The organism is Mediterranea sp. ET5 (genome assembly GCF_023337025.1).
In the GTDB taxonomy this organism is placed as follows: Bacteria; Bacteroidota; Bacteroidia; order Bacteroidales; family Bacteroidaceae; genus Phocaeicola_A.
In genome coordinates this window covers 1-115,343 of the sequence record NZ_JAMBLN010000010.1, presented here as the reverse complement: position 1 = coordinate 115,343, position 115,343 = coordinate 1, and the positions used below count along the sequence as shown (strand labels likewise).

Sequence of the window (115,343 nt, the reverse complement as noted above, 5' to 3'; positions counted from 1 at the left end):
CGCAGGTCATCACCTTCACCTCGTTCAATGAGGGGGCAGGCAAGACGTTCATCTCGTGCAACCTGGCAATGAGCTTCGTCTATGCCCGCAAGCGGGTGGTGGTCATCGACCTCGACATCCGCAAGGGGACGCTGAGCCGTCACCTGGGCGAGCACCGGACGGGTGTGACCAATTACCTTGCCGACACGACGGTGACGGTCGACGACATCATCCGCAAGGGCGAGCACTTCGACATCATCGCCTCCGGTCCCGTGGCGCCGAACCCGGCAGAGTTGCTGTTGGACAGCCGTCTCGACATCTTGATAGCCGAGCTGCGCACGCGCTATGACTACATCATCGTCGACAATGTCCCCGTGGGCATCGTGGCGGACGCGACCATTGCCAACCGCATAGCCGACCTGACCGTCTTCGTCGTGCGTTCGGGACGTCTCGACCGCCGTCAGTTGCCCGACATCGAGAGCCTCTACGAGGACAAGAAGCTCCACAACATGGCACTCGTGCTCAACGGCGTCGACCCGCACCGCCACGGCTATGGCTACGGGTATGGGTACGGCTATGGGTACGGGCGGTATGGATACGGACGAGAGAAAAAGAGAAAGTGAGACTTCAAACTATAGTTTAACAATTTAATTTTTATTGCAATGAAAAACGACAAAGAGAAAGCACCGTATGAGTCTCCTCAGACGGAGAAGACTCAGGTAATCCTGGAAAGTGGCATCTGTGCCTCTTCTGTGGATATCAAGAACCCTGAGACCAGTAACGGGCAGATCGAAGAGCATCAGGTGAACACCGGCTTCGATTATGATTTTACTGAGCAAAGATGGGATGAGATTAACTAGAAAGTAACAACTAAAAACCAATACTGATATGAAAGCTACAAAGTATTTCATGATTCCTCTTCTTGCACTCTTGGCAAGTGGTTGCCAGGACGAGGAACGGTCAACCGTCCAACCTGCAAATGGTGAAGAGGTGAAATTTGATGCCACGCTCGGGCAGAACACGACACGTACCATTTATGGTCCGGAATCTGATAATGCATTCCCTATTTATTGGGTGAACGGGGATGAGGTGATTGTCAGCTCACCTGAGTGTGCAAACAGCAATGGTGTCGGCACTGCGAACTATAAAGTGACCGTCAAAAGTGAGACACAAAACTATGCTACCAGTCTGGACAAGACAAGCGAGATTGGTGTGCGTTGGGGAGAAAACGAAACGGCTAGTTTCTATTCCGTATACCCTGCTTCCGGAGCTGAACTGGGCAGTGACTACAGTACCGTGACACTGAACATGCCTGACGAGCAAGAATGTGACATCGTGAAAGAAGATGGTAAGGATGTGGTACGTCCGAATATGGATGCCTGCTTTATGTATGCCAAGACTGCCGGTGTGAAAAGCGGCGAGACTGTGAACCTGAAGTATATCCCTCTTTCCACGGCTATCCGTTTCAAGTTGCAGGGACCGTCTGAAGGCAACGCTGTGACAGTAAACAGTATCACTCTCACGGCACCTGAAGAGGTTGCCATTTCCGGAAAGTTCAAAGTCGACCTTGTATCCGCAGATACGGATGGCAATGTGATGCCGACCACGACCGTTATAGATGGTTCCAATACAATACGCATCATTGCTACTAACCCTGGAACTCATGCTTACTTGACTTTAGGCATAGGCGAGAGCGTTGAGATGAATGCCTTCCTTCTGTTGGACGGTGAGACCACCATTAGTGATGATTGGTCTATTCAGATTGCTACGGGCGATGGTCATCGTTATACAAAGAAGTTGGGTGGTCGGAATGGCGACATGACCTTGGTTCCGGGAAAGATTCACAGACTCCCGGATCTGCCGAATTTGGACGGAAATGCAGAGTGGGATCCTTCCGACTGGATGGTCAACATCCCACGCAATGTCTATCTCTCTGAGATTTCTATCCCCGGTTCATGGAACTCGCTGAATAGCGATAGCCAGAAAAATACAGATATTAAGGCCCAATATGATGCTGGTATTCGTGCTTTCCATATTGATACGAGATGGAAATTGGGTTACTTGGGCTTATTGGGGAATATTGATGATTTGGGTGTTGCTAATGGAGGTAGTACCCGCAACTACGGCGGCGGTAAAGTTATGACAAATTCTGCACCAACTTTTGAGGAAACCTTAAGTGAAATAACCAAGCATGTTCAACGAGAAGAATATATGGTAGTAATCTGTACGTTTGCACAAGACAGTTATGATTACAATCGTGATAACGGCGGTTGGGAACAACGAATTAGTGAAATCTGTGCAAACAATAGTGCAGTGATTGATGCCAGAGACTTGGATCAGAATACGGTTGTGAAGGATGTACTGGGCAGTGTGATTGTTATTGTCAATACGGAGAATTCGGTATCCATTGCGAACAGTAAGTGCTTGTTCATGAATATGGGTATGACATTGAATCGAGCAGAATTCACTGGATATCCTTATTATCAGAGAAGTTTGACTGATGGTAATAATGTTCCAAGCGGTATTGAGGTCTATGGAACTCATGCCCAGTTGTCAACAGACAGAAATCAGGGCTATAATAGCAGTAGTCGTGGTTATGTTCCTTCGTTAACAGAGCGTATAGAAAAGGGACAGAATATTCTGAATTGGTCGCAGACCAATTACAATGATTTGGATAATTATGCACACAATGCCTGGATTTATATGGGCTTAGGTGGCTATTTTGAAGATCGTGATGAAAGTGAGACTAGCGGAACAGTGGCCCAATCTCTTAACAACTGGATTAACGGTAAAATTACAGAGATGGATGCCAATGGTTTCTATCCTGTCGGTATCGTGCTGATGAACAAAGTTACCGATTACAGCAATGTCGCTAAAAATATCCTCTTGCTGAATACCAAATATCGTCAGGCATACGATCCGGACCGTTCACCCATTACCGGTTTGTACCCCGATGGAGGTTCTACGATGCAGTCGGTCGCTCCGGGCTACAGCTCCGGCATGATTGATAACCAGACTGACGCTATCGGTTGGACAAGAATCAGATAATCATCACATTTTTCCACGGGACAGGCGTGTATGGACATGCCTGTCCCCTTAAGGAATGAACCTTTATGCGTAAATATCTTGGTATGGTTGCCGTAATGCTGGCAACCCAGTTTCTTTTCTCCTGTTCAGAGGATGTCTCGGAATACAGCGGACTGAGTCAGAGCCGGATTGTTGCCCACATGGCACCTTCAACCACCACACGCACCGCTGTCGGTGAGGCTGTGGATGGAACCAATGCGGTGGGCATTGTCTGGACGGATGGCGACGAAATCGGTGTGTTCGAGGAGTCGGGTGCTGTACAGAAGCGTTATGCCAAAGTCGGGCAGGGCACGGCTCCTACTGCTGCTTTTGCCGCTTCCGGCACATCGGCTTTTGATAAGCCGGTTTATGCCTACTATCCCTACGACGGAGCCAATGCATCTCACGACGTCCATTCGCTGACCGGTGTGTTGCCTGCCATGCAGAATATGGACGAAGGCACGTTGCATGGTGACTATAAATATGGTCGTGCCACGGCGAAGACAGACGACGGAGACCATGAATTCGTATTCAGGCATCTCTTTTCGCTGGCACGCTTCACGATTGATGCCACCGGAACGCCGTTACAGGGTGAAACGCTGAAGAGTCTGACGCTGAGCGTCAGCCGGGAGGGAGCCGATGTACCCATTGCCGGAGCCTTCACATTCAGTGCGGACAATGGCAGTTGGAAACAGACCGACGAAGGAGAGAACACCATTACTCTCGAATGGGATACGAAGGCTCCGGTGCTGGAGCAGTCTCTGACCTGCTACATGAGCCTTTTCCCACTCATTCAGTCCGGTGACCTCTTTACCATTACGGTATCGACGGAACACCATGTTGCCGAGTTCACAGCCAACAGCCTGACAAATTTCTCCGCAGAACAGATTTATAACTTCCCGGTAGCACTCACTAACTATGAGACTATCAAAATCTATGATAAGGAGGGAGCTCTCTTACAGGGCAAGTTCACTTGCGCCGCGTTGAATGTAGATGGTCTGCCGGATATTTTGGGACTTGTTAATCCCGATGGACCGGGAGCAGATGGTACGAAGACCATCGGTAACATCATGAACAGGCTGGAGTATGATTTCATTGCCGTCAGCGAGGACTTTGCCTATCACGAGGAACTGGCAAATGCGATGTCCCGTTATGATGCCGGAACTCATCGAGGTTCTGTGTCAAATATAATAGGACGCAACAACACTGACGGCCTTGGTTTCTTCTGGAAGAAGGATGGCATCACTGCTACCGGTGAAACGATGGTGCAGTTCGAGGCTGAGTACGGCGGACTTGATGACGGCGCCAATACGCTTGTCGCAAAGGGCTTCCGTCATTACGTGGTGACGGTCGCCGAGGGTGTGGCGGTCGATGTCTACATTACCCACATGAATACGTATGGCGGTGAGGGCAATAAGGAAGATGAGAATCCATGGGTACGTGCCCAGCTTGCCCAATTGCGCCAGTTGCGTGATTATGTGATGGAACGGGCAAAGACCAACAACCGTCCGGCTATCATCATGGGAGACACCAACATGCGCTATACCCGCCACACCATTGAGGACAACCTGATAGACCCCGTGACAGAAGCAGGTCTGCAGATTGCCGATCCTTGGGTGGAACTTCATCGTGGAGGTGTCTATCCAGCATGGGACAGCGGTTCACTGATGATACGTTCCAAGTTCGGAGGCGATGCTGCTGATATCTTGTGCGCCGACGACCAACGAGGAGAAGTCGTGGACAAGATGTGGTACATCAACGTTCCGGATGCTGCGGTACAGTTGAAAGCCATCAGCTGTATGAATGAGGTGGAGCATTTTGAGAAAAGCAGAGACGAGGTATCTTATACCGATGTGACAGTGGAAGATGCAGATGGCACCATCCGGAGTCACCAGGATGTGACTATCACGAAAGTGACTGGTTATGCTGACCACTTCCCGGTAGTCGTATGTTTTGAATATACTTGCGACAACGGGAAGAGTGGAAGGGAGAAATAATTAACAAACAAATAGAATCAACATGATTAAGAGAACATTCTTTGCAGTACTCGCGTTTGCGGCTGCAACAACGGCTTTCTCACAAGCCAAGGACAATGTACATTTAGAAGAGACTGTAGAGTATAACGACGACAAATACAGGGTCGAGACCAACAGCTTCTGGAGCAACTGGTTCATCAGCGTGGGTGCCGGAGGTAATGTCTACTTCGGCGACCACGACCGTCAGGCTGACTTCGGCAAGCGCATCGCTCCGGCACTCGACATCGCCGTGGGCAAGTGGTTCATCCCGGAAGTGGGAGTGCGCTTGATGTATAGCGGACTCTCGGCAAAGGGTGCCACGCAGACGGATGTCCATGCCGACGGCAACGAGATGTGGGGCGACTGGCTGAAAGACCAGAAGTTCAACTTCTTCAACATCCGCCTGGACGCCATGTTCAACTTCTCGAACCTCATCGCGGGCTACAACGAGACGCGTGTCTACAACCTGATTCCCTATGTGGGCGTGGGTGCCATGAGTGTTACCGAAGAGCCGAAGGAGACTGCCATCTCCGGACACGTCGGTTTGCTCAACACCTTCCGCCTCAGCTCGGCACTCGACCTCAACGTCGACATCCGCGGCACATTCACCAACGATGACTTCGACGGCGAGCCGGGCGGACGCAGCGGTGAAGGTATGCTCTCTGCAACCGTCGGTCTGGCATACAAGTTCAAGCCCCGTGGCTGGAACCGCGGCAAGACCGTGACCCGCACACGCACCGTCTACAACAACGCCGAGCTGGACGCCATGCGCGAGAAGCTCCGTCAGATGACCGAAGAGAACGAACGCCTGGAGAAGGCACTCGCCGAGGGCAACAAGGAGGCCGTGAAGAACCTCGTGAAGCGCATCGGTGCTGCCAACCTCGTGGTGTTCCCCATCGGCAAGAGCACACTGTCCAACCAGGCACGTGCCAACATCGGCATTCTGGCTGAGGTCATCAAGCAGGGCGACTCCTCCATCATCTATACCATCACCGGTTATGCCGATGCAGGTACGGGTAGCAAGGAGATTAACGAGCGCCTGAGCAAGGAGCGTGCCGAGGCGGTGTACAACTGCTTCGTTGAGGAGTTCGGGGTTGACAAGGCACAGCTGAAGCTCGACTACAAGGGTGGCGTGGACAACATGTTCTACGACGACCCGCGTCTGAGCCGTGCAGTCATAACCAGTGGTAAATAAAACGACTGAGACCACCTGCCGGCTACTGGTCAGGTTGGTCCGTCAAACTTCCTTGCAGGTGTCTGCCAGAGCGTGATTGTACGGCAGCACCTGCGTGACAGTCCCCTTTTCGATCAGGCGTGACCGGGAAGGGGACTACTTTTTTCTTCCCAAATGAAACTGATTCTTTCCGGGGATGAACTGTTCCCCGAAATCGTCCGGATGCTGGACGAAGGGCACACCGTGACGCTGAAGACCAAGGGGAGCAGCATGCGCCCCTTCATTGTCGGCGGAAGGGACAGCGTGGTGCTGGAAGCCGTACACGGCGAAGTCTGTACGGGCGATGTGGTGCTGGCGTGCATTCCCGGACGCGGATACATCCTCCACCGGGTCTACCGACGGGAGGGGGATGACTGTGTGCTGATGGGCGACGGCAACCTGTGTGCCACGGAACATTGCAGCCGCGATGCCATCTGTGGCAGGGTGACGCAGATTATCCGGCAGGGACGTGTCGTTGACTGCTCGTCGCGTCGTGAACGCCTGTTGGCACGTTGGTGGAGGCACCTGCTGCCCCTCCGGCGTGTCTTGTTGAAACTGATGAGCTGAGTACGCTCTCTCCTTATGATAGATTATCGATGAATACACTTCGTTGGCTTTGGAACGCTTCGCGGGGGCATCGCCTGCCCTTGCTGGGAAGCGTGGCTGTCGGGACCCTGTACGTCGGGGTCTCGCTGTTCTTTGTATACGTCTGCAAGCTGCTGATTGACCGGGTGACCTCTCAGCCGGCAGATGACCTCCGGCTCCTTGTCGGACTGTTCGTCGGGTGCATGGTGATGCAACTCCTTCTGTCGGTCATCCGCAGCCGGCTTGTCGGACACACGGAAATCAGGATGCGGAACGCCCTCCGTCAGCGACTCTTCAACCACCTGATGGAGAGCCGGGACAGCGGAAGCGGTGCCCTCCATACGGGCGACATGCTCAACCGCATCGAGGAAGATGTGACCACCGTCACCGACTTCCTTTGCCGGTCGATGCCCGCTTCCCTGGTCACCTCGGTACAGCTCGCCGGCGCCCTCTTCTTCCTCCTGTCACTCGATGTGCGGCTGGCGGGGGTACTGCTCTTCGTCATGCCCGTGGCACTGCTCTTCAGCAAGACCTACATGCACCGCATGCGCCGCCTCTCCCGGGAAATCCGCGACACGGACAGCCGCGTGCAGAGCCATCTGCAGGAGCACCTGCAACACCGGGTACTGATGCGGACGCTGGAATACACGCCCCGCGCCGAGGCATTGCTGGAGCACTTGCAGCGGCTGCTGCAAACGAAGGTGGGGCAACGCATCGACTTCTCCGCCTTCTCGCGGAGCATGGTGCAGCTGGGATTTGCCACGGGCTATGCCGTCGCCTTCCTGTGGGGCATCTTCGGACTGCTCGACGGAACGGTGACTTTTGGCATGATGACTGCCTTCCTGCAACTGGTCTCGCAGGTGCAGCGTCCGATGGTCGAACTCAGCCGGCAGATTCCGTCGTTCACCCGCGTGCTGACTTCCGCCGAACGGCTGCAGGAACTCACGGCGCAACCGCTGGAGGAGCAGGGAGAGCCCGTCCGTCTGAACGGTCCCGTCGGTGTCCGCATCGACCGCCTGACGTTCGCCTATCCCGGTGGCAACCGTCCCGTGTTCGACGGGTTCAGCCATGATTTCAAGCCGGGAAGCCTGACTGCCGTGGTGGGCGAGACCGGCGTGGGCAAGAGCACCTTGATTAGGCTGATGCTTGCCCTTCACAAGCCCGGCGGGGGAAGCATCACGCTCTATGACGGCGACAGGGAAGCCGCTGCCTCCCCGTTGACACGTTGCAACTTTGCCTACGTGCCTCAGGGCAACACACTGGTGAGTGGAACCATTCGCGAGAATCTGCTGATGGGGTGTCCCGATGCGACGGACGAGGAATTGCATGCCGCGCTCCACACGGCTGCGGCGGATTTTGTCGGGACACTTCCCGACGGACTGGATACCCGTTGCGGCGAACAGGGGGCGGGACTGAGCGAGGGACAGGCACAGCGCATAGCCATCGCCCGTGGACTGCTTCGTCCCGGCGGCATCCTGTTGCTGGACGAGCCGACGTCGTCGGTCGACAGCGAGACCGAACGGCTGATGCTCGGACGGCTGTCCACTCAGGTGCAGGGCAAGACACTGATTCTCGTCACGCACCGGGAGACGATTGCCCGTCTGTGTACGGAGGTGGTCACCATCGGCAGTCGGTGAGGAAGGCGCTCACCCGGCGCGTGTATTCCTCGCGGTTGTCGTGATAGGACATGGCGTGTGCGGCACGCGGCACGACCCACAACTCTTTGGGGGCGGGCTTGGCTTCATAGACCTTGTAAACCATCCACGTGGGGACATAGTCGTCGGCGTCGCCGTGGATGAAGAGCATGGGCAGCCGGCACTGACGCACCTGACGGAGCGCACTCGCCTCGTCGAAGTCCCAGCCGAAGCGCCACTCACACAGCAGGCTTGCCACGTCGAGCAGGGGGAAGGCGGGCAGGTGGAACTGCTCCTTCAGCTCCTTGGCGAACTGGTCGCGGACGCTCGTGTAGCCGCAGTCCTCCACGAATGCCTTCACATAGGGTTGTTGCGGCTCGCCCGAGACCATCATCGTGGTGGCGGCGCCCATCGAGATTCCGTGCACCACCATCGAGGTGTTCCCGCCGAAGGTTTGGTTGGCTACATCCATCCAGCGCAGCACGTCGAGCCGGTCCTTCCATCCCATCTGGATGTGGGTCCCCTCGCTGTGCCCGGCATAGCGCAGGTCGGGCAGGAGGATGTTGCAGCGCAAGTCGTGGTGATAGAGGTAGCCTATCATCAGCATGCGGATGGCATTGTCCGTGTAGCCGTGCACGATGACTGCCGTCCGTCGCGTCGTGTCGGGAGCGGCGGCATAGAGTGCGTGCAGGCGTGCTCCGTCGGGAGCGGTGATAAACGTGTCGCGCAGGGCGGAGACCTGTTGCAGGCTGTCCACCCATTGCCCCACGTACGGGTATTCGCGGTAGAGGTAGTCCCACGAACCTTTCAGGTCCGAAGCACGGAAGTCCTTCGCGCCGCCGTCCGGCTGGAGGGCGTAGCTCGTCAGGTAGAGACCCCCGCCCGCTAATACGACAAAGAGCAGTGCGACAATGCCTGCCACACTGCTCACGATGCGTTTGCTGCGTCTGTTCATGATGCGCGGAGTTATTGGTTCCAGATGTCCCACGCGGCGAAGGCCTGCAGGAGGAGCATCTCCAGTCCGTTCTTGGTGGTCGCACCCATCGCCATGCCCTTGCGCATGAAGAGGGTGATGTCCGGATTGTAGATGACGTCGTAGAGCAGGTGTTGCGGGGTCAACAGCTGGTAGGGGATGTCCGGGCACTGTTCGCTGTGCGGATACATGCCTACGGGAGTCGCGTTGACGATGACCTGGTACTCCTGCATGACCTCGGGAGTCAGCTCGTCATACGTGAAGGCGTTCGGATACGGACGGCGCGAGACGAGGGTGCTCTCCACGCCCAGCTTCTTCAGTCCGTAGGTGATGGCTTTGGCTGCCCCGCCGGTGCCGAGGACCAGTGCCTGCTTGTGGTGCGGCTCCAGCAGCGGCTCGATGGACTGGGTGAAGCCGATGACGTCGGAGTTATAGCCGACGAGCTTGTACTTGTAGCCTTTCTGCGGGATGACCTTGACCACATTGACCGCGCCGATGGCGAGGGCATCCTTGTCCAGTTCATCGAGGAACGGGATGATTTGTTCCTTGTAGGGAATGGTGACGTTCAGTCCCTTCAGCTCGGGATTCTCTGCCAGGATTTGAGGAAGGTCGGTGATGACGGGTATCTCGAAGTTGAGATACTGCGCGTCGATGCCTTCGTTCTCGAATTTTTCGTTGAAATAACCACGGGAAAAGGAGTGCCCCAGGGGGTAACCTATCAATCCGTATTTATCCATAACTCGTGTGTAGGTTAAAATCAGTTAGTCTTATTTGGTAGCCATATAGAGCGTGCAGATACCCATCGTGAGCCGGCGGAAGGTCACCGTGCCGAAGCCTGCCTTGCCGATGATTTCCTGCATGATTTCGCCTTGCGGGAATGCCTTGATGGTTTCGGGCAGGTAGGTGTAGGCATTGTGGTCCTTGGAGATGAGCCGTCCGAGGGAGGGCAGTACGCACTTTGAGTAGATGCCGAAGAGCTGTTTCATGGGCGAGCTTATCGGGGTGGACAGTTCGAGAATGACCAGGTGGCCGCCGGTGGCGAGCACGCGGTGAATCTCGTTGAGCGAAGCATCGAGGTTGGCGAAGTTGCGTACTCCGAAGGCGATGAGGACAGCGTCGAAGCTTTCGTCAGGGAAGGGGAGGTTCAGGCTGTCTGCCTGCTGGAACCGGATGTGGTCCGAGAGACCGGCTTTCTCCACTTTCTGTCGTGCTACCTGCATCATGCCCTCCGAGATATCCACGCCGATGAGTTCGCGTGGTGCCAGTTCCTTGCCTGCCAGGATGGCGAAGTCGCCCGTTCCGGTGGCAATGTCGAGGATGCGCTCCGGGTGGAAAGGCTTCAACCACTCGATGGCGGTGCGTCGCCAGTGGCGGTCGATGCCCAGGGATAACAGGTGATTCAAGGGGTCGTAGGCGGGGGCGATGTTGTCGAACATCTGTTCCACCTGTTCCTTCTTGCTTTCTTCGGTGTTATACGGCGTAATCTGTTCTTGCGCGTATCCCATGTTGTGTTTGTTTTTTAGGTTGTGAGTTTGTAAGTGTTTGAAGTGACGAGTTGACGAGTCGACAAGGGGGACCGGGAGATTGTCCGGTGGTCCTGTCCTCGTCAGCTCGTCAACTGGTATGTATGTCAATGGGAGTTGCCTGTCAACTCGTCAACTGCTCGCTTATCTGTTCTTCAGGAATTCAGTCACGTTCTTCTCGATGCGTGCGGCAAGGTCTGCCGACTCCACCTTCTCGAATTTCTCGCCGACGATGTGTTCGTACAGCTCGATGTAGCGCTCGGACACGCTGTTGACATATTCGTCGGTCATCTCAGGCACCTGCTGGCCTGCCTTGCCCATGAAGTCGTGCTCGATGAGCCACTGGCGGACGAACTCCTTGGAGAGTTGCTTCTGCGGTTCGCCCTTCTCGAACTTCTCCTGGTAGCCGTCGGCATAGAAGTAGCGGGAAGAGTCGGGCGTATGGATTTCGTCGATGAGGTACACCTTGCCGTCCTTCTTGCCGAACTCATACTTCGTGTCGACCAGGATGAGGCCCTTCTCGGCTGCCATCCGGCTGCCTCTCTCGAAGAGGGCGTAGGTGTATTTCTCCATCAGTTCATAGTCCTCCTTGCTCACCAGACCCTGAGCGATGATTTCCTCTTTCGAGATGTTCTCGTCGTGTCCGGCTTCAGCCTTGGTCGTCGGGGTGATGATGGGGGTGGGGAACTTCTCGTTTTCCTTCATTCCGTCGGGGAGAGCCACGCCGCAGAGCGAACGGCAGCCAGCCTTGTACTCTCTCCAGGCACTGCCGGTGAGATAGCCGCGGATAATCATCTCCACGCGGAAGCCTTCACACTTCAGTCCGACGGTCACCATGGGGTCGGGAGTGGCAATCTTCCAGTTGGGGACAATGTCAGCAGTAGCATCCAGGAACTTGGCTGCAATCTGGTTCAACATTTGTCCCTTGAAGGGGATGCCTTTCGGCAGGATGACATCGAAGGCAGAGATGCGGTCGGTGGCAACCATGACCAGCAAGTCGTCGTTGATGTTGTACACATCGCGTACCTTTCCATGATAAACACTCTTTTGACCGGGAAAGTGGAAGTCTGTTTTTACTAATGCTTTCATTTGTCTGTATGGATTAAATGGTTGTATATGCTTGTTCACTTGTCGGCGCGTCCCCTCGTCTCCTTCGCCGCCTCATACTTCTCGTACGCCTCGACGATGCGGGTCACGAGCTTGTGGCGGACGATGTCCTTCCTGTTCATCTCGATGAAGCTGATTTCCTTGATGCCCTTGAGGATGTGCAGGGCATGAATCAGGCCCGAGGTCTGCGACGGCGGCAGGTCTATCTGTGTCATGTCGCCCGTGACAATCATCTTGGTGTTCATGCCCATGCGGGTGAGGAACATCTTGATTTGCTGGGAGGTGGTGTTCTGCGCTTCGTCGAGGATGACGACGGCGTCGTTCAGCGTACGTCCGCGCATGAAGGCGAGGGGAGCAATCTGGATGACGTTCTGCTCCATCATCTCCTGAAGCTTGGCAGCCGGAATCATGTCCTGCAGGGCGTCGTAGAGCGGTTGCAGGTAGGGGTCGATTTTCTCCTTCATGTCTCCCGGGAGGAAGCCCAGCTTCTCACCGGCTTCCACTGCCGGACGGCTCAGGATGATTTTCCGTATCTGCTTGTTCTTGAAGGCGCGCACGGCAAGGGCGATGGCGGTGTACGTCTTGCCCGACCCGGCAGGTCCCGTGACGAAAATCATGTCGTGCTCGTCGAAGGCCTTCACCAGCTTCTCCTGGTTCTCGCTGCGCGGCGTGATGGGCTTCCCGCCGACGCTGTAGACGATGACGTTCCCCGCCGGCTCCACCGACGGACGTCTGCCCTTCACGATGTCGAGGATAACCTCCTCGGTCAGCGAATTGTACTGCGCGCAGTGCTTCTCCAGTGCCAGCAGGCTCTCTTCGAATGCGCACATCTCCTCTTCATCGCCCATGACCTTGACCACATTGCCGCGTGCGACAATGCGCAGCTTCGGGTACAAAGCCTTTATCATCTGGATGTTCACATTGTTTACGCCGTAGAAGATTACGGGGTCTATGTCTTCAAGAACTATATGCTTCTCTATCATTCGGAGTAGGTTTCTTGGTTTTTAGGTTGACAACGATTCCGCCGGCTGCCGGTCGGGGGCTCCTGCCGTGTCTGTTGCAGGGAGCGGCGTCTTCGCTTCTGATTGAGCACTTTCGGCCCTTTTTGTCGGCGCAAAGGTAGTGAATCTTCCTTTTTTGGCGGAATAAAGCGCTTGTTATTTTTCCCGTGCTCTCGATTTTCGCCTATCTTTGCACGCAGTTTTTTTTTGACAGAACATCTCTTTCGCAAGCGGAATCCGCCGGATTCCCGTCAACTTCAATAAATGCAACAAAATAACGATTCGAATGAAAAGCAAGCGTAGACTTACCATCAGACTGATGTCGGCCCTTTGCCTCGTGGCAGTGTTGTCGGGCGGATGCAAGCAGGACACGTCCATGATTATGAACAATCCGCACAACGTGCGGGGCGTCATCAGCTATAAACGGAGTTTTCCCGACTTGAACGACACCCACCTGAAAGCCGCCAAGAGCCTGGGCATCCGTCCCGTGGCGTCGCGCGAGGAGGCGCTCGAACGGGTGGGCAAGCTCGAGGAGCTGGCATCGTGTGACGCCTACCATCTCGACTCACTGACGCACTCCATCCCTTTCCTCGTCCCCAAGGCAAACACCCTCTTGCAGTCCATCGGACAGAACTTCCTCGATTCGCTGACGGCAAAGGGACTCAACCCCAATAAAATCATCGTTACCTCCGTCCTCCGCACACAGGGCGACGTCAAGCGGTTGCGCCGCGTCAACGGCAACGCGTCCGCCAACTCCACACACTGCTACGGCACGACCTTCGACGTCAGCTGGAAACGGTTCAAGAAAATCGAGGAGCTCGACGGACGCCCCTATCAGGATGTGAGTGCCGACACGCTGAAGCTGGTCCTCTCGGAAGTGCTGCGCGACCTGCGCGAGAGCGAGCAGTGCTATGTGAAGTATGAACTGAAGCAGGGCTGCTTCCACATCACCGTCCGCTGACCGCCATGCAACGCTATTTCGTCTATCTGGCCTACGATGGCACGTCTTACCACGGCTGGCAGATTCAGCCCAACGGCAACAGCGTGCAGGAGGAACTGATGAAGGCGCTCTCCACCTTGCTCCGCCGTCCGGTCGAGGTGGTGGGAGCGGGACGCACCGACGCCGGGGTGCATGCCTCGCTCATGGTGGCGCACTTCGACGCGACGGAGCCATGCGACCCCGTCTTCCTCGCCGACAAGCTCAATCGGCTGCTCCCGCCCGACATCTCCGTCTACCGGGTGGTGCCTGTCAAGGCGGACGCGCACGCCCGCTTTGATGCCACGTCCCGCACCTATAAGTATTATGTGACGACCACGAAGACGCCCTTCGGACGCGCGTACAAGTGCCGTCTCTTCGGCGCTCCGCTCGACTTCTGCCGGATGAACGAGGCGGCGGACGTGTTGGCAGAGTACACCGACTTCACGAGCTTCAGCAAGCTCCACACTGACGTGAAGACGAACAACTGCCGCATCATGCACGCCCGCTGGGAGCAGGTGAGCGACACCGAATGGGTCTTCACCATCCGTGCCGACCGTTTCCTCCGCAACATGGTGCGTGCCATCGTCGGTACGCTCTTCGAGGTTGGTCGCGGCAAGCTCTCGGTCGAGGGTTTCCGCCGCATCATCGAGCAGAAGGACCGTTGCAAGGCGGGCACGTCGGCTCCCGGCCATGCCCTCTTCCTCGTGGATGTGGAGTATCCGGAGGAAGTGTTTATCTGATTGACAATGGATGATTGGCAGGGACAATAGCCTCGCGGTGTGTGAGGAATTTGATAAGACGTCGAGAACCCTGTTTCCGGCGTCTTTTTTATTTCCCGGACGTCAGATACGTCGTATCCAGCTCCAAAACATTTCAAAAGGTTAAGGATACGTCGTATCCAGCGCCAAAACATTTCGAAAGGCTCAGGATACGTCATATCCAGCTTCAAAACATTTCAAAAGGTTAAGGATACGTCATATCCAGCTTCAAAACGTTTTGAAAGGTTAAGGAAATGCTGTATCCGGGACCAAAAAGTTTTGCGAGACGCTGTAAACGGCATATCCAGGACCCAAGGGAACGACGGGGAGACTCATCGGCGGCACAAGTCCTTGAAGTCGCAGTAGGCACAGTGTGTGTCAAAGTCCGTCTGTGTGAAAGCGACGGAGGGATGGAAGATTTCCTCCAGCAACTCGCGCAGACGCGCACGGAACTCCTCGTCGTACTCACGGAAGTCGGTCACCTCCTTCTTTTCCTTGTATGGTTCGCCTATGCGGATGACGGGGGAATAGTCTGCCGAGGCTGCCTTGTGGATGTAGAGCAATGCCGGGGCGACGGGCAACGGCTGGCGGTGCGTCATGATGGCGGCGTAGAGGAAGGTCTGCAGGACATAGTTCGGACGGCGCTCGGCGGGGGTGAAGAGCATCTCGATGCTGGATGCCACGGAAGGCTCGCCGCCGGTCTTGTAGTCGACAATGCGCAGCGTGCCGTCCTTGCTGTCGAGGCGGTCGATGATGCCGCCGATGCGGACCGTATGCGTGCCCGTCGGGGTGCTGAGCGTGAAATCCTCGTGGACGGGCAGCTCCATGGCGACCATGCGGAAGGGAGCGTGGTAGAGGTCCTTCTCGAGCAGCTGGCGGAGGTAGCTGACGATGACTTCGGAGTTGAGCAGCTGGACGCCGTTGTACTCGGGCTTGTCCTCGGGACGGACGTGGAAGAAGAGTTCCTTGAAGGCGCTGTCGACGAAGTACTCCAGGCGCACCTTGTCGCGTAGCAGCGGTTCGAGGTCCTCCCGACGCACCGTGTCGCCGTGCGCGGTCAGCTCGCGGTAGACCAGCTCGGCGCTGCGGTGGAAGATGCTGCCGAAGGTGGCGGAGTCAATCTCTGCACTGACTTCCTCCTTGGGACGGAGCCCGGCGATGTAGTGGAAGTAGAACTTCAGGCGGCAGTCGAGGTAGGTGTTGAGGGCGGACGGCGAGATGAAGCCCTTCTCGCCGGTGTGGAAGCGTCGGTAGAGCCGCTCGAGGACCTCGGGAGTCTTGTCGACGCGGATGGGCGCGGTGCTCATGGGCATCTGTCCGGCGGTGACGGAGGATTTGCGGATGTCGTGGTTGCTCTCGGTGAGGAGCTGGAGCATGAAGCGCGACATCTCGCCGCGGTTGAGTCCGTCGGACGAGGTGTTGTAGAGCAGGGCGACGTGCTCGGCGCGTTGCATGAGGCGGTAGAAGTAGTAGGCATAGACGGCGTTCTTGTGTTCGAGCAGGGTCATGCCGAAGGCCTTCCGCAGGTTGTAGGGGATGAACGACGAGTCGCTGCTGCCCTTGGGGAGCTTGCCTTCGTTGAGCGAGAGCATCACGACGTTCTTGAAGTCGAGGTTGCGGGTCTCGAGCACGCCCATGACCTGCAGCCCGATGGCGGGTTCGCCGTGGAAGGGGATGGAGGCGGTCGAGAAGACCTTGTTCATGAGGCGGGCGAGGGTCGGGGTCTGCACGCGGAGGGTGCCGCCCTCGATGAGGCGACGGAAGCGGTTCACGGTGGTGTATGCCTGGAAGAGCGACTCACGGTAGAGCTGGTCGAAGGGGTTCGGGGCGGCTGTCTCCTGACGGTAGAGCGAGGCGGTGCGTTCGAGTGCCGCCTCCAGGTAGGTGCAGAGGGCTGCGTTCCCGCTGACGGGTGTGAAGAGGTGCGTCAGTAGTTCGTCCGTCTGCAGCTCCGAGGGAAGGGGGTAGAAGCGGTTGCGCGCGGTGAGGGAGCGTCCGAGTGGCTCTGCTTCGGGCGAGAGGCTGCGGACGTAGGGGTGCTTCAGCACGGCGATGACGGCGGCGTAGTCATAGCGTCCCGTGTCGGCGTGATAGCCCTCGGTCTGGAGGGTGACGAGGGCGTTGATGAGGCTGTAGACGGGCGTCTGGGCGAGGGGGAAGCCCATGGTGATGTTGACGTGCTGCACGATGTCGGAGGGCAGGGAGTGGAAGACGGGCTGGAGGAGCGCCTCGTTGCAGAGGACGACGGCGGTCTCGGACTCCTTCTTGCCCAGGTGGGCGCGCAGCCAGTCGGGGAGGAAGCGTGCCTGTGCGTTCTCCGTCGAGGCGGCGACGTACTCGATTTCCTTGTGTCCGGCGAAGGCGTGGAAGTGGGATTCGGGCAGCTCGGAGGGGAAGTCGCGGAGGTTGCGTCGGATGAACTCGCCCGCCTCGTGGTTGGGGGTGTCGAGGTAGCTGACGTCGTAGTCCCAGTAGAAGAGCGCCTTCCCGGCAGCCTGGAGTTTCTCGAAGAGGAGGTGCTCCACGCGGTTGAGGACGTTGAAACCGACGAAGACGTAGTGCTCGTAGGGCAGGGTGGAGGCATCGAGCGCTTCGCAGGCTTCGCGGTAGAGCATGCCCTCGTAGGCGATGTTCTGTGCGGCGAGGTCGTCGCGGAAGCGGTGGTAGATGTCGCCCAGGACGTTCCACAGGGCGATGAAGCGTTGTTTGAGCTCGGTAGTCTTGCTGACGGAGAAGTTGCGGAAGAACTGACGGATGGCGTCCGCCTGCTCGTCGTTGAGGAAGTCGAGTGTGTCGTATGCCTTGAGGTCCTGGAGGTTGGCGAAGAGCCGGTCGGCGTCGACGCGGTTCTTGTCGATGTCATCGAAGTCACTGATGAGCAGCTCGCCCCAGAAGTAGAATTCGTCGAGTGTCTCGTGGCTCCGGGTGGCATCGCGAAAGACCTCGTAGAGGCGGCACACGAGTTCGATGGGGTCGCCCACGCGGCGGTCGGTCAGTGAGCGGAAGAGTTCGCTGATGGTCAGGTAGGCGGGGGACCAGACGGGTTGTCCGGCGCGCGTGGCGAGGTATTCGTTGAAGAAGAGGCCCGCACGTTTGTTGGGGAACACGACGGCGGTATGTGTGAAGTCGCCTTGGAGCTTGTCATGGAGGTCTTCGGCGACGAGTTTCAGGAATGGGTTCATGGGTGGCTTGTTTACGGTTTATTCCACAGTGATGAGTTCGTTCTTATAGATGTACCAGAGGTATCCGTGGACGTCGGTGTATCCCATCTGTCGGAGGAGCTGCATGTAGCCGCGCACCTGTTCGTGGTAGGCGGGGCTTTGCTTTCCGAACTTGAAGTCGACGACGACGACCTGTCCGCCGTCAATCATCACGCGGTCGGGGCGCCGGGTCTGCAGTTCGCCGTCCGCCATGTAGACGATGGAGCACTCGTTGAAGAGTTCGCAGCTTCCGTCGAACCACTTCCTTGCCTCGGGGCGTGCGAGGGCACGTTGGATGAGCGAGCGTGCGTGTCCGACGTCGCCGGCGGAGTCGAAGAGTCCTTCGCTCTCCATCTGTGCGAGGGTCGGCTCCACGTCGTCGTGTGTCCGGATGGTGGCGAAGACGTAGTGCAGCAGCCTTCCCTGGCGGATGTACCGCTGGCTGTCGTCCTCGTCCTCTTCTCCGCGGATGAAGTCTGCCGAGCGGTTTGACTGGCGGAAGTCGATGCGGTTGTCGAAGGATGCCATCTTGACGAGCCGTGTGCCGGGTTGCGCGGTGAGTCGGTTGTTGCCTGCCTGTCGTTCTTCCTTTTCAACCGACGGACAGAGGGTGCCGGTCTCGAACTCCCCCATTCCCTCGAATGCCGGGTCGATGCGGCAGAGGCTGTGGTAGAGCAGGGTGGAGATGGAGTTGCTCTGCCCGTCCTTTGCCCAGACGAAGAGGTTCTTCCCGGCGCGTGTGAAGGCGACGTAGAGCAGATTCAGGTTGTCGACCCACAGCTGGACCCGTTCGTGGCGGTAGTCCTGCTCGTAGGTGGAGTTTGCCATGTTCGCTCCGTAGTTCACGGGGACGAGGTCCAGCTCGTTGTAGGGGCTGTCCTGCGGCGTGCACCAGATCATCTGCGTGCGTATCTCGTTTTCCAGGCTCCAGTCGCAGAAGGGGATGAGGACGGTGTGGAACTCCAGTCCCTTTGACTTGTGAATGGAGTAGATGCGTATGCCCTCCAGTTCGCCGGACGGGATGGTCTTGGCGCAGAGCTTGTCGTCCCACCAGGCGAGGAAGGAGTCGAGGTCGGAGGAGTTCTCCTGCAGGTATTCGATGACGGCGTCGAAGAAGGCGAAGAGGTAGGCGTCCTGGTCCTCGCGTTCCGCCATGCCGAAGAGAGTGAAGAGGTGTTCGAGCAGTTCGTAGAGCGGCATGAGGCGCAACTCCTCCCGTCGGGTGATGAAGTCCTGCGGGACGTAGTGTTCCGCCCCCTGCAGCAGGAGGGTGTTCCAGTCGGTGTCGCTGCCGACAATCTCCCGCTGGTACATGGCTGCGAGGCGGGCGAGGGCGATGGTGTCGGTCTCGTCGGCGAGCCAGCGCAGGCAGTCGATGAGTGCGCAGACGCACGACGAGGCGTCGAGACGGAAGGCTTCGTCGGACACGATGCGGTAGGGGAGGTTGGCGCTGAAGTAGTCGGCAATCACGGGGATGTTCTTGTTCTTGCGCACGAGGATGGTGATGTCCTCCAGCCGAACGCCTTCGCTCACGAGCTTTTCCACCTGTTCGGCGAGGCACTCCAGGGTCATCTCGACGTAGTCTTCGTTGTCTTCGGGGATGAGGAAGTCCACGTGGACGTAGCCTTTCTCCTCCTTGCGCGGCGAGTCCTGGCAGACGTCGCTGTAGGCCTGTTGCAGCTCGGTGCAGTCCGTGCCGTAGGTGTTGCGGTAGATTTCGTTGAGCCAGGCGCTCCCGGCGGTGAAGATGTCGTTGTTGAAGCGGATGATGTTGCTCTCGCTGCGTCGGTTGGTGGTCAGTTTCATCTCGCGGATGGGGTAGATGCCCTCCATCTTGCCGCGCAGGTTGTTGAGGATGCTCCAGTCGCCGTTGCGCCAGCGGTAGATGGACTGTTTCACGTCGCCGACGATGAGGCTTCCGGCTCCCTGCGACAGTCCTTCGAGGAGCAGCATCTTGAAGTTGTTCCACTGCATGCGCGAGGTGTCCTGGAACTCGTCGATCATGACATGGCGTAGCGTGGTGCCAATCTTTTCGAAGACGAACGAGGAGTCTCCCTCCTGCATCAGCCGGCGGAGCAGCGCATTGGTGTCGGAGAGGAGGAAGCGGTTCTCCCGTCGGTTGAGTGCGCGGACTTCCTCGTCGATGTTGGCGAGCAGACGCAGCTGGTTGAGGTAACGCAGGGACAGTTCGCAGGAGTTGAGGGTCCGTCCTTGTTCGGGGCGTTGCTTTTCCGCCTCGACGAGCAGGGGTTGCAGTTGTGCCGACGCCAGGGCGATGATTTCCGAACGTCGGGGGGATGTCTTCGCCGCCCAGTTATCGGCGGAGTCGAGACACTTCTCCACGGTGCTGTTGCGGATGTCGTCGCCCCACTTTCCGTCGCGCAGCTTCTTGAAGTAGGAGGCGATGCCGCGGCTCTTCCCGGCAAGGTCGTCGGGGCGCAGTCCTTCCGCTTCGAGAATGCCGAAGAACTGGTCGGCGATGCTGTGCATCACGTCCGTCGCCTCGTCGCGCAGTGCCTCGAGCAGCTTGCGGTAGGCGGGGATGGTCTGCGGGTCCGCCAGCTTGGCGCGCAGTCCGTCGCCCTTCTCGATGTAGGTCTCGTCGAAGATGTTCAGGCCGAAGCTTTTGATTTCGCCCGACACGTTCCAGCGTTTGTCCGAGGCGATGCGTTCGCGGATGAACTCCAGGAGCCATCCCAGCACGGGCGAGCGTCGGTCGAGCTTCTCGATGAGGATATCGACGGCGTCCGAGAGCACCTCGGCGTTGTTGAGCGCGATGTTCATGTTGGCACCCAGTTCCAGTTCCCGCGCCAGGTTGCGCATCACCGACTGGAAGAACGAGTCGATGGTTTCCACGCGGAAGCGGCTGTAGTCATGAATCAGCAGGGAGAGGGCGCGCCTTGCCTTGTCGCGCACCTCCTCAGGGGACAGTCCCAGTCCGTTGCTGACCACGTTCAGGTAGGCATCCGATGCCGCATCCCCGATGGCGATGCCGAAGAGCTGTCCCAGGATGCGTTCCTTCATTTCCGTGGTCGCCTTGTTGGTAAAGGTCACCGCGAGGATGTTGCGGTAGGCGGTGGGGTTGGCTATGAGGAGCTTGATGTATTCCACGGCGAGCGTGAATGTCTTTCCCGAGCCCGCCGAAGCCTTGTAGACGAAGAGTTCAGAAGCGTTGTCCATCATGATGGTAGAGTTAAAGTCGGTCGTTAGAGTTCCTTGAGCAGCACGTTGCCCAACTTCTTGTAGTATTCGTCGCGGGCACGTTCGAGCGTCTCCCACGCGGTGCTGTACTTGTTGTCCTTGTCAATCTTGAAGCTTTCGCTGCCTGCCACGTCGAGCCGGGTGAGGAGGGTGGCGACGTTGAGGTTGTCGGTGTCCTCAGCCGGGAGGTAGAAGGGTTGCGAGCCCTTGCCGTCGGCGTCCGGGTTGCACTCGTAGATGAGCCGCAGGTCCACCAGCTCGTAAATGATTTGCCGCGTCATGCGGATGGGGATGTTGTGCCGGTGTGCCAGGCTGAGCACGGTGTAGGGCCGCTCTCCCCGTGCGAAGCGTTTGCAGATGAAGGAGAGGATGAGCATGCAGAGGAAGTCGTGGTAGCGACGGCTGATATTGCGCGTCTCGTTGGCGAAGTTATAGTTCTCGAAGTTCTGGTTGCAGTAGCTCAGTTCGGCACCGAAGAGGCAGATGCTCCAGGAAATCTGTGTCCACAGGAGGAAGAGCGGGATGGCGGCGAAGCTACCGTAGATGGCGTTGTAGTTGGACACCCATATCTGGCTGTTGATGTAGAAGAACTGCAACACCTGAAAGGCGGCTCCGGCAATGAATCCCGGCACGATGGCATAGCGGAAGCGTACCCGCGTGTTGGGCATGAAGATGTAAAGCCCCGTAAAGATGAAGCCCGTAAATATATAAGGTATACAGCCGACGATGAACTTGGCGAACGACGAGAGGATGAGGTAGCTGTCGAGGCTCTTGAGCGCGGTGGTCATGAAGATGGACAGACCGCCCGAGACGACCAGCACGATGGGCAGGAGCAGGAGGATGGAGAAGTAGTCGGTAATCTTGCGGAAGGGGCTGCGCTGCTTCTTCACCTGCCATATCTGGTTGAAGGTACGCTCGATGTTCCCCGTCAGTGTGAGGACCGCCCAAAGCAGGACGAGCAGGCCCACCCCGATGAAGATGCCGCTCTGTGCATGGGCGAGATAGGAGTCTGTCAGGCTGATGATGACGTCGACGGTCATCGATTGCCCCTCCAGTCCGCGACGGACCTGTTCCTCCATCATGTCGGAGAATCCCAGTCCGCGTGCCACGGCAAAGAGGATGGCAAGAATCGGCACGATGGAGAGCAGGGTGTTGTAGGTCAGCGCCGATGCCTTGTTGACGATGCGGTCATCATTGAACCGCTGGATGGAGAGGAGTATGACCTTGAGGATGTTGTAGAAGATGTATTTGACACGGCTCACTTCGTTTTCAGTCACTCGCCAGATTTCCTCGGTGAGGAATCGTTTCATCAGGCGTATTCGGGTCTTGAGGCGTAGCATGTTGTTTTCTTGATTTTGAGGTTTCAGAGGATTGTGTGTTCCAGTATGAGGGGAAAAAGAAAAAGAGGCAGAAGACCTGTAAGCCGGGTTCTGTACCTTTGTCAGGCGTCTGTCATTTATCTACGCCCGTCGTCACCGCCGGGCTCTAGCAATCCACCCTCCGACTGGAGCGAGCAACTCTCTTAACGCCGGTATACATGATCTTACAACTCCCAAGATGCACAGCCCGCATGTCACCATACGGCTGGTGAGCTCTTACCTCACCTTCTCACCCTTACCCCTTGTGAAGAGGCGGTTCTTTTCTTCTGCATTGTCTCCACCCTCACGGACAGCTTTCTGTTAGGAAGTGGGATGCTCTGCGTTGCCCGGACTTTCCTCCTCCGGCATAGCCGGCGGCGACAGACCGGTCTTCTGTCTCTTTTTCTGGCTGCAAAGGTATGAAAAATAGCTTTCAGAAGGGCAAAAAAGCTTGAATTTTCTCCTAGGGAGATGTGTGTCAGGATGCTATAACGAATGCAAATTTGGCAGTTGGCAGACTTAAGCGCTGTTAAGGAGAAAACGGCTCTGTTAAAAGATGGGAAAAGATTGTGACAGGAAGAATAAGCGAATGTTTTTTGTCTTTACTTTAACAGCGTAGATGTTAAACACTAGTAGAAAATTAACAATTTAAATATCATTGGTTATGAAAACAACAACTAAAATGGTTTTAGGCGCTGCGGCTGTGATGCTGTTCAGCTCCACTGTAGCCGGAGTGACGACTTATTCGATGATGAAAGGTGAGAAGGAAAACTCCGGTTCATTCACAGAGATGTTTTCACCGAATCCGAATGTAAAACTGGCTTCCATGAGCGCCACGGAGGCACAGCCTGTCGACCTGACACAGGCAGCCGAACTGTCGCTCCATGCCGTGGTTCATATCAAGTCGACCCAGAACGGTCGCGACCAGATTGTCCGTACGCCGGGCGACATCTTCGATTACTTCTTCGGAGACGGTTACGGGCGTGCACAGCGTGTGCGTACGCAACCCCGTGTGGGAATCGGTTCGGGCGTCATCATCAGCAAGGACGGTTACATCGTGACCAACAACCACGTGATTGACAAAGCCGATGAAATCAGTGTCACGCTGAACGACAACCGCGAGTTCAAGGGACGTCTCATCGGAACCGATCCGAGCACGGACCTGGCACTTATCAAAATCGAGGCGGATGACCTGCCGACTATTCCCGTCGGCGACTCTGACGCTCTGAAGGTCGGCGAATGGGTGCTCGCCGTGGGTAACCCGTTCAACCTGACTTCGACGGTGACTGCCGGTATCGTGAGTGCCAAGGCACGTACGTTGGGTGTCTATAACGGCGGTATCGAATCATTCATCCAGACCGATGCAGCCATCAACGAAGGCAACAGTGGCGGTGCTCTGGTGAACGCACGCGGTGAGCTGGTGGGCATCAACTCCGTGCTGACCTCTCCGACAGGTTCGTATACAGGCTATGGTTTTGCCATCCCGACCTCCATCATGGTGAAGGTTGTCTCTGACCTGAAGCAATATGGAACCGTACAACGCGCAGTCCTGGGCATCATGGGACATGACATCGACGACCGTGTAAAGGACAAGGACCTTGGAACCGTCGAGGGCGTTTACGTGGCCGACATTACGGAAGCCAGTGCGGCTGCCAATGCCGATATCCGCAAGGATGACGTGATCACTGCCATTGACGGAAAGAAAGTGAAGAACATGGCTGAGCTGCAAGAGGCAATGGCCAAGCACCGTCCGGGTGACAAGGTGAAGGTGACTCTGCTGCGTGCCAAGAAAGAGATGACCGTGAGCGTCGTTTTGCGCAACACGCAAGGTAACACGAAAGTGGTGAAGAATGCCGGAATGGATATCCTGGGTGCTGCCTTCCGCGAATTGCCTGACGAGATGAAGCAGCAGCTCCGCCTGAGCTACGGTCTGGAAGTGACCGGTGTATCGAAGGGCAAGATGGCAGACGCCGGCATCCGTAAGGGCTTCATCATCCTGCGTGCCAACGGCGAGACACTCCGTACGGTTGATGACCTGGAGAATGTCCTGCGTGAGGCAAGCCAGTCCCCCGACCAGGTATTGTTCCTGAGCGGTGTCTTCCCCTCGGGCCGTCGTGGCAACTATGCGGTTGACCTGAGTCAGGGAGAATGATGAAAATCCTACTTTCGCACGCCCCAGTTGCCGTTGTGCCCGTGTCACATGCACAGGTGTCGACAGCCGCAGCCGATAGTGTGCGGAATCCAGGCAATAAATTCAAGAGTTTAGTTTAGTTTTTAAAGAGGTGCATGCACGGCGGATATCCGGAGAAGGTTGTCCGCCGTGTTACTTTTTTTGTTCGTTACGTGATAATTCGTATTTTTGCACACACTAATCTTAGAAAGAATGGTTATGAAAAGTCTGAAAACGATAAGTATTTTGATGCTTTTGTTGGTCGTGACGTCGGCCTTTACGCTCCGCAAGGACGATTACAAGCCCGTCTATGTGATGGGCGTGTCGCTGTGTTTTGGCGATTCGGTGGTTTACTTCACCGACATCCAGCAGATTGACAGCGTGCGTTTGACCAAGGAAGGCTTCCTTCCCAGCCGCGAAGGATACAGTGAGCAGTTGAAAGCCTATCTGGAAGCAAAGGACGGAAATATCAACCACACGTGCATCACTTATTTCTCTGAGAAGAAAGCGGCGTTGCAAAAGACGGTGACCAAGCTGATGAAACGTTATCGTAACGGTTCGATGGTCATCCAGCAGATTGCTCCTTCCGACTTCAAGTTCGTCCGTCCGGAAGAATGATGCGCGGCGAGCATCCGACGCATGAGAGCGGTTCGCGGACGGCTGTCCGGTCTTCCGTCTCCTGAAGATATGATATGGCATGTGAAAGTGAATGCAACGTTCCTTTCACATGCCATTTCCTTATGGTCGAAGACAGCGTAAGAAAGCAATCGGAAGGCGGCGATTTGTCAGGAAGCGTCCCTGACCATCTTGTAACCCAAAGCGGATAATTGCCATACAGAAAGTTCCGAAACAACGGTTTCAGCTAACTCTTCTTTTCTCAGCTTCCGATAAACTAGCCTTCAAATGTGAACATCTGCAAACGAAAATACGGAAAATATCCCTTTATTTTAGAAAACTATACATTCTGTTCCCGGAAAACAGGCAAAACGTGCCCGCAACAATATTGTTTCGCGAGCCAAACAATATAGTTTGCCGCGTCAAACACATTAGTTTCCCCCTCCAAACACTATTGTTTCGTCCTCGGAAGTCAAATCTTTGGAAAATGTAGGTAAAGAATAGTGAGTTTCGCTTTCCAGGAGGAGTGTCGTGTCAACAAATCGGAAGCTAACACGATGTGCGGAGTCTTGCGTGCCGGATGCGACCGGTGGAGCATCCATAGCCTCCCGCCTTCCCGAAAGAAAGCGCCAGACGCCTTTCGCCGACAAAGTGTATTTCGCTAATCGCCTGAGAAGCCCCTCGAAATCCACCAACTCCTATTTCGGTGCAAGGAAAGGCACTGTGAAGGGCTTCGTTTGACAGAATGTCAAGGGGGATCCGATGTAACTCATACCGAAAGAGCATAATCAATCGGAAGTTTGATTCGAATAACAGCATATATACCCCTCTTGATCATAGGCTTTTCGCTCCCGATGAATTAAAGCTATCAGTTGCTGCAACTCGAATACGTCTGACTTGATATCCTTAAAATAGCTATACTGTTCATCATATCGTTTGTTGGAACCAGCCTTCAAGCGGAATTCAATATCGTCCGGAATTAGATAGGAAGACCGTTCCTTACCTAGATATTGTTGGAATTCAACGAGAAATATATTTATTCCAGCCAAATCAAAGTCGCCGAAGTGAAGATAATGATTGGGAATGGAGCATAGCCATCTTCTAAGATCTGTGGATTGTGGATATCTGGATACAAAGAGTATTCTGTTGGAAAAGTCATGTGCTGTGAGATACTCTTCAAAGAAAGCTCTTTGCTTACGAATCATCCTGAAGTTCTCCATATTCTCAACACCAATTACTACCACGTCTTCCGGAATTGTAAGCTTTTCCCAGTCTGAGACAAAGAGAAAGCTTCCTTCCTGTGGATTGACCATAAAAGGCTTTCCGTCAAGAAAACATTCAATCGGTTCATAGCTGTTTACCGGGAATCCGGGGCAGGAGCGAATCGTAACCAGTTTGGAGTTCCCTGTCCCCATTGCCATTGACGCACGGGAATCAGTAAGATTTACTTCAAGAATCCGATAACTTTCATCCTTATCCATAAGAAATCTTTTAAGGGCTTCCGTGTCGCGAGCACGATAGGATTTCCTGGAACCATGCGAACTTACCCATAGCATACCTTCTGCCAACAGTTCGTCAAGTAACTTACGGCTTAGCTTTGAACCGGCGACTTGTTCACCAGCCAGCAATGCTTGTATCGATGTACTTATAGCCATGGTACGGACTAGTTTATTCGTTTCAACAATTTTTCCACCCTCGTCTTTACCCCATGTTTACTTAACAGATACGTATAGCGGTAATCGTAAGGATTATACGATGTCGGTGAGCTGTTAATGAGATAGATATTGCGTGAATTGGCAAACTGCAGAATGCCTTTTATATTGTTGGGGTGCAAGCGTCCTATCTCATCCATCATGCAGTGTACAATGAAATCGCCACTTTTTTTGGCTGCCTTTTTCTTAAAAACATTGATGAGCATGATATTGACCATCGCTTTCACCAGAATATCTGTACCATCCGATCCTACATTGTTAATACGTTCAACCCAACCGGTGTCATTGTCGTTCTCTTTCACACGGAACTGTAAACGGAAAGCGTCCCCCAAAGATACTGTCGGACGATTGGGTTCGTTTTGCAACTGGTGAGACAAACTCTTCAGATAATCCACAACCTTACGGTTCACGTCATCCCGGTTATTACTTGAGAAAAGATTCAATTCGCCGATTGAAAGGGCATTCTCTGCCGCATAATCGTGGATGGATATGAGCAGTTGCATAAGCTTGTCTGATGACTCATTTGCTCTGAGTTCAATACTCTTGATTACACCTGCAAAGTTCTTTTCTATAAAATCACGGTTTATGGCTTGTATCACTTCGTCTACATCCGATCTGCGCTTCATCAGTGAGCCGATTTCTGTTGAAATACGTCCCAGGATATCCTTATAATGTTCGCTGGTGCGCCTGCGGAACTCCTCGATTTTATTGTTGTCCATGAACTCCTGCAAATCCACGGCAATCTGCAGATAGTCATTGTCTGTTACAGGCATTGTATTGAAATGAAAAGCATTTTGAGGCTTGAAGTTACGATTGAAACTGACAACGATGTATTTAAGCTTGTCTATCGATTCACGCTTCTGATTGACCGTGCCTCTAAGTTGACTCAACAGTTGCTGACAATCCTGCTCGGTACTCTTCGTTTTGTCATCAGAGAGGAAAGTATCAGGTACCAGATGTTCATTCTCTACCACCTGATGATAAAGTTCCAGGCCTTCCCTTCGATGCGTGAGTTCCTTAAGAATCCGCTTCAGCCGTTCGTCCATTTCTTTGCATTTTTTCTCGATACGCGTCCGCTTGTCTTCATAACGCTGACGTATCATTGTGAGTCGCTGTTCAATGGTCTTGATGTCCTTTTTGATTTCCGGTTCCTTGGCAAAGAGATTTTGCTCAGTGTCGCGGTATCTGATGACAATTGCACGTTCATTTTCAATACTCTTTAATAGTTCCTTCAATTCATCCAAAGCTCTACGATATTGTTCGAGCAGTTTCGTGTCAACACCTTTGCCTGCAAGTTCAGCTACCAGCTGTTCATCAAGCTGTTTCTTCTGCACAGCGAACTCATGATTACGTACGGTTGCCTCAATCTCTTGTCTTTCTTTGAAAAGGCGCAATTCCTCTTCGAGAACCTTCACAGCCTTATTAAATGATAAATCAAGATCCTTAAGGTCCTTTTTATTCTTTATTTCATTCTTATTACGAGTATCCTTTTCTGAATTCACTTTCAGTACTGCTTCATTAAAAGCACGTTCGCGGATTTCTTTTTCCTGGTTAATTTGCTCCTGCTCTTCCATCTCCAGCTTGTGTCTGTGGGTTTGCAGATTCTGTCGCTTTACAGGAATCTGTCCTTCTTCCACCTTCAACGATGTCATTTTCTGACGAAGCGGATTCACTTGTGCAGCATATTTCTTACCAAGTTTAGAAATCTCTCTCTCAAGAGTAACAGGCATTTGTGTGAGCTGACGGTTGATTTGTTGAACTAGCTCTTCCAAGTTATTCTTCTCCGATCTATATTCGTCAGGCGTACGATGGACGGAAGCAACATTATCCAGGTTTAACTTTACGCCAAACATACCATCAGTCCCAGTGTCCAACTGAGGTTCAAGCCCTTGAGCATACAGAATCCTTTCTTCGTCAACGACTTTGCCTATTGTGTTTTCCCAACCTTCGGCATTCTCACAAAGCCACTTGTAAAGAGAGCCGTTCAAATGAGCCAATAAGTCATTGATTTTCGTGATTTGTTCACGCGTTTGTGTCCGGTCAGTCTCAAGACGTTCCTGCTCACGCTGGAACTCCTGTTTTATTTCCGTTTCTTTCATTTCATACTCGGCAGTAATCCGATCAATCTGACTTCGTACAGCTACTTGTTGTATGGCGTTCTCCTTCTCCATAAAATCCAATTGCTGCAATTCATCATCAACCTGTTTTATTTCAATAGCCTTCGGATGCCACTGACGAAGTTCCTTCAGTGCGTTATCAGCCTTACTCTGTTCAGCCAACAACATTTGCAGACGCTCGTCCGAGTCATGTCTCCAGCTGTTGAAAGCTTCCATAATCTGATTCCTGCTTTTTGTACGTTCTTCCTCTACCTTCTTGCGCCTTATCTGAAGTTCGTCCTGTTTCTGATAATACGCTTCTTTCTGGATGTTCTCGAATGCCTGACGTGCATTTTCCAGTTTACCCCTTGCAATGTTGTACTTTTCTTCTATCGATGCATGGGTTTTCAATAAATCATCCAATAGTGTTTGTTTCTCCGTCATTTCCTGCTTGACAGCTGTCTCCCGGTCGGCACGAGCGAGTATAGCCTCAATACCCATGGATTCGAAATCCTTTCTTGCCTGCGCTATTTCCTTTAGTTTACTTTTCTTTGCACCAAGGTCCTGATTCAGCGAGTCTTTTTCTTTTTCATATTCTGCGGTAAGTTCTTTCCCACGGTTATGCTCTTTCTCCAGGTCCGCTCCAATATCTGCTGCTTGGGCTTCCAAAAGAGGTATATGCTCTTCATTATAAGCTACAGCATAATTGAGCATACGCCATACGTCCAGCAATTGCTGGTCAAGTGCTATGATTGTACGTCCCTGTTCGGCTATTTTCAATGCCTGCTGACGCACCGGATAACTGCCATCACGTGATTGGCGGAACCAACAGTCTATCTCGTCATACTCACGCTCAAAGTCCGTAACAAGGCGTCTGTAGGTCTGCAAATCAATGGGTAAATCTTCATCTGTCATCGATTGTATGATGGTATTCTTGACAAAGTCCGCATCGAGCTTTGTATTCAGGAAAACATTTTGAATACTGCGTGGGATATTCTGATAATGTGAACTCTGCACCAGTGCATAACGTGTATATTTATAGTCATGAGTGTTACCGAAGATTATATCCTTGAACATCACACCGGATTCTATTCTAGCAGACACAGCCACATCCTTGTCTATACGTTCACGAATCTTCACCCAGTCACTCAATACCTGCTTGCCGTTGTCAATCAACCATTCACGTTGATAAGGAGCATCAATGAACCTCCACGAAGCACGCCCCTGATACCTGCTGACAAGTATCGTATAGGCCCCATTATCACGCATCACCTCATAAAGTATATAAGAGTTCGATTGATGAAAATAGAAATCATCAAACGATTTCTGTCCCTGCTGGATGCCCAAATGATGTTTATCCGCATTGTAGAAAAACAGCAGTGCTCTCAATACCGTACTTTTACCGACACCCTGAGTTCCCGTGAAATGCACATTTCCATCTACGGAAATCTCTGCATACGGAATATTGGCACTATTGATAAAGATTATCTTATTCAGGTATTTCATCTTCGTTTGCTATTTGAATTATATCCACTAGTTCCTCGGCATAACGGAAGGCCGAAGTAATCTTATAGGTTTCATCAAGTTCACTGATACATTCAGCAAAGCCCATATTCTGCATTTCCTGGAGCAGTTTGTTCACTATCTCAACATTTGAGCCCATACCGTATTTCCTGAACAGGTGCTGTGCTTTTTCCTTCAGTTCGATATCCAGGCTGATCTGTTCTATCAAATGGCTTTTACGGAATTGATATCCTGCAGCAAATGACTGATTATAGCATTTCAGAAAATCCAGATAGTCAAGCCATTTTGAGAAGCTGTCCAATTTCTGCTCTATCGTCTGTTTACTCTCTCCCATTCTTGAGAAATAGAAGTAACCATTACCAGATTCCAGTTGCAGACCGATTTCCTTGAAGTATTCCGTATAATCCTCCAGATTTTCCTCAATATCCTCATATAGATGGCGGACAGAGGAGTCTGCACTGTCTACCGAAAGGAACTCCCCTCGGCTTAACCGCTCGTATATTCTTTGAGTATTATTTCGCATAAATTACAGGATATTCAATGTTTTGGTAAATTGCATATTCGCCTGTTATCCTGCATTCATCAGGGTGCAAGATAACCAACTGGCAGAAGAGGGTAGCATGCTCTTCTATATTACGTTTTACTTTGTAGTCATATCTCAGAATGAATTCAAACAGATTATAGCTTGATGCTAAAAACGCATTCCAGACTTCGGCAGAATCCACCTCCTTCAACTGGTGGACATGTTCTTGCAGGTCGTCTTCCGTCAAGGGAGCAGCTTCCGTTCTTGCCATCTTCTGTATTCCATTCCGTTCGGCAATTCGTTTCAGCAACTTTACTACCTGTTCATTTTCCCTCAGCATTTCCAGAGACAGACGAATCTTATTGTATTGTCGGGATTCCATCCAAAGAGGATTTCTTTCTTCCAATACATTGAGGATATTCGTATCAGTCTTGATGAGCAACTGATCTTGCAGATACTTCAGCTTTCGTATCTTTTTGTAAAGTCTGTTCTGCTGGTCTATCTGATTGATGTAGGAAATAATCTGTCTGTCAATCTCCATTAGCGCATGATAAGCTTCAACAAAATCATGCTTCACCTCGCTACACGTCTTGGCCATGTGCGGATCATTTGCCATGATAAAGAAGGCTTGCTCATTATCCATCAGTTTTTCACATTCACGTATCATTGCGCGAATACTATTTCCCTTCTCATCCAGATTCTGCAGCTTCTTCTTTTTAATGATATAATTGGGTTCCTGCTTATAGGCGTTGTCCATATTACGCTTCAAATCCACCACATTCTTCAAGGTTCTGAATCCGGTCTTCTTTAAGAGCTGGCGCACACTATCCTGATATCCGGCTTTACGATTGGAATTAGTCTCTTGCAGAAAATACCCTATATACTCCTTCAAGGTGTTGATACACTCCTGTACGCTCAACACACTGATTTCCTCATTGACATTCAGTACTTCTTCGAAAAAGTTCAGGTAGTCACTCTCTATCTCAACCGTATTGCCAGATTCCACCAATACGCCATAGTCAACCAGTCTCCTCAATCTTGTTTCATTTCCTCCGACAAGTTCTATGGCAAGCCCAACCGGAAACTTCATGAGCTTCCGTTTTTCAAACATCTCGCTTAGTAATCCTTGTTCACGCGAGAGTGTCTTGGTCAATTCTTCTATGCTTCTGAAATGTGTCAGAACATCCATATAGTTAAAACTCTGTGATTGGCACTACATCTATTTTATAACCGTCTTTCTTCATTGTACGTTTCAGGACTCTCATATCATGACATACCTGAACAAGACGTATGATGTTGCTATTCAAATACAATATTACTGTTTTTTTATTCAAACAACAATGTTTGTTGCATAAAATATAAATGATATTTTATAAGAATTGTCATATTAGCAGAAGGGTAGAGAGAAAATTGAGCTGTTTTGAGCTATTAGAATCATTGAATGTCAACGATAAGGCTTTTTATCGGCACAAACGCTCTCCAGACAATTGACAAAAGTCAGAAAGAAAGTGCAAATTGTTTACGCTTAATCGTTTGGCTTCATGGTGTTGTACCGTCTTTTTTCAGTTGTTTTGCAAAATGTCCTCATTCATGTACAAGGCATTGATTGACACTCGAATATATTTGTTACCTTTGCATTGAGCAAGAATACTTAGTCCACTGAGTAAAATGTAGAGGTATGAAGTGAATTTCGTCCTGCGCAAGAAAGGTTCGGTGGTCGCCATTGAGTTGAAAAGCAATGCAGAGAAGTGTACGGAGGGATTGGATAAATTCCGCAAGCTGTTCCATCCGCAATCAGCGTTTATTGTGGAAGAGGGTGGCATCAGTGCGGAGGATTTTCTTTCGATGGATTTGAGGAAGTTGTTTTGAATTTGGAATAATAAAAAGGAATAGCTATGGATACATTAAGTCTCACAAAAGTAAAATCATTGTTCATCCTAACTTTAATACAAAGAGACGATGGACAAAAGAAACAAACTATGGAGACGTCAACAAATGTCGCGTGTGTTTAAGGCTCGCATGATTCTTTATGCAGCTTATGGAACTCCTATTATCCATGAGGATGGAAGTATGGACAATCATCCACATTGGTTTGAGTTGGCAAAAGAAAAATGGGCAAAAGTTTATCAATCTACGGGAACTCCATGTAGTTGCTGGATATGCAGGGGAGAAAAGTATAACCGTAGAGAGTATAAGAAAGAAACTTTGCGTATTATCCGGGAATCTACTGAAGATTAATGTTAGGGTCACTTCTTTCCGTTGTATGGGGTAGGGAGTGACCTTATTCTATAAGTCTTTCTACCAACGGCACATAATACTCTCGTACCTCTTCTGCCGTAGGTGTATGGGCACCGGGAAAGTGATAAGCATGGGTGTAGTGTTGCAAGAACAACGGTTCGAAGTGAGCCAAATGGTCATTTCTTCCGAAAAGTCCCCAAATACGGTTGGTCATTTCCGGTCGGCAATCGTCCCATTGATGGGCTTGAATATCGGCAAACTCATCTATCAGCGGTTGGTCTATCACGAAATGTTGCTGTCCGTCCGCTCGTGGTGATTTGTACTCATGCGCCCCGATGCGTTCGGAAAGGAAACAGGTCATTTCAAAATGGGGATTTCCCAACAGGGCAGGTATTCCCAAACGCGATGCCACTATCTGCCCCAAGAAAGAGCCGTTGCTATTGCCCACCAATACTTTAGGATGCTCATGCTCGCAAAGGTTTGTAATGAATGTGAGAGCTTCGCGAGGGTGAAGCGGAAGGTCAGGCGTGAGGACTTCCGCCTTACCTTCGAATGCCTGCTTCAATGCTTGGGCAGGTATGCAACTGCCCGAGGCGAAGAAGCCGTGGAGGAAAAGTATTTTTGTAGTTCTCATTATTCGTTTGCTAAATGTTTCAGTAACATTTACTGTATAACAAAAACAAATTTATATGGCTAAGGTATAAAATTTCTATGGAATATCTCTTAAGCTTCCCTTACATCCACTACCAGCTATTCTGCGATGTGAGGATAGATCGTGAAAGACAGGATAGTGAGCATCAGCAAACCCTATGTGAGACCGATCGTGAAAGGTAAGGAAGTGAAGAGAGTGAAGTTCAGAGCAAAGTGCAACAATATCCTGATTGACGGACTCTCCTTCATCGAGAAGCTGTCGTTCAATGCTTTCAATGAGGGATACAGACTTCGTTTGTAAAGAGAGGTCGTCCGGGGCTCGTGAAGAAAAAGAATGATATCATCCGCAAAGAATTGGCGAGGGTGAGGGCGACAAAGATGGAGGGTTCGTTCGGAATGCAGAAGGAACACTATGGCTTGAAACGAATCAAGGCAAGGGCATCCACACGGCGAATGTAGTCCAGCTTTTTCGGAGGGAAGTCGCCGAAATTGTTCAGACTGCCTGATGTTCTATATGTGGAACGGCTTTATAGGAGTATTGGTTCCAGTTGTGGCAGAAAATGAAAAAAGAAGGTGTGTCAAAAAGCGCACCTTCTGAGAATGTAAATTAAACTGTGTCAGCAAAGAAAATAAATAAAATATTAACTTTGCTAACACAGTTTTTTTGTATGAAAGAAGAATTTGATTTTGAGAGTATCAAGAACAAGGCAATCGAACAACTAAAAGCAGGTAAGCCCTTGTTGGGTAAAGATGGTGCATTTGCTCCTTTATTGGAAAGTATTCTGAATGCAGCCTTGGAAGGTGAGATGGACGCCCATCTTACCGATGCAGAACGTCAATTGGGTAATCGCCGTAATGGTAAGATGCAGAAACAGGTGCAGACTCCATTGGGTGAGGTCACGGTTTCTACCCCTCGTGACCGTAATTCAAGTTTTGAACCTCAGTTTATAAAGAAACGCGAGACAATTCTTGCAGAAGGAGTTGCTGACCGTATAATAGGTCTTTATGCGTTGGGAAACAGCACAAGGGAAATCAGTGACTGGATGGAAGAAAACCTTGGTAATCGTGTTTCAGCCGATACAATCAGTGCCATAACCGACCGTGTACTTCCGGAAATAAAGGCATGGAAATCCCGTATGTTGGATTCAGTTTATCCAATAGTCTGGATGGATGCCATTCACTATAAAGTGACAGATGAACGCGGTTGTGCAGTATCCCGTGCAATCTATAATGTATTGGGTATTAATTGGGATGGTCACAAAGAACTTCTTGGCATGTATATATCTAAAAATGAAGGCGCTAACTTCTGGCTTAGTGTCCTGACAGATCTTCAGAATCGAGGAGTTGAAGATATTCTTATAGCCTGTATAGATGGTTTGAAAGGGTTTCCTGAAGCCATTCAAAGTGTTTATCCTAATACAGCCGTACAGCTTTGTATAGTACATCAGATACGTAATTCCATCAAGTATGTAGGTTCCAAAAACCAGAAGGAATTCCTTAAGGATTTAAAATGCGTCTATCAGGCTGTTAATAAAGAATCTGCAGAGAATGAACTTCTCAGGCTGGATGAAAAATGGGGTGAACAGTATCCTATCGTTATCAGATCCTGGCAGGAGAACTGGGATAGGTTGTCTGAATACTTTCAATATACTCCGGCAATACGTAAACTCATATATACCACAAATACAGTTGAAGGTTATCACAGACAGATACGTAAGGTAACAAAGAACAAGGGCGTGTTCCCATCGGATACAGCCCTTGAAAAACTGGTTTATCTTGCATACCGCAATATACAGAAAAAGTGGACCATGCCACTGGCTAACTGGGCTACAATCTCGCAACAATTAGCCATAAAGTTTGGAGAGCGATTTAAATTATTGTAATTTTACGCTCGTCGGGACGGGTGGTCCCGCCCCTTGGCGCTGGCCGTTCCCCGACCGATGAGTTTTATAGAGAAAAATATTCTGTATGGCAGACGACTTCTACAAGTTTTTTGACGCTATGATGGAAAAATACACGCTCAAAACCTTCAAACAACGGGATTGAAAAGGTTTGCCAGCACATGCGTCATTTGTTTCCATAGCTTGTCTCTTACAACTGTTTTGTGGAGTTCCAAAGCCAAGTGTCTGTTCCTCTTGCCCCGTTCATCAAGAAAGTATTTTTGGGGAGGTGACTATATACGTGAGTTCGGGGTAACATTAAAACAAAGATCATGATTCCGCAGGACATCTGGTAGTGTATGTTTCCGTTAAGATGTTCCACTAGCTGTCTGTCAGAGAAGCCGGTGTACGTCTTCAGGACCATGAGGGCAATCTTAGCTGAAGGACTGAAGATGTTCCTGCGTTCCAGTCGCTGTTCTGACAGGCCCATAGTCTTTGCCATACGATCAAACGGGAATACGGAATGAAGCCTGCCAAGCTCACTCTCATGAAAAACCTACTCTTGGCATCCATCATCATAATCGTTACAATGCATATTGTTTGGCTGATGATATTATGGAACCTTATCGTCCATATGTTGATAGGTTGGTCTTTCAAATGTCTGGACGATATGATATGAGCAAAGTAGAACTCACGAAAAGTCAAAAAGCGGAGTTGCTGTCTACCCCTGCGCTCGATGTGTAAATATCTGGCAAGCGGAGTCCTTTGATGATAGCTGTTGGGCAGAGCAGCAATTGGAATTCTTCTAGAAACAATAAATCCCACCTCAGAGTGGGATTTATTGTTTTGAAACAGCCTTTTTTTATTTTCCTAATAGAACCTTTAACTTGTTTATATTCAGAGAATAGTATATAATCTGCTGTCTCTGATAGCTCAAAGGTAGTAATTTAGAAGCAAATCACAACAGTACCAGGACGGCCCCGCCTGCGACGTGGGCTGTCTCTGATAGCTCAAAGGTAGTAATTTAGAAGCAAATCACAACAAGGTCTGCCACGACACCAAGGCGGTACGCGCTGTCTCTGATAGCTCAAAGGTAGTAATTTAGAAGCAAATCACAACTAGTTAATTTTTCAAAAACTTTCAATAATAGCTGTCTCTGATAGCTCAAAGGTAGTAATTTAGAAGCAAATCACAACCAAAAAATAAATTGATTATGGCAAGACCTAGCTGTCTCTGATAGCTCAAAGGTAGTAATTTAGAAGCAAATCACAACTGAAAGGGGAATAGGGTATGCGTATCACTGCTGTCTCTGATAGCTCAAAGGTAGTAATTTAGAAGCAAATCACAACTTTCGGGCTTCTGGATATTGCCGTATCTGGGCTGTCTCTGATAGCTCAAAGGTAGTAATTTAGAAGCAAATCACAACGAATGGATACTTAAAAAGAAGAATGTCCAGGCTGTCTCTGATAGCTCAAAAGTACAATTAGAGTTTGGGAAAATCGAGTGGGCTCCGTTCCAGGGCGGCAGTCAGCGCGGCAGAGGCATCGTCACCATCCACCTGGTGACCGACTGGACAGAGGGCGGGCACGATGCAGCCTTCGACCTCAGCCGCCGGGTCTATAAGGCTCTTGACGGACTGAGCGGGGAGAGCTTCAACGGACTGTCGCTGATGGAGACGAACACGAACCACAACCACGAGGAGATACTGGAGAGCATCGACAGCTATGCCGTGCGTTACCTGTTGAGATAGGGCGCACGAGTCGCAACGATGAAGCCCCGACGGACAGTTACCGCCGGGGCTTTTACATTGAAATGTTATACCTTTGCGCCTAAAAAAGATGACAGTACTACATGATACAGGAGAAGGTTGGAATGGTTTTGTTCGAGAGCTGATTGAAGCCAAAGAGAAAGTGGAGCTTCAGCATGAATCGTTAATACGCCATCTGTCAGGCACAGCCGCAACCTTAATAGGCATAATCTCTGTTTTTGGTGACATGTCACGAGGGAGTATGCTTCTTCGCTGCCTGACAGTAGCGAGTGTGTTATTTCTGTTGCTGACAGTCCTTGCCGGTGTGTTGTATTGCTTTTTGCAGTACAAACTAAGGTTGAAAGCGCTTTCGAATGCTTTAAGGCAATATCAAGAAGGTTCTGTGGCTGTCGTCGGACAGGTCTCCTCACCCACAGCCTCATGGCTTGCAAGAATCTTCCCCTGGCTGTTGTGCGTGGGGATAATCCTCTTATCGGCAAGCGCAGCGTATGCTCTACTGAGGCGCTGAGAGCCTCCCTGATTTTCTCATCTTGTATCTTTTCCTCCATATCTTGATGTGGTTTAGAAAATTGTTATTACTTTTGCAGTGCATCCCAATGTTATGTTGAGATGTAGGGACAGGGTCGAAGTAATGACCGTGTACCGCCACAAGGTCGCTTATCAGCGACCTTATTTTTTATCTGATTTCTTTTAATTCCATGTTATCGATGAAATAAAAGAATATCTTTCCAGCACATTTCCTTCTTGCTTCAGCCAGTGCAGCGTAAAACTCTGGACTATGGTTGGGTATTTCAAAAACTACAGCCTCACCACCCTGTTTGGTCAGTGCTTTCTTCGCATACTTCACGATATTGCCAGCACCCCCTGTAATACATTTGAGGTCCGCTTTTATATTGTCAAGGATAATGTCGTAAGTTTGACCTGCTGGACGATTCACCCCTTGTAAATATTTAATATCATGCCCATTATCGGCCAGTACTTTGCACATGCGCATTTCTTTCTCAAATTTTTGTCGTTCAGACTTGCTTGCGCCCGCCTCTGCTATACGTTCGAGTTGAGTGACTACAAATCCAGTATTATTTGGAGAGATATACGTTCGCTCCCATGTCTTTTCATCATACCTCTGAATACGCTCAGAAGCGTCTATGTTGTCAGTCTTCTGGGCGCGTACCAATTTACACGCCTCACACACCTCATTCTCCGGAACGAACCTTGCCAGCTTGACTTTGCCCTTGGGAATGTCGCAGTCGCGACACCGGCGGATGGTGTAGGGGTTGTAGTCGGGGAAGGTCTTCTGCTCCTTGCCGGGGTTGAACCGGAACATTCGCTTCGTGTCCCGTTGCAGGGCTTCCTCGCCAAGTGCCATCGCCTCGTCGTGGGGCGTGGCGGGGTATTTCGACTTGCGCACCTGCACCACGGTACAGCGGCAGTTCCAGCCGTTGGGCGGGTAGTACTCCTCCCAGAACGGGTCAGAGGGCGGCAGGGTCACACCGTTCAGCGCGGCATGTTCCGGACGCACCTTGTCGTCGCCTGCCGTGCGGTACTGCAGGTTGTAGCGGTCGCCGTCCTCCGAGAACCGCTCCCACCTGGCCGCCATCTCCGCCGATGATTGTACGAAGTTGTACTCCGCACGCAGGTAGTGGGAGTTGTAGGTCTCGTCGACCTTCCGAACATCGTTCAAAAAGCGTTCAAACGTCTTTCGTTCGCCGTTCTCGTCCAGCAGGGACGGAAACGCTGATGCCTCAAAAATAGTAACCTGAGGCTGGTTGCATTCTGCTTTAACAAAAACAGGCTCGCCCCGCGAAATCACTTCGGGGGGCGAGCCTGCAATTTATGTACTAATAATTAATAAATTGTGGTTACGTAATTTTTATGACTAACTAACTTATCTTTCTTAATGACATTGCAAAGATAGAGGGGTTTCACTGTTCCTGCAATCCCTATTAGAAGGTATATTGCACATGCCGAATCCCTATTTATAGGTAGAATGGGGCGCAAAAACGAACAGTTTACATCTTTACATCACCCAATTCAACCAGGTTATTGACAATCGCATAGATAGTTAGTCCGGCGGGAGAATGGATTTGAAGTTTGCGGGAGATATTCCGTCTGTGAGTAATCACGGTGTGGATGGAGATAAAAAGCTTTTCAGCAATCTCCTTGTTTGTCATTCCCTTGACTACACATGTAATAATCTCTCGTTCCCGCTGACTCAGTGTATCGGTGTCGGTATCTTCCTCTTCTTTCTGAGACTGGAAAAGCGCATTTATTTTCGTATAAATTACTTCTTCGTTGTCATAGAGAGTGATTGACTCATCATATTTCTTCAACAGGTTCTGGTCCGTCATGTTGCACAGTAAGGCTATACACTTGACGGAAGCAGCCTGCTGGTCGGCTTTGAAGTTGTCGATGTTGAACCATCCTTCAAAAGCCGGGTCGACAATCAGGACATCGGGGACATGACTCTGCATGCAATTTTCCAAAGCTTCCAAAGAGCTGACTTCAATCAGCTGGATGGCATGTGCTGTCTCGGGCATGTGCTTCAGGATGGTAAGCATCCCATGACGCACGATTGCCGATGACTCTGCGACAGCAATCCACATTACATCGTCTTTCATAATATTCCTTTTTTCTTTTCCAACTGACGGACTACCGGCACGAGCAGGAAGTCTTCAATCTTACAATGTGACGCAAGGTCTTCTTCACAACTGAAGATATCAATCAATACGGCGTTGAGCAGATTATTGTTTCCTTGTTCAGGATAGTATTTTAATATGATGTTCTTCAGCTCCACCAGCTTCATCCCGATTTGGTTATGGCGGCGGGCAAAGACACTGATTGTATAGCGACTGTCTGGAGTACCGTCCAGCAGGGCGTCGACATAAGTGAATACATTCATTTCTTCATATTCCATGTGTCGGCGGACCTCTGCCACATATTCGTCGAAGAATTTCAGAATAAGGTAGGTGATTTCGCTGTGTATGGACTTGCTGATGGCTTGCACGAGCCGTTCGCGGATGGAAGGCAGGAAGAAATCCAAGAAGTAGCTGTGTGCCTGCTTGAGATAGTCCATCAAGTCACGGACGGAGATTTGCGACAGGTTACCTTCCAACAGGTTGTTCCCTTCATGGATGAAGTTTGCTACTGCCAGAAATGTCGGACAATTGACTTCCTTCTCTCGGCAGACCTGTTCCACCGTCTTGTCACCAAAGCCTAATGGCAATCCGAAACGGCTCATCACCAACAACAACTTGTAATCGTGGTTTATTAAATCGCCCATCTTGTCGGAGGGCATGAATTTGACGCTTTTATAATCCATACATAGAGCTTTTATGCTGAATATCCGTTTAGTGGATATCCAATAATTAGTATACAAAGGAACATGAAACTGTTTGAACAGCCAATCCCCATTTGTAGGTATTTCCAGCCTTTGTCTACCAAGAAATAGGTAGTAAGGCTCAGGATAGGGGAGGTAAAGATAGGAAGAAAAGTGGTCGTTCCACATCTATTGCCATAAAAAAAGCGGGTTGCCTTCAACCTCTTGTTGAAAACAACCCGTTTTGGGAATATGCCGATAGACGGATTACTTGCGTGCTTCAGCGATGTAACCCAATGCTTCTTTGCACTTGTCGGTTACATATTGCCAGTCTTCAGCAGCTACTTTATCCTTAGGGAAGAGCTTGGAACCCATACCTACGCAGAATACACCTGCTTTCACCCATGAGGTGAGATTCTCCTTGCTAGGTTCTACGCCACCGGTCACCATGATCTTTGACCAAGGCATCGGAGCCATCATACCCTTTACAAAGTTCGGACCGTAAACATCGCCGGGGAATACCTTGCAGAGGTCGCAACCTACTTCCTGTGCAAAACCTACTTCGGATACGGAACCGCAGCCCGGGGTGTAAGCTACGAGACGACGGTTGCAGACTTTGGCAATTTCGGGGTTGAACAACGGACCTACCACGAAGCAGGCTCCCAACTGGATATAGAGGGCAGCTGTAGCCGGGTCAACTACAGAACCCACACCCATGGCCATTTCCGGGCATTCTTTTGCTGCGAATTTTACGACTTCGGCAAAGACTTCATGGGCAAAATCGCCACGGTTGGTGAATTCGAATGCACGTACACCACCTTCATAGCAGGCTTTAACTACCTTCTTTGCTACTTCAACGTCCTTGTGATAGAACACAGGAACCATACCGGTTGAACCGATCTTGTTCAGCACGGCTACTTTATCAAACTTAGCCATATATTTTTTATTCTTAGATGCTTATAAAGTTTCTACATTCTTGCTTGAAGCCATGGTTTATCGTTGAACACGACCACTGGCATTACCACCTGCAAGGCTTTCAACTTCTTCTACGGAAACCAGGTTGAAGTCACCGTTGATGGTATGTTTCAAAGCGGAAGCAGCAACGGCGAACTCAAGAGCCTCACCCTGGTTGGGCTTCGTCAACAGACCATGGATAATACCGCCGGAGAAGGAGTCACCACCACCGACACGGTCGATAATCGGGTTGATGTCGTAACGCTTGGAGGTATAGAATTCCTTGCCGTTGTAAATCATTGCTTTCCAGCCGTTGTGTGTAGCAGAGAATGATTCACGAAGGGTAGAGATGACATACTTGAAGTCGAAGGTCTTGGCCATCTGCTCGAAGATTCCCTTGTAGCCTTCTGCGTCGGTATTGCCACCTTCAACGTCAGCATCGGGTTTGAAGCCCAGGCAAAGTTCAGCATCTTCCTCGTTACCAATACATACGTCAACATATTGCATCAACGGACGCATGATGGACTGTGCTTTCTCCTTAGTCCACAGTTTCTTGCGGAAGTTCAGGTCAACGGATACGGTCACACCGTGGCGCTTGGCTGCTTCACAAGCGAGTTTGGTCAGCTCGGCAGCCTTGTCCGAGATAGCCGGTGTGATGCCTGACCAGTGGAACCAGTCAGCACCTTCCATGATGGCATCAAAATCGAAATCACTAGGCTCAGCTTCTGCAATCGCTGAGTGGGCACGGTCATAGATGACCTTGCTCGGACGCATGGAAGCGCCGGTCTCCAGATAGTAGATACCTACGCGGTCACCACCACGGGCAATGTAGTCGGTCTTCACACCATATTTACGAAGTGCATTGACAGCCGACTGGCCAATTTCATGTTTGGGCAATTTGGTTACAAAATAAGCATCATGACCATAATTTGCACAGCTTACAGCTACGTTGGCTTCGCCACCGCCATATACTACATCAAATACATCTGATTGGATAAAACGTTTCTGACCCGGTGTAGAGAGTCTCAGCATGATCTCGCCTAATGTTACGATTTTTCCCATAATTGTGTGTGTTTAGTAATTATATCTTAGAATTAGTAGATTCGATTAAACATTATGCAAATGTAGTCATTAAAAACGAAAAGCCAACTATTTGAGGACAAAATTTATCGCTCTTCCGTGTTCGAGCACGTATTTTCCGTTTTACCGGCTCTGAGTATGCTCGGATTATTGTTCCTTTTCAAAGATTTTTCGGACTGGATTGAACCGCATTCAGAAATAAATGTTTAAATTCGTGCCCTAATAGAACACAGTTCGGAAATCATATTATTAAAGAACATAAGCGTATATTATGGAAACCAAGTATTTAAAAATCAACCCTGCTGATAATGTGGCTGTAGCCATATCGGAACTCAAGGCCGGTGAGACCATCACCGTAGACGGCATAACTATCACCGTAGCCGAAGATATCCCTGCCGGACACAAAATCACGCTGAAGGATTTTGCCGAAGGAGATCAGGTAATCAAGTATGGTTACCCCATCGGACATGCACAAGTACCCGTCAAACAAGGACACTGGATCAATGAGAAACAAATCAAGACCAACCTTGCCGGACTGCTTGATTACACCTACAATCCCGTGAATGTAGAGCTGGGCATCCCCCATGAGAACCGTACCTTCAAGGGATACCGCCGCAAAAACGGTGATGTGGGTATCCGTAATGAAATCTGGATTATCCCGACTGTAGGCTGTGTGAACGGCATTGCCAATCAGCTTGCCGAGAAGCTCCGTCAGGAAACGGGTGGTAAGGGAGTGGACGCTATCATGGCGTATACACACAATTATGGATGTTCCCAGTTGGGTGATGACCACGAAAATACCAAGAAGATCTTGCGTGACATGGTGCTTCATCCCAATGCCGGAGCTGTGCTTGTGGTCGGATTGGGTTGCGAGAACAACCAACCGGACGTATTCAAGGAGTTTGTCGGTGAGGTAGACCCAGAACGCGTACAATACATGGTCAGCCAGAAAGTGGAGGATGAAATCGAAGAGGGTATGCGCATCTTGCGTAAGCTTTATGCTGTTGCCAGCAAAGATGTGCGTGAAGAAGTGCCCTTGTCAGAACTCCGTGTCGGTCTGAAGTGTGGTGGCTCGGACGGCTTTTCTGGTATTACCGCCAATCCGCTTTTGGGCATGTTCTCCGATTATCTGATTGCACAGGGTGGAACGTCTGTGCTGACCGAGGTGCCTGAAATGTTCGGTGCGGAAACCATCCTGATGAACCGTTGCAAGAACGAGGAGCTCTTCAACCAGACTGTACATCTTATTAACGATTTCAAGTCTTATTTCCTCTCACACGGTGAACCGGTAGGTGAGAATCCGTCACCGGGAAATAAGGCGGGAGGTATCTCTACGTTGGAAGAAAAGGCATTGGGTTGCACGCAGAAGTGTGGTAAGAGCTATGTAATGGGCGTGATGCCTTATGGTGAACGCCTGAAGGTAAAGGGGTTGAACCTGCTCTCTGCTCCCGGCAACGATTTGGTGGCAGCCACCGCATTGGCTTCTTGCGGTTGCCACATGGTGTTGTTTACCACCGGACGAGGAACCCCCTTCGGTACGTATGTCCCGACCATGAAGATTTCGACCAACTCCACGTTGGCAAAAAACAAACCGACATGGATTGACTTCAATGCCGGTGTCATCGTTGAGAACGAACCGATGGAAGAGACTTGCCGTCGCTTTACGGACTATATTATTAAGGTAGCCAGCGGCGAGCTGACCAATAATGAAAAGAAAGGCTATCGTGAGATTGCCATCTTCAAGAATGGAGTGACTCTCTAATCATTCGCATATAAGCCAGAAAAACGTTATCTTTGCGCCCGTTTGAATACAAATGGAACGCAATGAACGAGAATCCGAATATCCGTCAACAGAGAAAGCCAAGTTTGTGGGCATTGAGTCCGCTGCTTGTCTTTCTCTGTTTGTATTTGGTCGTGTCCCTGTTGGTCAACGACTTTTATAAGGTGCCCATCACCGTAGCTTTCGTGGTATCTTCTGTCTATGCCCTGTTCATTACCCGCGGTATCACTCCAGCGGAACGTGTCACTCTCTTCTCACAAGGGGCTTCCAACAAGAACATCATGCTCATGCTCTGGATTTTCATCCTTGCAGGAGCATTTGCTCAGTCTGCCCAAGCCATGGGTGCGGTCGATGCTACTGTTAACCTCACGCTGCATCTTCTTCCTGACCAGTTGCTGCTGGCAGGTATCTTCCTGGCAGCTTGTTTTATCTCCACTTCCGTAGGGACATCAGTCGGTACCATTGTGGCACTGACTCCCGTGGCCTTGGGGTTGGCAGAGAAGACCGGAGTCGACATACCATTCATGGTCGCCATTGTGGTCGGCGGTGCCTTTTTCGGTGACAATCTCTCATTCATCTCAGACACGACCATTGCCTCCACGCAGACGCTGGGATGCGAGATGCGTGACAAGTTCAGGGTCAACAGTCGCATTGTCATGCCGGCTGCTATCGTGGTCTTTCTTTTTTATATTATTGAAGGGTATCGGGTACAGACACCTGACAGTCTTCAGCAGGTGGAATGGGTGAAAGTGATTCCCTACGTCATTGTCCTCGTTACGGCACTGATGGGCGTCAATGTGATGTTGGTCCTTCTCTTGGGCATTGTGTCAACCGGACTCCTTGGCATGTTGGAGGGAGGAATGGACTTTTTTGGCTGGTTTGGAGCGATGGGACAAGGCATCAGTGGAATGGGAGAGCTGATTATCATTACGCTGTTGGCTGGTGGCATGCTGGAACTCATCCGATACAACGGAGGTATCGCATACATTATCGAGAAGCTGACCCGTCATGTCAATGGCAAGCGAGGTGCTGAACTGACGATTGCCGCATTGGTCAGCATCGCCAACTGCTGTACGGCCAACAATACCATCGCCATTATTACCGTCGGTCCGATAGCTAAGGACATTACCGAGAAGTTTCATCTTGACCCGCGTAAAAGTGCCAGTCTGCTTGATACATTCTCTTGCCTGGTGCAGGGCATCATCCCCTATGGTGCCCAAATGCTGATGGCTGCTGAGCTGGCTTCGCTCTCTCCGTTGAACATCATACGCTATCTGTATTACCCGTTCTGTATGGGCATCATGGCTTTGCTTTGTATTTTCTTCCGCTATCCGAAGCGATATTCTTGATTCTGTTCTGTTAAAGTAGGGCATTGTCCGGGTGAGGATGAGGAGACAAGAAGACGGATGGACAAGGTTGCTGTTTCAGAGAATCCAGCCCTTGTCCATCCGTCTTTTGGGTTCGTCTGTCCGTCCCTTTCTTACAGTTTTGCCAGGAACCGTTCGCGGTCGACGATGAAACGCACGTGAGTACCCTCACCGACGAGCTTGTCTCCCTCATGGGCGGAGACACGGAAAGTCAGTTTGCGTCCATCCACTTCCGTCAGTTCGGCAGTAGCTTCTACAGAAGCACCCAGTGCAGACGGCTTGAGATGCGATGTGTGGATGAGGCTGCCCACGGTTGTACTGCCTTCAGGCAGGTGGGGTGCCACGCACAGCATGGCAGCATGCTCCATCAGCGCCACCAGGGCAGGGGTGGCAAACACGTTCATATCTCCGGAGCCAAGTGTGGCTGCCGTATTGTTTTCCGTCACCGTCGTGTGGGCGGTAAAAGTCAGTCCTTTCTCTAGCATAGTGCGAAAAATTAAAGTTTGCTGGCGCAAATATAGTGATAAAAGCTTTGGCGATTTGAAAATAAACCCTACTTTTGTGCCGCATTGGCTCGCGAACCTGTTCAGGGGAGCGATTAAAAGGGAATCAGGTGCAAGTCCTGAACAGTCCCGCTGCTGTGAGTTTCTACACATTGTAAGAGCAATTACTCTTGCCACTGACCTAAGGGTCGGGAAGGCGCTGCTTACAGAAACAAGTCAGAAGACCTGCCATGCCTGCACAAAGGTATCCGTCTTTCGAGGAAAGAGGCGGAGCACGTGACGAATCATACGATTATATTTTATTTGTTGGTTACCCGACAGAAGAACGGCGTCATTCTTGGGCGTAGTGTATCTGCATGCGTCCCGGACCGACGGCCGTCAAACACAGGATTTACTGTAAGATTATAATAGATTGCATAAACTCTGCCAAGTTTATCAAGGATACCCGGCCGAAGTGATTCGTTCGGGTATTTATTTTTGTCTTTAGCAAGGCCTAAAGGTTCCCACACCGTGGAACTCGCAGTCCCAGGCTTTGGAACTCGTAGTCCCACGCCGTGGAACTCGCAGTCCCATGCCGTGGAACTCAGATTCCCATGCCGTGGTCTTCTGATTGGTATGCTCATCTGGGTCTGTGGATGATGCGCGAAAGGCTGATTATCAAATGAGCTTGGCACATACATTCCTTGCTGGTCACAAGGTTTTTCTGTCCGGGAATGCGGTTACTTCATCAAAACCTCCTATCTTTGCTTCATGCGTTCAATTATTTGCCTGCATGCTATGAAGTTTTCATTGCGATTCTGTCTGTTGACTGCCTTGCTTTCCGTCGTTTTCTTCTCTTGCGGACGGATGCAGCAGGATGTGTCGGTGTCTGTAGCCGACTCGCTGAACGTGCTTTCCTATCGTTGTCATTATCGTAATCTGGATTCTTGCCGTTACTATGCCGAGAGAGCCTTGGCATTGTCGCACGATGACCCTACGGTCATGGCGCAGGCATACAATAACCTGGCGTTCCATGCGTTCATGCAGATGGACTTCGAGCAGTCGGCTTCCTGGCTGGATAAGGTGTATGCTTCCTGTCGCAACGAGATAGAGCTATTGGTAGCCGACGTGGGGATGATGAAGATTTGTCAGCGGACGTCGGACAACAAACGATTTTATGATTACCGTAACAGCGCCCTGCGGCGCATGGAGCGCATCGACGAGGAACAGACCGAGCTGAGCCGGGCGGAACGTCTGCGCATGCTCTTTGCCCGTACCGACTTCCACATCGTGTCGAGCATCTATTTCTTCTATTTGCAGCAGTTGCCCCAATCGTTGGAAGAAATCGAGCAAGCCCATGTGGCTGCCTTGCCTTTTGACACCGGACAATGGCTCTACTACCTTTATATGAAAGGTTCCGGAGGGCTGTGCCCGGGAGTTGATGCGGCAGATATCACCGTGAAGGAGTTCGACTACCTGAGCCGTTGTCTTGCCGAAGGAGAATCCTATGACTATTTTGAGGCGAACAGTCTCCAGGCATTTGCCGAGATGCTGGCGGACCGGAGTCGGATGGAGGTCTTGAAGGAACAGCGGGCGCCCGGACTGAAGATGCTCAATCCTGATGGAGTCCCTGATTCTCTGCTGCCCATGTCCCTGGCACGGCGTGCCTTGCAGCGTTTCCGCGATTATGGCGACATTTACCAGATTGCCGGAGCTTACCGGACGTTGGGGACTTGCCTTATCCGTCGCGGACGCTATGCGGAAGCCGTCGACTCCCTGCAGCGGGCGCTTGACTATGTGACTTACCACCACTATCATTACTATGCCTGTTCCGATTCCATCCATCACCTGTATGCTTACCATCCGCAGGACAGCATTCCGCTCGAACTGCGCTGGATGAACAGCCGCGAGGTACAGACCGTCCCCGAGTGGATTGCCCGCATCCGTGAGCAGCTCAGCATAGCCTATGCCGGAATGGGTCTGAAGGACCAGTCGGACTACAACCGCAACATCTACCTCGACATCCTCGATGTGACCCGTCAGGATAAAGAGCTGGAGAGTCGCTACGAACGTCTGGAACGGGAGTCTGCCCAGTTGGATGCCTGGCTGCTGGCAGTCATCCTGACCATTGTGGTAGTCATTGCCGTCTTCGTCGGTTTGAACCGACGGTGGCGGAAGAATAACGCACAACACGTGGAGAAGCTCCGGCAGGCACTGGAGTTCAGCCGTCGGTTGCTTGTGGCTGTCCCTGACGAGGACGCGGACGAAGAAGAGGTGGCAACCTGCCTGTCAGAGGCGGTGCAGGCTGATTTCGAGTCTCTCTTCGGCTGTCGTTTCACCCTTGACGAGAAAGGGGAGATGATGCCTGAAGCCGGTCATCGGCTTCCGAAGGACGAGCGCGCCCTGTTGGAGGTGATTCGTCCTTACTGGACACATGCCGTGCGCAATGCACGCTACTTTGCCATGTTGGGAGGCGAGTACCGGAAGCTGGAGTCGGAGAAATACATCCATGAGCAGCACATCGTCGACAACAAGCGGCAGAATCTGGTGAAAAAGGCGTGCGTAAGTATTGTGACGGGCATTGTCCCGTACATCGACCGCATCATCAACGAGGTGCACAAGCTGTTGACGTTGGGCTACCTGGAGCGTCCCGAAGTGAAGCAGGAGAAGTACCGCTACATCGACGAACTGGCAACCCGCATCAATGAGTACAACGAGATTCTGGCACTTTGGATAAAGATGCGTCAGGGGACGCTGAGCCTGAACATTGAGACGTTCAGCCTGATGGAACTGTTTGACATCCTGGCAAAGGGACGCAAGGCGTTCGACACGAAACGGCAGACGCTCGACATGCAGCCTACCGACGCGTGTGTCAAGGCGGACAAGGCTCTGACGCTCTTTATGATTAACACGCTGATGGAGAATGCCCGAAAGTACACTCCCGAGGGGGGACATATCGAGGTGAAGGCGGTAGAGACCGACAGCTATGTGGAGATATCGGTGACGGACAACGGACGGGGACTGTCGCCTGATGATGTGGAACGCATTGTGCATGAGAAAGTCTACGACCCGGCGTCTATCGGACTGCACGGGACGGATGCCGACGAAGAGCTGAGGCGTAACAAGGGAAGTGGCTTCGGTCTGATGAACTGCAAGGGCATCATTGAGAAATACCGCAAGATCAACGAACTCTTTCGTGTCTGTCTCTTCTCGGTCGAGAGCCGTCAGGGAGAGGGCAGCCGTTTTTATTTCCGCCTGCCCCGTGGGGTGCGCAAGACGGTCGGAGTCCTGCTCTGCCTGTTGGCGATGGGAGTGGGGAGCTCGTGCAACCGTTCTTCCGCTCCGGCGTCGGGAGGCGGCGGACTGGCTTCCTATTACGATGAACACCTGGAGCGGGCTGATGCTTATGCCGATTCCGTTTACTTTGCCAATGTATACCGGGAACACGGACGTGCCTTGGCTTATGCCGATTCAGCCATCCGCTACCTCAACCTTCATTTCACGGAACACGTGCCTCGTTCCGCCCCGCTCATGACACTCTACGGAACAGGCGATGCCGCAGAGATAGCCTGGTGGAGCGAGCACTTTGATACCGACTACTATGTCATCCTGGATATACGCAACGAGGTTGCCGTGGCAGCCTTGGCATTGAAGGACTGGGATACATACCATTACAACAACACGGCATACGCTTATCTCTACAAACTGTTGAGCCGTGATGCGTCGCTGGAGGCGTACTGTACGGAGATGGAGCACTCGTCGGGCAACACCACCGTGAGCATCATTCTCTGTATTGCGTTGTTGCTGGTCTTCCTGGCAGGTTACTACCTGCTCTATTTCCGTCACCGGATGCTCTACCGTTTCAACCTGGAACAACTTCTGCGGGTCAACCGCATCCTGCTGCGTGTCTCGATGCGTAACCTTGACGGAGGAACGGATGCCGACTGGCGATTGGCATGGAAGGCTCTCTTGCACGAAGCGTTTGATGAAATGAATGACCTCCTGCCTCTGCAGACATGGGGTGTGGGGCTCCGCCGTGAAGAAACACGCCGTACGGAGACAGTCTTCTGGCCTGCCTTGCCTGCTTACGGTGAGTTGACGCGCTGGGTCGATGAGTGCATCTCCGCCCAGTCCAACGTATTCTCGGAAGACGGATGTCTGGGATGCTTCCCCTTGCTGGTGGAAGAGGACGGCGAGCAGCAGTGTCCGGGTGTGTTCGTGGTCCAGTCGGTGCGTCGGTTGCGTGCCGAAGAGGTCTTGTTGCTGGAACTGATGGCACGCTATGTGAGCATCCTGCTGGTCAACAACACCATCCGGGTGAGACAGACGTTCCGTGACCTGGAGCTGGTGCGCGACGACAAGGCACGTGCTTATCGTGAAGAGACCATACTTCATGTACAGAATCTGGTGCTTGACAATTGCCTCTCGACCATCAAGCACGAGACGCTCTATTACCCCAACCGCATCAAGCAGATAGCCGACCGGCTGTTGGCTGGATTGCCCCACACGGAAGAGAAGGAACAAGTGAAGGCGATGGAGGAGCTCGTGGGTTACTATAAAGGAGTCTTTACGTTGCTCACCTCCTGTGCGGTGCGACAGCTGGATGCCGTGACGTTCCGCAGGCAGGCTGTGGACGTGGAAGTCCTGACAGGAGCAGCAGTAAAATATGTGAAACGTCGGAATAAGAAATCCTCTTTTACATTAGCTTTGCAGGTAGAGTCGGCAGCCGTCCGGGTGACGGGCGACAAGGTCTTGTTGTCCTTCCTCCTGGAGAATCTGCTGGAGGCGGCGTATGCCTGTCCGGAGGAGGGGACGTTGGAGCTGAAAGTGGAACCGGATGGTGACTTTGTCCGCTTCAGTCTGACAGACCGGCGACAGTCACTCCCGTCGACAGTTCTGAACGAGCTGTTTTATCCCGACCTGAAGCGCATGAAGGGGCCCGATGGTCAGCTGACGGGGACAGAATATCTGGTATGTAAGCAAATCATACGCGAACACGATGAGTTTACCGGGCTGAGAGGATGCCGCATCAATGCCGAGCCGGCAGTCGGGGGAGGTTTTACCGTCTGGTTCACGGTGCCGAAAGCCAGTAAAGGTCGTGCCGGAGAAGCCGTATCCCGTTAGCGGATTGCTGGCGGACACCTGGGCCGCTCGTTCTCTTTGTCAACTCGTCAACTAATAAAAGAGCTATGGATAGAAAGTTTAGAGTAATTATCGTCGAAGACGTAAAGCTGGAATTGAAAGGTACGGAAGAAATCTTCCGCAATGAAATACCCGAAGCCGAAGTCATGGGAACAGCCATGACCGAGAAGGACTTCTGGTCGCTGATGGAGCAGGGCTTGCCTGACATGGTGCTGCTCGACTTGGGACTGGGCGGTTCGACAACCGTGGGCATTGATATCTGCAAAAACATCCGCAAGCGTTACCCCAAGGTCAAGGTGCTCATCTTTACGGGCGAGATTCTGAATGAGAAACTGTGGGTAGATGCGCTTGATGCCGGTGCCAGCGGTATTGTCCTGAAGACCGGTGAGTTGCTGACGAAGACTGAAGTGCAGAGTGTCATGGAGGGCAAGCAATGGGTGTTCAACCAGCCCATCCTGGAGAAGATTGTAGCGCGGTTCCGTCAGGCTGTGCTAGCCGAGGTCCGCCGTCAGCAATCTGTCATCGACTATGACATCGATGAGTACGACGAGCGTCTGCTCCGCCACCTGGCTCTAGGTTATACCAAGGAGATGATTACAGGATTGAAAGGTATTCCCTTCGGCGTGAAGTCCCTGGAGAAGCGCCAGAACGATTTGGTCAACCGGCTCTTTGCACCGGGTGAGCGGAGTGGGGTGAATGCCGTACGTCTGGTTGTGCGTGCACTTGAACTGGGTATACTTGACCTGAATAATCTGGAGCCGGATGATGAGTAGTCTGTGGAACAGCGGAAGAGCCACGCTGGTGGTATTGCTGGCGGGCATTGTCCTTGCCCTGGCTTCCTGGATAGGCAATCTCTATGATTGGCCCGTGCGCAACATGCTGAGTCCGGAGGGATTCCGCTGGATGCTGCAGAGCCTGTTGCCCAACGTGGAGGCATCGCCCTGGTTTACGCTGTTCATTCTGACGTTGGGACTGGGAGTATGGCGCAAGTCAGGCTTGTCACAAGCCATCTTCCGGGTGATTTCCCGTCGCCGCAGAGGCGGTCTGTCTCCCAAGCGCCGGCAGGCCTTGCTGTTGGGCGGCGCATCGTTGGTGTTTTATCTGATCATACTTTGTTGGGTGACATTCTCCCGCCATGAAATCCTGTTGGGTGTCACCGGCACGTTGGAGCGCTCTCCCTTCCTGGCAGGTTGGCCGTTATTGCTGTCGCTGGCTGTGGCTCTGCCGGGTGCCGTCTATGGGTTGACTGCAGGAGAGTTCCGTGGAGTTGTCGACCTGTTGCAGAGCCTGTCTTCCCTGTTCCGTTCCATGGCAGGATTCTTTGTCTATTTGTTTTGCGCCATCCAATGGCTTGCCATGTTCCAGTATACAGGATTTGCCGTGTGGATGCATGTCCCCTTTGAGCTTCTTTCAGGGATTGTTTGTTACGTGCCGTTCCTGTATGACTGGTTGTTTGCTTCCCGAAAAGCCGACAGGCAGTGAGCTGGCTTTATTCCGCCTTGGGTGACCGTTTGTGGGTAAGAGCCAGGTAAACGAAATAGAGCACGATAAGTCCCAAGATGCCGAATACGATATACTTGAAGATATCGTTGTATTCCGTCACCTTTGCCATCAGTTCGTCAAGCGGCATCGCTTTCTGGAAGTAGAAACCGGCGGTGGCCAGTACACTGTTCCAGATACCGGCTCCCAATGTCGTGTAGAGCAGGAAGGTCGACAGTTTCATGCGTGCCAGTCCTGCCGGGATGGAGATGAGCTGGCGGATGGCGGGCAACAGACGTCCGACAAAAGTCGATACGGCACCGTGGCGGTCAAAGAAGGCCTCTGCCTTTTTCACTTTGTCCACGTCAATCAGGCAAAGGCGTCCCCATCGGCTGGCAGCGAAGCGATAGATGATGGGGCGTCCGACAAAGTAAGCCAGGTAATAGTTGAACAATGCGCCGATGTTGGCGCCGAGTGTGGCAAACACCACTACCCAGACAACGTTCAGTTCGCCTTCAGCAGCCTTGTAGGCCGCCGGGGTCACGACGACTTCTGAAGGAAATGGGATGAAAGAACTTTCGATGGCCATCAGCAACGTGATGGTCCAGTAATTCAGGTGGTCGAGACACCACTGAAGATAGAATGCAATAGAGCCCATAATAAATAGAAAGGTTTAAGGATTATAGCGGTCGAACAGTTTGAGCAGGAATTCCTTGACTTCTGTGTTGCTCAAGTTCATGGGCAGACAGTCATGAAAGGCACGGATGATATTCCTGTAGTCGTCTCCGTTGTTTGCCGGGTCAAGCTGACCGATAAAATAGCCATAAAGCGGTTTATAATCCAGTTCCAGACAGCAACGTGCCATGTAGGGGAGTTGTTCGCACCGCTCCTCGTCCGTACGGATCTGGCAGTAATAGTCAAAGGCTTCCAGGTAGAACTGGCGGATATGGAATTCGTAGCCAAAGATACCGAGGTAGTAATCACGTTGAGGGTCGTCATCCGCTTTGAGAAGCGCTTTTTCGAAGTAGCGTCTGGCCTGGTCGTATTCATGCCTGCACATCAGCAGGCGTCCGTACATCATAAAGAGGTTGGCATCTTCAGGATGGAGGTGTATCAGTATATTGATTACTTCGTGGAGGGTACTGAAGTGCTGATGAACCCATAGTGCGTCGATGATTGGGTCATAATCTGTTGTCGTTGCCTGTGGGTCTCGGATGAGTTCCCAGTCCAGCTCTCCTTCGAAGGGAATATCCTTTTCCAGCTCTTGGATTTCTTGAGAGAGGGAAGTCTCGATTTTTACGTTGTCCAGCAGCTCGAAGTGGTCGACAATATTCTGTAGTTCACTGTCCTCAGGGTGCTCCACGCAATATTTTTGCAGGAAAGCCTTGCCTGCCTGTTGCTTTTTGGGGTCCTGCGTCGCCAGATAGGCAATGTGCTTCTTGCACTTTGCACTCTCCCGTTCGGGTTCGAGAGCCAAGGCAAACTCGTATGCTTCGATAGCCTTGTCGACCTGCTCTGCCTGGATGTACATGTCTCCGAGGTCCTCCCATAATTGGGGTGAGTGTGGTGCTTCGTCTAGTTGTCGTTCCAGAATCTGGATAGTTTCTCTTGTCTTCATGTTGGTCTACAATGTAGGTAATAGGTTATGAGGGTGAAAAGTTGAAGAGCCAACAAAGAGGGGAGGACATGTTCCCATGCAGGGGGATTGTGTTTACAGTCCGTTAGGCTTCCTTGTTGGCTCGTCAATCTTATGCTCATTTGTTCATCTTGCCCCAAGTGTCCTTGAGTGACACGGTACGGTTGAAGATCAGATGGTCGGGGGTGGAGTCCTTGTCAGGAGTGAAGTAGCCGATGCGTTGGAACTGGAGGTAGTCCAGCGGCTTCTTGCCGGCGGCATACTTCTCCACGTAGCAGTTGGTCAGGATGGTAAGCGAATCCGGGTTGATCATCTCCTTCATGGCATCGAGGGCAGAGCAGTTCTTCGCTTCCCGTATGGCAGCCATTTCGTCACGCGGATTCTCTACTTTCCACAGACGGTCGTACAGACGTACTTCGGCAGGCACACAGTGTGCGCAGCTCACCCAATGGAGGGTGCCTTTTACTTTCCGGTTGCTATCAGGCATCCCGCTCTTGGTCTGCGGGTCGTATTCGCAGTAGACTTCTTCAATCTCACCGTTTGCATTCTTTTTGCATCCTGTACATTTCACGATGTAGGCATTCTTGAGGCGTACTTCCTGTCCCGGTGTCATGCGGAAATACTTCTTGGGTGCATTCTCCATGAAGTCTTCACGCTCCATCCACAGTTCCCGTCCGAATTCGATGGTGTGAGTCGGTGAATTCGGGTCTTCCGGGTTGTCAATGGCTTCCATCTCTTCCACTTGTCCTTCGGGATAGTTGGTGATGACCAGTTTGACGGGGTTAATGACAGCTGATACGCGTGTCGACCGTGCATTGAGGTCTTCCCGGACGGCACTCTCCAACAGGGCGAGGTCATTCAGAGCATCGTAGGTCGTATAGCCAATCTTGTCCACAAAGTTACGGATAGATTCTGGGGAGTAACCACGACGGCGCAATCCGCACAAGGTCGGCATGCGGGGGTCATCCCATCCGCTGACCAGTCCCTCTTTCACCAGGGTGAGCAGGTTTCGTTTACTCATGAGGGTATAGTTCAGATTGAGCTTGTTGAATTCAGTCTGACGGGGACGATTGTCATCAAGGTCTTTACCTTCCTTCAACCAATCGATGAACAAGTCGTAAAGAGGACGGTGCGATACGAATTCCAAGGTACAGAGTGAGTGGGTTACTCCTTCGAAGAAGTCGCTTTGTCCATGTGCAAAGTCATACATCGGATAAGCCTTCCACTGGTCGCCGGTGCGGTGATGGGGAGTCTTTACAATGCGGTAGATGATGGGGTCACGGAAGTGCATGTTCGGGTTTGCCATGTCAATCTTTGCACGGAGTACGGCAGAACCTTCCTCCAGCTCACCGCTGTTCATCTTTTCAAAGAGAGCCAGACTCTCTTCAATGGGGCGGTTGCGGTAAGGGCTTTCCACTCCCGGTTGGGTCGGTGTGCCCTTCTGTTCGCTGATGACTTCAGCCGGCTGTTCATCGATGTAGGCTTTGCCTTCCTTGATCAGGCGCACAGCGAAATCCCACAACTGCTGGAAGTAGTCAGAGGCATAATATTCATGCCCCCATTTGAAGCCCAGCCATTCGATGTCCTCTTTGATGGCATCCACGTATTCAGTATCTTCTTTGGTAGGGTTCGTATCGTCGAAGCGGAGGTTGCATACGCCATTGTGCTTGGCTGCAATACCGAAGTCCATGCAGATGGCTTTGGCATGTCCGATGTGTAGATATCCGTTAGGTTCGGGCGGGAAGCGGGTCTGTATCCTTCCTCCGTTCTTACCTTCTTGCAAGTCTTTCTCAACCATTTGCTCGATGAAGTTCAAGCTTTTCTTCTCTACTGTTTCCGATGTTTTTTCAGTCATAGTAAGTCATTGTTATCTAATTGGCAGCAAAAGTAATGATTCTTTTTGGGATGCAGTTTATTCCGTCTTAAGTTTTTGAGTTCTTAAGTTCTTTACGTCTTTAACTGTACGCGTACTTTCTGTTTGTCTGTCCCTGGTCGTTCCGTTCGTCTTATCCTTACCTTTTATAGAAGGTCGGCAAGGCGGATCGGATATTGCATTTGCGTCACAATTTTTTTCCGACGGATGTACACGGTTCCTGTATTTTTCTGCTATCTTTGGAGCATCTCATGGCAAAGGAAGAAGCCCAATTGTTAAAAAGACACTTATCCATGCAAAACATGTTTTTTAACATGAAAATATATTTGGATACTATAAAAAAAGGGTGTTCCTTTGCAACGTTATCCTGAAAACAATCTTTTTACCTTAAAAAAACTAATACCTATTGAAAACTTAAAACGGGTGCTTTGGGAAAAGAGCCCGTTTTTTTATGCCTCCAGGCACGTGGTAAGGGACATCGTGTGCTTTCTTTCGTGTAGGCATTTACGGAAGTTTGTTAATCTGTTTTTATATCCAGGAATTTGTATAATCCCATACAAACAGAGTGTCTGGACACTGTTTTCAAGAATTCAAGGCTCATGTTATTAATAGTTAATCTGATTCGGCTTTTCCCTGATATTGTTCGCGAAGGATTACTTTTGCCAATTCATCCTTTACAATGCTAACTAAGATGACAAGACGTGATGTACATAAGATAGGTCTGATCGTATGGTTGATAAGTATGTTTCTGCCTTTGAATGCACAGATTCGTGGAGTGGTGGTTGACTCCTTGACTCGGGAAAAGTTGCCTTACATATCCATCTCTCATGAAGGACGGGGAGTGGGGCGTACAGACAACAGTGGAGACTACTATGTCCGGATTGGAGAGGACTGGCATTCATTGACTTTTTCAGCCGTTGGTTATAAGTCGAAGACTGTTGCCATCATTCCGGGAGAAACCAAACGTCTCAATATTGAGCTGGCGCCGGATAATGTACTGTTGCAGGAGATGGTCGTGCGTCCCGGACGGGAACGTTACCGGAAAAAAGATAATCCGGCTGTGGTGATGATGCGTAAGGTCATTGCTGCCAAGAAGCGGAACCGTTTGGAGGACAACGATTATTACCGCTATCACAAGTATGAGAAGCTGAACATTTCTTTGGATGATATCAATCCCATGTCGCTGAACAAGGGAGTACTGAAGAAGATGCCTTTTCTGTTGGACCAGTTGGAAGTCAGTCCGGAGGGGGATAACCTGGTTCTCCCGGTCTCGGTCAAGGAAACCTCTTCAGAGGTGCTCTATCGCAAAGACCCGCGTCGTGAGAAGACCCTGGTAGAAGGCGTCCGTTCGTCGGGAATTGACGATCTGTTCCACTTGGGTGATGTTGTCGATGAAGTGTTGCAGGACGTATTTGCCGACGTGGATATCTATGACAACAGTATCTACCTGTTGCGTAAGAAATTTGTCAGTCCGATTGCTGACGGTGCCATCTCCTTCTATAAATATTATATCATGGACACGACTTACGTGGAGCGTGAGAAGTGTTTTCACCTGACATTCGTACCCTATAATTCCCAGGATTTTGGCTTTACCGGTCATCTGTATGTCCTGGCAGACTCTTCGTACACGGTGCGTCGGTGCATCATGAATCTGCCGAAACATACCGGGGTGAACTTTGTGGAAGACTTGTCCTTGAAGCAGGACTACGAGAAGATGCCTAACGGCTATTGGGGCTTGTCTGTAGATGATATGTCTACCAAAATCTATCCGTTCAAGAAATTCCAGGGAGCGGTCGTGCGGAGGTTGACACGCTATTCGGATTTTTCGTTTGACCCGATTGATGAGAAGGCTTTCGGAAATGCCCGCAAGGAGGAAATGCGTCCGGATGCTTATCTGAAGAACGAGGGGTTCTGGCAGGATGCCCGTTCACTCCCGTTGACCCAAAAGGAAGCAGAGATGGATCATTTTGTAGATAATCTGCAGAAGACTCCCGGTGCCAAGCCTGTCATCTGGATTCTGCGACTGTTCGCTGAGAACTATGTGGAAACCGGTTCCGAGAAGACGCCGAGTAAGATTGACATAGGACCTCTCAGTACGGTCGTATCCAGTAATTATGTCGATGGATTGCGCTTGCGTATGGGAGGAGCTACGACTGCGAACCTCCATCCTCATCTCTTTTTCAAAGGCTACTATGCTTATGGGTTCAAGGACCACCGTTCCAAATACATGGGCGAAGTGGAATATTCTTTCGAGAAGAAGGCCTATATGCCTTTTGAGTTTCCGCGTCATTCTGTGGCACTGACTTATCAGTCGGATGTGATGTCTCCGCTTGACAAGTTCCTGACGATGGACAAGGATAATATGTTCGGTTCGCTTAAGACTACTACCGTGGACCAGATGATGTATTTCCGCAAACTTGCTTTTCGGTATGAGTATGAATCGTTCAGTGGTTTCTCGACCAAGCTGGAGCTGCGCCGTACCGTTGATGAACCGACCGGCAAATTGCAATACATACTCAACGACGGGAATGCGACGCCTACGTTGGTTGACCGCTTGACTACAACCGAAGCATCCGTCACCTTGCGCTATGCACCGCATGAGACCTATATTAATACCAAGCAGTCCCGTCGTCCGGTGAACCGTAATGCCCCTGTCTTCACTTTGGGACATACCGTGGGATTGAAAGGGGTGATGGGAGGCGATTATTCCTATCACCTCACGGAAGCTTCCATCTACAAGCGGCTTTGGCTTTCGTCGTGGGGCAAAATGGACATCACGCTGAAGGCGGGTGCGCAGTGGAACAAGGTTCCTTTCCCCTTGCTGCTGATGGCGCCTGCCAATACTTCGTATTTCCTTCAACGGGGCAGCTTCAGCATGCTCACCAATATGGAGTTCCTGAGCGACCGCTACGCCTCCATTGATGTGGATTATGACATGAACGGTAAAATCCTTAACCGCATACCTTTCCTTCGTCGTCTGAAATGGCGTGAACATTTCGGAGTAAAGGCATTCTACGGAACGTTGACCGACAAAAACAATCCCAGCCTCAACCAGGACGGAAGCCTCTATCTCTTTCCTGTGCGGGATGGTGAGCCGTCAAGCTTCATCATGGAGCACGGAAAGCCCTATGTGGAGCTGATGGTGGGAGTACATAACATATTCCGTCTGTTGCAGGTGGATTATGTGCGTCGTGTGAATTACCTGGACCATCCCGGTGTCCATAAGCACGGTGTCCGCCTGGCAGTGAAGCTGACGTTCTAGCGAAGTTCGGGAAAGAGACGTTTGAATGGCATTTGAATAAGGATTGAACAACATACCTAAAACATTAAAACCAACTGAGACATGCAACCATTGGCAGAGCGTATGCGTCCAAAGACCTTGGACGAATATATAGGGCAGAAACATCTGGTAGGCCCCGGAGCCATTTTGCGCAAGATGATTGACTCCGGACGTATCTCCTCGTTCATCTTGTGGGGACCACCCGGGGTGGGGAAGACGACGTTGGCACAAATCATTGCCCATAAACTTGAAACACCTTTCTACACATTGAGTGCGGTGACGTCGGGTGTGAAAGATGTCCGTGACGTCATCGAACGTGCGAAGAACGGACGGTTCTTTTCGCAGGCGAGTCCGATTCTGTTTATTGACGAGATTCACCGGTTCAGCAAATCGCAGCAGGATTCGTTGCTGGGCGCAGTAGAGACAGGGGTCATCACACTGATTGGGGCGACGACCGAGAATCCTTCGTTTGAAGTCATACGACCGCTGCTGTCGCGTTGCCAGCTTTATGTACTGAAGTCGTTGGAGAAAGAGGACTTGCTGGAGTTGCTGCACCGTGCCGTCACGCAGGACGTGGAACTTTCCAAACGTGCCATCGAGCTGAAGGAAACCGATGCCATGCTCCGTTATTCCGGGGGAGATGCACGCAAGTTGCTGAATATCCTGGAACTGGTCGTTGAAGCAGATTCAGACGAACCGGTGGTCATCACTGACGAGAAAGTTGTGGAACGTCTCCAGCAGAACCCGCTGGCCTATGACAAGGATGGCGAGATGCATTACGATATCATATCTGCCTACATCAAGTCCATTCGGGGCAGTGATCCCGACGGAGCGTTGTACTGGCTGGCACGTATGATTGAGGGGGGAGAGGACCCTGCCTTTATTGCCCGGCGCTTGCTGATTTCCGCCGCGGAAGATATCGGCTTGGCAAATCCGAATGCACTGTTGCTTGCCAATGCGGCTTTTGAAGCGGTGATGAAAATCGGATGGCCTGAAGGACGTATTCCTTTGGCGGAAGTGACGGTTTATCTGGCTACCAGTCCCAAAAGTAATTCTGCTTATGAAGGAATCAACCGTGCATTGGAGCTCGTGCGTCAGACCGGCAATCAGCCTGTCCCGCTCCATTTGCGCAATGCGCCGACCAAACTGATGAAGCAGTTGGGGTATGGGGACGGGTATAAATATGCCCATGATTATGAGGGACACTTCGTAAAGCAACAGTTCATGCCCGATGAGTTGACAGAGGCACGCTTGTGGCAACCGCAGGCCAATGCTGCTGAACAAAAGCTGAAAGACCGGATGCAGGCTTTATGGGGTGACAAATATAAATAAACGACTGCTCCTCCCTCCCGGAGGATGCAAGCAAGTAACAAACATAAAACGGAGAATTTGAAATGAACATTGTTATATTAGATGGTTATTGCCTCAATCCCGGTGATTTATCATGGCAGGGTTTTGAAGAGTTGGGACTATGTAAGATTTATGACCGCACCCGGCCGGAAGAGGTGTTGGAACGGGCGAAGGGAGCCGAAATACTGATTACAAACAAAACGGTTCTGGATGCCGACATCATGGATAACCTGCCTTCCTTGCGATACATTGGTGTGTTGGCAACAGGCTATAATGTGGTGGATATTCAGGCCGCAGCCCGTCATGGTATTACCGTGACCAACATACCTGCCTACAGTACGGACTCTGTGGCGCAGGCGGTCTTTGCACATATCTTCAACATCCTGTATGATATCTCGCACTACACGGAACAGAACCGGCGAGGTGTATGGCAAGCGAAAGGGGACTTCTGTTATTGGGATACCCCGTTGGTGGAACTGGCCGGCAAGCGAATCGGCATTGTTGGAATGGGCAATATCGGACGGGCGGTGGTGAAACTGGCGAAAGCGTTCGGCATGGAGATTTATATATGTACTTCGGCGAACATCAACCGGCTGCCGGCAGGGACTACCAAAGCGGAGCTGGAAGTATTGTTCCGGGAATGTGACATCGTGACCTTGCACTGTCCTTTGCGTGCTGATAATGCAGGCATGGTCAATGCTGCCTTGCTCAATTCCATGAAGCCTACGGCTATTCTGATTAATACGGCACGTGGACAACTGATTAACGAACAGGACCTGGCAGACGCGTTGAACGCGGGTAAGCTTTATGCCGCCGGTCTCGACGTGCTTTCTTCCGAGCCTCCTGCCGGGGATAACCCGTTGCTTACGGCCCGCAACTGTTACATTACGCCTCATATTGCCTGGGCAACGCTCGATGCCCGTACACGATTGATGGAGCAGGCTGTAACCAACCTGAAGCAATACTTGAGAGGTGCCCCCGTGAATGTAGTATCCTGATTCTTTTTTAACTGCAACTAAACATGATGTACATACCTACCTTTGTGCAGGTCCTTGAGTTCATCGGGACCTTTGCTTTCGCCATCAGTGGCATCCGACTTGCTTCTGCCAAACAGTTCGATTGGTTTGGTGCCTATGTCGTGGGCGTGGCGACCGCTATTGGCGGCGGAACCATCCGTGACCTGATGCTTGACGTGACTCCTTTCTGGATGACAAATTCCATTTACCTGATCTGCTCCGCCCTGGCGCTTGTTGGTGTCATCCTTTTCGGGAAGTTCCTCATCCGTCAGCAGAACACGTTCTTTCTGTTTGACACCATCGGTCTGGCTTTGTTTACCGTCGTGGGAGTAGAGAAGACCTTGGCGCTTCATTTCCCGTTGTGGGTGGCAATTATCATGGGTACCATAACCGGAGCTGCCGGCGGTGTCATCCGGGATGTGTTTATCAATGAGGTCCCGTTGATTTTCCGTAAGGAGATTTATGCCATTGCCTGTGTCATCGGGGGGCTGGTTTACGGCTTGTGTCATTGGCTGGGACTGGCGATGACGGTGACCGAGCTGGTGAGCGGTGTGAGTGTCTTCATGGCACGCATCCTGGCTGTGAAGTATCATTGGGCGTTGCCGGTACTTAAGGGAGACACTCCTTCCGGAAACAAATAATTTTAGGTTTTCCTGCGAAATAGAATCCGACGATTTTACGTACTTTTGCGGCAGTTTTAACAAGTCAGACTTTATGGACGACCCTTATTCGCGAGAACAGAATACAGATTATTAATCATCGGCAGGGCTTTTCCTTTAAATCATTCATGGGAAGGACGGCACTGCCGAACAGAACTATGAATGATTGAGCTTTCGTGAGCTTCGGTTTACAAGAAGGAGGGACAGCTTCTCGTCTGGAGGTAAACCGGACCTTTGCGGAATGAAATGAAAGGAGGCTATAAGATGAGACAATATCTTTATTGCGAGTCGGCCGGTTTTGTGGAAAAAACCGAATGGCAACCCAATAGCTGGGTGAATGTAGTATGCCCGGACCAGGCAGACTTCAAGTTTCTCACCGAGACATTGCATGTTCCCCAATCTTTTTTGGACGATGTGGCTGATACGGATGAACGTCCCCGTACGGAAATGGAGGACAACTGGTTGCTCACCATCCTGCGTATACCGGTCCCCGTGCATGACGCACCGGACGGGATTCCTTTTACGACAGTACCTATCGGCATCATGACGAACAATGACATCATTGTTTCGGTCTGTTATTATCACACGGAGATGTTGCCTGATTTCATCGAGCATACACGTCGTAAGAATGTTTTCGTACGTAATAAGCTCGATTTGATTCTGCGCCTGATTTACTCCTCGGCGGTCTGGTTCCTGAAATACCTGAAGCAGATTTACAACGATGTCAATGAGGCGGAAAAGGAACTGGAAAGAAGCATCCGCAATGAGGACCTGCTGCGTATGATGCGGTTGCAGAAGACATTGGTTTACTTTAATACCTCGATTCGTGGAAACGAAGTGATGATCGGGCGCCTGAAGTCCATTTTTCAGGATACGGATTTCCTCGATGTGGAACTGATGGAAGATGTACTGATCGAGTTGCGGCAGGCAAACAGTACGGTCAACATCTACAGCGACATTCTCACGGGGACGATGGATGCGTTTGCATCGATTATCTCAAACAATGTGAATGCCATCATGAAACGCATGACGAGCCTTTCCATTACGCTGATGATTCCGACATTGATAGCCAGCTTCTATGGGATGAACGTAGACATTCATTTGGACAGTTTTCCCCATGCCTTCGTGGCAATCGTTGCCGCTTCGGTCCTGTTGTCAGCTTTGACATTCATTGTATTCCGTCGGATTAAATGGTTTTAGACGCTATGAAGAACAATCTGTTGAGTGAACATCTGGTGTATAACGGCGAAAGTGAAACACCTACGCATTTCCATCTGTGTACCTACGATGCCAAGAGTTTTGAAGAAACGTCGGCGGACGATTTTGCTTCCATTGAGCAGAAGTTGCTTCCCGGACGCATCCACTGGCTGCAAATCCACGGACTGCGTAATACGGAGACGGTGCGTCGGGTATGTGCCCATTTCCAGATAAGCTTCCTCACGATGCAGGACATCCTCAATGTCGGGCATCCCAGTAAGATAGAAGAACGTGAATCCTACAATGTGGTCATCAGCAAATTGTCGGCTGTTCCTACTGATGAGGAGGACGGGGACATCCGTCAGACCCACCTATGTCTGGTGCAGGGCAATGGCTTTGTACTGACATTCATGGAGGAGGAGAACCGTTTCTTTGACGATGTAGTGCAGGCCATCCGTGGCAATATCCTGAAAGTCCGTGAGCGCAACAGTGACTTCCTGTTGAGTGTCCTGTTCAACAGCCTAGTGGGCAATTATGTGTCGGTGGTCTCACGCATTGATGATGACCTGGAGGTGTTGGAGTCTGCCTTGTTCGAGAACGCCGACGACCGGGATACGGGTATCCGCATTCGTCTCTTGCGGAAACAATACCTGGTGATGAAGCAGACGGTCTACCCCCTGAAAGAACAGTTTTCGAGACTGTTGCATTCCGATTCGGCCTTGTTGCAGAAGAATAACCGTGCCTTCTTCAATGATGTCAACGACCATCTGCTGTACGTTGTGCAGACCATAGACAGTTGCCGGGAGACACTTTCGTCCCTGATGGACCTTTATATTTCGAACAATGATTTGCGGATGAATGACATTATGACCCGTCTGACGGTTGTTTCAACCATTTTCATCCCTTTGACCTTCCTGGCGGGAGTGTGGGGGATGAACTTCAAGTGGATGCCGGAGCTGGATTGGCGGTATGGCTATCTGCTGGCATGGGGCATCATGCTGGTGCTGGGGGTTGCCGTAGCGCTTTACCTGAAGAGAAAGAAGTGGAAGTGAACGGTAGCGGAAGAACGGTGCATCATGGTCCGGTATGGGTTGTGCACTTTTGACAGGAAACAGTGCTTTCTCCTGTCTTATTGTTGCCCGGAAGAACAAAAATCAGGGTTTTGTTTGCCCGATTAGCCGTTAGCCCTTATCTTTGCACACCAATAACGGACATCAATAACATCAGTTACAATCAGAATCGTATCATGCCACAAATATCTATACGAGGAACGGAGATGCCCTCATCTCCGATTAGAAAGCTGGCACCTCTTGCTGAGGCAGCCAGACAGCGCGGAACCCACATTTACCATTTGAATATCGGACAGCCGGACTTGCCTACACCCCAAGTTGCTTTGGATGCGATTCGCAACATTGACCGTACGATTTTGGAGTACAGTCCCAGTCAGGGTTATCGCAGTTACCGTGAGAAGCTGACGGGATATTACCGGCGTTTTGACATTCATCTGGATGCCGACGACATTATCATCACGACCGGTGGGTCGGAAGCCGTACTGTTTGCCTTCCTGTCCTGCCTGAATCCCGGAGATGAAATCATTGTACCTGAACCGGCTTATGCCAACTACATGGCGTTTGCCATTTCGGCGGGAGCTGTGATCCGTACGGTCACGACGACCATCGAGGAAGGTTTTGCGTTGCCCAAAGTAGAGAAGTTTGAAGAGCTGATCAATGAACGGACCAAAGCCATCCTGATCTGTAATCCGAACAACCCGACGGGCTATCTCTATACACGTCGGGAGATGAACCAGATTCGTGATCTGGTGAAGAAGTATGACCTTTATCTTTTCTCCGATGAAGTGTACCGGGAGTTTATCTATACCGGTTCCCCCTATATTTCGGCATGTCATCTGGAAGGCATCGAGGACAATGTGGTACTCATCGACTCCGTGTCGAAGCGTTACTCTGAATGCGGTATCCGCATCGGTGCCCTGATTACAAAGAACAAGGCGGTACGTCAGGCTGTGATGAAGTTCTGTCAGGCCCGCCTGAGTCCTCCGCTCATCGGTCAGATTGCTGCCGAAGCCTCGTTGGAAACTCCCGAGGATTACCTGCGTGATACATATGATGAATATGTGGAACGTCGGAAATGCCTGATTGACGGACTGAACCGTATCCCTGGGGTTTATTCGCCCATCCCGATGGGTGCTTTTTACACGGTTGCCAAGTTGCCGGTCGATGACAGCGAGAAATTCTGCGCCTGGTGCCTGTCTGATTTCTCTTATGAAGGAGAGACCGTCATGATGGCGCCGGCTGCCGGATTCTATACGACACCCGGAGCCGGACGCAACGAGGTGCGCATCGCGTATGTCTTGAAGAAAGAAGACCTGATTCGTGCCCTGTTTGTACTTCACAAGGCGTTGGAAGCTTATCCCGGGAGGACGGAGTGAGCGGACAGCTGCAAATAAACCGGGACGGGGCTTTCTTTTTTACGGGAAACTTCCTTATTTTGTGCGACGTAAGAAACTCCTAGAACGATGAACTATAAATTCTTTCTGGCACGACGCATCTATGCCCAAGGCGAAAACAAACGTCAGGTGGCGAAACCTGCCATCCGCATTGCAATGATTGGCATGTCGCTGGGACTTGCCATCATGTTGGTGTCGGTGTGTGTGGTCATCGGGTTTAAGGATGAGGTGCGTTCCAAAGTCATTGGGTTCGGCTCTCACCTTCAAATCAGTAATTTCCGGGGAACACAATCCTATGAGACCTATCCCGTCTCGGCAAATGACACCCTGCTGCATCGGTTGGCCGATGTGCCCGGTGTGTCGCACGTGCAACGTTTCTCCACGAAGCCGGGCATTATCAAGACCGATGACAGTTTCCAGGGGATGGTATTGAAGGGTGTTGCCGGTGAATACCGGATGGATTTCTACCGACGTTACCTGCTGGAAGGAGAGATACCGGCATTTACCGACAGTGCGGCATCGAATCAGGTGCTGATTTCTCGTTTGCTGGCTGACAAGCTCCGGCTGAAGTTGGGAGATGCCATCTATACCTACTATATCAATGACAACGTGCGTGCCCGTCGGCTGAAGATTGCCGGCATCTATGAAACGAACTTTTCCGAGTACGACAAATTGTTCCTGATAGGCGACCTCTATACGGTCAACAGGTTGAACGGGTGGCAGCCGGACCAGGTGAGCGGCATCGAGGTCTCCATTGCCGATTATGACAAGTTGGAGGACATGCGTTACGATGTGGGCAAAGTGGTTGATACGTTGGTGGACCGCTATGGAAACACCTACTTCACACAGACGATTCGCGACCTCAACCCCCAACTGTTCGCCTGGCTCGACGTGCTGGATGTCAACGTCTGGGTCATTCTGGTCCTGATGCTGGGAGTGGCAGGTTTTACGATGATTTCCGGATTGTTAATCATTATCCTGGAACGTACGAATATGATTGGTATCTTGAAGGCACTGGGTGCCAATAATCGTTCCATCCGCGAAATCTTTCTCTACTTTTCGACGTTCATTATCGGCAAAGGCATGCTGTGGGGGAATGTCATAGCCCTTGCCTTCTGCCTTTCGCAGAAATACTTCCGTTGGATAAAACTCGATCCTGCGAATTATTACCTGGACGCGGTTCCCATTCATTTCAATGTGGGCTTGTGGCTGCTGCTGAATGTGGCTACGCTGATTATTTCGGTAGCCATCCTGATAGGTCCTTCCTATCTGATATCACGTATCCATCCGGCCAAGTCCATCCGGTTTGAATGAGGCGGATTGTTGTCATGTAATTGTATTCTTTTTGAAATATCTTATGGCTCATTGGGCGCTGCCTTTGTCATTTTGTCTTGATTTGTATGCCTATTGTCTTCTTTTTGTTAAAAGATGGTAATGAAAAGTTCAAGACATCCTTTTCTCTTTTATTTTTACATCAGAGATATGTCTAATGCCATAATAAAGTCCTTGCAGAAAGGCGAGAGCCATGAAAATTCAGTTTGTAATTAGAGAGAGTTTGAGTGACATCGTCGATCAACTCTCCAACTCCGACTTCTGGGCAACGGAGATTCAATGCTTGCCCGGCAAGAAAATCATCAGAATCAAAGACCATGCTTACGATTTGTCGGCAACGGCAGAAGTCTTGCCCAAAGAGATTGTCATCCACACGGCATGGTCGAACTTCACTTATCGTATTTTCCAACGTGACGGGAAGGTCTGCTGCGAATATGAAGGAGCCTTCCGTGGACTGTTGGATCAGAAGTTGTTGCCCCACCTGACTCCGGTTGGCAACATCCTCGACTATGTGGTGCTGGAAAGCTCGTTGTACCAGCCAGGCGAACAAAAAACTCTGCGTGAGTATGCCCGCGACAATGAACGGCAGCGCAGTCTGCGTGAACACAGCAAAGCTTCTTCGTCAAGTGTCGGAGGATATGCCGATAGGTCCTCAGCATACGGCTTTGCTCATTATATGAAGGAAGACTTGCCCTCCAGCTGAAATGATTTTTACAAATAGTACGATTCCGATTACCCCTTCTCTTGCTTTCGGCAATGCAGAGAAGGGGTAATTTATTTAATCCAACTTGCTCATTAGACCATTCAGGGGACAGAGCAATCTACCCGACGGCTAATGACCGATCGGGGCTTGAATGGTGCGTTGGGAGAGCCGGTCTCTGTGGTCTGACGCGGCAAAGACAGGGCTCTGGCAGGGGAAACGTAAGTGTTTGATAAACCAAGCCTGGGGTTTTGGCAGACTAAAGTACGGGATAGACCGGATTAAACCCCGGCTTAGACAGACCAAAGTATTATACTTAGGTAGGCTAAGTATAATACTTAGGGTGCCTAAGTATAATACTTTGGTCCATCAATCCCCAGGGCTTATCGGGTCAATCCCCCAGGGTTATTGGGTTAAACCTTTGTGTTGGGTTGGGAGAGGAACTGGGTTGTGTGGAGCTATTTTCATGTTTGGACTTAATTGAACCTTACTAAAAGTTGACCGTCGTGCGATAGTTTGCTACTTTTGTCATCCACTCATCAGAAAAGAACCTTTATGAAAAGAATAACAAATTGTATGCAGACGGTGGCAATGTGCCTGCTGCTGGGAGCCTGCTCATCGGGAGGAGGTGGAACTGACGAGATTCTTCCACCGTCGGAACCTGAACCTGAGAAACCCCTGCCCATTGCGTTGGACTGCTCTTCGACAGGTTATGCCGTGGCGCGGGCAACTGACGACGGCTTTGAGGCGGGAGATGCCGTCGGTGTGTTTGTGGTGAATTACGACCAGGGACAGGCGGGCGCGTTGCAGCCTTCCGGCAACCATGTGCACAACATGCGTTTCAGCTATGGCGGTTCCTGGACGCCTGACGAACCGATTTATTGGTCGGACAATCGGACCAAGGCGGACTTTTATGTATACTATCCTTATCGGCAGACGGTTTCTGTGCATGACCTGACAGTGGACGTCCCTGCCGACCAGTCGACACCAGCCGGCTATAAGTCGGGGTATTTCCTGTGGGGGAAAGCCGTCGGGGTATCTCCGACGAACCGTGCCGTGAGTGTGGCGGTCAATCATGTGCTCAGCCAGGCACACATCCTGGTCAAACCCGGAAATGGCTTTACGGAGGAGAGCCTGGCGGCGGCCGATGTGACGGTAACGCTCAACGGATTGCAGACACGCGCGTCTGTCGACCTGGCGACAGGGAAGGTGGTGGCAAACGGTAAACCGCAGGCTTTGCGTCCGCTGAAAGAACAAGCGGGCTACAAGGCACTCGTTGTCCCGCAGACGGTTGCCGTGGAAGGGTTGGTGACCATCACCGTCGACGGCAAGGATTATAACCTGACGCAGGGGGAACAGCCCTCCGAGATGACCTTCCGTTCCGGCTATCGCCATACCTTCACCATCACGGTCAACAAGACAAGTAATGGAATCAATGTGGGCATCGGCGGTTGGGAAGACGACGGAGTGGACCACGGGGGAGTGGCTGAATGAACATCGGATGAACAGAAAGAATACAAGCTATGAAGAACATCATTTATCATTATATGGGGATTCTCTGTCTCGTCCTGTTGGGCGGGCTGTCCGCCTGCAAGGAAGAGACGGTCCTGTCGGGACAGGCAGAAAGAGTGCCGATTACCCTGGCAGGAGAGATTGACCAGCTGGCACTGACGCGTGTGGACGACGGCGGTTTCTGTGACGGTGACGTCATGGGCGTGTATGTCGTCGATTACCAGGGGAATGTCCCCGGAATCTTGCAGGACGCCGGCAACCGTGCCACCAATGTAAAGCATACATTTGATGAGGCTGCCTACCGTTGGGATGCTGCCTACGACATCTATTGGAAGGACGAACATACTCCCGTCGACATTTATGGCTATTATCCGTTTGCTTCCCCCGGGGATGTCAATGCGTACGAGTTTACGGTACAGAAGGACCAGTCGCGTGCGGCCGAAGGAGGGGCACTGGGAGGTTATGAAGCCAGTGATTTCCTTTGGGGAAAAGCCGAGAAGATTGCTCCGACGGAGAAGGTCATCCGTCTGTCACTCCGTCACCGCATGAGTAATGCCCGCGTGACTCTGGCAAAAGGAGAGGGCTTTGCAGACGGTGAATGGGAGCGGCTGGAAAAGATGGTGCTGGTGAAGAATACCGTCCGCGATGCAACCATCGACCTGGCTACGGGGACGGTGACCCCCGTGGGGGACCCCGAAGAGACTGGAACCATCCCTTACACTCACGGGGGTGAATACCGCGCCATTGTCGTTCCACAGACGGTCCCTGCCGGGAAGGAGCTGTTCGTCCTGACTGTCGGTGGAGTCAACTATACCTTTAAGAAGGCTGACGATTTCACTTATCAGGCCGGCAGGATGCATAACTTCACCATCCGGGTGGACAAGAAAAGTCCGGCAGGAGAGTATGTGTTCACACTGACGGGAGAGTCCGTCACGCCGTGGGAGGCGGACCTTGCTTCGCATGATGCGACGGCGAAGGAGTACATCATCATTGATTCGGAAGCGGGGCATTTGCGGGAGGCCATCCTTGCTGCCAATAAGGATTTTCGTGAACTGCGTAACCTGAAGATTACCGGTGAGATAAACGGAGTGGACTTTTACTTCATGCGCGACTCGATGGACTATCTGCAGTTCCTCAACCTGAAAGAGGTCAAGATAGCCCGTACGGACACGTTGCTCCACTATGGTTCGGGTGCCTTGCAACGCCGTACGTACGATGAGGACGAGATACCCGAAGGGGCATTGGGAGGCAAGGAGAGCCTGTACCGCCTGATTCTGCCCGACCGCCTGAAAGTAATCAATTGTGCCGCCTTCGAAGACTGCAAGAACCTTTCCGGTTCGTTGACTATTCCGGAGGGTGTGACGGATATCTATGCCGGTGCTTTCGTAGACTGCCAGTCGCTCACGGGGACACTCACCCTGCCCTCTACGCTGAAACGGCTGGGGCACGGGGAGGAGAAGTATTGGTATGGCGGTCCGTTCAAGAATTGCAAGTTTGCCTGTGAGCTGAAACTGCCCACCGGGCTGGAGTACATTGGCGACAACTGTTTTGAGTTCTGTGCCAATCTGTATGGCAGCCTGCATCTGCCGGAGAACTTGCAACACATCGGCGATTATGCGTTTGCCGATTGTTCCGGACTGACCGGCAGCCTGGAGATTCCCCAAGGCGTGACGACTCTTATGGACAACGTGTTCGAACGTTGTGGCTTTGACGGGACCCTGCAACTGCATGACGGCATCACCACCATCGGCAAGCATGCATTCAGCAGATGCCATTTCAAGGGAGAGCTTGTCCTGCCGAAAGACTTGCTGGTGCTCAATGACTATGTGTTTGACGGATGCGACTTTTCGGGCGTGCTCGTCTTGCCGAAGAGGCTCCGTTCCATTGGAAACTATGTGTTCGGAAGTCCGGACGGGGGCTCCAACTGGCGTTTGTCGGGGATACTGGAAATTCCGGAAGAGGTACTGACCATCGGGCAGTATGCCTTCTATGAATGTAAGGGACTTGAAGGGATTGTCTTCTCTGCCGGGGTGGAGAGCATCATGAACAATGCGTTCTATATGTGTACCGGACTGGGCAGTATCGTTTGCAAGGGGACCGTTCCGCCTTATGTCCAGGGGAAAGCCTTTGACGGGGTGCCCAAGGACAACTTTGCCGTGGAGGTGCCCGAGTCGTCGGTGCAACAGTATCAGGCAGAACCGGGATGGAGTGAGTTCAAACGCATCACGGCTCATCATGAGCTGGTGTGCCGTCCTGCACTGGCTTGTGCTATCAATACCGAGTGCAAGCGTACGCTGGTGATTGACTCCGAGGGCGAGTGGACGGTGGACTCCATGCCGGACTGGTGCAGCCTGTCTGCTACGTCAGGCAACCGAAAGACCGAGCTGACACTGACCATCCATGCCATGAACCGAGGTGCACAACAGCGCACCGGCGAGATTGTCTTCCGTCTGACGGACAAGGATTATACCGCCCGATGCACTGTTTCCCAGTATGACTATGAATATGATGAAGATGAAGTGGTCACCTTGCAGCGTGCGACCAAGGGGAACGGGGTCAATCTGGTCTTCCTGGGAGATGGCTTCAACGCAGAAGACATTGCGCGCGGAGATTACCTGAAAGCCATGAAAGAGCAGGTGGAACATTTCTTCGCCATCGAGCCTTATACGACCTATTGCGACTACTTCAACGTCTATACGGCCATCGCCCTCTCTCCGGAGAGTGGAATCGGGACGGTCAATACAATCCGTTACTCCAAGTTTGGGACGACGTTCACGGGAGGAGTCGGTTTGCGGTGCGACTATGATGCCGTGTTCCAGTATGTGGTGGACATGCGCACTCCGGTAACCCGGGACAATCTCAACCGGACCTTGATTGTGATGACTCCCAACACGACCGATTACGGCGGCATCTGCCAGATGTGGGATGACGGTTCTGCCATTGCGTTCTGTCCCATGAGCGACTACGGTTACCCGTATGATGCACGCGGAGTCATCCAGCATGAGGCTGGTGGACATGGCTTTGGCAAACTGGGTGATGAATACATCTATCACAACGAATTCATAGACTTCTGTTCATGTACTTGTTGCGGACATGTCGAAGCCTTCAATGTGGCGAAAGCCAATGGTTGGTATGACAACCTGGCCCTGACGGGCAAGATGCACGAGGTGCCCTGGAGTCATCTCATCTTTGACGACCGTTATAGTGACATTGTAGACGTGTTCGAAGGAGGGTTCATGCACAATCGCGGGGTATGGCGTTCAGAGCAAAACAGCTGTATGAATAATGACATACCCTATTACAGTACCATCAGTCGCGAATCAATCGTGCGCCGTATCCTGACATACGCCGGTGAGGAATACACGTTCGAGAAATTTGTCGCCAACGACAAGCGCAGTGCCGGTGCTGCCACACGTGCTGTCGTTTCACCCTACGCCGGATATGGTGCCCGGGGAGCTCATTATGCTCCGCAGATACATCGGGGCTCGCCTTCCATCCGCCGTTCGGTTCAGTAGTAAGATTAAATGAGGAAAACGATGAAAACAGTTCTATTTTTGAGTATAGCCTGGACTTTCCTGTCGGTAGCAGCCTGCACCGGACAGGAGGAGCCGGAAATGATGCAACCGGAAAGCACGGCAGACAGGATGCGGTTTGACGTCCGCTATCCGGAAGTCGGAACAGTGCCTTCCCGGGTTACGGACAATCACTTTGACTCCGGTGACAGCATCGGTTTCTACGTCGCTGTCTCCGGACAGCCGTTGGAGCCGGCAGGCAACGAGGTGAACAATGCTCCGCTGACGTGGAAGGGCACCTCCGGTTGGCAGGCTCCCCAACCCATCTATTGGAATGGAGGGACGTATGACGTATTTGCCTATTACCCTTACACGTCGTCCGTCACTTCCGTTGACGACTATCCTTTTGAAGTTGAGTTGGACCAGAACCGTCCTGCCACCGATGTGCGTCCGGGCGGATACGAGGCAAGTGATTTCCTCTTTGCCTCAGCCCGTGGTCAGGAGGCCGGAACAGAAGCCGTGACCTTGCAGTTCCATCACATCCTGAGCAAGCTTCAGGTCCGTCTGATCAAAGGAGAAGATTTTGAAGGCGAGCTGCCTGACGATGCTGAAGTCTATATCCATCATACTGTCCCCTCGGCAACCATTGACCTCAGTGTGGGGATTGCCACAAAATATGCCTATGGGTCCGAGCAGACGATTCGTGCCCGTTCCTTGGGTGGGCATAAATATGCTGCCATTATTGTTCCGCAACGGCTGCCCGGTCGTCGTCCTCTGTTGGAAGTAGTCATGAAAGGAGTATCTTATTTGGTTGAAAGCAGTTTTGTATTTAAGCCGGGCATAGAGCATGTGCTCTCCGTGGTCATCGACAAGAACCCCGAACAGGTGAAGATAGAAATCGGCGGGGAGATTGAGGCCTGGGAGCCGGTATAGGCAGATGGCACCTCCAGTCCCGAGGTCCAGCCGGAAATTATCGGCGGGCGGGAAAAACAGTTTGACCGGGCATCCCGCCCTGCCTGATGATTCCGTGTTGTCGTCAGGCGAAAAATTCGGCAGATTCAGGGAAGGAGTTCCCATGAATATATGTACCTTTGCGGACTTTTAAATGATAGAGGTAATGTTTAGTGCTAAAACGAAAGGTTTTACGTGTGGCATCATAGCTGCCGTCACCTACGGGATGAATCCTTTGTTTACCCTTCCGTTGTATGAGGAAGGTCTGAATGCCGACTCCGTCTTGTTCTATCGCTATGGATTGGCAATTGTCTTGTTGGCCCTGTTGATGAAGTGGAAGGGCGAGTCGTTCCGGTTGCAGAAGAAGGAAATTATTCCTCTGGTACTTGCCGGGTTGATTTTCTCCAGTTCATCACTGCTGTTGTTTTTGAGCTATAACTATATGGATGCCGGCATTGCCTCGACCATCCTGTTCGTCTATCCGGTTCTGGTTGCTCTCATCATGATGATTTGCTTTCATGAACGCATCTCACCCATTGTGTGGGGAGGCATCCTGTTGGCTTTGTGCGGTATCTCATTCCTTTCAAAGGGTACCGACGGTGCTCCATTGAGCCTGGTCGGTCTGGTCTTTGTCCTGTTGTCATCCTTGTCATACGCCGTTTATATTGTGGGCGTCAACCAGTCCATCCTGAAAAATATCTCCATCATGCGCCTGACTTTCTATGCGCTGGTCTTCGGAGTTTTGATTTATGTCGTCCGCCTGGACTTCTGCATGAACCTTGTGCCGGTGCGTTCGGTCGGCGGATGGTGCAATGTGTTGGCATTGGCTTCACTCCCGACGGTCGTCTCGCTGATGTGTACGACCACTGCCATTCATCACATAGGCTCCACGCCGACAGCCATTCTTGGTGCCTTGGAGCCGGTCACCGCCCTCTTCTTTGGGGTAACCTTGTTCCATGAGCAACTGACGCCGAAGATTATGTTGGGTATTCTGATGGTTCTGACCGCCGTCACTTTAATAGTTGTAGAAAAACCGGTGCGCGAGCGTTTGAGGCAACGCCTGAGGCACCTGCGATAAAATTCTGTTTGTCTATGAAGTCAGTCAAAGGGCTTGTTTACGCGATTGTGTCGTCCGCAACATTCGGACTTGTACCTTTTTTCGCATTGCCGGCTATCCATGCCGGGGTGGCAGTCAATACGGTTGTGTTCCTCCGTTTCTTTCTCTCGTTCCTGGCAATGGGAGTCGTCCTGTTGATAAAGGGAACCTCGTTCAAGGTAACAAAGAATGAATATAAGATGCTGTGTCTGCTCAGTATCTTCTATGCGGCAACTTCCATGTTGCTGACGCTTTCCTACCTGTACATTCCCAGTGGGATGGCAACAACCATCCATTTCCTCTATCCGGTTCTGGTGACACTGATTATGATATTGCTGTTCAAGGAACGTGGAAATTGGGTCATTTACCTGGCCACTGCACTGGCGGTGGTCGGTGTAGGCTTTCTGGGCAATTCCGGTGAGGGGGCAAACTTCAATACCGTCGGGCTGACTCTCGCCCTGATAACGGTCTGCACGTATGCCACCTATATTGTAGGTATCCAGAAGTTCCGCTTACGTGACATGGACGGGCTGAAGATGACCTTTTACGTCTTGCTCAATTGTGCCATTATCTTCTTCATCAATGTTCTGGTTCAGGATGGAAGCTTTTCGCCTATCCCCGATGTCTCGACAGGCATTCATCTGGTCCTGTTGGCATTGGTTCCTACGCTGGTGTCCGATTTGACCCTGATTCTTGCCGTGAAGCGGGTAGGCTCCACGACGACTGCCATTTTGGGTTGTATGGAGCCGTTGACGGCAGTGGTGATGGGTGTGACCTTCTTGGGTGAGACGTGCAGTCTGTTGCAGGTTATGGGCATCGTCGTGGTACTGTTTGCCGTAATTCTGGCAATTGTGGGGACACAGTTGAAGCGTCAAAAGGAGAAAGCGGCTTGATGTTGCTGTTGGAAAACTGAAGGCTTTCAGGAGATAAATCATTCACTTTGAGAGCCGAAAATATAATGTTTTTTTATTTTTATCGGAGAGATTTTATATCTTTGCAAAAAATTTTCGAGATTATGGGAGTACATAACTTAAGCCCCGGTTACATTTTCGAATCAAGTTGGGAAGTATGTAACAAGGTGGGTGGCATATATACCGTTCTTTCAACAAGAGCAAAGACCCTGCATGAGAAGTTTGGAGATCACCTCTTTTTTATAGGACCGGATGTATGGAAAGGGAAGAGCAATCCCTTATTTTTAGAAGATGATGAGCTGTATAAAGAGTGGTTGTCAAGTGCCCGTGAGCAAGAGCAGCTGGAAATACGGGCAGGACGTTGGAACATTCCCGGGAAACCTGTTGTCTTCCTGGTTGACTTCAATGGCTTTTATGCAGTAAAGAATGAAATATACACGCAAGCCTGGCTCGATTTCAAGGTCGATTCACTGCATGCCTACGGCGATTATGACGAGGCTTCGATGTTTTCCTATGCAGCAGGAAGGGTTGTTGAAAGCTATTTCCGTTACCATAAGCTGACCGCTGCCGATCAGGTCATCTACCAGGCTCATGAATGGATGACCGGTCTGGGTGCCCTTTATATTCATAAGCATGTCCCTGAAATAGCAACCATCTTCACGACGCACGCTACTTCAATCGGCCGTTCCATTGCCGGCAATAACAAACCTTTGTATGATTATCTGTTCGCTTACAATGGCGACCAGATGGCTGAAGAGCTGAATATGCAGTCCAAACACTCCATAGAGAAGCAGACCGCACATCATGTCGACTGTTTTACAACTGTCAGCGAAATCACGGCCAATGAATGTCGGGAATTGTTGGACAAGCCGGTGGATGTAGTCTTGATGAACGGTTTTGAAGACGATTTCGTGCCGAAGGGCAACAGCTATGCAGCCAAGCGTAAAAAGGCACGTGCGGCTTTGCTCAATCTGGCAAACAAGCTGTTGGGGACAAATCTGGGCGATGATACGATTCTGGTAAGCACCAGCGGACGTTATGAGTTCAAGAACAAGGGACAGGATGTCTATCTGGAAGCCATGAACCGTTTGAACCGCGATAAAAACCTGAACAAGGATGTGGTTGCCTTTGTCACTGTCCCCGGTTGGGTCGGTGAACCTCGCGAAGACCTGAAAGAACGGTTGAACAGCAAGCAGACATTCGATACTCCTCTTTATTGTCCCTTCGTAACCCACTGGTTGCATGACATGAGTAATGACAAAGTGCTGGACCAGCTGAAATACCTGGGCATGGCGAATGCTCCGGCAGACAAAGTGAAGATTATCTTCCTTCCGTGTTATCTGGATGGGAACGATGGCATCCTGAATTTCTCCTATTATGATATTATCTTGGGCAACGACCTGACGATTTATCCTTCCTATTACGAACCGTGGGGATATACCCCGCTGGAGAGTATCGCTTTCCACGTACCGACCATTACGACCGATCTGGCAGGTTTCGGGTTGTGGGCAAACTCCTTGAAGACAGATGGCAGCTATAGTACGTTGGCTGACGGGGTGAAAGTGATCCACCGTTCGGACTATAACTATTCAGAAGTGGCGGATGCCATCAAGGATACGGTGACGGATTTCTCCCATCTTTCAGACAAGGAGATAAAGGATATACGGAAACGGGCTGCCGCCATCTCGGAGAAGGCATTGTGGAAACACTTCATCGAATATTATTACGACGCATACGATGTGGCTTTGCAGAAAGTGAAAGCCCGTCTGTCTTGAGATGCAATTAAAAATAGAACTAAACAAATAACTTCGATTTATTATGAAAGTCAAGATTAGTAACGCAAATATTCCAAGTTGGAAAGAGGTTACTGTAAAGTCTAGAATCCCTGATGAACTGAAGAAGTTGTCGGAACTCTCACGCAACATGTGGTGGGCGTGGAACCATGAGGCAACGGATCTGTTTGAGGATTTGAACCCTGCTCTTTGGAAAGAAGTTGGTCAGAACCCGGTTTTGTTGCTGGAGCATTTGAGCTACGAACAGTTGGAAGAGCTGGCAAAGGATAAAGTCATCCTTAAGCGCATGGATGAGGTCTATGATAACTTCCGTGCTTACATGGATGTAGAACCGGACAAGACCCGTCCTTCCGTGGCTTATTTCTGTATGGAATATGGTTTGAGCCATGTGCTGAAAATTTATTCAGGTGGTTTGGGTATATTGGCCGGCGACTACATGAAGGAGGCTTCGGACAGTAATGTCAACATGTGCGGTATTGGTCTGCTCTATCGTCATGGCTATTTTACCCAGACGTTGGCAATGGACGGACAGCAGATTGCAAACTATGAAGCCCAAAATTTCGGAAGCTTGCCGATTGAGCGCGTCATGGACAAGAATGGCCAGCCGTTGGTTGTGAAGGTTCCTTACATGAACTATTGGGTACATGCTTATATCTGGCGCGTGAATGTGGGCCGTATTCCTTTGTACCTGATGGATACGGACAATGAGATGAACAGTGAGTTTGACCGTCCGATTACTTCACAGCTGTATGGTGGTGACTGGGAAAACCGTCTGAAGCAGGAGATTCTGCTGGGTATCGGTGGTATGTTGACGCTGGAAGCTTTGGGTATTGAGAAGGATATCTACCACTGTAATGAGGGTCACGCCGCTCTTTGTAACTTGAAACGTCTGTGCGATTTCGTAGAGAAGGGTTTGACTTTCGACGAAGCCCTCGAACTGGTTCGCTCTTCTTCTCTCTACACGGTACATACTCCGGTTCCTGCCGGTCACGATTATTTTGACGAAGGTCTGTTTGGCAAGTATATGGGCGGTTACCCGCAGATGTTGGGTATCAGCTGGGATGACTTGATGGATTTGGGCCGTATGAACCCGGGTGACCACAACGAACGGTTCTGCATGTCAACTTTTGCTTGCAACACATGTCAGGAAGTGAACGGTGTGAGCAAATTACACGGTAAAGTGTCTCAGGCGATGTTTGCCGGTATCTGGAAAGGATATTATCCGGAAGAGAACCATGTCGGCTATGTGACGAACGGTGTACACTTCCAGACCTGGTGTGCTACGGAGTGGCAGGATTTGTATAACAGACATTTCGATGCCCACTTCTTGTCTGATTTGTCAAACCCGAAGATTTGGGAGAAGATTTACGATGTACCCGATGAAGAGATTTGGGCTACCCGTCAGATTCTGAAGAAGAAACTGATTGACTACATCCGCAAGTCGTTCCGTGAAGACTGGTTGAAGCGTCAAGGTGATCCCTCTCGTGTCGTTTCGGTGATGGAGAAGATCAACCCGAATGCCCTGCTCATCGGTTTCGGACGTCGTTTCGCTACCTATAAGCGCGCCCACTTGTTGTTTACCGATTTGGACCGTTTGGCAAAAATCGTGAACAATCCCGATTATCCCGTACAGTTCCTCTTTACCGGTAAGGCTCACCCGCATGATGGAGCCGGTCAGGGCTTGATCAAACAGATTGTTGAGATTTCCCGCCGTCCCGAGTTCCTGGGCAAGATTATCTTCCTGGAGAACTATGACATGAAGTTGGCACGTCGCCTGATTTCAGGTGTGGATATTTGGTTGAACACGCCGACCCGTCCGCTGGAAGCATCCGGTACATCGGGTGAAAAGGCTTTGATGAATGGTGTCATCAACTTCTCCGTGCTCGATGGCTGGTGGCTGGAAGGCTACCGCGAAGGTGCCGGATGGGCTTTGACGGATAAACGTACCTATGAAAATCAGGCATATCAGGATGAACTGGATGCTGCTACCATCTACAGTCTGCTTGAGACAGAAATTCTGCCGTTGTATTATGCCCGCAACCGGAAAGGCTATTCAGAAGGTTGGGTACGTACCATCAAGAATTCGATTGCACAGATTGCTCCTCACTACACCATGAAGCGTCAATTGGATGATTACTATGAGAAGTTCTACTGCAAGGAGGCTGCCCGTTATCACCACCTGCTGGAAGACAACTATGCCAAGGCAAAAGAACTTGCAGCATGGAAGTTGGCTGTAGCTGAACGTTGGGACAGCATTCAGGTCATCTCGACAGCACGTTCGGAAGCGTTGCTTGAAGGAGGCGTTGAGAGCGGCAAGGAATATACAATGACGCTCGTATTGGATGAGAAAGGTCTGAATGACGCCATCGGTGTAGAGCTGGTAACCATGCATAAGGACAAGGATGGTCAGGAGCACATCTACTCGGTAGAACCGATGGAAGTCGTGAAGCAGGAAGGCAACTTGTACACCTTCCAGTGTGTGCATGTGTTGAACAATGCCGGAAGCTTCAGCCTTTCCTACCGTATGTTCCCGAAGCATCCTGAATTGCCTCATCGTCAAGACTTCTGCTATGTACGCTGGTTTACTTGATTAGAAGCTTGCTTGAAACATAAATAGAGGTGCCGTGACAAAGGTGTTGCCAAAAGAAGCAGCCTGTTGTCACGGCACTTTTTTTATGCCTGCGCCGCTGGATGCATGGCTTTCCCTTTACCCTGCTGAATAGAGGTGCTTATTGCGTATGAAGATTGGGAATCTGGAGAGAGAATTATGGGCAGGAATACCATGGAACGGAGTATTGTGTACGTATGACACCCTAAAAATAATTGCATTTTATCGCACTAAAACTTTTGAATTGATATTATAACTCTTATATTTGCGAGGTAGTAATTAATACAATTCTGAAATAAACTAACAAATGGAAAGGGAAAATATGGTACAAGATTTATCAATGTTACAGGAGTTCTATGAAGCGTATGCGGCTAAAATCGGGAGAATTAGAGAGAAATTAGCTCGCCCGCTGACTTATGCGGAGAAAATATTATATACACATCTCTATGATGACGCAGACTTACGCTCGTTCAAACGGGGAGAAGATTATGTGAATTTTCGACCCAATCGCGTGGCCATGCAGGATGCAACGGCGCAGATGGCTCTCCTGCAATTCATGAATGCAGGAAAAGACCGGGTGGCTGTTCCGTCAACGGTTCATTGTGATCACCTCATTCAAGCCTATCGTGGAGCCAAAGTCGATTTGCCTGAGGCACTGACTACGAATAAGGAGGTCTACGACTTCCTGCAATCGGTTGCTTCCCGTTACGGTATCGGATTCTGGAAGCCCGGAGCCGGTATCATTCACCAGGTCGTGCTGGAAAATTATGCTTTCCCCGGCGGTATGATGGTTGGAACTGACTCGCATACTCCCAATGCCGGTGGACTGGGTATGGTTGCAATCGGAGTAGGAGGGGCTGATGCCGTTGATGTAATGACCGGGATGGAATGGGAACTGAAGATGCCACGCCTTATCGGTGTGCACCTCACCGGCAAACTCTCCGGTTGGGCATCTCCAAAGGATATTATTCTCAAACTGGCAGGTATCCTTACCGTAAAGGGTGGAACAAATGCCATCATTGAATATTTCGGTGAAGGGGCTGACAGCCTGTCTGCTACCGGTAAGGCTACCATCTGTAACATGGGAGCCGAGGTAGGAGCAACCACTTCACTTTTCCCCTATGACGAATCGATGGCTGTTTACCTTCGTGCAACCGGACGTGATGTCGTAGCACGTATGGCAGATGATGTGAAGGGAGACCTGCGTGCCGATGCCGAAGTTACTGCGAATCCGGAACAGTATTATGATCGTGTGATAAACATCGACCTTTCAACCTTGGAACCTTATATTAATGGTCCGTTTACTCCTGATGCAGCTTGTCCTATTTCGGAGTTTGCCCGTAAGGTAAAGGAGAATGGCTACCCGCAGCGGATGGAGGTGGGCTTGATTGGTTCGTGTACCAACTCGTCCTACCAGGACCTGAGTCGTGCAGCTTCCTTGGCACGTCAGGTGCAGACGAAGCATCTGCAGAGCGCATCGCCTCTGATTGTGAATCCCGGTTCGGAGAAAATACGTGCAACAGCTTTACGTGACGGTTTGATCGAACTCTTCCAAGAGATGGGAGCAACCGTCATGACCAATGCCTGTGGTCCCTGTATCGGACAATGGAAGCGGGTGGGCGATGCAACTCGTCCCAACTCCATCGTGACTTCGTTCAACCGGAACTTTGCCAAACGGGCTGATGGAAATCCGAATACGCATGCCTTTGTTGCCTCCCCTGAACTGACGGTGGCACTGACGATTGCCGGAGACCTTTGCTTCAATCCGTTGACTGATACCTTGGTGAACAAGGACGGTGAGGCTGTCCGCTTGGATCCTCCTCAGGGAGATGAATTGCCGAAGGCAGGATTTGCTCGGGGCAGTGAGGGATATGTCGCTCCGACCGGTGCCGGACAGGAGGTTGTCATTGCTCCTGACTCGAAGCGTCTGCAACGGTTGATGCCTTTCCCTGCATGGGATGGCAATGATTTGCTCAATATGCCGCTGTTGCTGAAGGCGAAAGGGAAGTGTACGACCGATCATATTTCCATGGCCGGACCGTGGTTGCGTTTCCGTGGACACTTGGAGAATATTTCCGATAACATGCTGATGGGCGCAGTGAACGCATTCAATGGGGAAACCAACAGCGTGTGGAACCGTCTGACCGGTCAGTATGAGGCTGTATCGGCTGTCGCTAAACAATACAAGGCTCAAGGCATCTCTTCGATTGTTGTGGCTGAGGAGAACTACGGCGAAGGTTCCAGCCGTGAACATGCTGCAATGGAACCGCGCTTCCTCAATGTGAAGGTTATTCTGGCCAAGAGTTTTGCCCGCATTCATGAGACCAATCTGAAGAAACAGGGAATGCTTGCCCTTACATTCGTAGACAAGGCAGACTATGACCGTATCCGCGAAAAGGACCGCCTCTCGGTTATCGGCTTGAAGGAGTTTGCACCCGGACGTCCCTTGCAGGTACGTGTATTGCATGAGGATGGGACTGAAGAAACATTTGCTGTACAGCATACTTATAATGAACAGCAGATTGCCTGGTTCCGTGCCGGATCGGCTTTGAATGCAAACCAACACAAATAGGATAAAAGTAGCACCCATCATGGTGTGAGTATTTACGATACATATATAATAAGGAGAAGAAGACAGAAAATGAGTAAGATTACCAAATCAGCAGACGGGACACTTCATGTGCCCGATTGCCCTACCATTCCTTATATTACCGGAGATGGTGTAGGAGCAGAGATAACGCCGGCAATGCAGCTTATTGTCGATGCCGCAGTGAAAAAGGCTTATGAGGGACGTCGGTCCATCGAGTGGATAGAGGTCCTGGCAGGAGAGAAGGCTTACAATGCGACCGGTTCGTGGCTTCCTGATGAGACGATGGAAGCTTTCAAGACGTATTTGGTGGGAATTAAAGGTCCTTTGACTACTCCTGTAGGAGGAGGCATACGTTCGCTGAATGTAGCACTCAGACAGACACTCGATTTGTATGTTTGTTTGCGTCCGGTGCGCTGGTACCGAGGCGTGGTGTCTCCGGTTAAGGAGCCGCAGAAGGTCGACATGCATATCTTCCGTGAAAATACGGAAGACATTTATGCCGGGATCGAGTGGGAGGCAGGTACTCCTGAAGCGAAGAAGTTCTACGATTTCATTCATAATGAGATGGGCGTTACGAAGGTACGCTTCCCCGAGACCTCATCGTTCGGTGTGAAGCCGGTTTCGAAAGAGGGAACGGAGCGACTTGTTCGTGCTGCATGCCGTTATGCCCTGGAACACGGATTGCCTTCGGTAACTCTCGTTCATAAGGGAAATATCATGAAGTTTACCGAAGGGTGTTTCCGCAAATGGGGGTATGAGTTGGCTGAACGTGAGTTTGGCGACGCTCTGGCTGACGGACGCCTGGTAATGAAGGACTGCATCGCTGATGCCTTCTTGCAGAATACATTGCTGAAGCCCACGGAATATTCGGTAGTGGCAACGCTGAACCTCAATGGAGACTATATCTCCGACCAGCTGGCTGCCATGGTGGGAGGTATTGGCATCGCACCGGGAGCAAATATCAATTACAACTCCGGACATGCCATCTTTGAGGCAACACACGGAACGGCACCTGCTCTTGCCGGACAAGATGCGGTCAATCCTTGTTCACTGGTCCTCTCGGCTGTGATGATGCTTGAATACATGGGCTGGAAGGAGCCTGCCGCACTGATTACCAGGGCATTGGAAGACAGCTTCTCGCAAGGTCGTGCAACACGCGATCTGGCACGTTTCATGGACGGTGGTGTAGCACTCCCGACCTCGGTATTTGCCCAAGAGATAGTAAAACGTATTGTTGACTAAAGGATGAAAGCGTCAGCCGACAAGTGGTCAGGCAGGTCTCTGACTGTTGCGGTGGCTGCTTGTCGCTGGTGACTTCGTCCGCTAAAAGAATCTAACCCATAAAAAATCCAGAGAGATGAAGAAAGAATATTTAGTTTACAAGCTTTCGGAGGATGTGAAAGACTGTACCCGTATCGATACGGAGCTGTTCTCCAAATATGACGTGAAGCGTGGCTTACGCAACGAAGACGGTACCGGCGTGCTGGTTGGTCTGACGAAGATAGGTAATGTGGTCGGATACGAACGTATTCCCGGTGGAGGACTTAAGCCCATTCCCGGTAAGCTCTATTATCGGGGCTATGATTTGGAAGACATCGCCGGAAACATCCTGAAGGAGAAACGGTTCGGCTTTGAGGAAGTGGCTTACCTGATGCTCTCGGGCAAACTTCCCGATAAGGAAGAGCTGGCTAACTTCAAGGAATTGATTAATGAGAATATGCCGCTCGAACAGAAGACAAAGATGAATATCATCGAATTGGAAGGGACGAACATCATGAACATCCTTGCACGGAGTGTGCTGGAGATGTACCGATTTGACCCCAAGGCTGATGATACCTCACGCGACAACCTCGTCCGTCAGAGCATCGAACTGATATCGAAGTTCCCCACCATCATTGCGTATGCCTACAACATGTTGCGCCATGCGACCTTCGGGCGTTCACTCCATATCCGCCATCCGCAAGAGAACCTTTCGATTGCCGAGAACTTCCTTTATATGCTGAAGCACCGCTATACCGAGCTTGATGCACGGATGCTGGACCTTCTGCTTGTGCTCCAGGCAGAGCACGGTGGTGGTAATAACTCTACTTTCACCGTACGTGTCACCTCATCCACAGGAACAGATACCTATTCGGCAATTGCTGCGGGTATCGGTTCGCTCAAGGGCCCTCTTCACGGAGGTGCGAACCTGCAGGCGGCAGCCATGTTTGACCACCTGAAAGAGGCTATTCATGACTGGACCAATGCCGATGAAATCGACACTTACTTTACTCGCATGCTGAATAAGGAGGTTTATGACAGGAAGGGGTTGATTTATGGTATCGGCCATGCCGTATATACCATCTCCGACCCGCGTGCACTCCTTCTGAAGGACCTGGCACATGCCTTGGCAAAGGAAAAGGGCAGGGAAGAAGAGTTTGCTTTCCTGGAGCTGCTTGAGGAACGCGCGATTGACACCTTCTATCGTGTGAAGAACAACGGCAAGACAGTCAGCAGCAACATTGACTTCTTCTCCGGATTCATCTATGAGCTTATCGGACTTCCTCGCGAGATCTACACGCCTCTGTTCGCGATGGCCCGTATCGTGGGATGGTGTGCACACCGCAATGAGGAACTGAACTTCGAAGGCAAACGTATCATCCGTCCGGCATACAAGAATGTGCTTGATACGGTTGAGTATGTTCCTTTGGCTCAACGGTAAGTGTAACGACCGGAGAACTGTTTCGATATAGTTTCTAAAGTACAGGGTTCTTGAGTTTGTACAGGCAGGTTGGGAAATCTGGGATGACCAGATTGTAGGATAGTCCCTTCTGACCTGCCTGACATACTCAAGAACCCTTCATTTTATTTGGCCATGGACGGCACGCCAACCGTTCCACCCAGGTGGCAATTGTCCACCTTGACACCGATGGTGTTGGAGAAACTCAATGCGGTCTTTACTTCCCCGATGTTCACCCGGTTGAAAGTCACGTCGGTGATAGGCTTTGCTTCCGTGCCCTGAAGCACCAGTCCTGCGGCGCGGACCTTGCGGCAACGCAGGTTGTCGACATGGATGCCTGATACCTCCGTGAAGTGTACGTTGTCCAGTCCCTCTCCTCCATACATGGAAGTCACATAGAACAGGTCTTCCACTTCATCAAACTCACAGTTGTTCACATAAATGTCGCGGATGAAGCCTCCACGGTCAGGATTCGTCTTGATGTAGATGCCTCGTTTGCAATAGCCTGCATACGTGCAGTCTTCTATGAAGATGCGTTGCACGCCTGCTGACATCTCGCTGCCCAGGACTACGCCGTGCAGTCCCTTGAACTTGCAGTGGCGGATGATGATGTTCTCTGAGGGAGTGGCGGTTGTCCAGCCGTCGTTGTCTCGTCCGCATTTGATGGCTACATTGTCGTCGCCATTGTTGAATTCGATGTCCTCGATCAGGACATTGCGTGTATATTCAGGGTCAATTCCGTCATTGTTGACCAGCTTGGCATCATAGCGCAAGCCGCGGCAGATGACATTCTCTGATTTCAGCAGGTGAATGCACCAGAAAGGCGCGTTCGTGATGAATACCCCCGAGAGGGTGATGTTCCGGCAGTTGAAGAATTGGATGAGTTGCGGACGCAGCCAGTAGCCTTCGCCGAAGTTGCGCTCGGCAACGGGGACCTCTTGATGGTTCATCTGACGGCTGAGCTGCTGTCCCTCACGTTGCTTGCTGCGCCAGGTGGCAAACGTGCTTCCGGCATTGCCGTCAATGGTTCCCCGTCCTGTGATGGCGACATTCTCCAGTCCATAGCCGTAGATGAACGGACTGTAGTTCTGTACGAACGTTCCTTCCCAACTGGTCTTTACCAGCGGCAGATAACTCGACGGTTCGGGCGAGAACTTCAGTGTGGCACCTTCCTGAAGCTCCAGGTTGACATTGCTCACAAAATGGATAGGTCCTTCCAGCCAATAGGTACCTGCTGGTACGACAATACGGGCTCCACCCACCTTGGCAGCCCGTTTCATGGCTTTGTCGAAGGCAGGCTTGCAGTCCGTCTTTCCATCCCCTTTGGCGCCGAAAGAAGTGATGGTCAACGTACGTTCAGGAAGGGAAGCCCCGGTGATTTGCGCCAGGATGGCGTCGCGTTGGGCAATACGTAGAGAGTCATTGGCTGCCGATGCGGCGAGAGACAGCAGAAACAGTCCGCCCAGCAACAGCCAGTTACGCATGTGTTTGTTGGTCATAGTACTTTGTTTTTAGTTGTATAACTTAGGATTGAAGTCTCCAAAGATAGTAAACTTGAAGGATTCATCCCCTTTTCAAGTCGCCTTTTATCCGTCTTTTTGTCCGGATGCGGAGAGTTGCCTCTATCGTCTCAAAATAGCCAACAGGTGATGCCCGATTGTCGATTAGAAAACTTACCTTTGCAACTGTTAAACCAAACCTCATGAAAACAGAAACAAACCAGCTCACCACTCTCCGCAAAGGCATCGTCGGCGTTCAGTTCCTCTTCGTTGCCTTCGGTTCTACGGTGCTTGTTCCCTTGCTTGTAGGGCTTGACCCTTCGACGGCTCTTTTTACGGCAGGCATCGGTACTCTTATTTTTCATCTTGTCAGCAAAGGCAAAGTTCCTATCTTTCTCGGTAGCAGCTTTGCCTTTATTGCACCTATTGTCAAAGCTACCGAGCTTTATGGACTTTCCGGGACGTTGTTTGGACTCACGGGCGTGGGTCTCGTCTATTTCCTGATGAGTGCGCTTGTCCGTTGGCAGGGCATTGCCGTCATCAACCGTCTCTTTCCTCCGGTAGTCATTGGTCCCGTCATCATCCTCATCGGTATTTCGTTGGCAGGTACCGGGGTTCAGATGGCGGAAGCCGACTGGCCCCTTGCCCTCATCTCACTGGCTGTAGCTGTGCTCGTCTCGGTCAAGGGGCGCGGGTTGCTTCGTCTGATTCCCATTTTCTGCGGAATTGTTGCCGGTTACCTGGTTGCCCTTGCTACCGGGGACGTGGACCTGACCGGTGTGCGCGAAGCAGCCTGGATTGGTCTTCCCCGTTTTGTACATCCGACGGTCTCCTGGGAGGCACTCCTGTTCATGCTCCCCGTTGCCATTGCTCCTGTGATTGAGCATATCGGCAATATCTATGTGGTCAATACGGTGGCACAAAAGGACTTTGTCAAGGATCCCGGGCTGCACCGAACCCTTCTCGGTGATGGCCTTGCCTGTTTTGCCGCAGGCATCCTGGGCGGTCCTCCCGTTACCACGTATGCCGAGGTTACAGGTGCCATGTCGATTACCAAGGTCACCCATCCGCAGGTCATCCGTATTGCTGCCGTTGCCGGTATCGTCTTCTCGCTTGTCGGAAAAGTGAGTGCTCTGCTGAAGTCGATTCCCGGTCCTGTCCTGGGAGGTATCATGCTCTTGCTTTTCGGAACCATTGCCACGGCGGGGGTTGCCAATATCCAGCAACATAAGGTTGACTTGTCCAATACGCGTAACATTGTTATTTTCTCCCTTACGCTGACCGTTGGAATTGGAGGAGCGACTTTCACTTGGGGTGAATTCTCGCTATCCGGTATCGGCCTGGCGGCGATCGTCGGCGTCATCCTCAACCTCATCCTGCCCAAGAGCAAAGATTAAGGTAACCATCCGGTGAGGTGTTCCTCTTATCCGGCTATCACATGTATTCCCTGTCGGTCATTCACTGCCTGAAGTCTTTTCCTGATATGAGACTGAACTTCAGACGGTGAATGACCGATTCGTTTATAGATGCTGAAAAGTGATTCATAATCAGTTGTTTCCTCCTGTCTGTATCCTGAAATGACAGTCCCAATCGGAAGTCCATATTCTGGGACTGCGAGTTCCAGGCTTTGGGACTGCGAGTTCCAGGCTTTGGGACTGTGAGTTCCACGGCGTGGAACTGTGATTTCCACGGCGTGGAACTGTGATTCCCACGGCGTGGAACTACGATTCCCACGACGTGGAACTGAAAGCTTGGACTTCGTTCCTTTAGAATGGCTGGCGCATGGCTCGTGTCAGTACAAAGTCTGTGTCCAGAAGGTAATCAATGGTAAAGCGCTCCCGGCTGTCGCGAAGGTCTTCTCCCGTCAGCTGACCTTGGGAAGCAAGGGTGAAAGGATGGATACGGAGGTGGTGGAGGAAGTCTGTGTCTTCTTGCCGGCGAAGGAGCTTGTACAGAGTCTCCTTGCTGCTCCAATGTAGTACGGCTGCCGTCAGTGGGTCGCCTTCGGCATGTTCGTCCGGATGCATGAATCTGGTACTCAGGCGGAGGGCTTTGGGAGAAAGGCGTTCGATGTCGATGCTCACGTCGTGATGCGGATGCCAGCATAGCGCGACGTAGCCGTCGGTGTGGGAGATGCTGATGGAGTAAGTGCCGTCCGTCAGATAAGGTCTGCCGTCGGGAGTGTAAGCCACCGGGTGTTCTGTCTTCCAGCAGTTGAACATCAACGTGCGGACGGCGAGGCGCTCTAACTTACGCTTGGGATGAGCTTGAAACTGTGACAATTCCTGCAGGTAGGCTCCTTCCGCCGGTAACAGGGAGCGTAGTGTCGCTTCCGTTTCCGTTACCTTCCAGACGGCCCATCCGCCGTCGTCAGTCAGAGGGGCTGAACGATAGAGAGGCATGGGGAGCGAATCAGGAATGAGCTGTTTCCTCGTCTTTACCCGGAAGAGGGGACAAGGTGACTTTTACTTTCAGGATGCGCCGTTCATCCATTTCCAGGATTTCGAAGGTGAAGTTGCGGTACGTCAGTTTCTCGTGACGTTTGGGGAACTCGCCCTTCAGTTCCAGCAGAAGCCCTGCCAAGGTGTCGGCTTCTCCGACCACATCCTCAAAGCTGTCTTCATCGGTCCCGACAATCTTGTAGAAGTCGGACAGGAGCGTCTTGCCTTCAAAGATGTAGGTCGAGTCGTTGAACTTGATGTAGGTGCGCTCGTCTTCATCGTATTCGTCGTTGATTTCGCCCACGATTTCCTCGATGATGTCTTCCATGGTGACCAGTCCCGATGTTCCTCCGAACTCGTCGACGACGATGGCCATGTGCACCTTGTTCTGCTGGAACTCGCGCAGCAGGTCGTCGAGCATCTTGGTTTCAGGAACAAAGTAAGGAGGGCGTATCAGTGACTGCCAACGGAAGGTGTTTCCCTTGTCCAGGTGCGGCAGCAGGTCCTTGATATAGAGGATGCCTTTGATGTTGTCGCGTGACCGTTGGTAGATGGGGATGCGCGAATAGGCATTGTCGATGATGCAGCGGATTACTTCCGGGAAGGGAGTCTGTATGTCCAGGCCGACGATGTCGGGACGGGGTGTCATGACTTCCTTGGCGGTCTCTCCTCCAAAGCGGATGATGCCTTGCAACATGCTTTGTTCGTCGGATATGTCGTTCTTGTCCGTCAGCTCCAGTGCCTGCGAGAGTTCGTCGACCGAGATGTTGTAGTTCTCCTTGACCACTACCTGGTTGACCGTCCGATGGGCACGTATCAACACTCCGGAGACGGGGCGGAAGAGGCGTCGGAAGAAGGTGAGGAAGGGGGAGGCCGTACGACAGACGGGCAAGGCATGCCGGGCGGCATAGGTCTTGGGCATGATTTCCCCGAACAGGAGAATCAGAATCGCCAGGATAAGGGTATTGAAGAAGAGGGTGAGAGCAGCCGGCACGCCGTAATCGAGCGACTGCATGAGCACATGGTTGCCCAGGATGATGAAAGCGACGTTGATGAAGTTGTCGGCAATGAGCAGGGTGGCGGGCAGGCGTTCCGAATCCTTCAACAGGGAGTGGATGCGCCGGTAGGCGGCTGATTCCCCCTGTTCAATCCGGTTGCGTTCGCCCGGTGTGAGCGAGAAGAAAGCTGTTTCAGAGGCCGACACCATGCCCGAAGCCATGAGCAGGAGCAGGGTCAGCAGAAGGATGAACCACGTCCCCACATCGGGCATGGTTACTGTCACTTGGTTGGCAATGTCTGTCCAAAAGCGCGAATACGAATCTGAGTCCAAAACTGATGAATTAGTGAAACAATAGGGTTAGAAGGGCAAGCCGTCGTTGCTGTCAGTAGCCTCCGAAGCCGTTGCCGTGTTCGGTTCAGCGGACGCCGTCGCCGTGTTGGCCGGAGCGGCAGGGCGCGGCGAGGAGCACATCTCCATCACGTCGGCATAAATCTCGACGACGGAGCGGCGGATTCCGTTATGGTCGTCATACGTGCGGGGACGGAGTTTCCCTTCGATGTAGAGCTTGTCGCCTTTATGCACATATTTCTCAGCCACTTGTGCCAATCCTCTCCATAAGATGATGTTGTGCCAGTCGGTGCGGTCCGGGACTTTTGTCCCGTTGGGCAGTGTATACCCCCGTTCCGTGGTGGCAAGTGGAAAAGTTGCTACAGCGACACCACCGTCCAGGTATCTCACTTCCGGGTCTTTCCCGACGTTTCCTAACAATATGACTTTATTTACTGACATGTTTATAGGGTATTTAAAGTATGTCCGCCAAAGTTAACGCATTTTGTGGAAGGGGACAAACAAATGGTGTGAATATGTCATGACGTCCTCACCGCACCTTGTGTGCCATGAACCAGCGGTGGGTGAGCAGCAGGTAGAACACGAGTGCTCCGGCAAGTATCCACAGGCATACCCAGTAGCTTTCCAAGGGGTCGGGGAAGACCGTGTATCCCAGGAACAGTCCCAGTCCGATACCCAGTTCCCAGGCAAACATGTACGAGGTGTTGGCAGAGCCGCGCTCACAGTGATGGGACAGCTTGATGAAGAACACCAGCAGACGGGCTACGGTCAGTCCGATACCCATGCCTATCAGGATGGAGGAGGCATAGAAGGCGGGAGTCCCTTCGCGGAATATCAGGAGCAGCAGTCCGGCAGCCCACAGGATGTTCCCACTGACGATTTCCGAGCGGATGTCGGCATTGAGGAACACAAAATGCAGGGCGAGCAGTGCCAGGCAGAAGCCAACCATGATGAAGACGTAGAACTCGTAACGGTGGATGGTTCCGAGCAATATGCCGGTGACGGCAGCGACCGGGATGGTCTGCAGGAACATCAGCCATCCGTTGGGCAACCAGAAGCGGTCGAGGGAGAACTTCGGGGGACACAAGGGAGCCCGGAAGGGAACCTTCAGACAAAGGACGCACAGGCAGGCTAACATGCCGATGACGAAGGAAGCGATAAAGACGTTGTGGAATCCGAACAGGTATTGTACGAGCAAGCCCATCAGCGGCCCGACGGACAGTCCCAGGCGTCCGAACCAGGCAAATGCATTGTTCACATCCGTGCGGTGGGGAGAGGTCGTCAGGTCGATGGCAAGTGTGCTGCCCGACGCCATGAGTGCCACGCCTTGCAGCATGCCCTGTACGACACGCAATGCGACGACCCAGCCCAGAACGGGAACCCAATAGAAACCCAGGGAACAGGCTGCTACACCCAGGAGTCCCCAGGCGCAGACGCTTTTCCGGGGGAAACGGTCAACCAGGTAGTTGAAGAACGGGCCCAGCATGAAGGCGACCAGGCCGGAAAGGGCGAGGATGCCGCCTATCTCAAACGAATTGGCACCATACCTCACCACCAGCCATACGGGGAGGGTCGGGATGAGCATATAGAGCGAGGTGGACAAGAGCAGGTGCGACAGGCAAATCAGCCAGATGTTGTTTGTCCAGAGTCTTGTCCGCTGCGGTCGTTGCGAACCGGTCACAGGTGTTTCCATGTGCTTAATAGTGTTCATTCTCGTTAGGGAAATCTCCGTCTTTCACGTCGCGGATGTATTGTCCGACGGCATCTGTCATGACCGTATGAAGGTCGGCATAGCGCCGGAGGAATTTCGGATGGAAGCCGTTGTTCATGCCCAGCATGTCGGTGACCACGAGCACCTGACCGTCCACATCGCTTCCGGCACCGATACCGATGACCGGGATGTGCAGTTCGGCAGTGACACGTGCCGCCAGCGTTGCCGGAATCTTCTCCAGAACGAGTGCAAAGCAACCGGCTTCTTCCAGCAGGTGTGCATCGTGGAGCAACTTCTGGGCTTCGGTATCCTCTTTGGCACGTACGCCGTACGTCCCGTATTTGTTGATGGATTGCGGCATGAGTCCCAAGTGTCCCATGACCGGTACTCCGGCATTGATTATCTTGCGTATGACATCGATGAACTCTTCCCCGCCTTCCAGCTTAAGGGCATCGGCTCCGGTTTCCTTCATCATGCGGACGGCCGTTGCCACACCGTCGTAAGGAGCAGCCTGGTAAGAGCCGAAAGGCATGTCGATGACCACGAGCGCACGCCGGGTGCCCCGCACCACGGAACGTCCGTAGACAATCATTTCATCGACGGTGATGGGGAGGGTCGTGGCATTGCCTGCCATGACATTGGAGGCAGAGTCGCCTACGAGGATGACATCCATACCGGCCCCGTCGACGATGGAGGCGGTAGTGAAGTCGTAGGAAGTCAACATGGAGATTTTCTCACCATTCTCTTTCATTTCCAGCAACCGGTGAGTAGTCACTTTCTTCGTATCATTGCAAATATAGCCTGACATGATTTTTTAGTCGTTTTGTTAGATAAATGTGCAAGAGCTTCTTGTAAAGCGGATGCAAAGTTATACTTTTTGTGTCATTGCCGTATGAGTGCGTGCATCTTTTCAACGCTGAAGCCTGTGAAGTCGGGGATGACCACGTCTGCCAGGTCGCGGATGGCGGCTTCGGGATTGGTGGTAGACAGGCCGATGACGGTCATTCCGGCACGTCTGCCTGCCAGCAGTCCGTTGAACGAGTCTTCGAAGACGAAGCAACGTTCAGGCACAGTGCCGAACACGCGGGCTCCGAGCAGGTAACAGTCCGGGTCGGGCTTGGAATGTTGGAAATCTTCTGCGGTAAAGATGCGGTCAAACAAGGACGTGAATTCCGGATGGGCGCGGTAGACATTCTCCATTTTTTTCGTATTCGAACTGGTCACCACTGCCGTGCGGATATCCTGTGTACGCAGGGCACGGATGAAGTCTGTTGCTCCCGGGATATAGGTGTAGTCCATTCGGGTTTCAAACTGGTTGAGCTCCTCCTGGATGCGCTCGGGGATGCCCGGCTGGTCGGCAAAGAACTCCAGGATTTGGGTGAGGGTCATGCCTTTGATGCGCTGTTCAAAGTGCGGCATGTCCGGACGGTAGGCTTCTCCCTGCCTGCGCCAGAAGAGGGTATATTGCGATTCTGTATCCACAATGACGCCGTCCAAATCGAAAAGGGCAGCGATAGGTTGATTATTATCCATAAAAAACAAGTCTTTTTCCGCGTGCAAAGTTCGAAAGAGCATGGGGATTGGCGAAGACTTCCTTGTTAAAAGAATGTAAACTTCTATTGACTCATCCTTCACTCCGCGACTATTTTTCTATGTTTGTGCACATTTTGGTAAGAAATGCGCATTCTTACCGTTAAATAGTAAGCTTAGGACAATGGACAACAGTTTTATCGCACTTATTGAAGAGAGCATTAAGAAGAATTGGGAATTGGATGCGCTCACCGATTTCAAGGGGGCCACATTACGCTATAAGGACGTAGCACGGAAGATAGCCAAGATGCATATTATATTGGAGGATGGAGGAATCCGTCCGGGTGACAAGGTTGCCATTTGCGGGCGTAACAGTGCCCATTGGGTGGTCGCTTTCCTGGGAGTAATCACTTATGGTGCGGTGGCAGTCCCCATTTTGCATGAGTTCAAGCCGGACAACGTACATCATATCGTCAACCACTCTGAAGCACGCCTGCTCTTTGTCGGCGACCAGGTGTGGGAGAACCTGAACGAGGCATTCATGCCGGGACTGGAAGCGATTGCCTCCTTGCCTGATTTTTCGTTGTTGGTGTCACGTTCGGAACAGATTTCGGCAGCGCATGCACATCGCAACGAGCGTTTCGGACATCATTACCCCTGTAGCTTCCGTGCGGAGCAGGTAGCCTATCGGCGGGAAGAGCCTGAGGAACTAGCCATCATCAACTATACTTCGGGAACGACGGGTTACTCCAAGGGAGTCATGTTGTCTTACCGCAGCATCCTCTCCAATGTGATGCTTTGCCGGGAACGGATTGCCCTCCGTCCGGGTGACAGCATCGTGTCCATGTTGCCCCTGGGACATGTGTTCGGTATGGTCTTCGACTTTTTGTTCGGTGTCTGTCAGGGTGCCCATCTGTGGTTCCTGACCCGTATGCCTTCGCCGAAAGTCATCGCTGAGTCGTTTGCAGAGATACGTCCCCGGGTCATTTCGAGCGTACCGCTGGTCGTAGAGAAAATTTTTAAGAAGAATATCCTGCCGCGTGTCGATACCAAGCTGGGACGTTTCCTGCTGAAGGTGCCCATTATCAATGACAAGATAAAGATGAAGGCACGCGAGGAGGCGATGCAGACGTTCGGTGGAAATTTCATTGAAATCATCATCGGGGGTGCTCCCTTCAATGCCGAGGTGGAAGCCTTCCTGCGCCTGATAGACTTCCCCTATACCATTGCATACGGCATGACGGAATGTGGTCCGATTATCTGCCATAATTTCTGGACGAACTTGAAGTATATGTCCTGTGGTCAGGTTGTGCCGCGCATGGAGCTTAAGATTGATTCGCCTTCCCCGCATACGGTTCCCGGTGAGCTTGTCTGTCGGGGAGCCAATGTGATGCTGGGTTATTATAAGAATGAGGAGGCAACTCATCAGATTATTGACAAGGATGGTTGGCTCCATACCGGCGATATGGCCATCATGGACGAGGAAGGTCATGTGTTCATCAAGGGACGGTGCAAGAATATGTTGTTGACAGCTTCGGGACAGAACATTTATCCGGAAGAGATAGAGTCCAAGCTGAACAATATGCTTTATGTTTCGGAGAGCATTGTCATCCTGAATCACGACCGTCTGGTGGCATTGGTGTATCCCGATTGGTCGGAGTTGGGTGAGGCCAGCCGTTCTCCGGCACGAATTGAGGAGCTGATGGAGAAGAACCGTCAGGAACTGAATGCCCAGTTGCCCGGCTATGCTCAAATCTCGCGCATCAAGTTATGGCCCGAGGAGTTTGAGAAGACGGCCAAGAAGAGCATCAAGCGTTACCTTTATCAGGATGTACAGCTCTGACGACTCTCTCAAGTGCCTGTCCCGTACCTTTCCATGATTTACGGAAGCTGAAGACCGGTGTGGTCCCCATGCAGCCATAAAGAAGAGGCGGATTTTATTCATCAGAAGATTGAATGAATAAAATCCGCCTCCGGCTTGATGCAATAGGTATTGTGCTACCGTTTATTGTTGCTTACCAAAACGGGCGCTGAGCTTGTCCAGCATGTCGCGGGTCATGGCATCCAGGTCATATTCGGGTTTCCAACCCCATTCCTCCCGGGCGCAAGTGTCGTCGAGGGAGTTCGGCCATGACTCGGCAATGCTCTGACGGAGCGGGTCAACCTGATATTCCATTTGGAAGTCAGGACGATATTCCTTGATTTTGTGGTAAATGATTTCCGGGTCAAAGCTCATGGACGCGATGTTGAAAGAGTTGCGGTGGATGAACTTGGACGGGTCGGCTTCCATGATTTCAATGGCGGCACGCAGGGCGTCGGGCATATACATCATGTCCATGAAAGTGCCGGCGGCGATGGGGCAGAGGAATTTCTCACCCTTGGCTGCCGCATAGTAGATGTCTACGGCATAGTCTGTAGTGCCTCCTCCCGGGGGAGTCACGTAAGAGATCAGACCGGGGAAGCGTACCGAGCGGGTGTCTACGCCGAAATGACGGAAATAGTAGTCGCTCAGCATCTCTCCTGTAACTTTAGTCACACCATACATGGTCCGTGGATTGCGGATGGTGTCTTGCGGTGTTTTGTCTTTCGGAGTTTCAGGACCGAATGAACCGATGGAGCTGGGAGTAAAGACGGCACATCTCTTTTCGCGTGCCACTTCCAGCGTGTTGAAGAGTCCGCCTACGCCAATCTTCCATGCCAGTTGCGGCTTGGCTTCAGCCACGGCAGACAACAGGGCGGCTAGGTTGTAAATAGTGTCAATCTGGTATTTCTCGACGGCATCGGCAATCTGTTGGGGATTGGTGATGTCTACAAGGGCAGAAGGTCCGCTCTCCTTCAGCTCGCCTTTGGGTTCAGCTCCCGGGATGTAACCGGCTACGATATTACCATTGGTATAGATGCTCCTGAGCTTCATGGTCAGCTCTGAGCCTATCTGACCGGTAGAACCGATAATCAATACGTTTTTCATATCACCTGTTGATGTTTTTAAGTTACTTTTGGAAACAAAGGTAAGGCAATATTTGTATATGGCGTGAAAAAAAGTGGAGGTTTTTTAGTGAAAGTTCGAAAAAAAAGTAGAACTTTGTCAGTATCAACATAAACAAGTAAAAGACTATGTACGGTAAAATGAAAGAATTCCTGACTCAGGAATTGGACAGCATCCGCGAAGCCGGATTGTATAAGAATGAACGTGTGATTACGACTCCCCAACGTGCCGACATAAAAGTCAATGCCGGAACTGATGTATTGAATTTCTGTGCAAACAACTATCTTGGCCTCTCAGACAACAAGCGTCTCATCGAGGCAGCCAAGCGTGCAATGGATACCCATGGATATGGTATGTCTTCGGTCCGTTTCATCTGTGGAACGCAAGATTTGCACAAGCAATTGGAGGCTGCTATTTCCGATTATTTCAAAACGGAAGATACCATTCTCTATGCTGCCTGCTTTGATGCGAACGGTGGATTGTTTGAACCGCTCTTTACCGAAGAGGATGCCATCATCTCTGATGCACTCAATCATGCTTCCATCATTGACGGTGTACGACTCTGCAAGGCCAAACGTTATCGCTATGCCAATGCGGACATGGCAGACCTGGAGCGCTGCCTTCAGGAGGCACAGGCCCAACGTCACCGCATCATTGCAACCGATGGTGTCTTCTCAATGGATGGCAATGTAGCCCCGATGGACAAGATTTGCGAGTTGGCTGAAAAGTATGATGCGCTGGTCATGGTGGACGAATCGCATTCCGCCGGTGTCGTAGGTCCGACGGGACACGGTGTGGCAGAACAGTTTGGTGTCTACGGCCGTGTGGATATCTTTACCGGAACTTTGGGCAAAGCCTTTGGTGGTGCCATGGGTGGATTCACGACCGGCCGGAAGGAAATCATCGACATGTTGCGCCAGCGTTCACGTCCTTATCTGTTCTCCAATTCGGTGGCTCCTGCCATCGTGGGCGCCAGCCTGGAGATGTTCAAGATGTTGAAGGAAAGCAATGCTCTGCATGACAAGCTGGTGGAGAACGTAACGTATTTCCGTGACAAGATGCTGGCTGCCGGATTTGATATCAAGCCGACTCAGTCTGCCATCTGCGCAGTGATGCTGTATGATGCCAAGTTGTCACAGGACTTTGCCGCACGCATGCAGGAAGAGGGCATTTATGTGACAGGCTTCTACTATCCTGTTGTTCCGAAGGGACAGGCACGTATCCGAGTACAGTTGTCTGCCGGTCATGAGCGTGCACACCTTGATAAGGCAGTTGCTGCTTTCATTAAGGTTGGCAAGGAGCTGGGCGTTATCAAGTAATACGGACGCTATCTGAATAGAATGACGAGGGGCATGGCAAACACATTGCTGTGTCCCTCGATTTATTTCTGTCTAGTCGGACATAGTGATGCGCAAAGATACGGTATTTGTTCTATGGAAGAAGGAATTAGCCGTGATTTTTGTTCATACTCCGGCAGACATCACCATTTGGATGACCTCTGCATAGTTCTTCTTTCCGGTCGACACCCGGTTTCCTTTGAGAAAGAGATCATACACTTTATCTTGGATTGCGCCGATGAAGGGACTGTAGCGCTCTTTCCAATAGTCGCTGCGTTGCCCCATCTCGCGGACAACCTCTTGCCGTATGGTGAGAGCCCAAAGACGATAATCTTCAGCAGGTAAGGTGGCACGGGCATTTATGATGACATAGGGTAGCAGTCCGATGTAGCCATTGTAGCGGATGGCAGGATTGTCTGTCTGTATGCAGGTGCGGAAAGCCCAATAGTTGGCTTCGGCCTCACTGCTGATGCCTAACAGGTGAGACAGTTCATGGGCATAGGTGAAGGGGTATTGCGACGAGAGAAGGTCCTCGTTGAGCTGCATTTCGGAAAAGAAAGGCCCCATGAATCCCAGTACGCCGACACCGGAATAGAGCCTGTTGAAACAGAGTCGTTTGGGCATTTGCCATTCCTGTGGAGTCTGTAAGCCGTAGTGCGTAGGCAGTGACCGGTATTGGGCCTGGATGAGTCGTTGTGTGGATATCGGATTGAGGCTGTCTATGCGGATGTAGCTGGCGTTGAGGCTGTCGGTATACGTTTGCAGGAACGAGCGGAAGGCTTGTTCCTCGTAGTTGGCTGGTTCTACGTGGAGGCGTTCATAGAAGGAGGCACGGAAGTAGTTTGCTCCCCAGCCGATGTAGAACCATACGTAGAGCCAGGCAGACGTTTCCAGCAGCCGGATGAGGATGAAGCGCACCTTCCGTCCCCGTCGGCGTGCCAGCAAGACACTGATGATGCTGCCGATGAGTACCCCGACAACCAAAAGCTCTTCAAGTGAAAAAGGCACGATGGAGGCAATCCGGGACAATGTGAGTGAAACAACCGGATAAATATGGATGGCATACCATTCGCCTGTTGCCGCATGAAACCGGCAAGTGAAGATAAACGCAAGTAACAGGAAGAGGATGCTCCACCTGATGACGTCGTGTAAGCAGGGACGGGGCTTACGCATGAGGACGAGGGGTTAGGATGCTGCTTTGTGCCAGATACTCAGGGATTGGAGCATAAATATAGAGTACACTGCCGCCCTTGATGGCGTCGATGATGGGACGCGACAGAGCCTGTGGAACAGCCGGGCAGCCGAAGCTGCGCCCTAAACGTCCGTTTGCACGGATTACTGACGGATTGGAATAGGCGGCGCCATGCATCACGATGGCACGTTGGCGAGCCCGGTCATTGATGCCTTTCTCCAGTCCGTCCAGGATTAGGGAGTATCCGTTACGTCCCTTGTAGGTCTCTCCGGTCAGGTAAAAGCCCAAGGAGCTCTTCAGAGACCCTTCTTCGTTGGAAAAGGAAGTCGCATAATTGCCTCCGCTGTTCTTGCCATGTGACACGACTGTGGCAAAAAGGACTTGTTTGGCTTTCATGTCAATGACAAACAGCCGCTGCTCTGTGGAAGGTTTTGAGAAGTCAATGAGGGTAAGTATATCCTTTCTCCGTTGCTCAATCTTCTTGTATCCCTCCACGGCTTGCCGGAAAGCCCTCCGACTGACCACACTGTCCAGATGGAGCTTCTCATAAAGCATCTCACAGCTGTCTATGGATGCGTCCTCCGTGGGCTGGAGAGTAGGAGCGGGTTCTACGGAAGCACTGCCTGTCAGGACAAACAATGCCGGGATGAAGAGAGAGATGAGGATAAGGATTGTCTTGTGCATGTAGTTCTTGGGCTAAATTCGGCGCAAATATAAATCATTTTCTTTGATAAGAACTCATGCAATACGTTAAAAATGACCTGTGTAACCTCATTCGATGACAATGACAAGCGATTGCCCGACCGGGGCCCATCCGTAGATAAATCCGGCATGGGATGTGGCGCAGCGTACACACATGTGGGAGCGGGGAGTCGTCCCCAGGGAGTAGCTGTATTCAATCTCGCTCGTTCGGGGCACATTGACCGGTACTCCATGGATATAGGCACCGTTGGTGAAACGGCTGGCATAAGGAGCAAAGCCCCCTTTGTCCGGCGACCCGTCTTTGAGATAGACCATCCGGCGTTTTTGTTCCTGCAGCAGATACATGCCCAATGGAGTGGGTTGGGCATAGGGCGGCAATCTTCTGCCGGTTGTACAAGGATTCATGCTGCGCACTTCCCATTGTCCTTCCGCCATGCGTTCCAGGGTGGCTATGTTCTGGTCGCCCCGGTCCACGATGATGACATGATGAAACCGTGTACTGTCGGGCAGTGGCTTCAGATAACGTTCGGGGACAAGCCATTCGCCTTCGATTTCCACGGGACGGATGCGGATGAAGCTTCCCTCTTTCCCACTGTGGTAAGCCAACGTGCCATCTTTCCCGTAGCGTTCAGGTGTCACTGTGTCTCCAGGCAGATAGAGCGGTACCGACTGGTAGCGTTCTACACCGAGTGTATCGGCAACCCTGCCGTATGAATTGCGCCGGTAGTTGCGTACAACCGGAGCTTCCCGGTTACGATTCTTGTAATTCTGCATGACGAGCCACTTTTCAGTTGTGTCCCGCTGCATGTTTTCCACGATAGCCAGCTTCTCGCGGATTGTTTCCCATTTAAAGCTCCTTGTCGTGTCTTTGTATGGGTAGGTATCCTCTAGGGTATACTTGTCGTAGAGCAGTTCTTTTTTTACTTCGATATCTCCAGCCGTCAGTAACGGTTTAGGAGCCGAAGGGGGTGCGATTGTGTCTACACGAAGGGTATCCGGCACTACGGGAGTCGTGTCGGAAGGAGTGTGTTTGCATCCGGCAAATGCCACATGCAGACAGGCAAGGAGGAAAACAGGGCACAACTTCATAAGGAGAGCAGTTTAGAAATGAATGAAATGGTGATTCCTATAGGGCACAGCTGTCTGTACCGCCAAAGTCCTTACTCTCCGTGCCTCCGTATTCCGGATGCCTTTTAAGCCATACGGCAGCATACGAACAGGTCGCTACAGGCTTGAACCCCTGACTGCGTGCATAGTCGTAGGCGGTACGTACGAGAGCGGAGGCAATGCCCCGTCCTTCGATTTCCATCGGGACGATGGTGTGCCGTATGTCCAAGGCGTCTGCCTCTATGGTATAAGTGACATAAGCCGTGATTCCGTCCACGACTGTCTGGAAGCGTTTCCGTTCGGGATAATGTTCAATGTTCATTTGAATGTGTTTTAGAAGATTATCCAAATGTATGTATAAACTTTCAGATAGCCTAATATCTCTCCCGGAAATTTCAACTAATTGAGCAAACGCATGTTTCTCTTCCTCCCCGTCATTGCTTATCTTTGCAAGCCCAAACGGTTTCTTCCAATGTAGCGTATATATAATATAAGGTATAGAATCATGCAGTCCCATATACATCATTTTGAGTCAGACGTACAGGCAATCCCTCTTCCGGCACGTTTTACGTATCCCTTCCATTACGTTCCCCATCCGCTATGTGTGCAGGCAGCGAAACAAGTGCAAGCCTACCTTTCCACCCGGGGTGACTGGGCTGAAGAGTTATCGGAAGGGAAAATGTTTGGAGTCCTTGTCGTGAAGGATACGGATGGACAGCTTGGCTTTTTGGCTGCCTTCTCCGGGATTCTTGCCGGAAAGAACATGCACACGTACTTTGTTCCTCCGGTCTATGATTTATTGCGTCCGGATGGATTTTTCCGGGAAGAGGAGAGTCGTATCTCTGCCATCAACCATCGTGTGGAAGCGTTACGGACGAGTGAAGCCTACCGGACAGCACAATGGGCTTTGGATGAGGCTGAACAGCAGTCAAAGTGTGAATTGGAAAAAGAGCGGACCCGGCTGGCAGAGGCAAAGGTCGCCCGCAACCTCCGGCGTAGACAGGGGAGCCTGAGCGAAGAAGAACAGGGCAGGCTGGTACGCGAAAGCCAGCATCAGAAGGCGGAATATAAACGACTTGAACGCCGTTGGATGGAGAAGATAGCCGCTTGCCGACAGGCATTGCAGCAGTATGATGCCCGTTTGGAGGCATGGAGACAGGAGAGGCACCGACGGTCGGCGGCATTGCAACAGGCTCTGTTCAGTCAGTTCCGTATGTTGAACGCCAAGGGAGAAGCGAAAGATTTATGTACCATTTTCCAGGAAGCCGGACGCTCGGTCCCTCCGGCGGGAGCCGGAGAGTGTGCCGCGCCGAAGCTGTTGCAGTATGCCTACCTCCATCAGCTTCATCCGGTCTGTATGGCTGAGTTCTGGTGGGGAGGTTCTCCAAAGAATGAATTACGACGCCACGGTTATTACTATCCTGCTTGCCGTACCAAGTGTGAGCCCATCCTGAAGCACATGCTGGAGGGGTTGGAGGTCGACCCGAATCCTTTGGCACTTCCGCAATACAGGGAGAGCGTCCGTGTCGTATGGGAAGATGATTATTTGCTGGTCGTCGATAAGCCGGCAGGCATGTTGTCCGTCCCCGGGAAGGATGGGCAACTCTCTGTCTGGGAATGGATGCGCCGTTATTGTCCGCAAGCGACAGGACCGCTGGTCGTGCATCGGCTTGACATGGCGACATCCGGACTGCTTCTGTTGGCGAAGACCAAGGAAGTACATGCAGCCTTGCAGGCTCAGTTTGAGACACGTGCCGTGAAGAAACGTTATGTGGCGTTGCTGGACGGAGAGGTGTCGCCGCAGTCGGGTTTCGTCCGGTTGCCTTTATGTCCCGACCCGGATAATCGTCCGCGTCAGCTGGTAAGTGAGGAATATGGCAAGCCTGCCGTGACCCGCTATGAGGTGATGGGGCAAGATGCGGCAGGACATACCCGGATTGCTCTTTACCCCTTGACCGGGCGGACGCACCAGCTCCGGGTACATGCTGCCCATCCCCTGGGATTGGATGCTCCCATCGTGGGGGATGCGCTCTACGGACATGCAGCCGACAGGCTCTATTTGCATGCCGAGAAACTGGAATTCCGTCATCCGGTTACGGGACATTGGATAAAAGTGGAGCAGGCTGCAATGTTTTAACGACCTTAAACAGTGTTGTATCGAAAGAATCTGCTATATTCGTCGACGTATAAAGACGAATGACCTATGAAGAAACTGATTATGGCTGCTGTGGCAATGGGCTGCATGACATTGGCCGAAGCACAGGATTTGAAGGAAATACAGCTTCCCGAACCGGACAAGACCAGGGGAACTGCAGTGATGAAAGCTCTCTCCGACCGTGTGTCGGTGCGTGAATGTTCGCCGGAGGAACTCAGCCTTCGTGACTTGTCGGATGTGATATGGGCAGCCAATGGCATCAACCGTCCGGAGGAAGGACGGCGTACGGCTCCTTCGGCACTGAACAAGCAGGACATCGATGTGTATGTGTTCACCGATGAAGGCGTGTTCCTGTACCTCCCGCAGCGTCATGCTTTGCAGCCGGTGGTCGAGGGCGACCATCGGGAAGTGCTCGCCGGGCCTCCCTCTCCGGCACGGACACAGGACTTCGTAAAGGCATTCCCGGTGATTCTGCTCTTCGTGTCGGACCTGTCCCGTTTTGAAATGACCGGAGAGCGTGTGAAGCTGATGGCCGCCATGGACGCCGGCATTGTGTCGGAGAACGTGAATCTCTTCTGCTCCTCCGTGGGGCTGTGCACGGTGCCGAGGGCTTCGATGGACGAACCGGCTGTACGTCGGCTGCTGAACCTGGCTGACCATCAGATACCACTGCTGAACAATCCCGTGGGCTATCCCAAGCAATGACAATTTTAACCTAATCTCGAATATCCATTTATGAACCGAATCACTTCTTTGTTTCAAGTAGAGCATCCCATCATCCAGGGTGGTATGGTGTGGTGCAGCGGCTGGCGTCTGGCGTCTGCTGTGAGCAATGCGGGTGGACTGGGGTTGCTGGGCGCAGGCTCGATGCATCCCGACACGTTGCGTGAGCATATACAGAAATGCCGGAAAGCTACCGACCGTCCCTTTGGGGTGAATGTGCCTCTGATGTATCCTCAGATTGATGAAATCATGAACCTGCTGGTCGAGGAGGAGGTGAAGATAGTCTTTACCTCCGCCGGTAATCCCAAGTTGTGGACTCCCTTCCTGAAAGAACATGGCATGACGGTGGTGCATGTGGTGTCGTCGTCAAAGTTTGCCCGCAAGTGCGAAGAGGCGGGAGTTGATGCCGTGGTGGCTGAAGGTTTTGAAGCCGGAGGACACAACGGACGCGAGGAGACGACAACCCTCTGTCTCATCCCGGCAGTCAGACGTGCCACTTCCCTGCCTTTGATTGCCGCAGGCGGCATCGGGACAGGACGGGGGATGCTGGCAGCCATGGCTCTGGGGGCGGAAGGTGTGCAGATAGGCACGCGGTTTGCCCTGACGGAGGAAAGTTCCGCCCATCCGGGCTTCAAGGCACACGGACTCTTCCTGGAAGAAGGAGATACGAAGTTGCTGCTGAAGAAGCTGTCGCCGACCCGTCTGGTGAAAGGCGGTTTCCGGCAGGCTGTGGAGGAGGCGGAGGCCCGTGGAGCTTCTGCCGACGAGCTGCGTGAACTGTTGGGACGCGGACGTGCGAAGCTGGGAATCTTCGAAGGTGACCTGGAGAATGGCGAACTGGAGCTGGGGCAGGTGGCCTCTCTCTTCCGTCAGTCACAGACCGTGGCTGAAGTCATGAAGGAAATCACGACCGAATACGATGAGGCGCTGCGTGCGATGGAACACTATTGATATGATTGACCCAAATAATGACACTATGATTAGATTGAATGTTTTTATCCAAGTGAAAGAGGCACAACGTGCCGAAGTGATTAATGTGGCAAAGGAGCTGGTTGCAGCTTCCCTGAAAGACAAAGGTTGTGTGGCATACGACCTGTTTGAAAGTTCCACACGTCCCGATGTCTTGCTGATTTGCGAAACATGGACCGATGAAACCGCTCTGGCGGCACATTCGGCGAGTGGGCATTTCAAGACATTGGTTCCGAAGATCGAACAGCTCTGTCAGATGAAGATGGAGAAATTCACGTTCTGACATTCGGAAGAAGACTGACATAAGAGGTGTGCCGGGAATAGCTTACAGGCTGGTTCGGCGCACCTTTGCTTTATAGGATACAAGCACTTTTTAACAATCACTTCGGGACAACCTCTTTGACCTTTTGTGTATCTTTGCACGATTTTTTAGGACAAAGACTCTATGGCATCCACAAAAGAAATGACGTCAGGGGCTCCATTGCCTCTGATTTTGAACTTCACCCTTCCGCTGTTATTAGGCAACCTGTTGCAGCAGACCTATTCATTGGTTGATGCTGCCATCGTGGGTAAGTTCTTAGGTATAAATGCCCTCGCTTCCGTCGGGGCAAGCAGCTCGGTCATCTTCCTGATTCTCGGGTTCTGCAACGGCTGTTGTGGAGGCTTCGGCATTCCGATTGCCCAGAAGTTCGGGGCGCATGACTATTCGACGATGCGCAAGTATGTGTGGGCGAGCTTGAAGCTGACGACGGTCATGTCGGTCCTGATCGCCATTGTGACGAGTCTGCTTTGTGCCTTTATCCTGCGTACGATGCGTACTCCTGAAAACATCTTCTACGATGCGTATCTGTACCTGCTCATTACCTTTATCGGTGTGCCTTGTACGTTCTTCTACAACCTGTTTTCCTGCATCATCCGTGCGTTGGGAGACAGTAAGACACCGTTCTGGTTCCTGTTGTTTTCCACCATCCTCAATATTCTGCTCGACCTTTTCTGCATCCTGGTGTTGGGATGGGGAGTGGCGGGTGCTTCGATAGCCACGGTCGTCTCCCAGGGCTTGTCGGCTTTCCTGTGTTATCACTACATGATGCGGAAGTTCGAGATTCTGCAAGCCACACCTTCCGAACGTCGGTTTGACCGTCGGTTGGCATTGAACATGCTGGGTATCGGAGTTCCTATGGGATTGCAGTTCTCCATCACTGCCATTGGCAGCATCATGTTGCAAAGTGCCAACAATGCATTGGGAACAGCCTGCGTGGCAGCCTTCACTTCCGCCATGCGTATCAAGATGTTCTTCCTCTGTCCGTTGGAGAGCCTGGGCATGGCAATGGCAACCTATTGCGGGCAGAACTACGGAGCAGGCAAGCCTGAACGCATCTGGTCCGGCATCAAATCGAGCTTTTTGCTGATGGGAGTCTACGTTGTGGCAAACTTCGTTATCCTGTGGTTCGGTGCCAAGTACATGGCATTGATGTTTGTGTCAGCCTCAGAAGTCGAGATAATCAAGGACACCGAGTTGTTCCTGCATGTTGCTGCGACCTTCTTCCCCATGCTGGGACTGCTGTGCATCCTGCGATACAGCATTCAGGGAGTGGGGTATACTACACTGGCGATGTTGTCGGGAGTGTCGGAGATGATTGCCCGTATTCTGGTGAGTGTGCTTGCCGTGCCTGCCTTCGGGTACATTGCCGTCTGCTTCGGCGACCCGACGGCATGGATGGCTGCCGACCTGTTTCTTGTCCCGACTTTTATAGTGATTTATCGCCGTTTGAAGAGTCGGGGTGTCGTGATGAATAACTAAACCTGTGCACGCTCAGTCGGCAGGCTGAGCCGATACGAAACTTTAAACAATTGATTTTATGCGTAAATTGGTATGCCCGCAGTGTAAGGTTGCGGCAGTGTATGTGAAGAATGAGAAAGGCGACCGCCTTCCTGTGTATGTGACCGACAACGGACAGATTGTCCCGAAGGACCCGGAAGCCTCCCTGGACGGATTCAACCTGGAGGAAGTCTTTTGCCTGGGATGTTCCTGGCATGGGAATCCGCGGCGGATGGTCCGATACTGACACTTGTCAGACAGATGCTAAATATCAGTCATTAAAATAAGAAGACCGTTATGAGTAAAGTAATTATCAACTCTTATGAGGACTTTGCAAAGCTGCTCGGACAGGAGATTGGTAAGTCCGATTACCTGCAAGTCACTCAGGAACGCATCAATCAGTTTGCTGATGCGACGCTCGACCACCAGTGGATTCACGTCGACCCGGAACGTGCCAAGGTGGAGAGCCCCTTCAAATCGACCATCGCGCACGGTTATCTGACCCTGTCGCTGTTGCCTTATTTCTGGAATCAGATTATTGAGGTGAACAACCTGAAGATGATGATCAACTATGGTATCGATAAGATGAAGTTCGGGCAGGCTGTCCTGACCGGAGACCGCCTCCGTCTGGTCGCCACCCTGCACTCGCTGGCCAACCTGCGCGGAGTGGCAAAAGCGGAAATCAAATTCGCCATTGAGATCGAAGGTGCCTCCAAGAAGGCCCTGGAGGGCATTGCCACCTTCCTCTACTATTTCAATTAAGTGCATCTGTCATGCTCATATTTTCCACCCTGACGGGGAAAATATGGGCATGAATGCGTTTTTAGGGTGATTTTAGGGTGTATTAGGGTGCTTTTTATGCCCTTTTCGGAGGGTTTGAGAAGTCTTTGTCGGGTGTTTTAACAGCTTTCGAATACCTTTGCAAGTGCAAGGACGAAAGAAACAATCATCCTGATTTCACCCCTCTGGGAGGCTTTAAAGAGAAACAACCATTCACACCTATGGAAAAACAGACATATTATTAAAGGGACTAATTACACACTATGTTTTTGTAGGAGATAAACATTAAAGAGACTAAAGTGAGGGTATGTCAAAGGCGGGCTTGAGGCCCCGATTGACATGCCCTCTTTCTGTAGGTGCTCCGCTTTGGGGAAACGAGGGGTTAATCCCGTCCAGGTGCTTCCGAGATGTCGCATAAGTGGCGGATAGACGGAGCAAAGTATAATACTTAGGCACCCTAAGTATAATACTTAGCCTACCTAAGTATAATACTTTGGTCTGTATAAGCCCGGCTTGTATCTCATCGATGCCGTACCCATGTCGGCTTTATCCCGGGACCTTCAGCTTCTGTTCCTGCATTTCTATCGGACGGATGGCATGATATTTACGAAGTACTGCTATCTTTGCAGGGATTCAATGTAACGCTTTCTTTATGGAACAGTATTCACGCATAGCAGATGAGAAGCAGATTGTCGAACGGATGATTCGCCTTTACTGCCGGGGGAAGGAAGCCCATGCCGAACTGTGTCCGTCGTGTCAGGAACTCCTGGCCTATGCACACAGCCGTTTGTCGCACTGCCCGTTTGGAGAATCGAAGGGAAGTTGCCGTCAGTGCCGCATCCATTGCTACAAGCCGGACCAGCGGGAAAGGATGCGCGCCGTGATGCGTTATGCCGGACCGCGTATGTTGTGGCATCATCCCGTGACGGCGCTGCTCCACCTGTGGCGGGAGCTTCGTTAGCTGAATTCTGACATTTTGTTATTAAAATAACACTTCAATCCCTTGTTTGAACTCGTTTAATGATTACATTTGTCACGGCAATCGGTCGTATTGCCATAATATCATTTAAAACACATGAGTTATGAACAAAGAGATTGAGATGAATGCCAACCCGCTGGTTGCATTCTTGCAGAAACCTGCCGCCGAATTCACAAAGGCAGACATTCTGACCTATATTGAAGAAAAGGGCATCCGTATGGTGAACTTCATGTATCCTGCCGAGGACGGGCGCATGAAGACGCTGAACTTCATGATTAATAACCGGGCTTACCTGGAGGCTATCCTGACGAGTGGCGAACGGGTGGACGGTTCCAGCCTCTTCCCCTCATTTATCGAAGCCGGCAACAGCGACTTGTATGTCATTCCCCGTTTCCGCACGGCATTCATGGACCCGTTTGCCGAGATTCCGACCCTTTGCATGCTTTGTTCTTATTTCAATAAGGAAGGAGAGCCGTTGGACTGTTCTCCTGAACAGACGCTGCACCGTGCCGCACAGGCTTTCACAGCATCCACCGGGATGACATTCGAGGCAATGGGTGAACTGGAATACTACGTCATTGCCGAGGACGACGGCATGTTCCCGGCTACCGACCAGCGTGGTTACCATGAGTCGGCTCCATACGCCAAGTTCAACGAGTTCCGCAAACAGTGCATGACCTACATTGCCCAGACGGGAGGACAAATCAAGTACGGGCACTCCGAAGTGGGCAACTTCACACTGGACGGCAAGGTCTATGAGCAGAATGAAATCGAGTTCCTGCCGAACCCGGTGGAGTCGGCAGCTGACCAGCTGATGCTTGCCAAGTGGGTCATCCGCAACCTGGCGTGGCGTCATGAACTGAATGTGACTTTTGCCCCGAAGATTACGGTCGGGAAAGCCGGTTCGGGCTTGCATATTCACATGCGTATGATGAAGGAGGGGCGCAACTGCATGCTCCACAACGGAGAACTGTCAGAGGAAGCCCGTCGTGCCATTGCCGGCATGATGGTGCTGGCACCGTCGATTACCGCCTTCGGTAACAAGAATCCGACATCCTACTTCCGTCTGGTGCCCCACCAGGAAGCGCCGACGAACGTCTGCTGGGGAGACCGCAACCGCTCCGTGCTCGTCCGTGTACCCTTGGGATGGACGGCTGACAAGGACATGAGTGCCTTGGCCAATCCCTTGGAGACTCCCGCACACTATGACACGACTCAGAAGCAGACTGTCGAGATGCGTTCTCCTGACAGTTCGGCGGATGTGTACCAGCTGATGGCAGGTCTGTGTGTCGCTTGCCGCCATGGTCTGGAGATGCCGAAGGAGGAGGCGCTGCGGATTGCGGCTGACAAGTATGTGAATGTGGACATCCACAAGGCTGAAAATGCAGCCAAGCTTGCTGCCCTGGAGCAGTTGCCCGTATGTTGTGTCGACTCGGCTGCCTGCCTGGAACGCCAGCGGGAAGTCTATGAGGAGGCAGGTGTGTTCAGCCCGCGCATGATTGACGGCATCATCCGTACCCTCCGTGCCTTTGATGACACGCGGTTGCATGAGACCGTCAGCAAGGACAGCAATCAGATGCTGGCCCTGGTACGTCGTTTCTTCCACTGTGGATAAGTGATACTTCTTTCATTTCATGCCGGTCTGTCCGTAGAAGCTGCGGGCAGACCGGCATGCGTGTGTTTGTACTACAGCAGTTTGCTGATGATGCGTGATGGGGAAAAGGTAATCTCCTGCAGGCTGCCGATGGTGTGCGGAAACAATCTGCGTCACCCGTGCTTATTGAGTTCTCAGCGTATGTGCGGACGAGAATCAGTCCTCAAAGTAATGCAGGATGCCGGACATGATGTGGGCACGGCTTCCTTCATCCGGAATGCTTTCGAAAGGAAATCCCAGGATGAACGTGCGGTAGTCTGTCCCACGATAGGCAATGCCTGCCCCCTGATTGCTCCCGGGATAGATGAAGCTTTGGATGGCAGGAGAGAGGGGAGTGATGCAGGCAGGCGAGGGGACTGCATAGGTCTGTTCGTTGGCTGTGCGGGGAAGCCGGAAGCGGATGCCCGTACCGAAGACTTCAGACTCCTGGGAATGAAGCAGGTTATCCACCGGAATGTATTTCAGCAGATTGGTAAACGCCCGGTCTGTCTCCTTGTCCAGGTGGGACCCACTGACGAACAGACGTCCTCCGTTCTGACAGTAGTGGCTGAGGGCACGTTTCAGGGCAGGTGAGAACGGAGACAGCTCCACGCCAAGAATCAAGTCTACCATGTGATAATCCGTCAACCGGACCCGTCCGTCTTCGACAGCCTCATCGCTGCATGATACAAACGAATAGCGTCCGGCAGCCTGGATGGCTTTACCATGAATAAAAGGATAGTCAAAGGTGTTTCCGGCAATCAGTTTACCTTCCAGGTTACTGTCGCTGTACCCCAGTCCGTCAGCCGTCTCCTTGCCGATGCCGTCCTTGTCAAAGCAGAGTTGGTTGCCACAGAAGGCAGGGCTGTAGAGATAAGGCACTCCCGGGTCAGTGCGGAGGTCAAAGCCTTGCAGGTTGGTCGTTTCGACCGTGGCTGGTCCGCTCAGCCGGTCGAAGCCATTCACGATGAGGACTGTCCCCCGGCTGCGTTGTGCCTGATAGGCGGATAGGATTTCGGACGGGAAGCTTTCTCCGCCACGGTTCACAGCCGTCACTTTGAAACTGTATACCAGTCCTGGTTCCAGCTTCTTGGTGAATGAGGTCCCGCGTACGATTTCTCCGTTATCAAATCCTCCATAGCCGATGCGTGTGTAGACCACGTATTCCCGAGGGGATGCACTCGGTTCGAGAGGGTCGTCCACCGGGGACCAGGTCAGCTGTACCGTGTTTTTCTTCACGGTGAAGCGGATGGCAAAATGGTCTACCGGCAGTGGTTGCACTTCATAATCCCGGTCGTGCATGACGGCTTCGTATTTCAATATGGATTTATAGACCGAGCGTGCCACCGTAAATTTGAAACGCGGATCGTGCCCCAGCTTCATGTCTGCAAAGTTCTGGTGGGAAAGCATCTCCAGAATCATCGAAGGTACGGAGGGGAGTCGCGTTTCGCTGTAGTTGCGGTTCCACATCGAGCGCCGTGCCCAATCAATATTGAATGTGCTGCTGATGTCACGTTTCAAGCCGGACAAGACCATATCTGCCAAATCACGCGAAGCATAGCGGGACAATCCCGCTGCCAGTCTGCCCTCATTGAAGTCCGTGGTGTAGATGCCCAGTGAGCCGATGAACTCATTTTCTTCAGAGAATCCGGCATCGCTGTGTAAGGCGAGACTGAGTTCAAAAGGCACTTTCAGTCCTTGCTGTCCGGGATTGTAGACAGAACCCCCTGAGAGATAGTTGAGCATGTTGGAGCGCGTGTTGATGTCATCCGGATAATCATTGCTGCCTTTTCTTCCGCCGTAGACCTGATAGGGCATACCGCTCCATTGCGCCTGATAGCGTGCTCCCTCCAGGTAACGGGGCAGGCCGCTCACACGGGCAGCAGAAGAGCTGTTCCCCCGGGCGATATTGCCCATGCCTCCGCCGAAACGTACGGCATCAGCGCAGACGACTCCCTGTTCACGGCTCTCGTTACTCAGTACGACCATGCCGTAGTCGTTGTTTCCTTTGTCAAACTCGAAGGTGCCCAGGTAGACCCAGGTGCCACCTCCCATTTGTTGGTTGACGGTAAACTCAGTGACTCCACCTTTATGGAATACCAGGTATTTGGCATCAGTGACGCTTTCCGGTTGTGTGCGGTAAGACACATAGACTGCATAGCGTCCTGTTTCCGGGATGTTCGGAATCCATTCGGCAAAGGTCTGTGCCTTTTTCCGTTGTGTGGTGGGTGCGATACGGACGCTGCCGTCATTGAACGGATTTTCCCCGTCCAGATAAACCTGTTTCAGTTGGGCAAATCCCGTTCCCATGCCTTTCTTCCACCGGCTTCGACGGTTGGTATCTTCATAGTAGATGGAGCCTGGCGAGTCGGTGTCATTATCGACAATCACTTCCCGTTTCTGCCAGTCACGTTCACGTGGTGTGAATACGACAGCCCCTGCGTTTTCGAGCATCGGCATCAGATAAGGGACGACGAACGACTGGGTGAACAGATCTTCCGTGGTACAGAACAGGCGGGGGCGTTGCCAGCTCCATTCGTTCTTGTCGTTCTTGAAATACTTCCCGTGACTTTGCCATAAAGCGATGTGGCAGTTTGTCAGTCCCCGTCCGATGTCAAACGGACGCGATGCATTGTGCACCCATGGGGCACCCTCGTAGCGGATGTCTTCCCACAGACGGCTCTTGTCCCGGTCACTCCGACGGCGTAACGCATTAGGAACAAGTTCCTCGATGGGACGTCCGTCGGCATAAATCTTGATATCATAGTAGTTGACAGGTCCGGGCAGCGACTGCTTGACGGAACGATAGATGCCCTTGACGTTCTCTTCGGTAAAGGGTTGATAGCCGAAGTTGGCATTGGAGTAGATGGATAGGGTTCGTTTCTGATTGTCCAGCCGGAAAGACTTCAGGCTGCTCTTCCCAATATGAGCTTGTGAAGTAGAGTAGTTTGAGAAAAAGTCCTTGAGCCGTTCTTCGACGGTCCGTTCCAATCCTTGGGCATGGACGCCCGTGCCGAAGCTACAAGCTGCGAGCATAAGGAGGATGCCGATGTGTTTCATTGCGAGTGATTAAATATCTCCAATAGTAAAGTTCTCAGGATGTTTGCCTTGGAATCTCTTGAAATAGGTTTTGATGGTGCGCATGTCCTCCTCGATATTACCGGAGGGGAACACTTCCTTTTCGATGGTGATACATTTAGTCCGGTAATCAATACCTGCGAGCAGGATGGGGATTTGTGCCTTGAATGCGATGTAGTAGAATCCTTTCTTCCAGTCTCCGTTGGCTGAGCGGGTACCTTCGGGTGTGATAGCCAGATGGAATGTCTTGCGTGAAGTGGCTTCTTCTGCCATTTGGTCTACCAGGGAGTTCTTCTTGCTCCGGTTGACGGGAATCCCTCCGATAAAGCGAAAGAATGACCCTAGCGGTTCGAAAAACCATTCTTTTTTCATCATGAAGAATGTCTTTCGTCCGATGGCTCCGTAGAAAAGTTTGCCAATGAGCAGGTCCCAATTGGATGTATGCGGAGCGGCGCAAATGATGTACTTATCATAATCGGGGATGGAAACCTTATGCTTCCATCCCAAGAGTTTATGATAAATAAAGCTGTAGATGGCTTTCTTCATCAGTTACCATGCCATTAGTGTAAGGTGCCGATTTCTTCAATGAGGGCATGCAGTTGCTTGTTGAAGTCTTCGCGCAGTTTCTTGTAATAGCCTTTGACATTTCCGGGTTCCGGGTGGTTGGCACGACGCAGGAATTCATCTTGCATGTACAATACTTTTGTCATAATGTCGTTGGTCTTCTCCACGTTCACCTCGGGAATAAAGCTTTTCAATACGACGCACTCCGTAAATAATTCTCCG

88 protein-coding genes, 1 other RNA gene, 4 pseudogenes, 1 CRISPR repeat array and 1 riboswitch (1 of these 95 running past the window's edge) are annotated in these 115,343 nt (G+C 51.5%); of the genes and pseudogenes, 54 read left to right on the top strand and 39 right to left on the bottom strand.

Going from position 1 to position 115,343, the window contains the following annotated elements; translation table 11 throughout:
- The 7 genes from M3087_RS07845 to M3087_RS07815 form a co-directional block, all read left to right on the top strand.
- Positions 1–602 carry the 3' portion of a GumC family protein gene (locus tag M3087_RS07845; protein WP_249094835.1) on the top strand. 1,744 nt of this gene lie to the left of the window's left edge, so 602 of the gene's 2,346 nt are visible here — the last part of the coding sequence; its start codon lies beyond the left edge, outside the window; the stop codon is at positions 600–602.
- A 39-nt stretch (positions 603–641) separates the two neighbouring features.
- Entirely contained in the window at positions 642–839 is a 198-nt protein-coding gene (locus M3087_RS07840) for a hypothetical protein (RefSeq protein ID WP_249094833.1), read from the top strand.
- A gap of 28 nt (positions 840–867) precedes the next feature.
- Positions 868–3,027 (top strand): fimbrillin family protein, encoded by a 2,160-nt coding sequence (locus M3087_RS07835; protein WP_249094832.1) that lies wholly within the window; start codon positions 868–870, stop codon positions 3,025–3,027.
- A 65-nt stretch (positions 3,028–3,092) separates the two neighbouring features.
- Positions 3,093–5,042, top strand: coding sequence for a fimbrillin family protein (locus M3087_RS07830; RefSeq protein ID WP_249094830.1), 1,950 nt, complete (start codon positions 3,093–3,095; stop codon positions 5,040–5,042).
- Positions 5,043–5,064: 22 nt separating this feature from the next.
- Positions 5,065–6,255: an OmpA family protein gene (locus tag M3087_RS07825; RefSeq protein ID WP_249094828.1), complete on the top strand. Its 1,191-nt coding sequence runs from the start codon at positions 5,065–5,067 to the stop codon at positions 6,253–6,255.
- 153 nt (positions 6,256–6,408) lie between these two features.
- Complete coding sequence (locus tag M3087_RS07820) at positions 6,409–6,840, top strand: S24/S26 family peptidase (protein ID WP_249094827.1); 432 nt, start codon at positions 6,409–6,411, stop codon at positions 6,838–6,840.
- 29 nt (positions 6,841–6,869) lie between these two features.
- Positions 6,870–8,495 carry an ABC transporter ATP-binding protein gene (locus tag M3087_RS07815; protein ID WP_249094825.1) on the top strand — a complete coding sequence of 542 codons (1,626 nt, stop codon included), beginning with the start codon at positions 6,870–6,872 and terminating at the stop codon, positions 8,493–8,495.
- Here the strand turns inward: M3087_RS07815 and M3087_RS07810 are convergent.
- The 5 genes from M3087_RS07810 to M3087_RS07790 form a co-directional block, all read right to left on the bottom strand.
- Positions 8,476–9,447, bottom strand: a complete 972-nt coding sequence (locus M3087_RS07810) for an alpha/beta hydrolase (protein ID WP_249094822.1) — start codon at positions 9,445–9,447, stop codon at positions 8,476–8,478. The two genes, M3087_RS07815 and M3087_RS07810, sit on opposite strands and share 20 nt — an antisense overlap.
- 11 nt (positions 9,448–9,458) lie before the next feature.
- Entirely contained in the window at positions 9,459–10,202 is a 744-nt protein-coding gene (locus M3087_RS07805; RefSeq protein ID WP_022384385.1) for a shikimate dehydrogenase family protein, read from the bottom strand.
- A gap of 30 nt (positions 10,203–10,232) precedes the next feature.
- Complete coding sequence (gene ubiE, locus M3087_RS07800; protein WP_249094821.1) at positions 10,233–10,970, bottom strand: bifunctional demethylmenaquinone methyltransferase/2-methoxy-6-polyprenyl-1,4-benzoquinol methylase UbiE; 738 nt, start codon at positions 10,968–10,970, stop codon at positions 10,233–10,235.
- 162 nt (positions 10,971–11,132) lie between these two features.
- Positions 11,133–12,077: a phosphoribosylaminoimidazolesuccinocarboxamide synthase gene (locus tag M3087_RS07795; RefSeq protein ID WP_022384387.1), complete on the bottom strand. Its 945-nt coding sequence runs from the start codon at positions 12,075–12,077 to the stop codon at positions 11,133–11,135.
- Positions 12,078–12,112: 35 nt separating this feature from the next.
- The gene (locus M3087_RS07790; RefSeq protein WP_022384388.1) at positions 12,113–13,078 is read right to left on the bottom strand and encodes a PhoH family protein; all 966 of its coding nucleotides are present in this window, start codon (positions 13,076–13,078) and stop codon (positions 12,113–12,115) included.
- Positions 13,079–13,415: 337 nt separating this feature from the next.
- Here M3087_RS07790 and M3087_RS07785 point away from each other — a divergent pair, with 337 nt between their 5' ends.
- Both M3087_RS07785 and truA read left to right on the top strand, forming a co-directional pair.
- Complete coding sequence (locus M3087_RS07785) at positions 13,416–14,057, top strand: DUF5715 family protein (protein ID WP_106485095.1); 642 nt, start codon at positions 13,416–13,418, stop codon at positions 14,055–14,057.
- A gap of 5 nt (positions 14,058–14,062) precedes the next feature.
- Positions 14,063–14,815 carry a tRNA pseudouridine(38-40) synthase TruA gene (gene truA, locus M3087_RS07780; RefSeq protein ID WP_022384390.1) on the top strand — a complete coding sequence of 251 codons (753 nt, stop codon included), beginning with the start codon at positions 14,063–14,065 and terminating at the stop codon, positions 14,813–14,815.
- Between the two features lie 350 nt (positions 14,816–15,165).
- Here the strand turns inward: truA and M3087_RS07775 are convergent, their stop codons facing one another.
- From M3087_RS07775 to rnpB, 4 genes are all read right to left on the bottom strand, one after another.
- Positions 15,166–18,015, bottom strand: coding sequence for a PD-(D/E)XK nuclease family protein (locus M3087_RS07775; protein ID WP_249094819.1), 2,850 nt, complete (start codon positions 18,013–18,015; stop codon positions 15,166–15,168).
- A gap of 18 nt (positions 18,016–18,033) precedes the next feature.
- Positions 18,034–21,213: a UvrD-helicase domain-containing protein gene (locus tag M3087_RS07770; protein WP_249094869.1), complete on the bottom strand. Its 3,180-nt coding sequence runs from the start codon at positions 21,211–21,213 to the stop codon at positions 18,034–18,036.
- A 26-nt stretch (positions 21,214–21,239) separates the two neighbouring features.
- A complete protein-coding gene (locus tag M3087_RS07765) occupies positions 21,240–22,574 on the bottom strand; it encodes a YihY/virulence factor BrkB family protein (RefSeq protein WP_249094817.1) in 1,335 nt (444 codons plus the stop codon).
- A gap of 63 nt (positions 22,575–22,637) precedes the next feature.
- An RNA gene (rnpB, locus tag M3087_RS07760) (RNase P RNA component class A) lies at positions 22,638–22,989 on the bottom strand.
- Positions 22,990–23,256: 267 nt separating this feature from the next.
- On the opposite strand from rnpB, the gene M3087_RS07755 reads away from it, so the two are divergent.
- Together M3087_RS07755 and M3087_RS07750 are read left to right on the top strand one after the other, a co-directional pair.
- A complete protein-coding gene (locus M3087_RS07755) occupies positions 23,257–24,744 on the top strand; it encodes a Do family serine endopeptidase (protein ID WP_022384397.1) in 1,488 nt (495 codons plus the stop codon).
- Positions 24,745–24,981: 237 nt separating this feature from the next.
- Complete coding sequence (locus tag M3087_RS07750; protein WP_249094815.1) at positions 24,982–25,380, top strand: hypothetical protein; 399 nt, start codon at positions 24,982–24,984, stop codon at positions 25,378–25,380.
- Between the two features lie 785 nt (positions 25,381–26,165).
- Here M3087_RS07750 and M3087_RS07745 read toward each other — a convergent pair.
- Genes M3087_RS07745 through M3087_RS07730 form a run of 4 tightly spaced genes read right to left on the bottom strand, consistent with a single transcriptional unit; the run spans position 26,166 to position 32,421 of the window.
- A complete protein-coding gene (locus M3087_RS07745) occupies positions 26,166–27,032 on the bottom strand; it encodes a hypothetical protein (protein ID WP_249094813.1) in 867 nt (288 codons plus the stop codon).
- 8 nt (positions 27,033–27,040) lie between these two features.
- Positions 27,041–30,691: an ATP-binding protein gene (locus M3087_RS07740; RefSeq protein WP_249094811.1), complete on the bottom strand. Its 3,651-nt coding sequence runs from the start codon at positions 30,689–30,691 to the stop codon at positions 27,041–27,043.
- On the bottom strand, positions 30,675–31,232 hold the full coding sequence (locus M3087_RS07735) for a condensin complex protein MksE (protein WP_022384401.1): 558 nt from the start codon (positions 31,230–31,232) through the stop codon (positions 30,675–30,677). The genes M3087_RS07740 and M3087_RS07735 overlap by 17 nt, the downstream gene beginning before the upstream one ends.
- Positions 31,222–32,421, bottom strand: coding sequence for a hypothetical protein (locus M3087_RS07730; protein WP_022384402.1), 1,200 nt, complete (start codon positions 32,419–32,421; stop codon positions 31,222–31,224). Before M3087_RS07730 ends, M3087_RS07735 begins: the two co-directional genes overlap by 11 nt.
- Positions 32,422–32,915: 494 nt before the next feature.
- Between M3087_RS07730 and M3087_RS07725 the strand changes: the two genes are divergently transcribed.
- Together M3087_RS07725 and M3087_RS07720 are read left to right on the top strand one after the other, a co-directional pair.
- The gene (locus M3087_RS07725) at positions 32,916–33,101 is read left to right on the top strand and encodes a hypothetical protein (protein ID WP_249094810.1); all 186 of its coding nucleotides are present in this window, start codon (positions 32,916–32,918) and stop codon (positions 33,099–33,101) included.
- A gap of 90 nt (positions 33,102–33,191) precedes the next feature.
- The gene (locus M3087_RS07720) at positions 33,192–33,470 is read left to right on the top strand and encodes a hypothetical protein (RefSeq protein WP_249094808.1); all 279 of its coding nucleotides are present in this window, start codon (positions 33,192–33,194) and stop codon (positions 33,468–33,470) included.
- Between the two features lie 43 nt (positions 33,471–33,513).
- On the opposite strand, the gene M3087_RS07715 is transcribed toward M3087_RS07720, so the two are convergent.
- Positions 33,514–34,104: a YqiA/YcfP family alpha/beta fold hydrolase gene (locus M3087_RS07715; RefSeq protein ID WP_249094806.1), complete on the bottom strand. Its 591-nt coding sequence runs from the start codon at positions 34,102–34,104 to the stop codon at positions 33,514–33,516.
- A gap of 141 nt (positions 34,105–34,245) precedes the next feature.
- Between M3087_RS07715 and M3087_RS07710 the strand changes: the two are divergent.
- Together M3087_RS07710 and M3087_RS07705 are read left to right on the top strand one after the other, a co-directional pair.
- Positions 34,246–34,559, top strand: a pseudogene (locus M3087_RS07710) (DDE transposase); the annotation flags it as partial.
- Between the two features lie 230 nt (positions 34,560–34,789).
- Positions 34,790–36,004: an IS256 family transposase gene (locus M3087_RS07705; protein ID WP_249094804.1), complete on the top strand. Its 1,215-nt coding sequence runs from the start codon at positions 34,790–34,792 to the stop codon at positions 36,002–36,004.
- A 325-nt stretch (positions 36,005–36,329) separates the two neighbouring features.
- Here the strand turns inward: M3087_RS07705 and M3087_RS07700 are convergent.
- A pseudogene (locus M3087_RS07700) lies at positions 36,330–36,554 on the bottom strand (transposase); the annotation flags it as partial.
- Positions 36,555–36,556: 2 nt separating this feature from the next.
- Here M3087_RS07700 and M3087_RS07695 point away from each other — a divergent pair.
- The 3 genes and pseudogenes from M3087_RS07695 to M3087_RS07685 all read left to right on the top strand — a co-directional run.
- Positions 36,557–36,742 (top strand): annotated as a pseudogene (locus M3087_RS07695) (CRISPR-associated endonuclease Cas1); the annotation flags it as partial.
- 177 nt (positions 36,743–36,919) lie between these two features.
- A CRISPR array of direct repeats spans positions 36,920–37,427; the repeat unit is 47 nt; unit sequence GCTGTCTCTGATAGCTCAAAGGTAGTAATTTAGAAGCAAATCACAAC.
- 135 nt (positions 37,428–37,562) lie between these two features.
- Complete coding sequence (locus M3087_RS07690; RefSeq protein ID WP_249094800.1) at positions 37,563–37,751, top strand: hypothetical protein; 189 nt, start codon at positions 37,563–37,565, stop codon at positions 37,749–37,751.
- Positions 37,752–37,839: 88 nt separating this feature from the next.
- Positions 37,840–38,277 (top strand): hypothetical protein, encoded by a 438-nt coding sequence (locus M3087_RS07685; RefSeq protein ID WP_249094799.1) that lies wholly within the window; start codon positions 37,840–37,842, stop codon positions 38,275–38,277.
- Positions 38,278–38,445: 168 nt separating this feature from the next.
- Here the strand turns inward: M3087_RS07685 and M3087_RS07680 are convergent, their stop codons facing one another.
- From M3087_RS07680 to M3087_RS07660, 5 genes are all read right to left on the bottom strand, one after another.
- Positions 38,446–39,519: a phage minor head protein gene (locus M3087_RS07680; RefSeq protein WP_249094867.1), complete on the bottom strand. Its 1,074-nt coding sequence runs from the start codon at positions 39,517–39,519 to the stop codon at positions 38,446–38,448.
- Between the two features lie 259 nt (positions 39,520–39,778).
- Positions 39,779–40,390 (bottom strand): response regulator transcription factor, encoded by a 612-nt coding sequence (locus M3087_RS07675; protein WP_199881962.1) that lies wholly within the window; start codon positions 40,388–40,390, stop codon positions 39,779–39,781.
- On the bottom strand, positions 40,384–41,088 hold the full coding sequence (locus M3087_RS07670; protein WP_022385797.1) for a hemerythrin domain-containing protein: 705 nt from the start codon (positions 41,086–41,088) through the stop codon (positions 40,384–40,386). The genes M3087_RS07675 and M3087_RS07670 overlap by 7 nt, the downstream gene beginning before the upstream one ends.
- Positions 41,089–41,352: 264 nt before the next feature.
- Positions 41,353–42,021, bottom strand: coding sequence for a bifunctional 4-hydroxy-2-oxoglutarate aldolase/2-dehydro-3-deoxy-phosphogluconate aldolase (locus M3087_RS07665; protein WP_022385796.1), 669 nt, complete (start codon positions 42,019–42,021; stop codon positions 41,353–41,355).
- Positions 42,022–42,078: 57 nt separating this feature from the next.
- Positions 42,079–43,101 (bottom strand): sugar kinase, encoded by a 1,023-nt coding sequence (locus M3087_RS07660; RefSeq protein WP_022385795.1) that lies wholly within the window; start codon positions 43,099–43,101, stop codon positions 42,079–42,081.
- Positions 43,102–43,390: 289 nt separating this feature from the next.
- Here M3087_RS07660 and M3087_RS07655 point away from each other — a divergent pair, with 289 nt between their 5' ends.
- Positions 43,391–44,881, top strand: coding sequence for a UxaA family hydrolase (locus tag M3087_RS07655; RefSeq protein WP_249094796.1), 1,491 nt, complete (start codon positions 43,391–43,393; stop codon positions 44,879–44,881).
- A gap of 62 nt (positions 44,882–44,943) precedes the next feature.
- Positions 44,944–46,248: a Na+/H+ antiporter NhaC family protein gene (locus tag M3087_RS07650; protein WP_249094794.1), complete on the top strand. Its 1,305-nt coding sequence runs from the start codon at positions 44,944–44,946 to the stop codon at positions 46,246–46,248.
- A gap of 131 nt (positions 46,249–46,379) precedes the next feature.
- On the opposite strand, the gene M3087_RS07645 is transcribed toward M3087_RS07650, so the two are convergent.
- The gene (locus tag M3087_RS07645) at positions 46,380–46,751 is read right to left on the bottom strand and encodes a thioesterase family protein (protein WP_106485080.1); all 372 of its coding nucleotides are present in this window, start codon (positions 46,749–46,751) and stop codon (positions 46,380–46,382) included.
- A gap of 68 nt (positions 46,752–46,819) precedes the next feature.
- A riboswitch (cobalamin riboswitch) is annotated at positions 46,820–47,017 on the top strand.
- 529 nt (positions 47,018–47,546) lie between these two features.
- On the opposite strand from M3087_RS07645, the gene M3087_RS07640 reads away from it, so the two are divergent.
- The 3 genes from M3087_RS07640 (at position 47,547) to M3087_RS07630 (ending at position 53,372) form a co-directional block, all read left to right on the top strand.
- Positions 47,547–51,872, top strand: coding sequence for a DUF5113 domain-containing protein (locus tag M3087_RS07640; RefSeq protein ID WP_249094792.1), 4,326 nt, complete (start codon positions 47,547–47,549; stop codon positions 51,870–51,872).
- Positions 51,873–51,937: 65 nt separating this feature from the next.
- On the top strand, positions 51,938–52,663 hold the full coding sequence (locus M3087_RS07635; protein ID WP_022385789.1) for a DUF5932 domain-containing protein: 726 nt from the start codon (positions 51,938–51,940) through the stop codon (positions 52,661–52,663).
- Positions 52,653–53,372, top strand: coding sequence for an AbgT family transporter (locus M3087_RS07630; protein ID WP_249094791.1), 720 nt, complete (start codon positions 52,653–52,655; stop codon positions 53,370–53,372). Before M3087_RS07635 ends, M3087_RS07630 begins: the two co-directional genes overlap by 11 nt.
- A 7-nt stretch (positions 53,373–53,379) precedes the next feature.
- On the opposite strand, the gene M3087_RS07625 is transcribed toward M3087_RS07630, so the two are convergent.
- The 3 genes from M3087_RS07625 to M3087_RS07615 all read right to left on the bottom strand — a co-directional run bounded on the left by M3087_RS07625 (position 53,380) and on the right by M3087_RS07615 (position 56,860).
- The gene (locus M3087_RS07625) at positions 53,380–54,027 is read right to left on the bottom strand and encodes a DedA family protein (protein ID WP_022385787.1); all 648 of its coding nucleotides are present in this window, start codon (positions 54,025–54,027) and stop codon (positions 53,380–53,382) included.
- Positions 54,028–54,042: 15 nt separating this feature from the next.
- Positions 54,043–54,987, bottom strand: coding sequence for a hypothetical protein (locus M3087_RS07620; protein WP_249094789.1), 945 nt, complete (start codon positions 54,985–54,987; stop codon positions 54,043–54,045).
- Between the two features lie 136 nt (positions 54,988–55,123).
- Positions 55,124–56,860: a glutamine--tRNA ligase/YqeY domain fusion protein gene (locus tag M3087_RS07615; RefSeq protein WP_022385785.1), complete on the bottom strand. Its 1,737-nt coding sequence runs from the start codon at positions 56,858–56,860 to the stop codon at positions 55,124–55,126.
- A gap of 709 nt (positions 56,861–57,569) precedes the next feature.
- Between M3087_RS07615 and M3087_RS07610 the strand changes: the two genes are divergently transcribed.
- From M3087_RS07610 to M3087_RS07520, 19 genes are all read left to right on the top strand, one after another.
- Complete coding sequence (locus M3087_RS07610; protein ID WP_249094787.1) at positions 57,570–60,140, top strand: DUF5686 and carboxypeptidase-like regulatory domain-containing protein; 2,571 nt, start codon at positions 57,570–57,572, stop codon at positions 60,138–60,140.
- 81 nt (positions 60,141–60,221) lie between these two features.
- On the top strand, positions 60,222–61,490 hold the full coding sequence (locus M3087_RS07605; protein ID WP_106485076.1) for a replication-associated recombination protein A: 1,269 nt from the start codon (positions 60,222–60,224) through the stop codon (positions 61,488–61,490).
- A gap of 62 nt (positions 61,491–61,552) precedes the next feature.
- Positions 61,553–62,506, top strand: a complete 954-nt coding sequence (locus tag M3087_RS07600) for a D-2-hydroxyacid dehydrogenase (protein WP_249094785.1) — start codon at positions 61,553–61,555, stop codon at positions 62,504–62,506.
- Positions 62,507–62,538: 32 nt separating this feature from the next.
- Positions 62,539–63,165 carry a trimeric intracellular cation channel family protein gene (locus M3087_RS07595; RefSeq protein ID WP_249094865.1) on the top strand — a complete coding sequence of 209 codons (627 nt, stop codon included), beginning with the start codon at positions 62,539–62,541 and terminating at the stop codon, positions 63,163–63,165.
- 282 nt (positions 63,166–63,447) lie between these two features.
- Complete coding sequence (locus tag M3087_RS07590; RefSeq protein ID WP_249094782.1) at positions 63,448–64,383, top strand: magnesium transporter CorA family protein; 936 nt, start codon at positions 63,448–63,450, stop codon at positions 64,381–64,383.
- A 5-nt stretch (positions 64,384–64,388) separates the two neighbouring features.
- Complete coding sequence (gene corA, locus M3087_RS07585) at positions 64,389–65,432, top strand: magnesium/cobalt transporter CorA (protein WP_249094780.1); 1,044 nt, start codon at positions 64,389–64,391, stop codon at positions 65,430–65,432.
- Positions 65,433–65,626: 194 nt separating this feature from the next.
- Positions 65,627–66,826 (top strand): pyridoxal phosphate-dependent aminotransferase, encoded by a 1,200-nt coding sequence (locus M3087_RS07580; RefSeq protein WP_249094779.1) that lies wholly within the window; start codon positions 65,627–65,629, stop codon positions 66,824–66,826.
- 87 nt (positions 66,827–66,913) lie between these two features.
- Positions 66,914–68,158: an ABC transporter permease gene (locus tag M3087_RS07575; protein ID WP_249094777.1), complete on the top strand. Its 1,245-nt coding sequence runs from the start codon at positions 66,914–66,916 to the stop codon at positions 68,156–68,158.
- A gap of 211 nt (positions 68,159–68,369) precedes the next feature.
- A complete protein-coding gene (locus M3087_RS07570) occupies positions 68,370–68,879 on the top strand; it encodes a hypothetical protein (RefSeq protein ID WP_022385776.1) in 510 nt (169 codons plus the stop codon).
- Between the two features lie 552 nt (positions 68,880–69,431).
- Positions 69,432–70,370: a fimbrillin family protein gene (locus M3087_RS07565; RefSeq protein ID WP_249094773.1), complete on the top strand. Its 939-nt coding sequence runs from the start codon at positions 69,432–69,434 to the stop codon at positions 70,368–70,370.
- 29 nt (positions 70,371–70,399) lie between these two features.
- Positions 70,400–73,903, top strand: a complete 3,504-nt coding sequence (locus M3087_RS07560; RefSeq protein WP_249094771.1) for a fimbrillin family protein — start codon at positions 70,400–70,402, stop codon at positions 73,901–73,903.
- Positions 73,904–73,924: 21 nt separating this feature from the next.
- A complete protein-coding gene (locus M3087_RS07555; protein ID WP_249094769.1) occupies positions 73,925–74,833 on the top strand; it encodes a fimbrillin family protein in 909 nt (302 codons plus the stop codon).
- Positions 74,834–75,017: 184 nt separating this feature from the next.
- Entirely contained in the window at positions 75,018–75,929 is a 912-nt protein-coding gene (locus tag M3087_RS07550) for a DMT family transporter (RefSeq protein WP_022385772.1), read from the top strand.
- 14 nt (positions 75,930–75,943) lie between these two features.
- Entirely contained in the window at positions 75,944–76,840 is an 897-nt protein-coding gene (locus M3087_RS07545) for an EamA family transporter (protein ID WP_022385771.1), read from the top strand.
- Positions 76,841–76,962: 122 nt separating this feature from the next.
- On the top strand, positions 76,963–78,633 hold the full coding sequence (locus M3087_RS07540) for a glycogen/starch synthase (protein WP_106625807.1): 1,671 nt from the start codon (positions 76,963–76,965) through the stop codon (positions 78,631–78,633).
- Positions 78,634–78,676: 43 nt separating this feature from the next.
- Entirely contained in the window at positions 78,677–81,241 is a 2,565-nt protein-coding gene (gene glgP, locus M3087_RS07535) for an alpha-glucan family phosphorylase (protein ID WP_249094767.1), read from the top strand.
- A 340-nt stretch (positions 81,242–81,581) separates the two neighbouring features.
- Positions 81,582–83,831: an aconitate hydratase gene (locus M3087_RS07530; protein ID WP_249094863.1), complete on the top strand. Its 2,250-nt coding sequence runs from the start codon at positions 81,582–81,584 to the stop codon at positions 83,829–83,831.
- Positions 83,832–83,900: 69 nt separating this feature from the next.
- A complete protein-coding gene (gene icd, locus M3087_RS07525) occupies positions 83,901–85,091 on the top strand; it encodes an NADP-dependent isocitrate dehydrogenase (RefSeq protein ID WP_106485068.1) in 1,191 nt (396 codons plus the stop codon).
- A gap of 115 nt (positions 85,092–85,206) precedes the next feature.
- Complete coding sequence (locus tag M3087_RS07520; protein WP_022385766.1) at positions 85,207–86,550, top strand: citrate/2-methylcitrate synthase; 1,344 nt, start codon at positions 85,207–85,209, stop codon at positions 86,548–86,550.
- Between the two features lie 143 nt (positions 86,551–86,693).
- Here the strand turns inward: M3087_RS07520 and M3087_RS07515 are convergent, their stop codons facing one another.
- The gene (locus M3087_RS07515) at positions 86,694–88,052 is read right to left on the bottom strand and encodes a glycoside hydrolase family 28 protein (protein ID WP_249094860.1); all 1,359 of its coding nucleotides are present in this window, start codon (positions 88,050–88,052) and stop codon (positions 86,694–86,696) included.
- Between the two features lie 218 nt (positions 88,053–88,270).
- Here M3087_RS07515 and M3087_RS07510 point away from each other — a divergent pair, with 218 nt between their 5' ends.
- On the top strand, positions 88,271–89,464 hold the full coding sequence (locus M3087_RS07510; RefSeq protein ID WP_022385764.1) for a uracil-xanthine permease family protein: 1,194 nt from the start codon (positions 88,271–88,273) through the stop codon (positions 89,462–89,464).
- Positions 89,465–89,833: 369 nt separating this feature from the next.
- Here M3087_RS07510 and M3087_RS07505 read toward each other — a convergent pair whose 3' ends face one another.
- The 6 genes from M3087_RS07505 to M3087_RS07480 form a co-directional block, all read right to left on the bottom strand.
- Positions 89,834–90,469: a 4'-phosphopantetheinyl transferase family protein gene (locus M3087_RS07505; protein ID WP_249094765.1), complete on the bottom strand. Its 636-nt coding sequence runs from the start codon at positions 90,467–90,469 to the stop codon at positions 89,834–89,836.
- Positions 90,470–90,479: 10 nt separating this feature from the next.
- The gene (gene gldE, locus M3087_RS07500; protein WP_410796928.1) at positions 90,480–91,838 is read right to left on the bottom strand and encodes a gliding motility-associated protein GldE; all 1,359 of its coding nucleotides are present in this window, start codon (positions 91,836–91,838) and stop codon (positions 90,480–90,482) included.
- A gap of 27 nt (positions 91,839–91,865) precedes the next feature.
- Complete coding sequence (locus M3087_RS07495; RefSeq protein ID WP_022385761.1) at positions 91,866–92,297, bottom strand: single-stranded DNA-binding protein; 432 nt, start codon at positions 92,295–92,297, stop codon at positions 91,866–91,868.
- Positions 92,298–92,385: 88 nt separating this feature from the next.
- Positions 92,386–93,567 (bottom strand): MFS transporter, encoded by a 1,182-nt coding sequence (locus M3087_RS07490; RefSeq protein WP_022385760.1) that lies wholly within the window; start codon positions 93,565–93,567, stop codon positions 92,386–92,388.
- Complete coding sequence (panB, locus tag M3087_RS07485; protein ID WP_022385759.1) at positions 93,554–94,375, bottom strand: 3-methyl-2-oxobutanoate hydroxymethyltransferase; 822 nt, start codon at positions 94,373–94,375, stop codon at positions 93,554–93,556. Before panB ends, M3087_RS07490 begins: the two co-directional genes overlap by 14 nt.
- 74 nt (positions 94,376–94,449) lie before the next feature.
- A complete protein-coding gene (locus M3087_RS07480; RefSeq protein WP_249094763.1) occupies positions 94,450–95,100 on the bottom strand; it encodes an HAD family hydrolase in 651 nt (216 codons plus the stop codon).
- 181 nt (positions 95,101–95,281) lie between these two features.
- Between M3087_RS07480 and M3087_RS07475 the strand changes: the two genes are divergently transcribed.
- Complete coding sequence (locus tag M3087_RS07475; protein ID WP_249094761.1) at positions 95,282–96,940, top strand: AMP-binding protein; 1,659 nt, start codon at positions 95,282–95,284, stop codon at positions 96,938–96,940.
- Between the two features lie 162 nt (positions 96,941–97,102).
- Here M3087_RS07475 and M3087_RS07470 read toward each other — a convergent pair whose 3' ends face one another.
- A complete protein-coding gene (locus tag M3087_RS07470; RefSeq protein ID WP_022385756.1) occupies positions 97,103–98,065 on the bottom strand; it encodes an NAD-dependent epimerase/dehydratase family protein in 963 nt (320 codons plus the stop codon).
- A 146-nt stretch (positions 98,066–98,211) separates the two neighbouring features.
- Here M3087_RS07470 and kbl point away from each other — a divergent pair, with 146 nt between their 5' ends.
- Entirely contained in the window at positions 98,212–99,402 is a 1,191-nt protein-coding gene (kbl, locus tag M3087_RS07465) for a glycine C-acetyltransferase (RefSeq protein WP_022385755.1), read from the top strand.
- Positions 99,403–99,546: 144 nt separating this feature from the next.
- Here the strand turns inward: kbl and M3087_RS07460 are convergent, their stop codons facing one another.
- The 4 genes from M3087_RS07460 to M3087_RS07445 form a co-directional block, all read right to left on the bottom strand.
- Entirely contained in the window at positions 99,547–100,593 is a 1,047-nt protein-coding gene (locus tag M3087_RS07460; protein ID WP_249094760.1) for a DUF3810 domain-containing protein, read from the bottom strand.
- Entirely contained in the window at positions 100,586–101,296 is a 711-nt protein-coding gene (locus M3087_RS07455) for a murein L,D-transpeptidase catalytic domain family protein (protein ID WP_249094758.1), read from the bottom strand. The genes M3087_RS07460 and M3087_RS07455 overlap by 8 nt, the downstream gene beginning before the upstream one ends.
- Positions 101,297–101,383: 87 nt before the next feature.
- Positions 101,384–102,403, bottom strand: coding sequence for a L,D-transpeptidase (locus M3087_RS07450; protein WP_249094756.1), 1,020 nt, complete (start codon positions 102,401–102,403; stop codon positions 101,384–101,386).
- A gap of 37 nt (positions 102,404–102,440) precedes the next feature.
- Positions 102,441–102,743, bottom strand: coding sequence for a GNAT family N-acetyltransferase (locus M3087_RS07445; RefSeq protein WP_249094753.1), 303 nt, complete (start codon positions 102,741–102,743; stop codon positions 102,441–102,443).
- A gap of 183 nt (positions 102,744–102,926) precedes the next feature.
- Between M3087_RS07445 and M3087_RS07440 the strand changes: the two genes are divergently transcribed.
- The 9 genes from M3087_RS07440 (at position 102,927) to M3087_RS07400 (ending at position 111,461) form a co-directional block, all read left to right on the top strand.
- Positions 102,927–104,558 carry an RluA family pseudouridine synthase gene (locus tag M3087_RS07440; protein ID WP_249094751.1) on the top strand — a complete coding sequence of 544 codons (1,632 nt, stop codon included), beginning with the start codon at positions 102,927–102,929 and terminating at the stop codon, positions 104,556–104,558.
- Between the two features lie 66 nt (positions 104,559–104,624).
- The gene (locus tag M3087_RS07435) at positions 104,625–105,281 is read left to right on the top strand and encodes a SagB/ThcOx family dehydrogenase (RefSeq protein WP_249094749.1); all 657 of its coding nucleotides are present in this window, start codon (positions 104,625–104,627) and stop codon (positions 105,279–105,281) included.
- Positions 105,282–105,311: 30 nt separating this feature from the next.
- On the top strand, positions 105,312–106,250 hold the full coding sequence (locus tag M3087_RS07430; protein WP_022385748.1) for an NAD(P)H-dependent flavin oxidoreductase: 939 nt from the start codon (positions 105,312–105,314) through the stop codon (positions 106,248–106,250).
- Between the two features lie 25 nt (positions 106,251–106,275).
- Complete coding sequence (locus M3087_RS07425) at positions 106,276–106,551, top strand: putative quinol monooxygenase (RefSeq protein ID WP_022385747.1); 276 nt, start codon at positions 106,276–106,278, stop codon at positions 106,549–106,551.
- A gap of 162 nt (positions 106,552–106,713) precedes the next feature.
- Positions 106,714–108,069 (top strand): MATE family efflux transporter, encoded by a 1,356-nt coding sequence (locus M3087_RS07420; protein WP_249094747.1) that lies wholly within the window; start codon positions 106,714–106,716, stop codon positions 108,067–108,069.
- 58 nt (positions 108,070–108,127) lie between these two features.
- Positions 108,128–108,334 (top strand): hypothetical protein, encoded by a 207-nt coding sequence (locus M3087_RS07415; RefSeq protein ID WP_022385745.1) that lies wholly within the window; start codon positions 108,128–108,130, stop codon positions 108,332–108,334.
- Between the two features lie 50 nt (positions 108,335–108,384).
- Positions 108,385–108,849 (top strand): MaoC family dehydratase, encoded by a 465-nt coding sequence (locus M3087_RS07410; RefSeq protein ID WP_249094746.1) that lies wholly within the window; start codon positions 108,385–108,387, stop codon positions 108,847–108,849.
- Between the two features lie 670 nt (positions 108,850–109,519).
- Positions 109,520–109,828: a nitrous oxide-stimulated promoter family protein gene (locus tag M3087_RS07405; protein WP_249094744.1), complete on the top strand. Its 309-nt coding sequence runs from the start codon at positions 109,520–109,522 to the stop codon at positions 109,826–109,828.
- A 121-nt stretch (positions 109,829–109,949) separates the two neighbouring features.
- A complete protein-coding gene (locus M3087_RS07400) occupies positions 109,950–111,461 on the top strand; it encodes a glutamine synthetase family protein (protein WP_022385742.1) in 1,512 nt (503 codons plus the stop codon).
- Between the two features lie 195 nt (positions 111,462–111,656).
- On the opposite strand, the gene M3087_RS07395 is transcribed toward M3087_RS07400, so the two are convergent.
- From M3087_RS07395 to M3087_RS07385, 3 genes and pseudogenes are all read right to left on the bottom strand, one after another.
- Positions 111,657–114,539, bottom strand: a complete 2,883-nt coding sequence (locus tag M3087_RS07395; RefSeq protein ID WP_249094742.1) for a fibronectin type III domain-containing protein — start codon at positions 114,537–114,539, stop codon at positions 111,657–111,659.
- 9 nt (positions 114,540–114,548) lie between these two features.
- The gene (locus M3087_RS07390) at positions 114,549–115,103 is read right to left on the bottom strand and encodes a 1-acyl-sn-glycerol-3-phosphate acyltransferase (RefSeq protein WP_249094740.1); all 555 of its coding nucleotides are present in this window, start codon (positions 115,101–115,103) and stop codon (positions 114,549–114,551) included.
- A 14-nt stretch (positions 115,104–115,117) separates the two neighbouring features.
- Positions 115,118–115,343 (bottom strand): annotated as a pseudogene (locus tag M3087_RS07385) (hypothetical protein); the annotation flags it as partial.

Bases quoted from the DNA above. Each gene is read 5' to 3' on its own strand.
- M3087_RS07430 (WP_022385748.1), top strand. From the start codon at position 105,312: ATGAACCGAATCACTTCTTTGTTTCAAGTAGAGCATCCCATCATCCAG.
- M3087_RS07770 (WP_249094869.1), bottom strand. From the start codon at position 21,213: ATGGACAACGCTTCTGAACTCTTCGTCTACAAGGCTTCGGCGGGCTCG.
- icd (WP_106485068.1), top strand. From the start codon at position 83,901: ATGAGTAAGATTACCAAATCAGCAGACGGGACACTTCATGTGCCCGAT.
- truA (WP_022384390.1), top strand. From the start codon at position 14,063: ATGCAACGCTATTTCGTCTATCTGGCCTACGATGGCACGTCTTACCAC.
- M3087_RS07740 (WP_249094811.1), bottom strand. From the start codon at position 30,691: ATGAAATACCTGAATAAGATAATCTTTATCAATAGTGCCAATATTCCG.
- M3087_RS07505 (WP_249094765.1), bottom strand. From the start codon at position 90,469: ATGCCTCTCTATCGTTCAGCCCCTCTGACTGACGACGGCGGATGGGCC.
- M3087_RS07750 (WP_249094815.1), top strand. From the start codon at position 24,982: ATGAAAAGTCTGAAAACGATAAGTATTTTGATGCTTTTGTTGGTCGTG.
- M3087_RS07745 (WP_249094813.1), bottom strand. From the start codon at position 27,032: ATGGCTATAAGTACATCGATACAAGCATTGCTGGCTGGTGAACAAGTC.
- M3087_RS07670 (WP_022385797.1), bottom strand. From the start codon at position 41,088: ATGGATTATAAAAGCGTCAAATTCATGCCCTCCGACAAGATGGGCGAT.
- M3087_RS07520 (WP_022385766.1), top strand. From the start codon at position 85,207: ATGAAGAAAGAATATTTAGTTTACAAGCTTTCGGAGGATGTGAAAGAC.
- M3087_RS07605 (WP_106485076.1), top strand. From the start codon at position 60,222: ATGCAACCATTGGCAGAGCGTATGCGTCCAAAGACCTTGGACGAATAT.
- M3087_RS07405 (WP_249094744.1), top strand. From the start codon at position 109,520: ATGGAACAGTATTCACGCATAGCAGATGAGAAGCAGATTGTCGAACGG.
- M3087_RS07630 (WP_249094791.1), top strand. From the start codon at position 52,653: ATGATGAGTAGTCTGTGGAACAGCGGAAGAGCCACGCTGGTGGTATTG.
- M3087_RS07440 (WP_249094751.1), top strand. From the start codon at position 102,927: ATGCAGTCCCATATACATCATTTTGAGTCAGACGTACAGGCAATCCCT.
- M3087_RS07460 (WP_249094760.1), bottom strand. From the start codon at position 100,593: ATGCGTAAGCCCCGTCCCTGCTTACACGACGTCATCAGGTGGAGCATC.
- M3087_RS07450 (WP_249094756.1), bottom strand. From the start codon at position 102,403: ATGAAGTTGTGCCCTGTTTTCCTCCTTGCCTGTCTGCATGTGGCATTT.
- M3087_RS07640 (WP_249094792.1), top strand. From the start codon at position 47,547: ATGAAGTTTTCATTGCGATTCTGTCTGTTGACTGCCTTGCTTTCCGTC.
- M3087_RS07555 (WP_249094769.1), top strand. From the start codon at position 73,925: ATGAAAACAGTTCTATTTTTGAGTATAGCCTGGACTTTCCTGTCGGTA.
- M3087_RS07830 (WP_249094830.1), top strand. From the start codon at position 3,093: ATGCGTAAATATCTTGGTATGGTTGCCGTAATGCTGGCAACCCAGTTT.
- M3087_RS07645 (WP_106485080.1), bottom strand. From the start codon at position 46,751: ATGCTAGAGAAAGGACTGACTTTTACCGCCCACACGACGGTGACGGAA.
- M3087_RS07560 (WP_249094771.1), top strand. From the start codon at position 70,400: ATGAAGAACATCATTTATCATTATATGGGGATTCTCTGTCTCGTCCTG.
- M3087_RS07495 (WP_022385761.1), bottom strand. From the start codon at position 92,297: ATGTCAGTAAATAAAGTCATATTGTTAGGAAACGTCGGGAAAGACCCG.
- M3087_RS07480 (WP_249094763.1), bottom strand. From the start codon at position 95,100: ATGGATAATAATCAACCTATCGCTGCCCTTTTCGATTTGGACGGCGTC.
- M3087_RS07470 (WP_022385756.1), bottom strand. From the start codon at position 98,065: ATGAAAAACGTATTGATTATCGGTTCTACCGGTCAGATAGGCTCAGAG.
- M3087_RS07840 (WP_249094833.1), top strand. From the start codon at position 642: ATGAAAAACGACAAAGAGAAAGCACCGTATGAGTCTCCTCAGACGGAG.
- M3087_RS07790 (WP_022384388.1), bottom strand. From the start codon at position 13,078: ATGATAGAGAAGCATATAGTTCTTGAAGACATAGACCCCGTAATCTTC.
- M3087_RS07515 (WP_249094860.1), bottom strand. From the start codon at position 88,052: ATGCGTAACTGGCTGTTGCTGGGCGGACTGTTTCTGCTGTCTCTCGCC.
- kbl (WP_022385755.1), top strand. From the start codon at position 98,212: ATGTACGGTAAAATGAAAGAATTCCTGACTCAGGAATTGGACAGCATC.
- M3087_RS07815 (WP_249094825.1), top strand. From the start codon at position 6,870: ATGAATACACTTCGTTGGCTTTGGAACGCTTCGCGGGGGCATCGCCTG.
- M3087_RS07635 (WP_022385789.1), top strand. From the start codon at position 51,938: ATGGATAGAAAGTTTAGAGTAATTATCGTCGAAGACGTAAAGCTGGAA.
- corA (WP_249094780.1), top strand. From the start codon at position 64,389: ATGAAGAACAATCTGTTGAGTGAACATCTGGTGTATAACGGCGAAAGT.
- M3087_RS07395 (WP_249094742.1), bottom strand. From the start codon at position 114,539: ATGAAACACATCGGCATCCTCCTTATGCTCGCAGCTTGTAGCTTCGGC.
- M3087_RS07420 (WP_249094747.1), top strand. From the start codon at position 106,714: ATGGCATCCACAAAAGAAATGACGTCAGGGGCTCCATTGCCTCTGATT.
- M3087_RS07390 (WP_249094740.1), bottom strand. From the start codon at position 115,103: ATGAAGAAAGCCATCTACAGCTTTATTTATCATAAACTCTTGGGATGG.
- M3087_RS07625 (WP_022385787.1), bottom strand. From the start codon at position 54,027: ATGGGCTCTATTGCATTCTATCTTCAGTGGTGTCTCGACCACCTGAAT.
- M3087_RS07835 (WP_249094832.1), top strand. From the start codon at position 868: ATGAAAGCTACAAAGTATTTCATGATTCCTCTTCTTGCACTCTTGGCA.
- M3087_RS07720 (WP_249094808.1), top strand. From the start codon at position 33,192: ATGGACAAAAGAAACAAACTATGGAGACGTCAACAAATGTCGCGTGTG.
- ubiE (WP_249094821.1), bottom strand. From the start codon at position 10,970: ATGGGATACGCGCAAGAACAGATTACGCCGTATAACACCGAAGAAAGC.
- M3087_RS07765 (WP_249094817.1), bottom strand. From the start codon at position 22,574: ATGCTACGCCTCAAGACCCGAATACGCCTGATGAAACGATTCCTCACC.
- M3087_RS07685 (WP_249094799.1), top strand. From the start codon at position 37,840: ATGACAGTACTACATGATACAGGAGAAGGTTGGAATGGTTTTGTTCGA.
- M3087_RS07650 (WP_249094794.1), top strand. From the start codon at position 44,944: ATGAACGAGAATCCGAATATCCGTCAACAGAGAAAGCCAAGTTTGTGG.
- M3087_RS07510 (WP_022385764.1), top strand. From the start codon at position 88,271: ATGAAAACAGAAACAAACCAGCTCACCACTCTCCGCAAAGGCATCGTC.
- M3087_RS07715 (WP_249094806.1), bottom strand. From the start codon at position 34,104: ATGAGAACTACAAAAATACTTTTCCTCCACGGCTTCTTCGCCTCGGGC.
- M3087_RS07590 (WP_249094782.1), top strand. From the start codon at position 63,448: ATGAGACAATATCTTTATTGCGAGTCGGCCGGTTTTGTGGAAAAAACC.
- M3087_RS07580 (WP_249094779.1), top strand. From the start codon at position 65,627: ATGCCACAAATATCTATACGAGGAACGGAGATGCCCTCATCTCCGATT.
- M3087_RS07455 (WP_249094758.1), bottom strand. From the start codon at position 101,296: ATGCACAAGACAATCCTTATCCTCATCTCTCTCTTCATCCCGGCATTG.
- M3087_RS07825 (WP_249094828.1), top strand. From the start codon at position 5,065: ATGATTAAGAGAACATTCTTTGCAGTACTCGCGTTTGCGGCTGCAACA.
- M3087_RS07615 (WP_022385785.1), bottom strand. From the start codon at position 56,860: ATGACTGAAAAAACATCGGAAACAGTAGAGAAGAAAAGCTTGAACTTC.
- M3087_RS07475 (WP_249094761.1), top strand. From the start codon at position 95,282: ATGGACAACAGTTTTATCGCACTTATTGAAGAGAGCATTAAGAAGAAT.
- M3087_RS07550 (WP_022385772.1), top strand. From the start codon at position 75,018: ATGTTTAGTGCTAAAACGAAAGGTTTTACGTGTGGCATCATAGCTGCC.
- M3087_RS07600 (WP_249094785.1), top strand. From the start codon at position 61,553: ATGAACATTGTTATATTAGATGGTTATTGCCTCAATCCCGGTGATTTA.
- M3087_RS07660 (WP_022385795.1), bottom strand. From the start codon at position 43,101: ATGGGAAAAATCGTAACATTAGGCGAGATCATGCTGAGACTCTCTACA.
- M3087_RS07565 (WP_249094773.1), top strand. From the start codon at position 69,432: ATGAAAAGAATAACAAATTGTATGCAGACGGTGGCAATGTGCCTGCTG.
- M3087_RS07410 (WP_249094746.1), top strand. From the start codon at position 108,385: ATGAGTAAAGTAATTATCAACTCTTATGAGGACTTTGCAAAGCTGCTC.
- glgP (WP_249094767.1), top strand. From the start codon at position 78,677: ATGAAAGTCAAGATTAGTAACGCAAATATTCCAAGTTGGAAAGAGGTT.
- M3087_RS07730 (WP_022384402.1), bottom strand. From the start codon at position 32,421: ATGGATGTTCTGACACATTTCAGAAGCATAGAAGAATTGACCAAGACA.
- M3087_RS07445 (WP_249094753.1), bottom strand. From the start codon at position 102,743: ATGAACATTGAACATTATCCCGAACGGAAACGCTTCCAGACAGTCGTG.
- M3087_RS07620 (WP_249094789.1), bottom strand. From the start codon at position 54,987: ATGAAGACAAGAGAAACTATCCAGATTCTGGAACGACAACTAGACGAA.
- M3087_RS07415 (WP_022385745.1), top strand. From the start codon at position 108,128: ATGCGTAAATTGGTATGCCCGCAGTGTAAGGTTGCGGCAGTGTATGTG.
- panB (WP_022385759.1), bottom strand. From the start codon at position 94,375: ATGTCAGGCTATATTTGCAATGATACGAAGAAAGTGACTACTCACCGG.
- M3087_RS07820 (WP_249094827.1), top strand. From the start codon at position 6,409: ATGAAACTGATTCTTTCCGGGGATGAACTGTTCCCCGAAATCGTCCGG.
- M3087_RS07435 (WP_249094749.1), top strand. From the start codon at position 104,625: ATGAAGAAACTGATTATGGCTGCTGTGGCAATGGGCTGCATGACATTG.
- M3087_RS07705 (WP_249094804.1), top strand. From the start codon at position 34,790: ATGAAAGAAGAATTTGATTTTGAGAGTATCAAGAACAAGGCAATCGAA.
- M3087_RS07775 (WP_249094819.1), bottom strand. From the start codon at position 18,015: ATGAACCCATTCCTGAAACTCGTCGCCGAAGACCTCCATGACAAGCTC.
- M3087_RS07610 (WP_249094787.1), top strand. From the start codon at position 57,570: ATGACAAGACGTGATGTACATAAGATAGGTCTGATCGTATGGTTGATA.
- M3087_RS07655 (WP_249094796.1), top strand. From the start codon at position 43,391: ATGGAAACCAAGTATTTAAAAATCAACCCTGCTGATAATGTGGCTGTA.
- M3087_RS07540 (WP_106625807.1), top strand. From the start codon at position 76,963: ATGGGAGTACATAACTTAAGCCCCGGTTACATTTTCGAATCAAGTTGG.
- M3087_RS07545 (WP_022385771.1), top strand. From the start codon at position 75,944: ATGAAGTCAGTCAAAGGGCTTGTTTACGCGATTGTGTCGTCCGCAACA.
- M3087_RS07665 (WP_022385796.1), bottom strand. From the start codon at position 42,021: ATGGCTAAGTTTGATAAAGTAGCCGTGCTGAACAAGATCGGTTCAACC.
- M3087_RS07755 (WP_022384397.1), top strand. From the start codon at position 23,257: ATGAAAACAACAACTAAAATGGTTTTAGGCGCTGCGGCTGTGATGCTG.
- M3087_RS07570 (WP_022385776.1), top strand. From the start codon at position 68,370: ATGAAAATTCAGTTTGTAATTAGAGAGAGTTTGAGTGACATCGTCGAT.
- M3087_RS07575 (WP_249094777.1), top strand. From the start codon at position 66,914: ATGAACTATAAATTCTTTCTGGCACGACGCATCTATGCCCAAGGCGAA.
- M3087_RS07530 (WP_249094863.1), top strand. From the start codon at position 81,582: ATGGTACAAGATTTATCAATGTTACAGGAGTTCTATGAAGCGTATGCG.
- M3087_RS07490 (WP_022385760.1), bottom strand. From the start codon at position 93,567: ATGAACACTATTAAGCACATGGAAACACCTGTGACCGGTTCGCAACGA.
- M3087_RS07735 (WP_022384401.1), bottom strand. From the start codon at position 31,232: ATGCGAAATAATACTCAAAGAATATACGAGCGGTTAAGCCGAGGGGAG.
- M3087_RS07785 (WP_106485095.1), top strand. From the start codon at position 13,416: ATGTCGGCCCTTTGCCTCGTGGCAGTGTTGTCGGGCGGATGCAAGCAG.
- M3087_RS07400 (WP_022385742.1), top strand. From the start codon at position 109,950: ATGAACAAAGAGATTGAGATGAATGCCAACCCGCTGGTTGCATTCTTG.
- M3087_RS07795 (WP_022384387.1), bottom strand. From the start codon at position 12,077: ATGAAAGCATTAGTAAAAACAGACTTCCACTTTCCCGGTCAAAAGAGT.
- M3087_RS07810 (WP_249094822.1), bottom strand. From the start codon at position 9,447: ATGAACAGACGCAGCAAACGCATCGTGAGCAGTGTGGCAGGCATTGTC.
- M3087_RS07805 (WP_022384385.1), bottom strand. From the start codon at position 10,202: ATGGATAAATACGGATTGATAGGTTACCCCCTGGGGCACTCCTTTTCC.
- M3087_RS07425 (WP_022385747.1), top strand. From the start codon at position 106,276: ATGATTAGATTGAATGTTTTTATCCAAGTGAAAGAGGCACAACGTGCC.